This window comes from Guyparkeria halopsychrophila, assembly GCF_044582135.1.
GTDB lineage: Bacteria > Pseudomonadota > Gammaproteobacteria > Halothiobacillales > Halothiobacillaceae > Guyparkeria.
In genome coordinates this window covers 1-105,948 of record NZ_JBDODP010000006.1, presented here as the reverse complement: position 1 = coordinate 105,948, position 105,948 = coordinate 1, and the positions used below count along the sequence as shown (strand labels likewise).

Annotated in this window: 95 protein-coding genes, 1 tRNA gene and 1 pseudogene; 72 read left to right on the top strand and 25 right to left on the bottom strand. The window is 65.9% G+C overall.

All coding sequences use genetic code 11. The features are described 5' to 3' along the window. Nucleotides 1-39: 39 nt before the first annotated feature. Both rho and trxA read right to left on the bottom strand, forming a co-directional pair. On the bottom strand, nt 40-1,299 hold the full coding sequence (gene rho / locus ABGV18_RS04325; protein ID WP_396584966.1) for a transcription termination factor Rho: 1,260 nt from the start codon (nt 1,297-1,299) through the stop codon (nt 40-42). A 321-nt stretch (nt 1,300-1,620) separates the two neighbouring features. Next, a complete protein-coding gene (trxA, locus tag ABGV18_RS04320; protein WP_396584965.1) occupies nt 1,621-1,947 on the bottom strand; it encodes a thioredoxin TrxA in 327 nt (108 codons plus the stop codon). A 182-nt stretch (nt 1,948-2,129) separates the two neighbouring features. Between trxA and ABGV18_RS04315 the strand changes: the two genes are divergently transcribed. Then, the gene (locus ABGV18_RS04315; protein ID WP_396584964.1) at nt 2,130-3,095 is read left to right on the top strand and encodes a LysR substrate-binding domain-containing protein; all 966 of its coding nucleotides are present in this window, start codon (nt 2,130-2,132) and stop codon (nt 3,093-3,095) included. On the opposite strand, the gene ABGV18_RS04310 is transcribed toward ABGV18_RS04315, so the two are convergent. Next, nucleotides 3,082-3,324, bottom strand: a complete 243-nt coding sequence (locus ABGV18_RS04310) for a cold shock domain-containing protein (RefSeq protein WP_396584968.1) — start codon at nt 3,322-3,324, stop codon at nt 3,082-3,084. The two genes, ABGV18_RS04315 and ABGV18_RS04310, sit on opposite strands and share 14 nt — an antisense overlap. A gap of 384 nt (nt 3,325-3,708) precedes the next feature. On the opposite strand from ABGV18_RS04310, the gene speE reads away from it, so the two are divergent. The 17 genes and pseudogenes from speE (at nt 3,709) to glmU (ending at nt 19,550) form a co-directional block, all read left to right on the top strand. Next, a complete protein-coding gene (speE, locus tag ABGV18_RS04305) occupies nt 3,709-4,560 on the top strand; it encodes a polyamine aminopropyltransferase (RefSeq protein ID WP_396584963.1) in 852 nt (283 codons plus the stop codon). 117 nt (nt 4,561-4,677) lie between these two features. Continuing rightward, nucleotides 4,678-6,163 (top strand): annotated as a pseudogene (locus ABGV18_RS04300) (tRNA sulfurtransferase). Nucleotides 6,164-6,274: 111 nt separating this feature from the next. Further along, nucleotides 6,275-8,155 carry a tRNA uridine-5-carboxymethylaminomethyl(34) synthesis enzyme MnmG gene (mnmG, locus tag ABGV18_RS04295; protein WP_396580785.1) on the top strand — a complete coding sequence of 627 codons (1,881 nt, stop codon included), beginning with the start codon at nt 6,275-6,277 and terminating at the stop codon, nt 8,153-8,155. Nucleotides 8,156-8,159: 4 nt separating this feature from the next. Next, complete coding sequence (gene rsmG / locus ABGV18_RS04290) at nt 8,160-8,825, top strand: 16S rRNA (guanine(527)-N(7))-methyltransferase RsmG (RefSeq protein WP_396584962.1); 666 nt, start codon at nt 8,160-8,162, stop codon at nt 8,823-8,825. Beyond that, nucleotides 8,822-9,649 (top strand): ParA family protein, encoded by an 828-nt coding sequence (locus tag ABGV18_RS04285; RefSeq protein ID WP_396580787.1) that lies wholly within the window; start codon nt 8,822-8,824, stop codon nt 9,647-9,649. The genes rsmG and ABGV18_RS04285 overlap by 4 nt, the downstream gene beginning before the upstream one ends. Before the next feature lie 27 nt (nt 9,650-9,676). Next, nucleotides 9,677-10,558 carry a ParB/RepB/Spo0J family partition protein gene (locus ABGV18_RS04280; RefSeq protein WP_396584961.1) on the top strand — a complete coding sequence of 294 codons (882 nt, stop codon included), beginning with the start codon at nt 9,677-9,679 and terminating at the stop codon, nt 10,556-10,558. Between the two features lie 171 nt (nt 10,559-10,729). Beyond that, complete coding sequence (locus tag ABGV18_RS04275; RefSeq protein ID WP_396584960.1) at nt 10,730-11,029, top strand: AtpZ/AtpI family protein; 300 nt, start codon at nt 10,730-10,732, stop codon at nt 11,027-11,029. 5 nt (nt 11,030-11,034) lie between these two features. Continuing rightward, nucleotides 11,035-11,433, top strand: coding sequence for an ATP synthase subunit I (locus tag ABGV18_RS04270; RefSeq protein ID WP_396584959.1), 399 nt, complete (start codon nt 11,035-11,037; stop codon nt 11,431-11,433). Nucleotides 11,434-11,458: 25 nt separating this feature from the next. Further along, complete coding sequence (atpB, locus tag ABGV18_RS04265; protein WP_396584958.1) at nt 11,459-12,277, top strand: F0F1 ATP synthase subunit A; 819 nt, start codon at nt 11,459-11,461, stop codon at nt 12,275-12,277. 53 nt (nt 12,278-12,330) lie between these two features. Beyond that, nucleotides 12,331-12,618 carry a F0F1 ATP synthase subunit C gene (gene atpE, locus ABGV18_RS04260; protein WP_125198247.1) on the top strand — a complete coding sequence of 96 codons (288 nt, stop codon included), beginning with the start codon at nt 12,331-12,333 and terminating at the stop codon, nt 12,616-12,618. Between the two features lie 98 nt (nt 12,619-12,716). Next, nucleotides 12,717-13,187 (top strand): F0F1 ATP synthase subunit B, encoded by a 471-nt coding sequence (locus ABGV18_RS04255; protein ID WP_396584957.1) that lies wholly within the window; start codon nt 12,717-12,719, stop codon nt 13,185-13,187. Nucleotides 13,188-13,203: 16 nt separating this feature from the next. Next, nucleotides 13,204-13,740 (top strand): F0F1 ATP synthase subunit delta, encoded by a 537-nt coding sequence (locus tag ABGV18_RS04250; protein WP_396584956.1) that lies wholly within the window; start codon nt 13,204-13,206, stop codon nt 13,738-13,740. Nucleotides 13,741-13,751: 11 nt separating this feature from the next. Beyond that, entirely contained in the window at nt 13,752-15,290 is a 1,539-nt protein-coding gene (gene atpA, locus ABGV18_RS04245; protein ID WP_396584955.1) for a F0F1 ATP synthase subunit alpha, read from the top strand. 15 nt (nt 15,291-15,305) lie between these two features. Further along, a complete protein-coding gene (gene atpG, locus ABGV18_RS04240) occupies nt 15,306-16,166 on the top strand; it encodes a F0F1 ATP synthase subunit gamma (RefSeq protein WP_396580795.1) in 861 nt (286 codons plus the stop codon). A gap of 42 nt (nt 16,167-16,208) precedes the next feature. Next, a complete protein-coding gene (gene atpD, locus ABGV18_RS04235) occupies nt 16,209-17,597 on the top strand; it encodes a F0F1 ATP synthase subunit beta (protein WP_396584954.1) in 1,389 nt (462 codons plus the stop codon). 18 nt (nt 17,598-17,615) lie between these two features. Continuing rightward, a complete protein-coding gene (atpC, locus tag ABGV18_RS04230) occupies nt 17,616-18,059 on the top strand; it encodes an ATP synthase F1 subunit epsilon (RefSeq protein ID WP_396584953.1) in 444 nt (147 codons plus the stop codon). Between the two features lie 105 nt (nt 18,060-18,164). Further along, nucleotides 18,165-19,550: a bifunctional UDP-N-acetylglucosamine diphosphorylase/glucosamine-1-phosphate N-acetyltransferase GlmU gene (gene glmU, locus ABGV18_RS04225; RefSeq protein ID WP_396584952.1), complete on the top strand. Its 1,386-nt coding sequence runs from the start codon at nt 18,165-18,167 to the stop codon at nt 19,548-19,550. A 21-nt stretch (nt 19,551-19,571) separates the two neighbouring features. Here glmU and hemW read toward each other — a convergent pair whose 3' ends face one another. Continuing rightward, a complete protein-coding gene (hemW, locus tag ABGV18_RS04220) occupies nt 19,572-20,741 on the bottom strand; it encodes a radical SAM family heme chaperone HemW (RefSeq protein WP_396584951.1) in 1,170 nt (389 codons plus the stop codon). Between the two features lie 7 nt (nt 20,742-20,748). After that, the gene (gene rdgB, locus ABGV18_RS04215) at nt 20,749-21,381 is read right to left on the bottom strand and encodes an RdgB/HAM1 family non-canonical purine NTP pyrophosphatase (protein ID WP_396584950.1); all 633 of its coding nucleotides are present in this window, start codon (nt 21,379-21,381) and stop codon (nt 20,749-20,751) included. 167 nt (nt 21,382-21,548) lie between these two features. Here rdgB and ykgO point away from each other — a divergent pair, with 167 nt between their 5' ends. The 4 genes from ykgO (at nt 21,549) to tal (ending at nt 24,394) form a co-directional block, all read left to right on the top strand. Beyond that, the gene (gene ykgO / locus ABGV18_RS04210) at nt 21,549-21,674 is read left to right on the top strand and encodes a type B 50S ribosomal protein L36 (RefSeq protein ID WP_058574874.1); all 126 of its coding nucleotides are present in this window, start codon (nt 21,549-21,551) and stop codon (nt 21,672-21,674) included. A 167-nt stretch (nt 21,675-21,841) separates the two neighbouring features. Beyond that, nucleotides 21,842-22,069 carry an alpha-crystallin domain-containing protein gene (locus tag ABGV18_RS04205; RefSeq protein ID WP_396580801.1) on the top strand — a complete coding sequence of 76 codons (228 nt, stop codon included), beginning with the start codon at nt 21,842-21,844 and terminating at the stop codon, nt 22,067-22,069. 215 nt (nt 22,070-22,284) lie between these two features. Beyond that, nucleotides 22,285-23,190, top strand: a complete 906-nt coding sequence (locus ABGV18_RS04200; protein ID WP_396584949.1) for a DnaJ C-terminal domain-containing protein — start codon at nt 22,285-22,287, stop codon at nt 23,188-23,190. 106 nt (nt 23,191-23,296) lie between these two features. Further along, complete coding sequence (gene tal, locus ABGV18_RS04195) at nt 23,297-24,394, top strand: transaldolase (protein WP_396584948.1); 1,098 nt, start codon at nt 23,297-23,299, stop codon at nt 24,392-24,394. Between the two features lie 28 nt (nt 24,395-24,422). Here tal and ABGV18_RS04190 read toward each other — a convergent pair whose 3' ends face one another. Beyond that, nucleotides 24,423-25,055 (bottom strand): redoxin domain-containing protein, encoded by a 633-nt coding sequence (locus ABGV18_RS04190; protein ID WP_396584947.1) that lies wholly within the window; start codon nt 25,053-25,055, stop codon nt 24,423-24,425. A gap of 161 nt (nt 25,056-25,216) precedes the next feature. Here ABGV18_RS04190 and coaBC point away from each other — a divergent pair, with 161 nt between their 5' ends. From coaBC to argB, 3 genes are all read left to right on the top strand, one after another. Next, a complete protein-coding gene (gene coaBC / locus ABGV18_RS04185; protein ID WP_396584946.1) occupies nt 25,217-26,431 on the top strand; it encodes a bifunctional phosphopantothenoylcysteine decarboxylase/phosphopantothenate--cysteine ligase CoaBC in 1,215 nt (404 codons plus the stop codon). A gap of 4 nt (nt 26,432-26,435) precedes the next feature. Continuing rightward, nucleotides 26,436-26,891: a dUTP diphosphatase gene (gene dut / locus ABGV18_RS04180; RefSeq protein ID WP_396584945.1), complete on the top strand. Its 456-nt coding sequence runs from the start codon at nt 26,436-26,438 to the stop codon at nt 26,889-26,891. Between the two features lie 307 nt (nt 26,892-27,198). Next, a complete protein-coding gene (argB, locus tag ABGV18_RS04175) occupies nt 27,199-28,086 on the top strand; it encodes an acetylglutamate kinase (RefSeq protein WP_396584944.1) in 888 nt (295 codons plus the stop codon). Nucleotides 28,087-28,125: 39 nt separating this feature from the next. Here the strand turns inward: argB and ABGV18_RS04170 are convergent, their stop codons facing one another. The 5 genes from ABGV18_RS04170 to ABGV18_RS04150 all read right to left on the bottom strand — a co-directional run bounded on the left by ABGV18_RS04170 (nt 28,126) and on the right by ABGV18_RS04150 (nt 32,002). Next, the gene (locus tag ABGV18_RS04170; protein WP_396584943.1) at nt 28,126-28,707 is read right to left on the bottom strand and encodes a DUF4124 domain-containing protein; all 582 of its coding nucleotides are present in this window, start codon (nt 28,705-28,707) and stop codon (nt 28,126-28,128) included. A 200-nt stretch (nt 28,708-28,907) separates the two neighbouring features. Continuing rightward, on the bottom strand, nt 28,908-30,158 hold the full coding sequence (locus ABGV18_RS04165; protein WP_396584942.1) for an MFS transporter: 1,251 nt from the start codon (nt 30,156-30,158) through the stop codon (nt 28,908-28,910). A 123-nt stretch (nt 30,159-30,281) separates the two neighbouring features. Next, the gene (locus tag ABGV18_RS04160) at nt 30,282-30,764 is read right to left on the bottom strand and encodes a rhodanese-like domain-containing protein (protein WP_396580810.1); all 483 of its coding nucleotides are present in this window, start codon (nt 30,762-30,764) and stop codon (nt 30,282-30,284) included. 11 nt (nt 30,765-30,775) lie between these two features. After that, nucleotides 30,776-31,228 carry a hypothetical protein gene (locus ABGV18_RS04155; protein ID WP_396580811.1) on the bottom strand — a complete coding sequence of 151 codons (453 nt, stop codon included), beginning with the start codon at nt 31,226-31,228 and terminating at the stop codon, nt 30,776-30,778. A gap of 48 nt (nt 31,229-31,276) precedes the next feature. Continuing rightward, a complete protein-coding gene (locus tag ABGV18_RS04150; RefSeq protein ID WP_396584941.1) occupies nt 31,277-32,002 on the bottom strand; it encodes an MBL fold metallo-hydrolase in 726 nt (241 codons plus the stop codon). Nucleotides 32,003-32,419: 417 nt separating this feature from the next. Here ABGV18_RS04150 and ABGV18_RS04145 point away from each other — a divergent pair, with 417 nt between their 5' ends. The 13 genes from ABGV18_RS04145 (at nt 32,420) to ABGV18_RS04085 (ending at nt 46,544) form a co-directional block, all read left to right on the top strand. After that, a complete protein-coding gene (locus ABGV18_RS04145; protein WP_396584940.1) occupies nt 32,420-33,541 on the top strand; it encodes a YeeE/YedE family protein in 1,122 nt (373 codons plus the stop codon). A 21-nt stretch (nt 33,542-33,562) separates the two neighbouring features. Continuing rightward, nucleotides 33,563-34,264, top strand: coding sequence for a metalloregulator ArsR/SmtB family transcription factor (locus ABGV18_RS04140; protein ID WP_396584939.1), 702 nt, complete (start codon nt 33,563-33,565; stop codon nt 34,262-34,264). Then, nucleotides 34,261-35,223, top strand: coding sequence for an AAA family ATPase (locus ABGV18_RS04135; RefSeq protein ID WP_396584938.1), 963 nt, complete (start codon nt 34,261-34,263; stop codon nt 35,221-35,223). The genes ABGV18_RS04140 and ABGV18_RS04135 overlap by 4 nt, the downstream gene beginning before the upstream one ends. Further along, entirely contained in the window at nt 35,220-36,260 is a 1,041-nt protein-coding gene (locus ABGV18_RS04130) for a DUF58 domain-containing protein (protein WP_396584937.1), read from the top strand. The genes ABGV18_RS04135 and ABGV18_RS04130 overlap by 4 nt, the downstream gene beginning before the upstream one ends. Next, nucleotides 36,257-36,775: a hypothetical protein gene (locus ABGV18_RS04125; RefSeq protein WP_396584936.1), complete on the top strand. Its 519-nt coding sequence runs from the start codon at nt 36,257-36,259 to the stop codon at nt 36,773-36,775. Before ABGV18_RS04130 ends, ABGV18_RS04125 begins: the two co-directional genes overlap by 4 nt. Continuing rightward, nucleotides 36,772-37,728 carry a VWA domain-containing protein gene (locus ABGV18_RS04120; protein ID WP_396584935.1) on the top strand — a complete coding sequence of 319 codons (957 nt, stop codon included), beginning with the start codon at nt 36,772-36,774 and terminating at the stop codon, nt 37,726-37,728. Before ABGV18_RS04125 ends, ABGV18_RS04120 begins: the two co-directional genes overlap by 4 nt. A 7-nt stretch (nt 37,729-37,735) precedes the next feature. Next, the gene (locus tag ABGV18_RS04115) at nt 37,736-39,574 is read left to right on the top strand and encodes a tetratricopeptide repeat protein (protein ID WP_396584934.1); all 1,839 of its coding nucleotides are present in this window, start codon (nt 37,736-37,738) and stop codon (nt 39,572-39,574) included. Continuing rightward, nucleotides 39,571-40,956 (top strand): hypothetical protein, encoded by a 1,386-nt coding sequence (locus tag ABGV18_RS04110; protein ID WP_396584933.1) that lies wholly within the window; start codon nt 39,571-39,573, stop codon nt 40,954-40,956. Before ABGV18_RS04115 ends, ABGV18_RS04110 begins: the two co-directional genes overlap by 4 nt. Before the next feature lie 89 nt (nt 40,957-41,045). After that, nucleotides 41,046-42,023, top strand: a complete 978-nt coding sequence (locus ABGV18_RS04105; protein ID WP_396584967.1) for a polyprenyl synthetase family protein — start codon at nt 41,046-41,048, stop codon at nt 42,021-42,023. A 22-nt stretch (nt 42,024-42,045) separates the two neighbouring features. Then, nucleotides 42,046-42,122 (top strand) — tRNA-Pro (locus ABGV18_RS04100). A gap of 480 nt (nt 42,123-42,602) precedes the next feature. Next, nucleotides 42,603-44,546 (top strand): ribosomal protection-like ABC-F family protein, encoded by a 1,944-nt coding sequence (gene abc-f, locus ABGV18_RS04095; protein ID WP_396584932.1) that lies wholly within the window; start codon nt 42,603-42,605, stop codon nt 44,544-44,546. Nucleotides 44,547-44,674: 128 nt separating this feature from the next. After that, nucleotides 44,675-45,481, top strand: a complete 807-nt coding sequence (locus tag ABGV18_RS04090) for a protein phosphatase 2C domain-containing protein (RefSeq protein WP_396584931.1) — start codon at nt 44,675-44,677, stop codon at nt 45,479-45,481. 31 nt (nt 45,482-45,512) lie between these two features. Beyond that, nucleotides 45,513-46,544 carry a LysM peptidoglycan-binding domain-containing protein gene (locus ABGV18_RS04085; protein ID WP_396584930.1) on the top strand — a complete coding sequence of 344 codons (1,032 nt, stop codon included), beginning with the start codon at nt 45,513-45,515 and terminating at the stop codon, nt 46,542-46,544. Nucleotides 46,545-46,559: 15 nt separating this feature from the next. Here ABGV18_RS04085 and ABGV18_RS04080 read toward each other — a convergent pair whose 3' ends face one another. Further along, a complete protein-coding gene (locus ABGV18_RS04080; protein WP_396584929.1) occupies nt 46,560-48,245 on the bottom strand; it encodes a protein kinase domain-containing protein in 1,686 nt (561 codons plus the stop codon). A gap of 7 nt (nt 48,246-48,252) precedes the next feature. Then, nucleotides 48,253-48,792: an FHA domain-containing protein gene (locus ABGV18_RS04075; RefSeq protein ID WP_396584928.1), complete on the bottom strand. Its 540-nt coding sequence runs from the start codon at nt 48,790-48,792 to the stop codon at nt 48,253-48,255. Nucleotides 48,793-49,302: 510 nt separating this feature from the next. Here ABGV18_RS04075 and sixA point away from each other — a divergent pair. Continuing rightward, on the top strand, nt 49,303-49,809 hold the full coding sequence (gene sixA / locus ABGV18_RS04070; protein ID WP_396584927.1) for a phosphohistidine phosphatase SixA: 507 nt from the start codon (nt 49,303-49,305) through the stop codon (nt 49,807-49,809). A 65-nt stretch (nt 49,810-49,874) separates the two neighbouring features. Here sixA and ABGV18_RS04065 read toward each other — a convergent pair whose 3' ends face one another. The 4 genes from ABGV18_RS04065 to ppk1 form a co-directional block, all read right to left on the bottom strand. Beyond that, nucleotides 49,875-51,224 (bottom strand): sigma 54-interacting transcriptional regulator, encoded by a 1,350-nt coding sequence (locus ABGV18_RS04065; protein ID WP_396584926.1) that lies wholly within the window; start codon nt 51,222-51,224, stop codon nt 49,875-49,877. A 4-nt stretch (nt 51,225-51,228) separates the two neighbouring features. Beyond that, entirely contained in the window at nt 51,229-52,854 is a 1,626-nt protein-coding gene (locus ABGV18_RS04060; RefSeq protein WP_396584925.1) for an ATP-binding protein, read from the bottom strand. After that, entirely contained in the window at nt 52,851-53,114 is a 264-nt protein-coding gene (locus ABGV18_RS04055; RefSeq protein ID WP_396580837.1) for a PP0621 family protein, read from the bottom strand. Before ABGV18_RS04055 ends, ABGV18_RS04060 begins: the two co-directional genes overlap by 4 nt. Before the next feature lie 126 nt (nt 53,115-53,240). Next, nucleotides 53,241-55,316: a polyphosphate kinase 1 gene (gene ppk1, locus ABGV18_RS04050; RefSeq protein WP_396580838.1), complete on the bottom strand. Its 2,076-nt coding sequence runs from the start codon at nt 55,314-55,316 to the stop codon at nt 53,241-53,243. A 170-nt stretch (nt 55,317-55,486) separates the two neighbouring features. Between ppk1 and phoU the strand changes: the two genes are divergently transcribed. From phoU to ABGV18_RS04020, 6 genes are all read left to right on the top strand, one after another. Beyond that, nucleotides 55,487-56,209, top strand: a complete 723-nt coding sequence (gene phoU / locus ABGV18_RS04045) for a phosphate signaling complex protein PhoU (protein ID WP_396584924.1) — start codon at nt 55,487-55,489, stop codon at nt 56,207-56,209. A 229-nt stretch (nt 56,210-56,438) separates the two neighbouring features. Beyond that, nucleotides 56,439-57,422, top strand: a complete 984-nt coding sequence (locus tag ABGV18_RS04040) for an aldo/keto reductase (protein ID WP_396584923.1) — start codon at nt 56,439-56,441, stop codon at nt 57,420-57,422. Between the two features lie 258 nt (nt 57,423-57,680). Continuing rightward, nucleotides 57,681-58,676: an MBL fold metallo-hydrolase gene (locus ABGV18_RS04035; protein WP_396584922.1), complete on the top strand. Its 996-nt coding sequence runs from the start codon at nt 57,681-57,683 to the stop codon at nt 58,674-58,676. A gap of 208 nt (nt 58,677-58,884) precedes the next feature. Next, nucleotides 58,885-59,382, top strand: coding sequence for a hypothetical protein (locus ABGV18_RS04030; protein ID WP_396580842.1), 498 nt, complete (start codon nt 58,885-58,887; stop codon nt 59,380-59,382). 7 nt (nt 59,383-59,389) lie between these two features. Continuing rightward, complete coding sequence (locus ABGV18_RS04025; RefSeq protein WP_396580843.1) at nt 59,390-59,731, top strand: TraR/DksA family transcriptional regulator; 342 nt, start codon at nt 59,390-59,392, stop codon at nt 59,729-59,731. A 21-nt stretch (nt 59,732-59,752) separates the two neighbouring features. Beyond that, entirely contained in the window at nt 59,753-60,295 is a 543-nt protein-coding gene (locus ABGV18_RS04020; RefSeq protein WP_396580844.1) for a hypothetical protein, read from the top strand. 308 nt (nt 60,296-60,603) lie between these two features. Here the strand turns inward: ABGV18_RS04020 and uvrA are convergent, their stop codons facing one another. Further along, complete coding sequence (uvrA, locus tag ABGV18_RS04015; RefSeq protein ID WP_396584921.1) at nt 60,604-63,441, bottom strand: excinuclease ABC subunit UvrA; 2,838 nt, start codon at nt 63,439-63,441, stop codon at nt 60,604-60,606. Between the two features lie 197 nt (nt 63,442-63,638). Here uvrA and ssb point away from each other — a divergent pair, with 197 nt between their 5' ends. Then, nucleotides 63,639-64,202 carry a single-stranded DNA-binding protein gene (gene ssb / locus ABGV18_RS04010; protein ID WP_396584920.1) on the top strand — a complete coding sequence of 188 codons (564 nt, stop codon included), beginning with the start codon at nt 63,639-63,641 and terminating at the stop codon, nt 64,200-64,202. Between the two features lie 196 nt (nt 64,203-64,398). After that, on the top strand, nt 64,399-65,742 hold the full coding sequence (locus ABGV18_RS04005; protein ID WP_396584919.1) for a diguanylate cyclase domain-containing protein: 1,344 nt from the start codon (nt 64,399-64,401) through the stop codon (nt 65,740-65,742). 268 nt (nt 65,743-66,010) lie between these two features. Here ABGV18_RS04005 and ABGV18_RS04000 read toward each other — a convergent pair whose 3' ends face one another. Continuing rightward, the gene (locus ABGV18_RS04000; protein ID WP_396584918.1) at nt 66,011-67,438 is read right to left on the bottom strand and encodes a rhodanese-like domain-containing protein; all 1,428 of its coding nucleotides are present in this window, start codon (nt 67,436-67,438) and stop codon (nt 66,011-66,013) included. Between the two features lie 318 nt (nt 67,439-67,756). On the opposite strand from ABGV18_RS04000, the gene doeB2 reads away from it, so the two are divergent. The 9 genes from doeB2 (at nt 67,757) to ABGV18_RS03955 (ending at nt 78,383) form a co-directional block, all read left to right on the top strand. After that, on the top strand, nt 67,757-68,926 hold the full coding sequence (doeB2, locus tag ABGV18_RS03995) for a N(2)-acetyl-L-2,4-diaminobutanoate deacetylase DoeB2 (protein ID WP_396584917.1): 1,170 nt from the start codon (nt 67,757-67,759) through the stop codon (nt 68,924-68,926). Between the two features lie 118 nt (nt 68,927-69,044). Continuing rightward, nucleotides 69,045-70,319, top strand: coding sequence for an aspartate aminotransferase family protein (locus tag ABGV18_RS03990; protein WP_396584916.1), 1,275 nt, complete (start codon nt 69,045-69,047; stop codon nt 70,317-70,319). 3 nt (nt 70,320-70,322) lie between these two features. Continuing rightward, complete coding sequence (gene doeA / locus ABGV18_RS03985) at nt 70,323-71,711, top strand: ectoine hydrolase (protein WP_396584915.1); 1,389 nt, start codon at nt 70,323-70,325, stop codon at nt 71,709-71,711. Beyond that, the gene (locus ABGV18_RS03980) at nt 71,708-73,084 is read left to right on the top strand and encodes an NAD-dependent succinate-semialdehyde dehydrogenase (protein ID WP_396584914.1); all 1,377 of its coding nucleotides are present in this window, start codon (nt 71,708-71,710) and stop codon (nt 73,082-73,084) included. The genes doeA and ABGV18_RS03980 overlap by 4 nt, the downstream gene beginning before the upstream one ends. Nucleotides 73,085-73,270: 186 nt before the next feature. Continuing rightward, complete coding sequence (locus ABGV18_RS03975) at nt 73,271-73,720, top strand: Sbal_3080 family lipoprotein (RefSeq protein ID WP_396584913.1); 450 nt, start codon at nt 73,271-73,273, stop codon at nt 73,718-73,720. A gap of 76 nt (nt 73,721-73,796) precedes the next feature. Beyond that, complete coding sequence (locus ABGV18_RS03970; protein ID WP_396584912.1) at nt 73,797-74,276, top strand: hypothetical protein; 480 nt, start codon at nt 73,797-73,799, stop codon at nt 74,274-74,276. A 441-nt stretch (nt 74,277-74,717) separates the two neighbouring features. Beyond that, the gene (locus ABGV18_RS03965; protein WP_396584911.1) at nt 74,718-75,020 is read left to right on the top strand and encodes a hypothetical protein; all 303 of its coding nucleotides are present in this window, start codon (nt 74,718-74,720) and stop codon (nt 75,018-75,020) included. 1,015 nt (nt 75,021-76,035) lie between these two features. Then, nucleotides 76,036-76,899 carry a diguanylate cyclase domain-containing protein gene (locus ABGV18_RS03960; RefSeq protein ID WP_396584910.1) on the top strand — a complete coding sequence of 288 codons (864 nt, stop codon included), beginning with the start codon at nt 76,036-76,038 and terminating at the stop codon, nt 76,897-76,899. A 194-nt stretch (nt 76,900-77,093) separates the two neighbouring features. Beyond that, the gene (locus ABGV18_RS03955) at nt 77,094-78,383 is read left to right on the top strand and encodes an MFS transporter (protein WP_396584909.1); all 1,290 of its coding nucleotides are present in this window, start codon (nt 77,094-77,096) and stop codon (nt 78,381-78,383) included. A gap of 361 nt (nt 78,384-78,744) precedes the next feature. On the opposite strand, the gene ABGV18_RS03950 is transcribed toward ABGV18_RS03955, so the two are convergent. Together ABGV18_RS03950 and recG are read right to left on the bottom strand one after the other, a co-directional pair. Beyond that, a complete protein-coding gene (locus ABGV18_RS03950; protein ID WP_396584908.1) occupies nt 78,745-80,802 on the bottom strand; it encodes a diguanylate cyclase in 2,058 nt (685 codons plus the stop codon). 265 nt (nt 80,803-81,067) lie between these two features. Beyond that, on the bottom strand, nt 81,068-83,209 hold the full coding sequence (recG, locus tag ABGV18_RS03945) for an ATP-dependent DNA helicase RecG (RefSeq protein WP_396584907.1): 2,142 nt from the start codon (nt 83,207-83,209) through the stop codon (nt 81,068-81,070). Between the two features lie 90 nt (nt 83,210-83,299). On the opposite strand from recG, the gene ABGV18_RS03940 reads away from it, so the two are divergent. The 3 genes from ABGV18_RS03940 (at nt 83,300) to ABGV18_RS03930 (ending at nt 86,085) form a co-directional block, all read left to right on the top strand. Next, nucleotides 83,300-84,574: a c-type cytochrome gene (locus tag ABGV18_RS03940; RefSeq protein WP_396584906.1), complete on the top strand. Its 1,275-nt coding sequence runs from the start codon at nt 83,300-83,302 to the stop codon at nt 84,572-84,574. A 121-nt stretch (nt 84,575-84,695) separates the two neighbouring features. Next, nucleotides 84,696-85,298 carry an ABC transporter ATP-binding protein gene (locus ABGV18_RS03935; protein ID WP_396584905.1) on the top strand — a complete coding sequence of 201 codons (603 nt, stop codon included), beginning with the start codon at nt 84,696-84,698 and terminating at the stop codon, nt 85,296-85,298. After that, nucleotides 85,285-86,085: an ABC transporter permease gene (locus ABGV18_RS03930; RefSeq protein ID WP_396584904.1), complete on the top strand. Its 801-nt coding sequence runs from the start codon at nt 85,285-85,287 to the stop codon at nt 86,083-86,085. The genes ABGV18_RS03935 and ABGV18_RS03930 overlap by 14 nt, the downstream gene beginning before the upstream one ends. 201 nt (nt 86,086-86,286) lie before the next feature. On the opposite strand, the gene ABGV18_RS03925 is transcribed toward ABGV18_RS03930, so the two are convergent. Both ABGV18_RS03925 and ABGV18_RS03920 read right to left on the bottom strand, forming a co-directional pair. Beyond that, nucleotides 86,287-86,625 carry a c-type cytochrome gene (locus tag ABGV18_RS03925; protein ID WP_396584903.1) on the bottom strand — a complete coding sequence of 113 codons (339 nt, stop codon included), beginning with the start codon at nt 86,623-86,625 and terminating at the stop codon, nt 86,287-86,289. A 236-nt stretch (nt 86,626-86,861) separates the two neighbouring features. Continuing rightward, nucleotides 86,862-87,530 carry an energy-coupling factor ABC transporter permease gene (locus ABGV18_RS03920; RefSeq protein WP_396584902.1) on the bottom strand — a complete coding sequence of 223 codons (669 nt, stop codon included), beginning with the start codon at nt 87,528-87,530 and terminating at the stop codon, nt 86,862-86,864. 148 nt (nt 87,531-87,678) lie between these two features. Between ABGV18_RS03920 and ABGV18_RS03915 the strand changes: the two genes are divergently transcribed. From ABGV18_RS03915 to ABGV18_RS03885, 7 genes are all read left to right on the top strand, one after another. Beyond that, the gene (locus tag ABGV18_RS03915; protein ID WP_396584901.1) at nt 87,679-88,095 is read left to right on the top strand and encodes a SirB2 family protein; all 417 of its coding nucleotides are present in this window, start codon (nt 87,679-87,681) and stop codon (nt 88,093-88,095) included. Next, on the top strand, nt 88,092-88,592 hold the full coding sequence (gene purE / locus ABGV18_RS03910; RefSeq protein WP_396584900.1) for a 5-(carboxyamino)imidazole ribonucleotide mutase: 501 nt from the start codon (nt 88,092-88,094) through the stop codon (nt 88,590-88,592). Before ABGV18_RS03915 ends, purE begins: the two co-directional genes overlap by 4 nt. 4 nt (nt 88,593-88,596) lie before the next feature. Next, nucleotides 88,597-89,817 carry a 5-(carboxyamino)imidazole ribonucleotide synthase gene (locus ABGV18_RS03905; RefSeq protein ID WP_396584899.1) on the top strand — a complete coding sequence of 407 codons (1,221 nt, stop codon included), beginning with the start codon at nt 88,597-88,599 and terminating at the stop codon, nt 89,815-89,817. Then, nucleotides 89,814-90,494, top strand: coding sequence for a DUF4124 domain-containing protein (locus ABGV18_RS03900; RefSeq protein WP_396584898.1), 681 nt, complete (start codon nt 89,814-89,816; stop codon nt 90,492-90,494). The genes ABGV18_RS03905 and ABGV18_RS03900 overlap by 4 nt, the downstream gene beginning before the upstream one ends. Before the next feature lie 213 nt (nt 90,495-90,707). Next, nucleotides 90,708-91,820 (top strand): nitrogen regulation protein NR(II), encoded by a 1,113-nt coding sequence (gene glnL / locus ABGV18_RS03895; RefSeq protein ID WP_396584897.1) that lies wholly within the window; start codon nt 90,708-90,710, stop codon nt 91,818-91,820. Between the two features lie 8 nt (nt 91,821-91,828). Then, nucleotides 91,829-93,280, top strand: coding sequence for a nitrogen regulation protein NR(I) (gene ntrC, locus ABGV18_RS03890; protein ID WP_396584896.1), 1,452 nt, complete (start codon nt 91,829-91,831; stop codon nt 93,278-93,280). Nucleotides 93,281-93,544: 264 nt separating this feature from the next. Then, complete coding sequence (locus tag ABGV18_RS03885) at nt 93,545-94,288, top strand: AAA family ATPase (RefSeq protein ID WP_396584895.1); 744 nt, start codon at nt 93,545-93,547, stop codon at nt 94,286-94,288. Nucleotides 94,289-94,343: 55 nt separating this feature from the next. Here the strand turns inward: ABGV18_RS03885 and ABGV18_RS03880 are convergent, their stop codons facing one another. Further along, nucleotides 94,344-96,806 carry an FtsX-like permease family protein gene (locus ABGV18_RS03880; protein ID WP_396584894.1) on the bottom strand — a complete coding sequence of 821 codons (2,463 nt, stop codon included), beginning with the start codon at nt 96,804-96,806 and terminating at the stop codon, nt 94,344-94,346. Beyond that, nucleotides 96,803-97,546 (bottom strand): ATP-binding cassette domain-containing protein, encoded by a 744-nt coding sequence (locus tag ABGV18_RS03875; RefSeq protein ID WP_396584893.1) that lies wholly within the window; start codon nt 97,544-97,546, stop codon nt 96,803-96,805. The genes ABGV18_RS03880 and ABGV18_RS03875 overlap by 4 nt, the downstream gene beginning before the upstream one ends. Between ABGV18_RS03875 and ABGV18_RS03870 the strand changes: the two genes are divergently transcribed. The 6 genes from ABGV18_RS03870 to dcm all read left to right on the top strand — a co-directional run bounded on the left by ABGV18_RS03870 (nt 97,537) and on the right by dcm (nt 105,936). Further along, nucleotides 97,537-98,220, top strand: a complete 684-nt coding sequence (locus ABGV18_RS03870; protein WP_396584892.1) for an arylesterase — start codon at nt 97,537-97,539, stop codon at nt 98,218-98,220. The two genes, ABGV18_RS03875 and ABGV18_RS03870, sit on opposite strands and share 10 nt — an antisense overlap. Nucleotides 98,221-99,046: 826 nt before the next feature. After that, on the top strand, nt 99,047-100,633 hold the full coding sequence (gene murJ, locus ABGV18_RS03865; protein ID WP_396584891.1) for a murein biosynthesis integral membrane protein MurJ: 1,587 nt from the start codon (nt 99,047-99,049) through the stop codon (nt 100,631-100,633). Nucleotides 100,634-100,658: 25 nt separating this feature from the next. Then, the gene (gene ribF, locus ABGV18_RS03860; RefSeq protein WP_396584890.1) at nt 100,659-101,657 is read left to right on the top strand and encodes a bifunctional riboflavin kinase/FAD synthetase; all 999 of its coding nucleotides are present in this window, start codon (nt 100,659-100,661) and stop codon (nt 101,655-101,657) included. Further along, entirely contained in the window at nt 101,654-103,210 is a 1,557-nt protein-coding gene (gene rmuC, locus ABGV18_RS03855; RefSeq protein ID WP_396584889.1) for a DNA recombination protein RmuC, read from the top strand. Before ribF ends, rmuC begins: the two co-directional genes overlap by 4 nt. 550 nt (nt 103,211-103,760) lie before the next feature. Next, nucleotides 103,761-104,237 (top strand): DUF302 domain-containing protein, encoded by a 477-nt coding sequence (locus tag ABGV18_RS03850; RefSeq protein WP_396584888.1) that lies wholly within the window; start codon nt 103,761-103,763, stop codon nt 104,235-104,237. A 241-nt stretch (nt 104,238-104,478) separates the two neighbouring features. Next, a complete protein-coding gene (dcm, locus tag ABGV18_RS03845; RefSeq protein WP_396584887.1) occupies nt 104,479-105,936 on the top strand; it encodes a DNA (cytosine-5-)-methyltransferase in 1,458 nt (485 codons plus the stop codon). The last annotated feature ends 12 nt before the right edge of the window (nt 105,937-105,948 follow it).

Genomic DNA, 105,948 nt, shown 5'->3' with positions numbered 1-105,948 from the left:
CCGGCCGGGGTTTTTTTGTTTCAGCGAAGAACGCCTGCGTCAGCCGCGGCGCATCGAATCGTAGAACTCGTTGTTGGTCTTGGTCTGCTGGAGCTTGTCGAGCAGGAATTCCACCGCCTCGAGTTCGCCCATCGGGTGGAGGAATTTCCTCAGGATCCACATCTTCTGCAGTTCCTCGGCATCCGTAAGCAGCTCCTCGCGACGGGTGCCGGAGCGGTTGATATTGATCGCCGGGTAGGTGCGCTTTTCCGCGATGCGCCGGTCGAGGTGGAGCTCCATGTTGCCGGTGCCCTTGAATTCCTCGTAGATCACCTCGTCCATCTTCGAGCCGGTGTCGACCAGCGCGGTCGCGAGGATGGTCAGGCTGCCGCCCTCCTCGACGTTGCGCGCGGCACCGAAGAAGCGCTTGGGGCGGTGCAAGGCGTTGGCATCCACACCACCGGTGAGCACCTTGCCCGAGGACGGCACCACGGTGTTGTAGGCGCGTGCCAGGCGGGTGATCGAATCGAGCAGGATCACCACGTCGCGCTTGTGCTCGACCAGGCGCTTGGCCTTCTCGATCACCATCTCGGCGACCTGCACGTGGCGCGGGGCCGGCTCGTCGAAGGTCGAGGCGACTACCTCGCCGCGCACGGTGCGCTGCATCTCGGTCACTTCCTCGGGCCGCTCGTCGATCAGCAGCACAATCAGATCGCACTCGGGATGGTTGTGAGCAATGCTCTGCGCGATGTTTTGCAGCAGCATCGTCTTGCCGGCCTTCGGGGGCGCGACGATCAGGCCGCGCTGGCCCTTGCCGATCGGCGAGACGATGTCGATGATCCGCGCGGTCAGGTCCTCGGTCGAGCCGTTGCCGCGCTCCATCCGCATGCGTTGCTCGGCGTGCAGCGGCGTGAGATCCCCGAACAGGATCTTGCTCTTGGAGGCCTCGGGCTTCTCGAAGTTGATCTTCTCGATCTTCAAGAGCGCGAAGTAGCGCTCGTTGTCCTTGGGCGGGCGGATCGAGCCGCTAATGGAGTCGCCGGTCTGCAGGTTGAAGCGGCGTATCTGCGAGGGCGAGACGTAGATGTCGGCCGGCCCGGCGAGATAGGAGCCGTCGGAGCTTCGCAGAAAGCCAAAGCCGTCCGAGAGGATTTCCAGCACGCCGTCACCGTGGATCGACTCACCGGTTTTCGCGTGGGCCTTGAGCAGGGCGAAGATGAGCTCCTGCTTGCGGGTCCGGGCGATGTTTTCCAGCCCCATCGACTGGGCCAGATCCATGAGTTCCGGAACGGGCTTGCTCTTGAGTTCGGTTAGATTCATTCGGGAGGATTCGTCGTGGGGACCGCGGCGGGCCACAGATGGAAAATCAACGGGATGTCGAAAGGAGAAATCAAATGCTGAGATCGGTAGGCCACCGAGGTGTGGCCGGACGACAGAAGGGATGTGTCGTCTCAGGGAGTCGCTGAACGCATCCGAGTGACTTGCAGCCGTTGGGTCGTTAAGACCTCAGGGCGGGCAGAGCGGGACGGATGGAGTGCAGCAGTCCCTTGATTGGCGGGGATTCTGGCACAGAACCGACCAGTTGCCAAACAGGGCGGCCCCGCTCGGCGCAGATTGGGTCGGTTCCCGTGTCCCCGGTGGTTACAGGGCCGAGTCGATGAAGTCGGTCAGCTGCGACTTGGATACCGCACCCACCTTGGTGCCCTCGACCTTGCCGCCCTTGAACAGCATCAGGGTCGGAATGCCGCGGATGCCATTTTGGCGCGGGGTTTCCGGGTTCTCGTCGATGTTCACCTTGGCGATCTTGAGCTTGCCGGCATAGTCCTCGGCAACCTCGTCGAGAATCGGCGAGATCATCTTGCAGGGTCCGCACCATTCGGCCCAGAAGTCGACCAGCACGGGCGTGTCGCTGTTGATGACCTGGGCTTCGAAATCCGCGTCGGATACGTAGACGATGTTGTCGCTCACGGCATGACTCCTAAATATCAGTGACTGTTAATGCCTGTCGGGCAATTGTTCATCCCTTGACGCCGCTTTTCAAGCGACTGCGCCTTGCGGTGCTATTCTGCCGCTCGGCAGCTCGCTCGGGCGTGCCGAACATACGGAGTATGGCCCGACCTTCCCGACGACGCAAAAGGAACCCTCCTTCCATGGCCTCTTTGACCGAGCTCCGCTACGTGGTCGCCGTCGCGCGCGAGCGGCATTTCGGCCGTGCCGCGGCGCGCTGTTTCGTCAGCCAGCCCACCCTGAGCGTCGGGGTCAAGCGGCTGGAATCCTCGCTCGAGGTGCAGATATTCGAACGCGCCAGTCGCTCCGAGGTGCAGGTCACCGCCGAGGGCCGCGCGATCATCGAGCAGGCCGAGCGGGTGCTTGCCGAGGTGGAGCGCCTCGAAGATCTGGCCCACACCCGCCGTGATCCGCTCGCCGCTCCCTTGCGCGTGGGACTGATCCACACGGTCGGTCCCTACCTCCTGCCCCGCCTGATCGGCCGGTTGCATCAACTGGCCCCGAGGATGGCGATCGAGATCACCGAGGGGTTGACCGCCGACCTGGCCGAACAGCTCGAGCGCGGCGAAGTGGATGTAGTGGTGTTGTCCCTGCCGTTCGAGGTGCCGGGCGTGGTGGTCGAGCCCGTCTACCGGGAGCCGTTCACCGTGGCGGTGCCGGTCGGTCATCCCCTGGCCGGGCAAGAGGCGATCGAGCCCGACCAACTGGCCGAGCACGATTTGCTGCTGCTCGGCCAGGGGCACTGCTTTCGGGACCAGGTACTGGGCGTCTGCCCGCGCTGCAACGACGGCCGGGCGTTCGGCCGATTGCAGCGCACACTGGAAGGCGGCTCACTGGAAACGATGCGCATGATGGTCGCCAGTGGCGCGGGCATCACCGTGCTGCCCTGCGCCTCGACCTGGGCGCAGGACGAGGGCACGCAGGCGTTGGTGCGCTACCTGCCGTTTGCCAGTGATACGCCCACCCGGGACATTGCGCTGGCCAGCCGCCGGCGTTTTTCGCGGCCGCAGGCCGTGGAGGTGTTGGCGCAGTCGATTCGCGAGACCCTGCCGGCCTGTTGTGAGCCGCTGGGCGGCCAGGTCGATGGCGATGCGGTCAGTCGAGAATGACGACCTCTTCGGCCTGCGGGCCCTTGCGGCCCTGACCGATCTGGTATTCGACCTTTTGGCCTTCGTCGAGGCGCGACGCGCCGCCATCGTTGATGGCGCGGAAGTGGACGAACAGGTCTTCGCCGTTGTCGCGGATGATGAAGCCAAAGCCCTTGTCGATGTTGAACCACTTGACCTTGCCGGCCTCGCGGACCGGTTCGTGCTCAACCGCGACTTCCTTGGGGCGCAGGCTGGATGTGGCGGAACGCGGGGCGAGCCACCCGGCCAGCAGGGAGATGATCAGTATGACGGCCGCCGAGACGAGAAACTGCAGCAGCCGCTGGTCGATGTAGTCGTAGATCTGGCCGATGGCCAATGCGCCGATGAAGGCGAGTCCGAGGGTGACGATAAAGGCGGTAAGTCGAGAGTCCTGCCAGGTTTTCATGGGTGGGATAGGTTCCGTGTTGATTGTGTGTCGTTATTCGAGAGGACGGCCCACCGTGAAACCGTTCCGGCGGGATATAGGCCGGATGTCATCAATCACGCGGGGGCTCGCGGCTGGTATTCTGTCACATTTGCCTCATGCCTGAGGCCCCGAATCGGGTCGGGGCGAGGCGAATCACGGGAGGGGGTCATGTCCGGCAAGCCGTATCAGTGGGTCGACGAGACGGTCGAGGAGATGGGGGCGCGCTTCGGTATTCGCGCCACGGAAAAACTGCTCGACGAGCAGACGCCCTACCAGCACCTCGAGGTCTGGCGCACCCAACATTGGGGTAATTTGATGCGGCTCGACGGGGTCATGATGCTCTCGTCGCTGGAGAACTTCGTCTACCACGAGATGATGTCGCACCCGGCGCTGCAGACCCATGCGGCCCCGCGCCACGTCGTGATCATCGGGGGCGGTGACTGCGGCACGCTGACCGAGGTGCTCAAGCACCGCGAAGTCGAGTCGGTGGTGCAGATCGATATCGACGAGGCAGTCACCCGGGCCGCCGAGCGCTTCTTCCCGGAGCTGACCGCCCACAACGACGACCCGCGCGTGGACCTGCGCTTCGAGGATGGCGTGGCCTGGATGCGTAACGCGCCGACCGCGAGCGTCGACGTGATCATCGTCGATTCGACCGATCCCATCGGTCCGGGCACCGGCCTGTTTGGCCCGGATTTCCTGGCCGACTGCCACCGCGTGTTGCGCGACGACGGCATCATGGTCGGGCAGAGCGAATCACCGTTCTATCACATGCCGTTGATGATCGATTACCACCGCGCGATGCGGGATGCCGGCTTCGCCGAGCGTCGCTCGCTACTGTTCCCGCAGCCGGTCTATCCGGGGGGCTCGATCACCGGCACCCTGGCACGCAAGACCGGCTCGCTCGACGAGATTCGCCCGCTGGCTGCTGATGTCGCCACCCGCTTTTACCGCAGCGAGTTGCACCGCGGTCTGTTGGCCATCCCGCCCTTCATGCAGGAGGCGCTCGGCGACGTCTGATCGCCCCGCCTGATCGGCCCGGGCACTTCGCTCGCCTTGCCCCGTCCACAGGCTGTGCCCCTCGCGCAAGCGGGGCGCGGCCATTGGCTCCATTCGCTCCGAGACCCTGACCTGTTTATGACCGAAACCGACTGGCCTGAATTGATCATCGTCCGGCCCGCCCCGGAAATGCAGTTGAAGTCGGGGCCGACGCGCCGCCGCTTTCGCAACATCCTAGATGAACAACCTGCGCGTGGCCCTCGACGGCGTGCCGCACGAGCTTCGCGTCGACCAGGGGCGGCTGTTGCTGCGCACCCGCGAGATCGAGGTGGCCGCCGAACGACTTGAGCGCGTCTTCGGCGTGGCCTCCTACTCGCCGGTCGAGGCGGTGGTCGAGCCGACCGTGGCGGCGCTGGTCGAGGCGGCGCGAACGCGCTTTGCCGAGATCGTGCGCGGACGGACCTACGCGGTGCGCTGCAAGCGCCATGGCGGCGCGCACCTGTCGACCCGTGAGGTCGAACGCCAGGTGGGCGCGGCACTCAACCCGTTCGGCACGGTCAATCTCGATCGGCCCGAGGTGCGGGTCGAGATCGATCTGGTCGAGGCGGGCGCCTGGGTCTTCACCCGGCGCCAACCCGGGCCGGGCGGGGTGCCGCTGGGGGTGCAGGACCGCGCGGTGACGCTGATGTCCGGCGGCTTCGACTCGGCGGTGGCCGCCTGGTACACCATGCGCCGCGGCGTGGGCAACGACTACGTCTTCTGCAACCTCGGTGGGGCGATCCACGAGAACATGGTGGCGCGCCTCACCCACCGGCTGGCCGGCGACTGGGCCATCGGCGACCGCCCGCGGCTGTTCGTGGTCGATTTCCTGCCGGTGGTCGCCGACATGCGTGAGCGGTTGCCGGGCGAGGTGTGGCAGGTGGTCCTCAAGCGGTTGATGTATCGCGCCGGCGAAGCCATCGCCCACCGCATCGGCGCCCAGGCGCTGGTCACCGGCGAGGCGCTTTCGCAGGTCTCCTCGCAGACCCTGTCAAACCTCAACAGCATCGATTCGGCCAGTGGGCTGCCCGTGCTGCGACCGCTGATCGGCTTCGACAAGAGCGAGATCATGACGCTCGCCCGCCGGATCGGCACCTACCAACTCTCGGAGGGCGTGCCCGAATTCTGCGCCCTGTCGAACAGCAAGCCGCTGGTGGCCAGTCGGCGCGGGCGCATCGAGCGCGAGGAGGCACAGCTCGACAAGACGCTGCTCGAGCAGGCGGAGGCCGAGGCGCGCGAGATTGATCTCGCCGCGTTGACGGTGGAGGATCTGACTGAACCCGATATCCTCGCCGATGTCATCCCGGCCGATGCACAGATCATCGACTGCCAGCCGCCACGGCGTTTTCGTGACTGGCACCTGCCCGGCGCGGTCAATTACCCGCCGGACGAGCTCGCGCGGCGCTTCGAGTCACTGCCGCGGGATCGCCCCTACCTGCTTTACTGCCTGCGCGGGGCGAACGCGCCGCTGCTTGCCGAGCGGATGCAGCGCGCCGGCTTCGATGCCCGCGCGTTTCGTGGTGGCGTGAGTCGCCTGCGCCGGGCCTTCGAGCGCGGTGATCCGGAGGTGGTCGGCGCGGCGTGATGGCGGGGATAACTGCTGGATTTGACAGCGGTTTCCGTTATACTGCCGCGCCCTCGCCGTACCCCATTTCGTGCCGGGGGTGATTAGCCGTGTTGGCGGCAGGAGGTTTCCATGCGTTATCCAGATCGATTCCCGGTGATTGTCATCGGCGGCGGCCATGCCGGCACCGAGGCGGCGCTGGCGTCCGCGCGCATGGGCGTGGAAACCTTGCTTGTCACCCACAACGTCGAGACGCTCGGCCAGATGAGCTGCAATCCCGCCATCGGCGGGATCGGCAAGGGCCACCTGGTCAAGGAAATCGACGCGTTGGGCGGGGCGATGGCGCACGCCGCCGATCTCGGCGGCATCCAGTTCCGCACCCTTAACGCCCGCAAGGGGCCGGCCGTTCGGGCCACCCGTGCCCAGGCCGACCGCGTGCGTTACAAGGCCGCCGTCCGGTACATGCTGGAAAACCAGCCGCACCTGACTATCTTCCAGCAGGCCGTCGACGACCTGATCCTCGATGGCGATCGCGTCACGGGCGTGCGCACCGCCGGCGGCATCGAATTCTTGGGCGAGTCGGTGGTTCTGACCGCGGGTACGTTTCTCGCCGGGCAGATCCACGTCGGGTTGGAGCGTTCCGAAGGCGGTCGTGCCGGCGACCCGCCGGCGAAGAAGCTGGCCGACACCCTGCGCTCGCTCGACCTGGGAGTGGCGCGACTGAAGACCGGCACGCCGCCGCGCCTCGATGGCCGCAGCCTCGATTTCAGCCAGATGCAGGCCCAGCCGGGCGACACGCCCACGCCGGTGTTCTCCTTCATGGGCTCGCCGGAGGAGCACCCGCGCCAGGTCGACTGCTTCATCACGCACACCAACGAGCGCACCCACGAGATCATTCGCGGTGGACTCGATCGCTCGCCGATGTTTACCGGCGAGATCGAGGGCATCGGCCCGCGCTATTGCCCGTCGATCGAGGACAAGATCCACCGCTTCGCCGACAAGAATTCGCACCAGATCTTCGTCGAGCCCGAGGGGTTGGACACGCACGAGGTCTATCCCAACGGCATCTCCACCAGCCTGCCCTTCGATGTGCAGCTGGAACTGGTGCGTTCGATACGCGGCTTCGAGAACGCGCACATCACGCGCCCGGGCTACGCGATCGAGTACGACTTCTTCGATCCGCGCGGCCTCAAGCCCACGCTCGAGACCCGGGCAATCGACGGCCTGTTCTTTGCCGGGCAGATCAACGGCACCACCGGCTACGAGGAGGCCGCCGCGCAGGGGCTGATGGCCGGGGCCAACGCCGCGGCGCGCGTGCTCGATCGTGATCCGCTCACCTTGCGCCGTGACCAGGCCTATCTCGGCGTACTGGTCGACGATCTCACCACGCAGGGCACGCTCGAGCCCTACCGCATGTTCACCAGCCGGGCGGAATACCGCCTGATGCTGCGCGAGGACAATGCCGACCAACGGCTGACCGCGATTGGTCGTGAGCTGGGCCTAGTCGACGAGCGCCGCTGGCGGGCCTTCAACGAGAAGCTGGAGGCGATCGAGGTCGAGCGCGCCCGGCTGGGTGATATCTGGGTCCACCCGGGGCACCCGGCCGCGGACAAGCTCGAGGGGTCGATCTCGCGCAACGTCACCGCGCTCGACCTGCTGCGCCGACCCGAGCTCGATTACTCTGCCATCGCCGCGGTCGACGAACTGGCGCCTGCCTCCATGCCCGCCCCGGCGGTGATCGAGCAACTCGAGATCGAGGCCAAGTACGCCGGCTACATCGACCGGCAACGCGACGAGGTCGCCCGCTCGGTCAAGCAGGAGCAGGAGGCGATCCCCGCCGAGCTCGACTACGCCGAGATCCCGGGGTTGTCCAACGAGGTGCGCGACAAGCTTAGCCAGCAGCGTCCGGCCACGGTTGGCCAGGCCGCGCGCATCCCGGGCGTGACCCCGGCGGCGGTGTCCCTGCTGCTGGTGCACCTCAAGCGCCGCGGCCAGCTGGCCCGCTCGGCCTGATCGCATGCCCGCGGCGCTATCCGACGAGCAACGCCACCGGCTCGAGCACCAGTTGTTCGATGGCGTGCATCGGCTCGGGCTCTCGCTTGAGCCGGACGTGGGGCGGCGCCTGATCGATTATCTCGAGCTGCTCGCCCGCTGGAACCGCGCCTACAACCTCACCGCGGTGCGCGATCCCGAGTCGATGGTCATGCGCCACCTGCTCGATTCCCTGGCGGTGCTCCCCCACCTGCCGGCCTGTCCGCGGCTGCTCGACATTGGCAGTGGTCCGGGCATACCGGGTATGATCTTGGCGGTTTGTCGCCCCGACAGTGAGGTCACCTTGGTCGACTCGAATCTCAAGATGACGCGTTTCGCCATGGCCGCCCAGCGCGAGCTGGGGCTGGGCAACGTCACCGTGCGACGCGAACGCGTCGAGCACCTCGATCCGGCCGATCGGTTTGATTGCGTGATCTCGCGGGCGTTTTCCGCACTGGCCGATTTCGTTCGGCTCGGCGCCCCGCTGCTCGCGGATGGCGGGCGCCTGTATGCCATGAAGGGTCGGCTCGATCCGCAGGAGCTCGACGCCCTGCCGGATGGGTTTGTCGTCACCGCCAGGCACGCACTGGATATTCCCGACCTCGATGCCGAACGCCACCTGTTGGTCGTCGAACGGGCGGGTGCTGCATGAGCTGGGTGCTGGCGATTACCAACCAGAAGGGCGGCGTTGGCAAGACCACCACGGCGGTCAACCTGGCCGCGGCCCTGCAGGCATTTGGTCGGCGCGTGCTGCTGGTCGACATGGACCCGCAGGGCAACGCCACCGTCAGCTCCGGCTACGACAAGCGCTCGATCGAGCGTCACGTCGGCCAAGTGTTGCTCGAGGAAATCGGCGTGGCCGAGGCGATACTGCCGACCGACCCGGGCGGCTTCGACCTGCTGCCCGCGACCATCGACCTGGCCGGCACCGAGTTCCAGCTGGTCACGCGCATCGGTCGCGAAACCAAGTTGCGCCAGGCGCTTGCGCCGCTGGTCGACGACTACGACTTCATCCTGATCGACTGCCCGCCGGCCTTGAACACCCTCACCATCAACAGCCTGGCCGCGGCCGACGATGTGCTGATCCCCGTGCAGTGCGAATACTTCGCCCTCGAAGGACTCTCCGCCCTGCTGGATACGATCGAGCAGGTGCGGGTCGCGCTGAACCCGGATCTCGGCATCGCCGGGGTGCTGCGCACACTGTATGATGCGCGCAACCGCCTCGCCCAGGACGTGAGCGCGCAGTTGCGCCAGCACTTCGGCGACCGTGTCTTCGATGCGCTGGTGCCGCGCAACGTGCGCCTGGCCGAGGCGCCCAGCCACGGGTTGCCGGCCATGTTCTACGACAAGAACTCCAGTGGCGCCGAGGCGCATGCCGACGTGGCCCGCGAACTGGTCAAGCGGGCTCGCAAGCGCGGCAAGCTCTCCAAGCCGGCCGCCCTGCGGCAAGGGGTTCCCGGCCGGGAACGTGGCTGACGAACCGGGACACAGAGGCGTATTTGCATGAGCACGAAACGCAAGGGATTGGGGCGCGGTCTGGATGCCCTGCTGGGCACCGCGGAGCGTCCCGCCGAACAGGCCGGCGCGCAGCTGCGTGATCTGGCGGTCGATCTCATCCGTCCCAACCCGTTCCAGCCGCGCACCCGTTTCGACGAGGCCGCCCTGACCGAGCTGGCCGACTCCATTCGCGCCCAGGGCGTGATCCAGCCGGTGGTGGTGCGCCGCCGTTCCGGCGAATACGAACTGATCGCCGGCGAACGCCGCTGGCGCGCCGCGCAGCAGGCCGGCCTCGATCATATCCCGGCCGTCGTTCGCGAGATCGACGACAACCAGGCGGCCGCCATGGCGCTGATCGAGAATCTCCAGCGCGAGGATCTCGACGCCATCGAGCAGGCGCAGGCGATGCAGCGGCTGGTCAAGGAATTCGAACTTACCCACCAGCAGGTCGCCGACGTGCTCGGGGTCTCGCGCCCGGCGGTCAGCAATGCCCTGCGGTTGCTTGAGCTGGCCGCCCCGGTGCAGAAGTTGTTGCGCGAGCGCAAGATCGAGGCTGGCCATGCGCGCAGCCTGGCCGTCCTGCCGAAAAAGGAACAGGCCGGCATTGCCGAGAAGGTGGTCTCGCGCACGCTGACCGTGCGGCAGGTCGAGTCGATGGTCGGCCGCTACCTCAAATCCACCGACCCAGTCTCCGAGAATGGTGATGATCCGGATACCCGCGCCCTCGAGCGACGGCTGGGCGAGGCGCTCGGCACGGCCGTGACCATTCAGGCCAATCGCCGCGGCAAAGGGCGGGTGGTGGTCGGCTTTGACAGCCTCGATCAGCTCGACGGCCTGATCGAGCGCCTGGTCGGGCGCGCTGGTGTCGGACGCCCCGAGGTGGATTGAGGTGGTGCTGTTTTGAGCGGGCGTACTCGCTCAAACGCGGGCATCTCTCCTCCATGTGCAGACAGCCGATGGGCCGAAATTGATCGACTGTCAGGTTCCTTAGCCGGCCATGGCATCATTGCTTGTCGTTCGATGAGCGAGTCGCTACACTGATCGCCAATTTTTGGGCCCATGAACACCATGAACGATCCCGACAAGACGCCCACCGACACCGACCAGAAGGGTCAGGGCGGCTACTGGAGTTCGCGCTTCAAGGGCCTGCTTCAGGTGGGTGCGGGGAACATGTTCGCCTCCAGCATCATTGCCGGGCTTTTTCTCGGGTTTTTGCTGGATAGCTGGCTGGAGACGGCGCCGATCTTCATGCTGATCCTCGGCGCCCTGGGGTTTGTCGCCGGCATGCGCAATGCGAAGAAGACATTGCTGGCCACCGGGCGTGACGAATCCGACAAAAAGGACTCGCAGCGCCCGTGAGTCGCATGGCCGAAGCGATCACCCGCCGCGGTCGGCGCGTGGTGACGATCCAGTTGATCGTCCTGGCGCTGGCTGCAGGCTTGGCCCTGCTGCACTCGCCGCACGCGGCGGTGTCGGCTGCGGGTGGGGTGGCAGTAGCGATGCTGCTGGCCTGGATGCTCCGCCGATCCATGGCGCGGGCCACCGAGCTGGCGGTGGAGTCACCGCAGCAAAGTATGAACACGATGTATCTCGGGGCCGCGGTGCGGTTTGTCGCGCTGCTTGCCCTGATGGCGGTCGGACTCGGGCTGCTGAAGCTGGACGCGCGATTCATGGTCGGGGCCTTCGTGGTCGCCATGATCGCCGGCGTCCTGGCGGCCCGCGGTCAGGACTCTGGACGTCCGACCGGCCAGACAACAGATTGATTTCAAGCTTGAGGAGTTAGCGATAGTGGCTACGGAGAATGCGGGCGGTAGCCCGGTTGAATATATCCAGCATCACCTGACCAACCTCTCAGTTGGCGAGGGCTTCTGGACGCTGAACATCGACACGATTTTCTTCAGCGTCCTGCTGGGTGCGCTGATCGTGTTCGTGGCCATGCGCATCGGCCGAGGCCTGCGTGCGGAAACGCCCAACGGCCTGCAGAATGCCGCCGAAGGCATCCTGGAGTTCGTCGACGAGCAGATCCGGGATTCCTTCGGCAGTCGGGCGCCCAAGATCATCGCCCCGCTGGCGCTGACCATCCTGCTGTGGGTCTGGCTCATGAACTTCATGGACCTGATCCCCGTCGACCTGCTGCCGGCGATCGCCTCCGGCCTGGGTGTGGAATACCTTAAGGTGGTTCCCACCACCGACCTGAACACCACGCTCGCTATGGCGCTGTTCGTGTTCGCCCTGACCATCTACTACAGCATCAAGGTCAAGGGCCTGGGCGGGTACATCAAGATGTTCCTGTTCCATCCCTTCGGCAAGTTCCTGATCCCGATCAACATCGTGATGACCACGATCGACGAGCTTGCCAAGCCGATCAGTCTCGCGCTGCGTCTGTTCGGCAACATGTTTGCCGGTGAGCTGGTCTTCCTGCTGATCGCCCTGTTGACGCTGGGCGCGAGCATCAGCGCCAGCCTGCTCATCTGGTTCCCGCTGCAGGTCGTGCTGGACATGGCGTGGATCGCCTTCCACATCCTGGTTATCACGCTGCAGGCGTTCATCTTTATGGTGCTCACGATTGTCTACATCGGTATGGCGCATACCTTGGATGACCACTGAGCCCGACCCGAGTTTCCTTTGACCCTTTGTTTTTCTGATTAGGAGAAAAAGCTATGACCCCCGATATGCTCGCTACCATCTATGCCTACACCGCAGTTGGCGTTGGTGTGATCCTCGCTGCCGCCGGCCTCGGCTCGGCCATCGGCTGGGGCCTGATCTGTTCCAAGACCCTCGAGGGCATCGCGCGGCAGCCGGAAATGCGTCCGCAACTGATGACCAACATGTTCATCTTCGCCGGTCTGATGGAATCCTTTCCGTTCATCATCCTTGCGTTCGCGATGTGGTTCCTGTTCGCCAACCCGTTCGTTGGTGCCCTGACCGCCGCGATTGGCGCCCTTTAAATCGCGTCCTTCGTGACATCGATTTGGCATGCGCGGCGGTTCGATCCGCCGCGTCATGCTGACCGGAAACCCAATCCGTATTTACGCGAGGGGATATTGTGAGTATTTCGATCACACTGCTTGCTCAGCTGATCGCCTTCGTGCTGATGGTCTGGCTGGTCAACAAATATCTGTGGGCGCCGCTTTCTGCCCTGATGGAAGCACGCCGCAAGAAGATTGCTGACGGCCTGTCCGCTTCCGAGCGTGGCAAGCACGAGCTGAAACTGGCCCAGGAGCGCTCGACCGAGCTGCTGCGCGAGGCCAAGGACAAGGCGAACGACATCATCGCTCAGGCGAATTCTCGTTCGAACCAGATCCTGGAAGAGGCGCGTAACAACGCCAAGACCGAGGCCGAGCGCGTCGTTGCGCAGGCTAATGCCGAGATCGACCGCGAGGTCAATCGCGCCAAGGAAGAGCTCCGTACCCAGGTGGCCGACGTGGCCGCCACGGGTGCCGAGCGCATCCTCAAGCGCGAGGTGACGGACAAGGACCACGCATCCGCGATCTCAGATCTGATCGCTCGGATCTAACGAAAGCGGAGGCCCTATGTCTGAGAACACCACAGTCGCGATCTCGTACGCGAAGGCAGTGCAAGACCTGAGCGCGGATGCCGCGCAGGCCAAGCACTGGTCCGAGACCCTTGCCGGACTGGCCGCCGTGGCCCAGAACCCCGACATGGTCGCGTTTCTGGGCGACGACTCGCGCAGCCGTGACGCCCGGGTCGCCGGGTTCGTCAAGGTGGTCGAGGACGCCGTCGACAAGCAGGCGCTCAATCTCGTGCGTCTGCTGGGCGAGAACGACCGTCTCGACATCCTCCCGGAGGTCGCCGCGGAGTTCGAAAAGCTGCGTGCCGAAGCGGAGCGTCGGATCGTTGCGTCCGTTGTCTCGGCCAAGCCCCTGACCGACGAGCAGTCGAACCAAATCAAAACAGCGCTCGGCAAGCGACTCGATCGCACCGTGGAGCTCGAAACAACCGTCGACGAAGACCTCATCGGTGGCGCGGTTATCCGTGCCGGTGACCTTCTGATCGACGGATCGATGCGCGGAGAGCTCGAGCATCTTGCCGTACAAATGAGTCGCTAAGGAGATCTTCCATGATCAACCCGTCTGAAATCAGCAGTCTGATTAAAGAGCGCATCGAAAATTTCGATGCCGGCGCGGAAGCGCAAAACGTCGGCACCATCGTCTCGGTGGGCGACGGCATCCTGAAAATCCACGGCCTCAACGACGTGATGTTGGGCGAAATGATCGAGTTGCCGGGCGGCACCTTCGGTGTGGCCATGAACCTCGAGCGCGATTCGGTTGGCGCCGTGGTGCTGGGCAGCTACGAGCACTTAAGCGAAGGTGACCAGGTCAAGTGCACCCAGCGCATCCTGGAAGTGCCGATCGGTAAGGAACTGCTCGGCCGTGTCGTCAACACCCTCGGTGAGCCGATCGACGGTCGTGGTGAGATCAACGCCGAGTCCACCGCCCCGATCGAAAAGATCGCCCCGGGCGTCATCGAGCGCCAGAGCGTCGACGAGCCGATCCTGACCGGGATCAAGGCCATCGATTCAATGGTGCCGATCGGTCGAGGCCAGCGAGAGCTGATCATCGGCGACCGCCAGACCGGCAAGACCGCCGTGGCGATCGACACGATCATCAACCAGAAGGGCAAGGGCGTCTACTGCGTCTACGTCGCGATGGGCCAGAAGGCCTCCACCGTGTCCAACGTGGTGCGTGAGCTGGAAAAGCACGGTGCGATGGAATACACCATCATCGTCTCCGCCACTGCCGCCGACCCGGCCGCCATGCAGTACCTGGCCGCCTACGCCGGCTGCACCATGGGTGAGTACTTCCGCGACCGCGGCATGGACTCCCTGATCGTGTTTGACGACCTGACCAAGCAGGCCTGGGCCTACCGTCAGATCTCCCTGCTGTTGCGTCGTCCGCCGGGCCGCGAAGCCTACCCGGGTGACATCTTCTACCTGCATTCGCGTCTCCTCGAGCGGGCCTCACGCGTCAACGTGGACTATGTCGAGAAGTTCACCAACGGTGAAGTGAAGGGCAAGACCGGTTCATTGACCGCATTGCCGATCATCGAGACCCAGGGCGGCGACGTCTCGGCGTTCGTTCCGACCAACGTGATCTCGATCACCGATGGTCAGATCTTCCTCGAGACCGACCTGTTCAACGCGGGCATCCGCCCGGCGATCAACCCGGGCATCTCGGTGTCTCGTGTTGGTGGTTCGGCGCAGACCAAGGCGGTCAAGAAGCTTGCCGGCGGCATCCGGACCGACCTGGCCCAGTACCGTGAGCTGGCGGCGTTCTCGCAGTTCGCTTCCGATCTGGACGAGGCGACCCGCAAGCAGCTCGAGCGCGGCAAGCGCGTCACCGAGCTGATGAAGCAGCCGCAGTACAAGCCGCTGTCGGTCACCGAGATGGCGCTGTCGCTGACCGCCGCCAACGAAGGTTTCCTCGACGATGTGCCGGTGGAGAAGGTCAACGACTTCGAGGCGGCATTGCACGCCTACGCGGCGGATAACGCGGCGGAATTGGAGGCGAAGATCGGTAACGAAGGCAACTTCAACGACGAGATCGCCGCCGAGCTCAAGAAGGTGATCGAGGACTTCAAGTCCAAAGGCGTCTATTAAACCGGGAGCGAAATCATGGCCGTAGGCAAAGAGATTCGCACCAAGATCAAGAGCGTTCAGAACACGCGCAAGATCACCAAGGCGATGGAAATGGTGGCCGCATCCAAGATGCGGCGCGCCCAGGAAGCGATGGATGCGACCCGTCCCTACGCCGAGAAGTTTCTCGAGGTAGTCGGGCACATCACCAACGCGCATCCTGAATACCGCCATCCCCTGATGGTCGAACGCGAGGTCAAGCGCGTTCTGATGATCGTGGTGACAACGGATCGCGGCCTGTGCGGCGGGCTGAACGTCAACCTGCTGAAACGCACCGGCGAAAAGATCCGTGAATACGAGAAGAATGGTGTCGACGTCGACGTCATCCCGGTCGGTAGCAAGGGTCGGGCCTTCTTCAAGCGGTACGGGGGCAACATCCTGACCTCCGTGACCGGTCTGGGGGACAAGCCTGGTTACGCCACTATGCGCACGGCGATTAACTCCGCCTTGGTCGCGTACGAGAACGGTGACGTCGACCGGATCGAGTTGGCACATAACGAGTTCGTCAACTCGATGTCGCAGAATCCGGTGGTCGAACAGATCGCGCCGCTGAAGTACCAGGAGGACGAAAACCTCAAGCATCACTGGGATTACATCTACGAGCCCGACTCGGAGACGGTCCTGGATGCGGTACTCAAGCGCTATATCGCCGGACTGGTCGTGGCGGCCGTCATCGAGAATGTCGCCAGCGAGATGGCAGCGCGTCGAATCGCGATGAAGAACGCCTCTGACAACGCCGGTGACATGATCACTGACCTCAAGAGGCAGTACAACAAGGCGCGGCAGGCGGCGATCACTCAGGAAATCTCCGAGATCGTATCTGGCGCCGCCGCCGTATGACGACGGCAGCCACCCATTTTTCGAATTGAAAGAGGAACACACATGAGTTCTGGAAAAATTGTCGAGATCATCGGGGCGGTGATCGACGTCGAGTTTCCTCAAGACCAGATCCCGGCCGTCTACGATGCGATCCGCGTCGACGACACCGGCCTGATCGTCGAGGTACAACAGCAGATCGGTGACGGTGTCGTGCGCGGCATCGGCATGGGCACCTCCGATGGCCTCAAGCGCGGCATGACCGTGACCAGCACCGGCAAGCCGATTTCGGTACCGGTCGGCAAGGGTACCCTGGGCCGCATCATGGACGTCCTGGGCGAGCCGATCGACGAGGCCGGCCCGGTCGAGAGCGACGAAAAGTGGTCCATCCATCGCAAGGCGCCGGCCTTCGACGAGCAGGCCTCGGGCACCGAGCTGCTGGAGACGGGCGTGAAGATCATCGACCTGCTCTGCCCGTTCGCCAAGGGCGGCAAGGTCGGCCTGTTCGGCGGCGCCGGCGTGGGCAAGACCGTCAACATGATGGAACTGATCCGCAACATCGCCATCGAGCACAGCGGTTACTCGGTCTTTGCCGGCGTGGGCGAGCGTACCCGTGAAGGGAACGACTTCTACCACGAGATGAAGGACTCCAACGTCCTCGACAAGGTCGCTCTGGTCTACGGCCAGATGAACGAGCCGCCGGGCAACCGTCTGCGCGTGGCGCTGACCGGCCTGACCATGGCCGAGTTCTTCCGTGACGAGGGCCGTGACGTCCTGATGTTCATCGACAACATCTACCGTTATACCCTGGCGGGCACCGAGGTTTCCGCACTGCTGGGCCGCATGCCGGCCGCGGTGGGCTACCAGCCGACACTGGCCGAGGAAATGGGTGTGCTCCAGGAGCGCATCACCTCGACCAAGACGGGCTCGATCACCTCCGTCCAGGCCGTTTACGTGCCGGCGGACGACCTGACCGACCCGGCGCCGGCGACCACCTTCGCCCACCTCGACGCGACCGTCGTACTGGCACGTGACATCGCCGCCATGGGTATCTACCCGGCGATCGACCCGCTGGACTCCACCAGTCGTCAGCTCGACCCGCAGGTCGTCGGCGAGGAGCACTACAACACGGCCCGCGCGGTGCAGAACACGCTGCAGCGTTACAAGGAGCTCAAGGACATCATCGCCATTCTGGGGATGGACGAGCTCTCTGACGACGACAAGGCAGTCGTATCGCGGGCTCGTAAGGTCCAGCGGTACATGTCGCAGCCGTTCTTTGTCGCCGAAGTCTTCACGGGTGCCCCGGGCCGCTACGTGCCGCTCAAGGAAACCATCCGCGCATTCAAGGGCATCGTGGCCGGCGAATACGACCACCTGCCGGAGCAGGCGTTCTACATGGTTGGCTCGATCGACGAAGCCGTCGAGAAGGCCAACAAGATGGCTGAGAAGGCCTGATAACCGAGGAGGTCGACAATGGCTATGACTACTCGAGTCGACATCGTCAGCATGGAAAAGCCGATCTTCACCGGGAAGGCGACCTTCGTCACCGTCCCGACCGAAGCCGGCGAGATGGGCGTAACCGCCCGCCACACGCAGACGTTGTCGGTGCTGCGTCCGGGCGAAGTCCGGGTGCACCAAGAGGACGGTTCGGTCGTGCGCTATTTCGTCGGTTTCGGGGTGGTCGAAGTCCAGCCCCACGTGGTCAGCATCATTGCTGACTGGGCGCTGACGGAAGAAGATGCCAAGAATCTGGATCCGAACGAACTCGAGGCCCGCATGGGCGAGCGAGAGGAGTACGTCTCCGAATACGAGCAGCGTGGGCAGCTCGATTTCACCTCGGCCGAGATGATCATGGTCGAGGCGGAAGAGCGCCTCAAGTGGATCAAGTCCATGCGTGCCCAGAAGGGCCGTCACTGAGCGGTATCCGCGAATGGATGATAGAAAAGGGGCCTTCGGGCTCCTTTCTTGTTTGTGGCCGGCGTGACTGGCGTCGGTCGGGAGAGAGACGTTGAGGACAAGACAATGAACAGGCAGTCACGTTCCGAGCTCCACGTCGTGGTGCTCGCAGCCGGAAAGGGGACGCGTATGCGCTCGAGCCGCCCCAAGGTGCTGCATGAGATTGCGGGGCGCTCGATGCTCGCCCATTGCCTGGACACGGCCGCCGATCTCGACCCGGCCACGATCCACGTCGTGATCGGCCACCAGGGCGAAGCCGTGCGTGCATCACAGGCCCGCCGCAACGTAGATTGGGTCTGGCAACACGAACAGAACGGCACCGGCCATGCGGTCCAGCTCGGGATCGAGGGTCTGCGGGCGCAGCCGGACGACCGGGTACTGGTGCTGTACGCCGACGTGCCGCTACTCGGCGCCGACCTGCTGGGGCGTCTGACCGGGTCGAGCGCGGTCGTCTCCCTGCTGACCGTGCATATGGACGACCCGACCGGCTACGGCCGGATCCTCCGCGATGGCACCGGACGGGTGCTGCGCATCGTCGAGCAGAAGGATGCCAGCGAGGCGGAACGACAGGTCCGTGAGGTCAATACCGGCATCCTGATGGCTCGCTACGCGGACCTGGTGGCATGGCTCGATCGGCTCGAATCCGGCAACGCGCAGGGCGAACTCTATCTGACCGACATCATCGAGATGGCGGCGGCCGAGGACAAGGCCGTCGAGGCGGTCATTGCCGGGGACGTCTGGGCGGTCACGGGGGTCAACGATCGACTGGCGCTGTCCCAACTGGAACGCGTTTACCAGCAGCGCCAGGCCGAGGCGCTGGCGTTGGCCGGAACGACACTGGCCGACCCGACGCGTGTCGACATCCGCGGGTCACTCGACTGTGGTCAGGATGTCTCGATCGACGTCGGTTGCGTGTTCGAGGGCAGCGTGCGCCTCGGCGACAACGTTTACATCGGTCCCCATTGTGTCCTGCGAGATTGCGAGATCGGTCCCGGTTCGACGGTGGAGGCCTTCAGCCACATCGACGGCGTGGTGACGGCCGGCGACAACGCGATCGGACCCTACGCGCGCTTGCGTCCGGGTGCGGCGCTTGATTCGGCTGCGCGGGTGGGAAACTTCGTCGAGATCAAGGCGGCACGTCTGGGTGAGCGCTCCAAGGTCAACCACCTCTCCTACGTGGGCGACACCCGTGTCGGTGATGACTGCAACCTCGGCGCCGGCACCATCACCTGCAACTACGACGGCGCCAACAAGCACCACACCGAGATCGGTGACCGGGTGTTCGTCGGCTCGGCGTGCCAGCTGGTCGCGCCGGTTCGCGTGGGCAGCGATGCCACCATCGGCGCCGGTTCGACGATTACCCGCGATGTGGGAGAAGGGCAGCTGGCTGTGGCGCGTGCCCGCCAGTCCGCGATCGACGGCTGGCAGCGACCGCGCAAGAAGAACGACTGACGACGCCGTTGCCGCCGATGTTCACTGGTCGGGCAGGAAGCGTCCCAGCACGTCGTTGAGAAACCGCAGGCCGAGATCGGTCGGCCTGATCGTCTGGATGTCCCAGTCGATCAGGCCGTCTTCTTCCAGGCCGCGCAGCGTCTTGGAGACCACCGCGATGGGCATGCCCGTGCGCTCCTGGAACAGGCTCACCGGGAAACCCTCGGTCAGCCGCAGGGCATTGAGCATGAACTCGAACGGGATCTCCTGGCGCGTGATGTCGTGGGCGTCGATGTTGGCCGGCTGGCCCGCGAGCTCGAGGTAGCGATTGGGGTGAGGGCTGCGCAGGCGTCTCTCGATGCGGTTTTCCGCCGGGATCGTCAGCTTACCGTGCGCCCCCGCCCCGATGCCGAGGTAATCGCCGAATTGCCAGTAGTTGAGGTTGTGCTGGCAGTGGTGATCCGGGCGGGCGAAGGCGGAGATCTCGTAGTGTCCGTAACCGGCATCGAGCAGGCGTTGGGCACCCGCCTCGCCGATCCGGTCGAGGGTCGCCTCGGGTGGCAGCGCCGGTGGGCTGAACGCGAAGGCCGTGTTGGGTTCGATGGTCAGCTGGTACCAGGATAGATGCGGCGGTTCGAGCGATATCGCGGTGTCGATATCCGCCAGACCGTCCGCTTCCGTCTGCCCGGGCAAGCCGTGCATCAGGTCGATATTGAAGCTGTCGAGACCGGCGTCGTGCGCCGCCTCGATGGTGCGCCAGGCGGCGCGTCGATCATGAATCCGGCCGAGCCGTTCCAGCGAACGGTCATTGAAGCTCTGCACGCCGATCGAGACCCGGTTAAAGCCGATGGCGCGATACTCGGCCAGCCGAGAGGCCATGTCGGTGCCCGGATTGACCTCCAGCGTCACCTCGCGGGTAAAGCGCAGGTCCAGCAAGGCCCGCAGGCCGGACATCAGCCGGTCGAGCGCCTCCGGGGAGAACAGGCTGGGCGTGCCGCCGCCGAGGAAGATCGTTTCGATCGGCCGTCCCCAGATCAGGGGCAACTCGGGCTCGAGGTCGCGCAGCAGCGCGTCGATGTACTCGTCCTCGGGCAGGTCGCGACCCTTGAGCCCGTGCGAGTTGAAGTCGCAGTAGGGGCATTTCTCCACGCACCACGGCAGGTGGACGTAGAGCGAGAGCGGCGGGTTGTCGGTGAACTGCAGGAGGCTCATGAGCGGCTCACGCGGGGTCGATGTCGAGAGCGGCCAGCTGCTCGATCAGTTGCTTCAAGGCGCGTGCCCGATGACTGACCCGGTGTTTCTCGTCCGGGTCCATCTCGCCGACGCTCAGGCCGTGTGCCGGCGAAAGGAATAGCGGGTCGTAACCGAAGCCGCGCTCGCCGCGCGGGGTATCGAGCACCTCGCCCTCCCAGGTGCCTTCCACGACGATCGGGTCGGCATCCTCGGCAGTGCGCACGAACGCCAGGGCGCAGACAAAGCGCGCACTGCGCGGGGAATCCGGACGCTTGGCCAGTTCATTGGCCAGCTTGTCGTTGTTCTCGGCATCGTTCGCCTCCTCGCCGGCAAAGCGTGAGGAGAAGATGCCCGGCCGGCCCTCGAGGGCATCGACGACCAGCCCCGAATCGTCCCCGATCGCGGGGTGCCCGGTGAGCGCGGCGGTGTGTCGCGCCTTGATCAGCGCGTTGCCGCAAAAGCTGTCGGCGTCCTCGACCGGTGACGACACCTCCCAACAGCGTTGCGAGACGAAGCGCAGCCGGTCCAGGGTCGGGTGGCTGTCCGCCAGGACCCGGCGCATTTCCTCGAACTCGGCCATCTTGCCGTCGTTGTTGGTGGCGATCACGATGTCTGTCATTCAGGCGTCCCGGTTGTGTTGCGTAGCCTGCGAGGATACCTGCAAGCGAGTGGTCCTGCAGGGTCGTTACGAGGGCCCTGGCGAACGGGGGTTTGCCATCACGCCCCGAATCCGATATATTGCCGCGCTTCGTGTGGAACCGAGCGGATTAGCGAAAAGGGGCGTCCATGAAAATTCTGTCTTCTCTCAAGTCAGCCAAGAAGCGACACAAGGACTGCCAGGTCGTTCGTCGTCGCGGCAAAGTTTACGTGATCAACAAGACCAACCCGCGCTTCAAGGCCCGTCAGCGCTAAGTCGCCTGCCGGATTGATGCGTGACACAAGGCCCCGCCTCGGCGGGGCCTTGTCGTGTCCGGGTCTTGAAAATGCCCGCGCTCGACCTACATCAAGGGAAGGCCAGACCCGCAATCACCAGACCCGCAGTTACCCGTGGGGTATGCTGGAGCAGTCGCCATCGCGAGATGATTTTGCTGCCCGAGCCGGGCCTCGCCGAGAGGCGCGACCAGGGCACGCTGGAAATCGCCGACTGGACGTCGGCAGTCGAGATCAAGGGCGAGCGCAGATCGGAACGGAAGAAGTCGCCGGATGGCTACGCGCGGATCGAACGCCACCACGGGCGCTATCGGCGCTTTATCTGCCGGCTGGATGCCGGGGGCCTCAACGGGGACATCAAGACGAGCTCACCGTGACTATCCTTGGGGCGGGAACCTCGAAGCCACGCTGCATCGAGGTGAGCTGATCCACCCGGCCGTCGGCCGCGGAGGCCCGTGAAAAGTCCGGCGGCCCCGGGCTTTTCATCATTGGGCCTTTCATCCTTCCCGGCGTGCCGAAAGCCTGCCCGATGGGCGGGTTTTCGAGACGCCGGTTACCCGGCACACAGAACACCACTCGGAGGAGTGCAGGCGTGAAATATCACGACTACTACGCAACCCTGGGCGTGGCCCGCAACGCCTCGCAGGACGAGATCAAGCGCGCCTACCGCAAGCTGGCACAGAAGCACCACCCGGATCGCAACAAGGGCGAGGGTGCCGAGGACAAGTTCAAGGAGATCAACGAGGCCTACGATGTGCTCGGCGACGCCCAGAAGCGCGCTCGCTACGATGCGCTGGGTTCGGGCTATCACCATGGCGACGAGTTCGGTGCCGGGCCCGGTGGCCCAGGTGGCCCAGGTGGCTTTGGCGGGGACGACTTCGCGGCCGGCGGCTTTTCGGATTTCTTCTCGCAGTTCTTCGGCGGCGGCTATGGTGGCCCCGGTGGCCCCGGTGGCCCCGGTGGCCAGGGCCGGAGCGTGCGCGGCCAGGATGTCGAGGCCGAGGCACCGGTGCCGCTGTCGCTGCTGGTCACCGGCGGCTCGCACACCATCCGGGTCTCGGATGGGCGGGGCGGCGCACGCTCGCTCAAGGTCAACGTCCCGGCCGGCTCGACGCCGGGACGTCGCATCCGACTTTCCGGTCAGGGCCAGTCAAGCCCGATGGGCGGGCCGTCGGGGGATCTGTACCTGGTGCTGACCCTGCGCGAGGAGGATGGCTACCAGGTCGAGGGCAACAACATCTTCCAGGAGCTGCCGATCACGCCCTGGGAGGCGGCCCTGGGTGCCAAGGTGCCGGTCACCCTGCCCGACGGCAAGCGCATCAACATGAGCGTGCCCGCCGGGTCGCAATCCGGGCGCAAGCTGCGCATCCCCAAGCGTGGCTTCGCCGCTGGCGACCTGCTGCTGGTCCTGATGATCCACACCCCGCCGGCCAAGACCGACGAGGCGCGCGAGTTCTACGAGGAAATGCGCACCTCGATGCCCTTCGACCCCCGATAACACCACTTGGACCACGCGGACGGTGCATGAGCGTCTAAGCTCCGGGTAGAGGTGCCACCGCGGTGCCTCGTCCTTGTCACGCGCAAGCAACCGGGAGGAGTCACCGATGACCGCGCACGCCTTGAGCCAACTCCACGAATCGCAGGGCCAGAGTCTCTGGCTGGACAACCTCTCCCGCGGCCTGTTGACGGACGAGGGCCTGCCGCGGCTGATCCGCGAGTACGGCATCCGCGGAGTGACCTCCAACCCCTCGATCTTCAAGAAGGCGATCGTCGGCAGTGATCTCTACAGCGAGGACATTGCCGCGGGCAAGCGCCAGTACCACGATGTCGAGGAGGTCTACGAGCACCTGGTCGTCACCGACATCCAGCGCGCCTGCGATCTGCTGCGACCGGTCTGGGACCAGTCGCACGGCGAGGACGGCTGGGTGTCCTGGGAGGAATCGCCCGGGATCGCCCATGACGCCGATGCCTCGGTGCGTGCCGCCCATCGCCTGCGCGAACTGGTCGACCGCCCCAATGTGCTGATCAAGGTGCCCGGTACGGTCGAGGGCATCGAGGCGTTCGAGCGGCTGATCGGCCAGGGCGTGAGCGTCAACGTCACCCTGCTGTTCTCGCTCGACCAGGTGCGGCGGGTGTTCGCCGCCTATCGGCGTGGTCTGGATCATCTGGAAGCCAACGGCGACGAGACCGCCGAGGTGCGCGCGGTCGCCAGCCTGTTCATGAGCCGGGTGGACACGCTGGTCGACCAGCAGCTCGATGCCATCGGCGGGGAGCGCGCCGAGGCCCTCAAGGGCCGCGCGGCCCTAGCGTTGGCGGGCATGGCCTACGAGCATTTCCGCGAGGTGTTCGAGAACGAGGCGTTCGAACGCCTCGAGCAGGAGGGCGCCTGGCCGCAGTACCTGCTCTGGGCGAGCACCGGCACCAAGAACCCGGCCTACTCGGACCTGCTGTACGTCGAGAACCTGATCGCCCCGCGCACGATCAACACGCTGCCGGATGCGACACTCGAGGCCTTTGCCGACCACGGCAGGATTGCCTCGAGGTTAAAGCCGCGCCTCGACGAGGACCGCGAGGTGTGGGCCGAGCTGGTCGAGGTGGGCATCGACATGGACGGCGCGGTGCGTGACCAGTTGCTCGACGAGGGGCTGGAGCAGTTCCAGGCCGCCTTCGACGATCTGCTCGCCGCCATCGACCAGGCCTGAGGTACCCCGCAGCACCTCGCGGGGTCAGTCAATCGGCGGCGCGGTTCATCCACCACATCCGCAGGCGCACGCCCCAGGGGCTGGTCAGGCCGGTGGTGGAATGGGCCACCCGGCCGGTCTGGTCGAAGAACAGGAAGGTGGGCGTGACGTTCACGCCCAGACTGGCGGCGATCTGCCCGTCGGGATCGTTGACCACCGCCAGCTTCTCCAGATCGTTTTCCCGCATGTGGGCGCGCACCGTGTCCGCATCGCCCGACTGCATGGCCACGGTAATCACGCGATGGTCGTCGACCAGGTCGACCAGCCAGGGCATCTCCAGGTCGCAGTAACCGCACCAGGTGGCCCAGAACACCACCACCGTGGGCTCGTCCGCCGGCCCGCCGATGGTCAGCGCCCGGCCGTCGAGATCTTCCACCGCCATGCCGGGGATCTCGCCCTCCGGCAGGTCCGGTCCCATCCAGGCCTGTACCGCCAGCAACGCCGCGACAAACACCAGGCCCTCGAGGGTCCAGCGCGCCCAGCGCGGCAGGCGGCGCTTGGGTTTTGGCGGCGGCGTGTCGCCGGGGCCGTTGCCTGATTTGTTGCCCGGATTATTTTCCGGATTGTTGCCCGGGGTATTGCCCGGGGTATTGCCCGGGGTGTTGCTTGAGTCGTCTGGCATGTGTCTGTCTCAACGGTGTGCGGTGAAGGGTGGCTGGCAGCGTACCGCCTCGCCGTCATTGGCCACTCGTCATGCTGGCGACGCCGCGCCTTGGTCGCGAACGATTCGCCAGCCGCGAGCGACATCGGATTCGTGCCGGCCTTCCCTGATAAACTGCGCCCATGAACGCCCCATTATCCAACCAGCGCATTATCGTCGGCGTGTCCGGCGGCATCGCGGCCTACAAGGCCGTGGTGCTGGTGCGCCGCTTGATCGAGGCCGGCTGCGAGGTGCGCGTGGTAATGACCGAGGCGGCGACCCGCTTCGTCGCGCCGCTCTCCTTCCAGGCGGTCAGCGGTCATCCGGTGCGCACCACCCTGCTGGATGCCGAGGCCGAATCGGGCATGGATCATATCGCGTTGGCCCGCTGGGCCGATGCCGTGGTGGTCGCCCCGGCGAGCGCGAACCTGATGGCCCGGCTGGCAAACGGGTTCGCCGACGATCTGCTGACGACCCTTTGTCTCGCCACCAGCGCACCGGTTCACCTGGCACCGGCCATGAACCGGCAGATGTGGGCCCACCCGGCGACCCGGGCCAATCGTGACCGGCTGGTCGAGCATGGCGTGACCCTGCTGGGACCCGCGGCGGGCGCGCAGGCCTGCGGTGAGACCGGCGAAGGGCGCATGCTCGAGCCGGAGGTGATAGTTGAGGCCATCGTCGAGGCACTGGCCGATGCCCTTGTGGCCAACGCCCGGCCGGATCTGGCCGGGCGGCACGTCGTGGTCACGGCGGGCGGTACCCGCGAGCCCATCGACCCGGTGCGCTTCATTGCCAACCGTTCCTCCGGTCGCATGGGGTTCGCGCTGGCCGCCGAGGCGGCCCGTCGGGGCGCGGCCGTGACGCTGATCGCCGGTCCCTCGGCCCTGCCCACACCGGCGGGCGTGGAGCGGATCGACGTGGAAACCGCGGCCGAGATGCAGGCGGCGGTCGAGTCGATCGGCGCGATGGATATCTTCGTCGGTGCCGCGGCCGTGGCCGACTACCGCGTGGCGGCACCCGCGGACCACAAGCTCAAGAAAAGCGGCGAGACCCTGAGCCTGGAGCTGGTGCCCAACCCGGACATCATTCGCGGTGTCGCGGAACGCGCCGAGCGGCCGTTCGTCATCGGGTTCGCCGCCGAGACGGACCATGTGCGCGAGTACGCGGCGGCCAAGCGCGTGGCCAAGGGCATGGACCTGATCTGTGCCAACGAGGTCGGTGCCGGCAAGGGCTTCGATCGGCCCGACAACACCCTGCTGCTCCTGTGGGAGGGCGGCGAGCGCGCACTGGCGCAGGCGGACAAGCACCATCTCGCCGGCGACATATTCGACACCTATCACCAGATCAAACAGGATTGAGACGATGCATCGCGTTGAGGTCAAATGGCTCGACCCCCGCCTGGGCAACGAGATTCCGCGCCCGGATTACGCCACCGATGGCTCGGCGGGCCTCGACCTGCGCGCCTGCCTGGACGAGCCGCTGACACTCAAGCCCGGCCAGACCGAACTGGTGCCCACCGGCATGGCGATTCACCTGGATGACCCCGAGCTCGCGGCGATGATCCTGCCGCGCTCGGGGCTGGGCCACAAGCACGGCATCGTGCTGGGCAACCTGGTGGGGCTGATCGATTCCGACTACCAGGGCCAATTGTTCGTCTCGATGTGGAATCGCGGCAACAGCGCGTTCACCGTCGATGTCGGCGAGCGCATCGCCCAGCTGGTGGTCGTGCCGGTGGTCCAAGTCGCCTTCGAGGCCGTCGACGAGTTCAGCGAGAGCGAGCGCGGCACCGGCGGCTTCGGCCACACCGGTCGTGGCTGAGGAGCCTGTGCACGGGGACCGATACCGCTCTGGCCCTCGGAGTCTCTCGTCCTCAGAGTGTGCTCTCTCGTGGGGGGGGTGGTCGCTTCACGAAAACAAGTTGCAATATGCCGACGGGCGACTCGCAGGGCCCCTGAAAGGCGCGGCCTGAGCCGGGCACCTGCGGCGTTACCGTTCTTGGAAAGGGAATTACCCTTCCGCGGCGAACGGATGCCTTGCATCTGCCCGGCTCAAGTCGCGCAGAGCGGCATTGGTACCCGCGCATAGGTTCCCAAAGATCCAACTTTCAACTTCAGGAATTTAACCAATGCCCCGATTCGACCCCGCCCTGACCGCCGACGTGCTGATGGAGGCGCTGCCCTACATCCAGCGCCTGTTCGACAAGACCGTGGTGATCAAGTTTGGCGGCAACGCCATGGTCGACGAGGAGCTCAAGGACGCCTTCGCCCGCAATATCGTGCTGCTCAAGCAGGTGGGCGTGAACCCGGTGATCATCCACGGCGGTGGCCCGCAGATCAACGAGGTGCTGAAGAAACTCGGCAAGCAGGGCGAGTTCATCGAAGGCATGCGGGTGACCGACCGCGAGACCATGGACGTGGTGCAGATGGTGCTCGGCGGGCTGGTCAACAAGGACATCGTCGCCCTGATCAACCGCCACGGTGGCCGGGCCGTGGGCCTGACCGGGCGGGATGCCGGTCTGGTCCGCGCGCGCAAGCTCAAGGTCACTCGCAAGAACCCCGAGTTCGCCGAGCCGGAGATCATCGACCTGGGCCACGTCGGCGAGGTGGCCTCCATCGACGCGGGCATCCTGCGCACCCTGGATGCCTCGGACATCATCCCCGTGATTGCGCCGATCGGCGTGGGCGAGGACGGCGAGGCCTACAACATCAACGCCGACGTGGTGGCCAGCAAGATCGCCCAGGTGCTGGAGGCGGAAAAGCTGCTGTTGCTGACCAATATCGCCGGGGTGCTGGATACCGAAGGCAAGCTCCTGACCGGTCTGACCGCGGGCGATGTCGAGGCACTGATCGAGGACGGCACCATCTACGGCGGCATGTTGCCCAAGATCAATTTCGCGCTTGATGCCGTGCGCGGCGGGGTCAAGACGGTGCAGATCATCGACGGGCGGGTGCCCCACGCGGTGCTGCTGGAGCTGCTCACCGATCAGGGGGTCGGCACCCTGATTCGCGGTTGAGCCGGTTCGCGAGATGCCATCGAACCGTGCAGAGGCTTCCTAGTCGTCGGACTGGAGCGTGCGCAGACGTTCGAGGTCGGCCTCGAACTCCTTGGCCACCGCCGTCCGCTCGGCGCGCATCTCGATCACGGCCTGTTTCATCTGTTCCAGGTCTCGCACGTAGGCCGGGTCGTCGTGCCCGGCGTCGATGTTTGCCTGCATTCGCTCGATCGAGCCTTCCATTTGTGCAATGCGGGCGTCCAGCCGGTCGAGTCGCTGGTCTCGCGTTTGCTGCAGATCCGCCTCGTCGCTGTAGAGCGATAGTAGGATGCGATCCTGCTGGGCCTGGGCCTGGGCCTCGCGTGCCGCCTGCTCGGCGGCCCGCTTCTTGGCCGCCTCGCGCGCCTTTTCCTCGGCCGTCTTGCGTGGCGTGATCTCGCGGATGACCTCCCCGGTACGCGGATCGATCACCTGATAGCCTCGTTCGGCGGCGCCGGAAGGCAGGGTGTCGCTCCACTGCAGATTGCCGTCGTTGTTGATCCAGCGATAGGTGACGCCAGCGCCTTGAGCCGCCTGCAACGCAAGGCTGAGCAGCACGGTGAGCGCAAGGCCGACCAGAATGGCGCGATGGCGGACCGGCATGGTGATCTCCTTGTGTCCAAGATGGCCACGACCTGCCTGGTCGTGGGGTCAAATAGTGACAGTGCGCCCGCCCCGTGGGGGCGCTCCTTTAGGGATTGGGCGCTCGCTTGCCCATTGGTGCAAGCACGATGCCAATTGACCTGGCCCGTAGACCTGAACCGCTGACCTGGCCCGCGCGACCCGGACGTCAGTGGTCCTGGTCAGTGGTCCTGGCCTCGAGGCGCGAGACTCAAGGCCACCCACAGCCCGGAGAGGGCCATTGCCACGCCCACGAACCAGAAGCCTGCCTCGATGCCACCGGTCCACGTGGCCACCAGTCCCAGTGCCACGGCACCGACGGCATAGCCGAAGTCGCGCCAGAAGCGATAGACGCCCAGGATACCGGCACGCTCGACCGGTTCGCAGTGATCCGCCACCGCCGCGCCCAGGGTGGGATAGAGCATCGCCATGCCCACCCCGGTGACGGCCAGCGCCAGTCCCCAGGCCCAGGCCGAGTGGGTCAGCACGATGGCGATGACCCCCGCTCCGCAGAGCCACATGCCCCAGGTGATCAGGCCCCGCCGGCCCAGTCGGTCCGACGCCGGCCCGGTGATCAACTGGCCGGCCCCCCAGACCACGCCGTAGATGCCCACCAGGAATCCCGTCGTCACCAGGTCGGCGCCACGGGTGACCAGCAGGATGGGCACGAACAGCCAGATGATGGTGTCGGTGAACTTCTCGACCAGACCGGCCTGGTTGATCGCCAGCAGGCTGCGATTGCCCCAGGTGGCATGCAGGAAAAAGCCCAGCCCGGAGCGGAGCGCCGGGGCCTTGCCGTTGCCCCGAGTCTGCTGCTGGGCCTTCTGCTGGGCGTGCGCCCAGGGCAGCGTGTCGCGGGCCATCCAGATCGCCAGGGCCAGCGCCAGGATGATCACGGCCAGCCCGAACCAGAACAGGCCCGCTCTGGCCCCGAGTTGCTCGGCGGCAATCGCGGCGAGGTAGCCGGCCACCGCCACGCCGCCGTAGCCGGCGAACTCGTTGGCGCCGTTGACCAGTCCGCGCTGGTGGGCGTGGGTGAGATCGAGCTTGCTGTTGAGCGCCATCGACCAGGCCAAGCCCTGATTGATGCCCAGGAAGACCGTGGCCAGCAGCACCCAGCCCCAGGAATCGGCGATCAGCAGCAAAAACGGCACCGGGATAGCGAACAGCCAGCCGGCCACCAGCACGCGCTTGCGCCCGTAGCGATCGGAAAAGCGCCCGGCCAGCAGGTTGAGCGTGGCCTTGATCACGCCGAAGATCACCACGAAGCTCGCCAGGGTGGCAAACGCCCCCGCCGCCAGACCGAAGTCCGATTCCGAGAGTGCCGGCAGCACGGTGCGGGTCATCCCGACCAGGGCGCCGACGAAGAACACCTGCAGCAAAAACTGGGTGAACTGGCCGCGGTTGGCGGCAATGCTGTGAGTGATATCCATGGGTTCCCTCTTGTCCCTCTTGGTTTCGTATCTGGGGTTTACACGTCTTGCCGGATGCGGTCCGGCCGAACGGGCCGAATCGGGCAAGACGCCCCGCGCCACGACGGGGCGCGGTGGGACGAGTTACTCGGCCGCTTCGTCGGCCGCCTCCTGGGCCAATGCCTGGGCCCGGGCGTTGGCCTCGAAGCCGCCGGCCTTTTGGAAGCCGGTAAAGCCGCCCTGGAGGATGCGCACGTTGTTCATCCCCGCCAGGCGCAGCATCAGGCCGGCCTGCGCCGACAGCGTGCCGGTGTTGCAGTAGACCAGCACCTGCTCGTCGGTCGGCAGCTCGTCGCGGCGCTCGAGGATCTGCCGCCACTCGATGTTGATCGCGCCGGGGATGTGGTCCTGGGCGTACTGATCGGCATCGCGGGTATCGACGATGGTGATGTTTTCCCAGTGGTCCGCCGGGATCTGCTCCGGGCGGATGGTCGCGCCGTGGTATTCCTGGAACATCACGTAGCCCTCCATGGCGTCGATCAGCTCCTCGCTCTCCGCGATCGCCGGGACGGCGGTGAAGGCCAGCGCCACGATCGGCGCGGCAAACAGGGTCTTGAGATTCGTCATGTGTGGGCTCCTCATTTGCCACCGGTCTTGATGATCGACTGCAGGTCGGTGAATTCCTTGTTGACCTTCTCGTTGCCGATCAGGCCGACGGACTCGTGTTTCGGCACGCCGTCCATCTCCAGCGTGTCGGCCACCATCTGGTAACTGGACATGCCGTTGAAGTCGGCGCCGTCGGCGGCGATCAGCTGGTCGCCGTAGTAGACGGCGGGCGCCGGCAGGTCCTCGACCATGCTGGCGGACAGGATCTGGATGGGTACCTGGTAGGTATTGGCCACCTGCACGGCGACCTGCAGGTTGTTGTTGCAGCGGGTGCCCGGCGGTTCCTTGCCGATGAAGGTCAGCACCGGCTGGTCGTTGGGGCCGGTCGCGCCGGGCACGATGTCTTCGGCGGCGACGGGGCCGCTGGCCATCAGGGCCAGGCTGCCGGCGATCAGGCCGCTCCTGAACATGCGAGTGATATCCATGTGATTCCTCCTCTGGGGTTTGGCTCTTGTGGCCTTTTGAATCCGGGATCAGGTCCCGGTGTTGAAGGCGTAGAACGCCTTGATCTCTTCTACTGGTGGCAGCTCGATCGAGGCGATGCTGTCGATGAACCGTGAGCGATCGCGCATCAGCCCGTCGTTGTGGCGCTTCTCGAAGCCCAGCGTGGACGTTGGCTTGCCGCTGATGCCACCGCCGCAGACGCTGCCGGCCTGCGCACCGGCGAGGATCTCGATGTGATCCGGCAGGGAGAGGATCGGGCCGTACAGCGAGTCATAGAGCTTTGCCGCCATCTCGCGTTCCCGCCCGTGTAGATCGGGGCGGCCGACGCCACCGGGGAACAGGGTGTGGCCGGTGATCAGGAACCACGGCTCGTCGGTGCGCGAATGATCAGTCACCAGCAGGCAGATGCTGTCGTCGGTGTGTCCCGGCGTGTGCAGCACCTGGGCGCTCACGTTGCCCAGTTCCAGGTGCTCGCCGTGCGCCACGCCGCGGAACGGGTGCTTCACCGGCGCGGATTCATGCAGCATGTATTCCGCGCCGGTGCGCGTGGCCAGTTCCGAGCCGCCCGTCTTGTGATCCGCATGGACGTGGGTGTCGACCACGAAGCAGATGTCCACGCCCTTTTCCTCGGCCATTTCGACAAAGGTATCGACATCGTCGAGATGCACATCGACGGCCATGGCCCGGCCCTTGCCGGTGCAGCCGAACAGATAGGCGAGTGAGCTGAATTCGCAGGGATGCTGGATCAGGAACATATGGGTTGTCCTCCACGGTGTGTACGGAAAACATTCAATTACTCAATTGAATAAATGTCAAGCGCGATGATTCATCTGCGTTTCGCGGGCGCAATGCCTGCCCTATGCCGTTCCTGATCCGGGTGGACTGGCGACATGAGGCGATCTGGCGGGACTTGACATTAAGTTCAATTGACTGATTGAATGTCGCCGCGAGTGCGTGCCTTTCTGGTCAAGGAGCGACGATTAATCTCTTGAGCCGTCATGGCGCAGCAGTGGCATTCGAGGGGTCATGCGGCCCTCCTCGGCCCACGGGTAGATCGCGAGATCCAGCGCGGGCTCAGGGAAGAACGAAGAAAAGGAGCAAGGCGGCCTGCGTGGCCGCCCATCGAGGGGATGACCCTCTCGAATCGTCAACGGTCAATGAGGGTGTGGGTGATGGATCCGGAAATTTCCCAGTATTTGCTTTATGTCCTGGTGCTGTCGGTGGTGTTCGGCGCCGCGGCCCAGTTTTCGCGCTTCTGCCTGCTTGGCGGCATGAGTTCCTACATGTCCTCGCGCGATGGCGGGCGCATGGCGGTCTACCTGGGGGCCATCGGGGTGGCGATCGTTGCGACCACGCTGGTGCAGTGGATTGCCGGGCTGGATCTCGATCAGACCCGTCCGCCTTACCGATCGCCGGACTTCGCCTGGGGGCGTTACCTGATCGGCGGCTTCATGTTCGGTGTGGGCATGGTGCTCGCCCGCGGCTGTCCCGTCCGTAGCCTGGTCAAGACGTCGCAGGGGAACGTCCAGGCATTGGTCGCGATCGTGGTGATGGCGATTGCCGCGTACGCGATGACTCGGACCAGCCTCTTCCAGACCGCGTTCCTCCCCTGGGTCGGTGGGCTGAGTGTCGACCTGACCGCCTTCGGCATCCCACACCAGGACCTGGCCGCCCTCGTCGGCGGCGGAACGCTGGTGTACCTGCTGGTAGCGGCACTGCTGGCCGCTGCGCTCCTGTTTGTCAGCTGGCGCTGGCTGCCGCTGCGCGGCAACGGTCTGGCATGGCTTGCCATCCTGTTGATGGGTGCCGTGGTTGGCGCGGCTTTCTGGGTGACCGGCGGGGCCCCGGGCCAGGCCGCCGACATGGCGTCGATGATGCAGAACAGTCCCCAGGAAGGGCTGGGCACCCAGTCGTTCACCTTCAGTGCGCCACTAGGCGATGTGGTGTACTTCCTCCAGAATATGACCAGCCCGTCTACCATCACCTTTGGTGTCGTGGCGGTCGCGGGCGTCTTCCTGGGCAGTCTCGTTAGTGCGCTGGCACGCCGGGACGTGCGGTTCAGCATTCCGATGAGCGTGCGCGAATGGTTGCGCACGATCGTGGGCGCCACGCTGGTTGGCGTGGGCAGCGTGTTGGCGATGGGCTGCACCGTCGGGCATGGCCTGACCGGCTTTTCCACCCTCGCGCTCGGTTCGATACTGTCGCTGGCGGCCATCATGCTGGGTGCATGGGTCATGCTGCGCATCGACCGCCGTTCCTCCAATAATGCCGCCTCGGCCGGTTGTTCGGGCTGAGCGGCAAGGAAGATATGACTTGTGACTAGCCACGGATTCAAACAGGACCTCAACGACCAGTTCGCCCGCCTGGGTAAGGTGCTCTCGAACGGGCGCCGGCTGGAGCTGCTCGAACACCTGGCCCAGGGGGAACGTTCGGTCGATGGCCTGGCGCGGGTTTCCGGCCTGTCGGTCGCAAACACCTCGCAGCACCTGCAGCGCATGCAGCAGGCCGGACTGGTCGCGGCGCGCCGTGAAGGCAAGCAGGTGATCTATTCCATCGCCGCGGATGACGTGGTCGAGTTGCTGGACGTGTTCCGCCGGGTAGGTGAGCGTCATCTGGCCGAGGTGCGCCAGATGGTCGATGCCCACCTGCACCAGAAGGACGCGCTCGAGCCGGTATCGGCCGAGGAATTGGTGGAGCGCTGCCGCAAGGGACTGGTCACGCTGATCGACGTGCGTCCCGAGGAGGAGTACGAGGCGGGCCACATCCCCGGCGCGATGAACGTCACGCTCGAGGATCTCGAGCGGCGCATGGCCGAGCTCGATCCCGAGCGCGAGGTGATCGCCTATTGCCGCGGCCCCTACTGTACCTTCTCCTTCGAGGCGGTCGCGCGCCTGCGCGAGGCGGGGTTCCGCACCCGCCGGCTCGAATCGGGGTTTCCCGAGTGGAAGCTCGCGGGCCTGCCGATCAGTATTGATGACACCGAAACCGAACCGCAGACAAGCCGAGTCGAGCCATGAGCGAACAGATGCCCATCCAGGATCTCCGCGCCCACCTGGGCCACTACATCGTCGGGCAGACCGAACTGGTCGACCGCCTGCTGATCGGCCTGCTCACCGGCGGCCATTTGCTGGTTGAAGGCCTGCCGGGCCTGGCCAAGACCACCGCGATCAAGGCGCTGGCCGAGGGCGTGCACGCCAACTTCAAGCGCATCCAGTTCACCCCCGACCTGCTCCCTGCGGACCTGCTCGGCAACGAGATCTATCACCCCGAGACCCGTGAGTTCACCTTCGAGCCGGGCCCACTGTTCAACGAAATCGTGCTGGCCGACGAGATCAACCGCGCCCCGGCCAAGGTCCAGTCGGCGCTGCTCGAGGCGATGGCCGAGCGCCAGGTCACGGTCGCCGGCCACAGCCGTGACCTGCCCGAGCTGTTCCTGGTCATGGCCACGCAGAACCCGCTGGAGCAGTCGGGCACCTACCCGCTGCCCGAGGCGCAGATGGATCGCTTCATGCTGCACGTCTCGCTCGACTACCCCGAGCGCGAGGACGAGTACGACATCCTCAAGCGCACCCTCGAGGGCACGCTGGGCACCAATCCGGTGGGCGAGGCGAAGAACATCACCGTCGACCAGGTGCTCGCCGCGCGCGAGTCGGTACGCCAGGTGCGTTGCGACGAGGCTTTGCAACGCTGGGTGGTCGACGTGGTCGCCGGCACGCGTCGGGTCGGCGAACTCGACCCCGACCTGGCCGACCAGGTGCTGGTCGGCGCCTCGCCGCGTGGCGCGCTCGCCTGGGTGCAGGCCGCCCGGGCAGCCGCCTACCTGGAGGGGCGTGACTACATCGTCCCCGACGACCTGATCAAGCTCGCGGCCGATGCCCTGCGTCACCGCATCATCCTCGGCCCGCGCGCCATGGTCAGCGGCCTGACCCGCGACGCGGTCATCGACCGCCTGCTCGAGCTGATCCCGGCGCCGTGACCCCCACCGTGACTCAGGGCCTGATCGGCCGGGCGACGGCGGCCCTGCGGGGCATGGTCGGCCGTGGGCAGGCACGAGATGACGTGTCCCGCCAGCGTGCCGGCGTCGCACCGTCGGCCGAAGAGATCGCCATCGCCTGGGCGGGTGGCGAGCGCCTGCCCGCCCTGGTGCAGGAAAGCTCCCCCACGGCCACCCGCCTGTCCGGCGACCAGCTCGCCCGCCGCCTGGGCGAGGGGCTCGATTTCGAGCAACTGCGCGCCTACCAGCCGGGTGAGCCCGCCGCGCGCATCGACTGGCGCATCTCGGCGCGGGCCAACGAGCCGGTGGTGCGCGTGCACCGCGAGCCGGCCCAGCGCCAAGCCCACCTGGTGGTCGACTGTGGTGCCGCGATGCGCTTTGGTACCCGTCGGCGGCTCAAGCTCACTCAGGCCCTGCTCGCCGCCCACGCCTTCGCCGCCGGTGCGCTGCGGCAGAACCTGGCCGTCGAGATCCACGGCATCGGCGAGCAGCTTTGTCCCGGGCATCATGCCGCCGGGCCGGTGACCGGCCAGGGGGCGATCCTGCACCGCCTGGCGGAACTGGCTGAGGCGGCCGGCGAGACCGGCGAGGAGGCCCAACCGGTCGACTGGTCGGGTCTGCGCCAACGTCTGTTGCAGCGCTTGCCCGCCGGCTCGGTGGTCATGGTGTTCTCCGATTGCCTCTCGGATACCGGCCCCGGCCGGGTCATCGACTGGGCGCCGCTGGCCGCCGCCCATCACCTGATCTTCGTCTCTGTGGCCGACCGGGTCGAGCTGGAAATGCCCGACCTGGGACTGGTCGCGTTCGAGGCGGGCAACCGGGCGCGCTGGCTGGATACCGGCAATCGCCGCTGGCGAGAGCAATTTGCCAGCCGGCAGCACGAGCGCCTGGAGGCCTGGAGACAGTCGGCCGAGGCCCTGGGCGCGGCCTTCCTGGCGTTGCCCGCCGAGGCCGAGCCGGCCGAGTGGCTTGCCGAGGCCCCGGTGGCCTTGGCGCGCGCCGCGGGGTCGGCGGCATGAGTGAAGGCTACCGCGACTGGAATCACCCCGACGGCGGCCTGCCGGAGCAGGCGCCCGAGGGGCTGGTCGATATCTACACCGCGCCCTGGCTGGTGCAACGTGCCGGTGACGCAGCGGCGCCTGCCGACGAGGGCTCACTGGCGTGGCTGGCGGTTGTGGCCATCGCGCTGCTGTTGCTGGCCGGCTGGTGGCTCTGGCGCCACCGGGGTGATCTGCGTTTGTGGTTGGCCCTGTGGCGGCTGGAGCGCCAATCGGCGCGCGTCGTCGATCCGGCCGGAGAGCGCGCGCTGCAGGACGAGGTGATCCGGGCGATTGGCCGCTGGCAGCACGGCGGCCCGGCCCCATGGCGCGCGCGACTGGCCGAGCCGTGGTCCGCCTGGGTGCGTGAGATCGATCACGCCCGCTTCGGCCGGCAGCCGGGTTATCCGGGGCAAGCCCACGATGCCTGGCGGACGGCGGTCGTCGAACGACTGCGCGCGATGCGCCGCGCGGTCTGGCGGAGGCAGACGGCATGATCGGCTTCGATTCGCCCTGGGTCTTGTTGCTGCTGGCCGGCCTGCCGCTGGTCTACCCGGCCTGGGCGCGTCGGGTGCGGGATCGCGCGCCTTCGCGGCTGCTGCGTCACCCGGCGCTGGGTCGTGATTCGGTCGAGGGCGCCCCCCGGGGTGGGCAGCGCTGGCTGCTGGCCCTGCTTCTCCTCGCGGTGACCAGCCTGATCATCGCGCTGGCCCGCCCGGTCTGGGTAGGCGAGTCGGTAGAGGTTGATGAACCGGCCCGCTCGATCGTGCTGCTGGTGGATGCCAGCCCCAGCATGTCGACGCGCGATTTTCGCGATGCCGACGATCAGCCGGTCTCGCGCATGGCGGTGATGCGCGAGGCATTGGACGAATTCATCACCGCGCACCCGCGCGACCGATTTTCCCTGCTGGTGGTCACCGATTCGGCTGGCACACTGGTGCCCGAGACTGGCGATCACGGCGCGCTGCGTTTCTGGATCGAGCAACTCGAACCGGGTTTGGACGGCAGTGCGACCGCGCTGGGCGATGGTCTGGCGGTGGCGATGGAATCGATTGCCGAGCGCCGCGAGCGTGGCGAGGCCCCACCGCAACTGCTGGTCTGGACCGACGGGGTCAACACCGGCGGGGAGATGACCCCGGCCGAGGCGCTCACCCTGGCGCGGGCGGAGAGCATCGAGCTGTTCACCATCAATCTTGCCCCCGGCGATGCCGGCCCCGCCGGCGGTGAGCCGACCTTGGAGGACCTAGCGCGATTGTCCGGCGGCGAGGCCATCGCCGCTGGCGACCGCGAGGCGTTGTTGTCGGTCACCGAAGTGATCGAGCGGCACCGACCGAAGGCGGATGCCCAGGACATTCGCCGCGAGCGTCATTCCCTGCTGGCCTGGTTCCTGGTGCTGGGGCTTGCCGGGCTGCTTGTCGCCCAGTCCCTGAAAGTCCGACTGACGGCCTGAGGTGCGAATGGACGACCCCCTCCATAGCCTGATCGACCTCTGGGACCTGCTCCTCGGTGCCGAGACCTGGCCCGTGTTGGCCCGGCCGGAGGCGCTATGGTTGCTTGTCTTGCCGCTCGCGCTTGCCTTGTGGCGTCGACAGCGACGCGCGCGACTGGACGCCTACGCTGACCCGGAACTGCATGACTGGGCATTTGCCGGCACGTCCATCAGCGGGCATCGGCATCGCTGGGCCGGCTTGGTTGCCCGTCTGTTATGGGTGCTGTTCTGGCTGTTTGCCGTCCTGGCGCTGGCCGACCCGCGCGTGGCGCAGGATCGCGAATCGCAGGAGGAGGTCCGGGCCCCGTTGCTGTTCGTGGTCGATGGCACCGCCGCGATGACCGGCCGGGATGTCGACCCCAACCGCATCGACCGGGCAGTGATGCTGATCGAGTTGCTGGCCGAGTCGCAGTCGGGGCGGCCCATGGGCCTGTTGCGCTCGGTGGACACCGCCGGGGTGATGCTGCCGCCGGGACCGGATGCCAACCTGCTTGAGTTTTACGCCGGACACCTGCCCGGTCTGATGGGGGATCGTCTGGTCGCCCGCCCGGATCAGGCCTTTTCCCTGGCCGCCGAGATGCGGGCGCTGGAAGGCGGGGCGGTGATCTGGCTGACCTCGGCCGATGGCCGCCAATTCGCCGGAGAAGCGGGCAGCCGTGTCCTGGCGGCCGCCGAGCGGCTCGCCGAGCGGGATATTCCGATCTTCGCGGTGAGCATGGCGCGCGAGCGCACGCCGTTGTTCAAGGGGGGGCAGCCGCGTCGCAATGACGACAACGAGGTGATCGTCTCCGAACCGGCTTTCGAGCGCGTCGCCGAATTGGCCGAGCTTGCCGGCGGCGAGGCGCGGCGGACCGGGGTGTTGCAAGACGACGTCGCCTTCCTGCGCGAGCGTATTGACGCCCTGCCCGCACCTGCCCGCTCGACCGAGACCACCGAGGGCTCCCGCTCGCTGGCCGTGCTGGCCCTGTGGGTGGCGATGGTCGCGCTGATCATCCACCTAGTGCTCGAGTGGGGCGCGACAACCGGGCAGGGGCGCGGCTGGCGGTTCGGTCTGGTGGTGCTGTTCGCCGTGGTCACCCCGGTGGTGTTTACGGTCGCGGGGGCATCACCGCTGGTCGACGAGTCGGAGCAGAAAGCGCATCTCGAGCAGGCCTGGCAGGCCTTCGAGGCCGGCGAGTTCGCCCGGGCGCAGAGCGCGTTCGATCGCGTGGCGGGATTCAACGCCCGTTTGGGCAGCGGGCTGGCGGCATTTCGTCGCGCCGATTACCCGCACGCGGTCGAACGCCTGCAGGCGGCGTCCTGGTTGGCCGAAACCGATCAGCAGCGGCTTCTGGCGCTGTTCAATCTGGGCAACGCCCTGACGCTCGCCCGTCGTTATGGCGGCGCGGTGGATGCCTTCGAGGCCGCGCTGACGATCGATCCGGAACACGACGATGCCCGTAGCAACCGGGACCTGGTCGAGGCGTTGCGCGGCGGGGCGCAGGAGGAATCCCTCGAGCCGACGCCGGAATTCCAGGGTTACGAATCGACCCTGCGCCGCGAGCTCGCCGAGGACGACGGGGCGGAAATGGCCGAGGCAATGCTGGAAGCCGAAGGCAGTGGCCAGGGCGGGGCAGTGGCCGATCAGGCACCCGGTGACGGCGAGGCGTTTGCACTCGACGAGGGGTTGCTTGGCGGCGCGCGCAAGAAGCTCGAGCGCATCGAGGATCGTCCCGTCCCGCCGATCGACGGCCTGCTCCGCCAGCAGCCCTACAAGTCGGTGGTTCGTCAGGGCCTGACCGGCGACGAGACGGAGGCAGGGCAATGAGCGTCACGCGAGTCGCACGCCGATGCTCGGCACCGTTGCTGGTGGTCTTGCTCGCCCTGGGTGGGTCGCTGCCGGCCATCGCGGATATCCCGCTACCCGATCGCGATCGAGAGGAGAGCGGCTTTGCCGAACGGGTCGAGTTGGGGCCGATCGATCCGCTGCCGGCTGTTTCGGAGCGGCTCAGCCAGGACGGTGCCGGGCGCCCGCCGCGCGGGGTGATCGTCGAGACCGAGGTGGCCGCGATCGATCCGGTGCAGCGCCAGACCTTCCTGGTCACGCAAACGATTCTCGACCCCTCACGACAATTGCGCGGCGTGGAGGTGCACCGCCCGGAGGGTCAGGGCATCGACACCCAGGTGCTGGGAGCGACGCAGGACACCGTCGAGATCGACGGGCGTCGCGTGGTGCGGCGGACCTATCGCTGGGCCGTGCAGGCGTTGCGCGGCGGCGGGGTGACGCTCGAGTTCCAGCGCATCGATTTCGACGTGGTCGGTCGCGCGCAGAGCCAATTTGCCTGGGTACCGGTCGCGCGGCGGCTGGCGGTCGAGCCGCTGCCCGCCCATCTGCCCGAATACCTGCCGGTCACCCCGGACCTGGCACTACGGGATATGCAGAGCGGTGAACTGGTCGCGGGTGAGCCGGGCGAGTGGCGTTTCCTGGTGGTCGGCGAGGGGCTATCGGAGAAGGCGCTCGAGCAACTGTTGCAAGCGCAGCTGATCGCCCCGGTGGGCCTGCGCATCGACGAGCCGTCGATTCGACATGCCCCGGACCAGGCGCGGGCGGAGGCGATGGGGCCATTGGTCGATGCCTGGGAGGTGCGATTCTCACTTCTGCCGGCGGTCACGGGCGGGAGTGATGGCACCCGCGAAGCTCGCCTGCCCGCGCTCAAGCTGCCTTACATCGACCCGACGGCCGCCAAGCCGGGATGGGCGATCGATTACGCCCGCAGTGAGGCGCAACCGGTCCGTTGGCAGGCCGAACCGGCCGAGCGGCGGCTTGCCGCCATCCGTGCTGCCTTGCCCTGGCTGCTCGCCGGTCTGGTCGGCCTCCTGCTGCTGGCCTGGCTCGCTCGAGCGGGGTGGCATTGGTGGCGTGTCCGTCGCGACTGGCGTCGTGCCCAGCAGGCATTGCGGTCGGCCGCGGATCCGCAGGCCTTGCGTGAGCGGTTGAATCGCGTGCTCATCGCCTTGCCGCAGCCGATGGTAAGCCCGGTGCGCTCGGCGTTGCTGGCGTGCGGGGCGCCGGCGGACTGGCTGGAGGCGCGTTCGACCCTTGAGCGCCTGTGCTTTGCCGGCGACGAGGCCGACGAGGCCTACGAGGAGGCATTCCGGGCATCGCGCGAGACCTTGGCCCGGTCGCTTCCCCCTGGGTGGTTCCGCTAGGGCACCTAGTCGCCTACCAGGCCTTGGTGTAAGGTTGGCGGCGGCCCGCCGGGCATCCCCCTATCGAGCGAACGAGCGAGACGATGAGCATGCAGTTGAACGAGATCCGCGCATTGATGGCCGATGATATGCGGGCCGTCGACCGCGTGATCATGCATCGGCTCGGCTCGGATGTCGCCCTGATCAACCAGCTGGGCAGCTACATCGTCCATTCCGGCGGCAAGCGCTTCCGACCGTTGCTGCACATGCTCGCCAGTCGGTCGCTGCGCGGCGAGGGGGCGGAACTGCCGGGGTCGGCGCAGATGGCCGCCGTGGTGGAGTTTATTCACACCGCGACCCTGCTGCACGACGACGTGGTCGACGAATCCACCCTGCGCCGTGGCCACGATACCGCCAATGCGCGGTTCGGCAACGCCGCCTCGGTGCTCACCGGGGATTTCCTCTACTCGCGCGCCTTCCAGATGATGGTCGAGGTCGAGCGACCGCGCGTGATGAGTATCCTTGCCGACGCCACCAACCGCATCGCGGAGGGCGAGGTGATGCAGCTGATGAACATCGGCGACGCGACGGTCTCCGAGGCGCTCTATATGGACGTGATTGGGCGCAAGACGGCCACCCTGTTCGAGGCCGCCTGTCGTCTCGCCGCCGTGCTCGATGATCGCGACGAGGCCACCGAGCGCGCGCTGGGCGACTATGGCTATCGACTGGGCGTGGCCTTCCAGCTGATCGACGATGTGCTCGACTATCGCGGCGACGAGGCGCAGACCGGCAAACACGTCGGTGACGATCTCGCCGAGGGCAAGCCGACCCTGCCCCTGATCATCGCCATGGCGCGGGCGGATGCGGCCAGTGCCGAGCTGGTGCGCGAGGCGATCGAGTCGCAGTCGGCCGACCGGATCGACGAGGTGCTCGAAGTAGTTGAACGGACCGACGCACTCTCGTATACTTCGGCGCTCGCTGAACGTGAGGCCGATGCGGCCAAGCAGGCACTGGGGGTTCTGCCCGACAGTGTCCATTCCCGAGCGATGGCCGCCCTGGCGGACATCAGCGTTCAGCGTGACCACTGACGCCGAGGCGTCGACGGTTTTACGGAGTGTAGCTCAGCTTGGTAGAGCACTACGTTCGGGACGTAGGGGTCGTAGGTTCGAATCCTGCCACTCCGACCAAATTCCCCGGCCGGGACCTCGTTTACGGGGTCCCGGCCTTTTTGGTTTTGGGGTTCTATTTGTTCCCTGGGGCTCAGGGTGGCTGGAGTCGGGCGGCGGGAGTTGGTTCGCCCGCCTGTTGGCGCGGGGTTGTTCTTCCCTGCCCTGCCGAAGGGCGGGCGAGCGTCTTTTCTTGCTTGCCCAAGCCAAGTTATGGCTGCGGAGGCGAAAAGAAGGGCACCCTGCGCCTTGGCCCTTCGGGCCCGGGTGTCTCGATGCCGAGACCCCCGGCCTCGCAAGCGTCCGGTGGCTGATCGGGGCCGGTTCGACGTCCTTGTCGCTCCGCCCCGGCCACCGGACGCTCGCGAGGTAAGGCACAAGGGAACCTGCCCTCCGTTGCAATGCCGGGGCGCTTGAAGGGTTTCAGTCTCTCGGCGCCCCTTGCCACGCTCATTTGCGGCGCCGCCAACCTTTACGGCGTCGATTCCGATTGGAGACCACATGATCCAGTTGAAGTCCGTCTCCCTTCGTCGCGGCACGCAGTTGCTGCTCGAGGATGCCGATCTCACCTTGCTACCGGGCCAGCGCCTGGGCCTGGTGGGCAAGAACGGCACCGGCAAGTCCAGCTTGCTGGCGATGTTCGAGGGCGAGATCGCGCCGGATGCGGGTGATATCGAATGGGCCGGTGGTCAGCGCATGGCGACGGTGGAGCAGGAAACCCCGGCGCTGGATGCCTCGGCGGTCGATTACGTCCTCGATGGCGACCGTGACTACGCGCGCCTGAATGCCGCCCTGCTGGAGGCCGAGGCCGAGAACGACGGCATGCGGATGGCGGAGATCTACCCCGAGTTTGAGACGATCGGCGGATTCAGTGCGCGGGCGCGGGCGGCACGTCTGCTCGACGGCCTGGGTTTTGCCCCCGCGTCGATCGACAACCCGGTCTCGAGCTTCTCGGGTGGCTGGCGCATGCGGTTGAACCTGGCGCGGGCGCTGATCGCGCCCTCCGACATCCTGTTGCTCGACGAGCCGACCAACCACCTCGACCTCGACGCGGTGTTCTGGCTGGCCGATTGGCTGGTGAGCTACCCGGGCACGCTGATCGTGGTCTCGCACGATCGCGATTTTCTCGACCACGTCTGCACCCATATCGCCCACATCGAGAACCAGTCGCTCAATCTCTACACCGGTCATTACAGCTCCTTCGAGGAGATGCGTGCCGAGCGGCTGATGCAGAACCAGGCCCTGGCGGCGAAAATGGCCAAGGAACGCGAGCGCCTGCAGGGCTTCATCGACCGGTTCCGTGCCCAGGCCACCAAGGCGCGTGCCGCGCAGAGCCGGGTCAAGGCCCTCGAGCGCCTGCCGGTGATTGCCGCGAGCCACGCCGACCGCGACGATTTTTCCTTCTACTTTCCTAGCCCGAAGCGCGCCCCGGACCCGATGGTTACCCTCGAGGGCGTCTCGATCGGTTACGACGGCACGCCACTGATCGAGGACGTCTCGCTGCAGATCCGGGCCGGTGATCGCATCGGCGTGCTCGGCGCCAACGGTGCGGGCAAGACCACCCTGATCCGCGTTATTGCCGACGGCGGCGAGACCTGGCTGTCGGGTGATCGCTTCGTCGCCCCGGGCGTGCAGGTGGGCTACTACACCCAGCACCAGCTCGATCAGCTCGACCCGCGCGACACGCCGCTGATCGCCCTCGAGCGGGTGGCCGGCAAGACGGCCTCCACCCAGAAGCTGCGCGACTTCCTCGGCCGTTTCGGTTTCGTCGGCGATCGCATCTTCGAGCCGATCGAACCGTTTTCCGGCGGCGAGAAGGCCCGCCTGGCGCTGGCGCTGCTGGTCTGGAAGGCACCCAACCTGCTGATCCTTGACGAGCCGACCAACCACCTGGATCTCGCCATGCGCGAGGCATTGGCCGAGGCGTTGCAGACCTTCGAGGGGGCGATCCTGGTGGTCTCGCACGACAAGAGCCTGATCGAGCTGGTCTGCGACCGCTTCTGGTGGGTGCGTGGCGGCGCCGCGCTGCCGTTCGACGGCGACCTGGACGACTACCGCGAGGCGGTCACCGAGCGCCGACGTGCCCACAATCGCGAGCAGGCGGCCGACAAGCCCGGCCAGAAGGCTGCCCAGAAATCCGACAAGAAAGCCGGCAAGAAGGCCCCGGCCGCGCCGGCCAACGCGTCCTCCGATTGGGGCAAGCCGCGCGACAAGGCGTCCCGTGCCCAGGCCAAGGAGCGGCAAAAGCGCCTTGATCGCCTCGAGGCAGAGGTCCAGCGTCTGGGTGAGCAGTTGGCCGAGATCGACACCGCCTTGGCCGACCCGGCCTTGTACGAGGGGCAGCGCGAGGATGGGGTCGTGCGTCTGCAGGGCGAGCGTGGCGAGATCGGCGTCCGGCTCGAGGCGGCCGAAACCGCGTGGCTCGAGGCCCAGGAAGACGGCTGAATCGGGTAGCCGGCAGGGCTATACTGCCCGACGATGAATTGAGACGATCTCGATCGTGACCGGCGGCGGGATGCCGAGTGGGCCACGGATTGGGCAACGGAGCAGGCGAACCAGGAGCGCTCGCAGACATGGACAGGGACGGTGAGTTCGACATTCGCGAGGCCCCGGGCATGGCCTGTGGGCGCGCCCGGGGTGGCCGCCCCTCGCAGCAGGACGACCTGATTTGCCTGGACGACGCCCGCGAGTCGACCTCGCTGATGGTGCTGGCCGACGGCATGGGCGGTGACGGCGCCGGCGAGCTCGCCTCGGGCGGGGTGATCCACGCCGCCCGGGAATTGTGGGATGAGCGGGCCTGGCGCGAGCAGCCCGGCGCCCTGTTCCTGGAAACCCTCTGCCAGGCCGCGCACACGGAGATCCGTCGGCGCAACGCCTGGGTGGCGGCCGAACCGCATTCCACCATCGTCGCGCTGCTGCTGCGTGACGGGCAGGCCTACTGGGCCCACGTCGGCGACAGTCGGCTCTACCATTTCCGCGGCCGGCGCTGCCTGAGCGTCACCCGCGACCATAGCCTGGCCCGCCTCAAGCTCGATCGCGGCGAGATCCGCGAGGCCGACCTGGCCCGTGACCCCGACCAGCACGTGCTGCTGCGGGGCCTGGGCGGCAGCGAGCCGCCCGAGGTCGAGCATGGCTACGCCGTCCTGCGGCCCGGGGATGGCTTCGCGCTGTGCAGTGACGGCATCTGGGAGAGCCTGAGTCGCTCGGAACTCGCCGGCCTGCTGCGCGAGCCCGACCTGTTTGCCGCCCTGCACGGCGGCCTTGCCCTCGGGGCCGAGCGCGGCGGCGAGTCGGGCGACAATCTCGGGCTGATCCTCGCTCGCTCACAGCGGCCCACGTCCTGGTTGGGTCGGCTGGCAGAACGCCTGTCGATTACCTGAACCCATTTCCTCGAATCACGGCAGCCGATCCATGATGACTTTCGGTAGACGCTCGCGCACCTCGGCTCGCATCTGGCAAGTCGCAACCCTGCTTCTGACCGCGGTGGTCCTGTCTGGTTGCGCCCAGTTGGGTGAGCTCGATGCGCGCCTCCAGGGCCAGGCCGACGCTGAGGGCGAGAAGGCCGGAGCCGATCCGGTGAACGAAGCGGATGTGGCCCCACCCGCCGACCGGCGCTCATTGGACGGCATCCTCGATGGGCTGCAGCGAGGGGGGTTCGCGCGCGGTCGCCGCGATCTCGCCCGTTACCTGGAACGGCATCCCGACGACATGGTGGCCCGGGCGGTGATGCGCCAGCTGACCGCCAACCCCGAGGAGGTGCTCGGCCGGCAGTCGCACGAGTACGTGGTGCGTCCCGGCGATTCCTTCAGCGCCCTGGCCTCCCGCCATCTGGGCGATGCCGGGCTGTTCCTGATCCTCGCCCGCTACAACGACTCGGAGAACCCGTCCGACCTGCGCGTCGGGGAGACCTTGCGCCTGCCCGGAGAGCCGAGATCGAACGATGCCGAGCCGAAAGACACGGCGAAGGACGGGCAGCCGGCGCGCCGGCAGGTCGACCGGGCGCCGATTCCTTCGTGGCAGACGGCAGCGGCACTGGCCTTGCCGGATGCGCCGTTGCCGTCGTACCGGCCCAAGACCAGCGGGGGCGACGAGTCGCGTAATGAAGCGTCCGCCCCGAAGGCGGCGCCCAGCCGAGCCGGGCGGTTGCAGAGCGAGGCCATGACATTGCTGGACGATGATCGGCCCGAGGCGGCCCTGGAACGTTTCGAGGCCGCTCTGGCCGAGGACGAGGGCATCGAGCCCGCGGCCAGCCGGGCGCCGGCGTTACGCGAACGGCTGGTGGGTGAATATCACCAGCGGGCGATCCTGCGCTATCGCAATCAGGAGCTCGACGAGGCGATTGCCCTGTGGGATCGCGTGCTGGCGATCGATCCGAGTTTCGAGCCCGCCCGCAGCTACCGGGCGCGTGCCCGCGAACTGCAGCGTCGCGTCGACGCGCTCTGACGCGTCACCGTTGATCTATCGCGTCGGCCCTTCCGGTGGGTCGACCGGTTCGATCACGCGCGTCGGCTCGCTGTCGGTCGGTTGGCTCGGCCGGACGGCCGGCGGGCTGGCCTCACGCCCGGAGAGCGATTCGCTCATTAGGTTGAAGGCCGTGAACAGGCGGCCGAACTCGTCACGACGCACCAGCCGGATGCGGTGGCCGGTCTCGCCCCGCGCGATGCGCATCAATGCATCGCGCAGCACGTCGAGCGGGGCGAGCAGGCGGCGGAACAGCCACCAGGCCGCGCTCAGTACCACCACGAGCGTCGCCAGCAGCGCGGTGAGCATCGCCATCAACGTGGTCCGGTTTGCCGCGGCCAACGGTTCGCTCTCGACCCCGAGGCGCAGGGTGCCGATCGGGTGCGACTGGTAGCGGATGGGCACGTCGAACAGCAGCAGGGGTTCGTTCGTGTCCGTCTCGGGCAGCGCGCCGTGATGGCTGACGATGCCGTCGTCGAGGTCACGTCGTTGGGTTTCGGGCAGGACCGACAGTGCCGTGCCTATTTCCTCGTCGCGGGCGCTGGCGATCACCTGGCGTTCGCGGTTGGCGACGGCCAGATAGCGGATCTGGTCATTGCGGCGCATGTCCTTGACCAGGGCCCGCACGGCGACCTCGTCGTTGAGCAGCAGGTCCTCGGCGGTTTCATGCGCGATGGTGCGACCCAGCGACGCGCCGAAATCCAGGGCCAGGCCGGTGAGTGCCTGGTCCTGCTTGACGTAGACCGAGGCCAGCCCGGTCAGCAGGGTGACGGTGAGGATCGTCCCCAGGATCGCGGCCCAGCGCACCCGCATCGGCAGGATGCGCATGGCGATCGGATCCGCCCGCAGCCGTTCGAGCTCCCGTCGCGCGTGGCGCAGGTCGTCGATCACCTCGTGGCCGTGCTGGTAGCGTTGGTCGGGATCGGATTGCAGCAGGCTGCGGGTGATCTCCAGCAGCACCTGGGGCGTGGCCGGGTCGTGCGGGACCAGTGGTGGCTGAGGGGTGTCGTGACGCTCGGCCATCAGCCGGTCGATCGCCGACTCGCGCCATGGCTTCTCCCCGGTCAAAAGCCAGAACAGCATCACGCCCAGCGAGAACAGGTCGCTGCGGCCGTCGGTCGCTGCGCCGCGCAACTGTTCCGGTGCCATGTAGGCGGGGGTGCCGGCAACGGTGCCGTCGTGCACCTCTTCGCTGTCGGCGACCCGCGCCACGCCGAAGTCGTTGACCTTGGCGTGGGTCCAACCCTCGACCAGGATGATGTTTTCCGGCTTGATGTCGTGATGGACGACGCCGTGCCGGTGGGCGAAGTCGAGTGCCGCGGCGATCTGGCCGACCAGGTCCATGATCACGGCGACCGACGGAAAGCCCTCGCGGGTGACCCGCTCGGCGAGTGTGTCGCCACGCAGGCGCTCCATCGCGATATAGGGCCGTCCGTCGGCCTCGCCGACGTCATAGATGGTGACGATGTTGGGGTGCGTCAGGGTGCCGGCCGCGCGTGCCTCGGTGAGAAAGCGGCGCCGGTAGGCGGCGTCGCGGGCCACCTCGTCGCGCAGGCACTTGATCGCCAGGTGGCGATTGATGCTGGGGTCGAAGCCGGCATAGATGATCGACATCGCCCCCTCGCCGAGGACGCCCTCGATGCGATAGCGGCCGATGGTCGTCGGCGTCTCGGGGGCCGTCACGGCCGGCTCAGTTCCAGATCAGGGTGAAGGCCAGCGCCATGGCCGCGAGCAGCAGCGCGCCCACCAGCCAGTGGCGCGGCCCCACACGTCCCTCGCCGGCCTCGCGGGTGAGAAAGACGAATTCCGCCTGCCCCAGACGGACGCGGTCGCCATGCTTGAGCGTCGCCTCGTGGACGCGCTTGTCGTTCACGAAGGTGCCGTTGGTCGACAGCATGTTCATGATCACGTGCTGGCCCTGCTGATTGAGGATCCAGGCGTGCGAGGATGAGACGCTGGGTTCGTCGAGGACGATATTGTTGTCCTGGCGCCGGCCAATGGTCTGTCGGCCCGCCCGCAGGGTGAACCGTCGGCCCTCGATGCCACTGCTCGTGCCCTCGAGGATCGGCTCGGCGACCGAGGCGCGCTCGTTGCCCTGCGGCTCGGCGGCCTCGGCCTGTCGCCGCATTTCGTCGGCTTGAAAGAGCATCGTGCCTTGCGGTCCGGCCGAGCGATGCGGACGGTTAGTGGCGTTGTCGGGGTGGGCATCCTGCGAATCACGGCCTTCCATGTCGTCTCCTCGCGATGTGACGGTGGTTAGGGAAGGTTGGCTCGAATCCGATACCGCTTCGCGTGCTCAAGGCGCGCGAAGCGGTCCCGGCGAGTGGCGTTGCGTCGTCTTGATCACGAACGACTCGCCGGGCCAGAGCGGCATCGCATTCGTGCAACCCTTCCCGAGATCGACATCATAGCCCAGGGCGCCGTCGTTACCAGATGCGCTCGGCCTGTGAACCAACCGAGCACGTCGTGGTCCATCTTCCTCATCGGGAAGGCCTGCGCGAATGCGATGCCGCCCTGCGCGCCTCGCGACGCCGCAGATATCCGGCTCAAGGCGCGCCCTTCGAGGCCAGAGTGGCAATGCATTCGTGCAAAGCTTTTCCTGGTCACATTGTCACAATCCGGTAGCTTGGTGGGTTCAGGATGCCGCCTGAACCTAGGGAACCCCTACGTGAATCGGCTGGGGCGATTCACGTAGGGGTTCCCGACGAGCCACGCCGCTTCACGGCCCGCGAGACCCATCATGGACCTGTTGATCATCCGACACGCCGCCGCGCAGGACCGCGAGGACTTTGCCCGCGAGGGACGGCCCGACACCGAGCGTCCCCTGACCAAGCGGGGCATCGAGCGCATGCAGATGGCGGCTCGCGGCCTGACCACCATGGCGTTGCCCATTGAGCGACTGGTGACCAGTCCGTCGGCGCGCGCCGTGCAGACGGCCGAAATCGTCGCGCCCGGTATCGAGCAGCGCCGGGTCGAGCAGGAGGGGGTGTTCGCCCCCGACGCCCCCATCGGTGCGGCGGTGGAATGGCTGCGCAAACAGCCCCGTGTCGATGGCATGGCCGTGGTCGGGCACGAACCGGGCCTCGGGCAGTTGGCCGAGTGCCTGCTCGGCGGGCGTCCGTCCGGCAACATGCCCATGAAAAAGGGCGGCATGATCCTGATCCGCTTCGATAACGCCGTCGGCTACGGTAATGGCAAGCTCGTCTGGTCGCTGCCGCCGGCCGTGTTGCGGGCATTGGCGGATTGAACCCGGCAATCCGATGTATGCGATGAGAGGTCAGAAGGTGATCCTGATCTGATCCCTGTCGTCTTTTATTCGACGCCCCACTTCTGTAACCGGTAGCGCAACTGGCGAAGGGTCATGCCCAGTCGACGGGCGGCCTCGCTGCGATTCCAGCGGGTCTGCTGCAGGGCAGTCAGCACGTCGTGCTGCTCGTCGGTCTCCGGGATGAAGCCGGGGCCGGCGCCCAGTGCCGAGCCGGGTTCCTCCTCGCCGGTCATCATCGGGTGCGGTGCGACGGCCTGGTCGGTGATCCGCTCGCCATCGGTCAGGGCCATGGCGCGTTCCAGCAGGTTCTCCAGTTCGCGGACGTTGCCCGGGAAGGGCTGAGTGGCCAGGGTCTGCAGCACGGCGGGATCGATGCTGGGCACCGGTCGATGGTCGCGTGCGGCCAGCCGGGCGACGATCGCCGAGGCGAGCGCGGGCAGGTCGTCGAGGCGTTCGCGCAGCGGCGGCACGCGCAGGCCGATCACGTTCAGACGGAAGAACAGGTCCTGACGGAACCGGCCGTCGGTGACTGCCTGGTTGAGGTCCTGGTGCGAGGCCGAGACGATCCGCACGTCCACCGGCACCTCCTCGGTGGCGCCCACCGGGCGCACGCGGCGTTCCTGTAGCACCCGCAGCAGGCTGACCTGCAGGGGCAGCGGCAACTCGGCGATCTCGTCGAGAAACAGCGTGCCGCCCTCGGCGGCCCGGAACAGGCCCGGCTTGTCGCGGATCGCGCCGGTGAACGAGCCCTTGTGGTGGCCGAACAGCTCGGATTCGATCAGCTCGCCGGGGATCGCCCCGCAGTTGACCGGCACGAACGGTCCGCCCGCGCGGCTGTTGTGGGCGTGGATTTCGCGGGCGACCAATTCCTTGCCGGTGCCGGACTCGCCCTGGATGAAGATGGGCGCCTGCGAGCGCGCCAGGCGGCCGATCATCTCGCGCAACTGGCGCATGGCGCGCGACTGGCCGATCAGGGGCGAGTCGCTGGCATCCGTCTCGGCGGGGGCGTTTGCCATCGGTCGGCTGGGTTGCAGGTTGCGTGCATCGCGCAGTAGGCGTCGCAGGGTGTCCTGCTCGATCGGCTTGTTGATGAAGTCGAAGGCGCCCGCCTTCAGTGCCCGCACGGCGGCCTCCACCTGGCCGTGCGCGGTGATCACCGCCACCGGCAGATCGGGGCGCTGGGCGCGGATCTCGTCGACCAGGTCCAGGCCGTTGCCGTCGGGCAGGCGCATGTCGGCGAGACACAGGTCGATCTCCTCGCCGTGACGGTCGAGCTGCTCGCGGGCCTCGGCCAGGTCGGCGGCCTCGAGTGTGGGCACGCCTTCGCGTTTCATGAACAGGGCGACCAGCGTGCGGATATCCGGCTCGTCGTCCACGATCAGGCAGTACGCCATCTTTTCATTCCCTTGCTTGTGTCGTTGCCGGCGCGGCCGTCCCATCCGCCATGGGCAGGCACAGCCGGAAGCAGTTGCCCGCTTCGTCGGTGACGGTGGGCTCGACCAGCATCAGTTCACCGCGGTTGGCCAACGCCAGTTCGCGAGAGACGAACAGGCCCAGGCCGGTTCCCTGTGAATGCGTGGTGTAGAACGGCTCGAACAGGGCATCGCGCTCGGATGCCGGGATGCGCGGGCCGTTGTCGCAAAGCTGGAGCTGCCAGCGTTGCCCGGCCGCCGCGGTTACCCGCAGCCGGATCGCCAGGTGCCCATCCGCGGGGCGTCCATGGCGTTCGGCATTGTCACAGAGATTGTCCATCACCTGCCAGAGGTGGGTGGTGTCGACCCGGGCCGGAGCCTGCTCCACATCGGCATCCAGTCGGATCGTGAACGTTTCGCCGGCGGCCTGCCAGGCCTCGCGGCGCCGGTCGGCAAATCGCGCCAGCCAATCGACCAGGTCCACCTTCTGGGCATGCACCGCGGGGGCGCGGGCCGCGCCGAGCACGTCCTCGACCAGTCGATTGATGCGGTCGCTGTGGCGCGTGATGATCTCGGTCAGTTGCTCGCGTTCTTCGGGGGTGTCGGATTCCGGTAGCAGCTCGGCGGCCTGGCGGATCGAGGAGAGCGGGTTGCGCACCTCGTGGGCGATCGAGGCGATCAGTCGGCCCAGCGCGGCGAGCTTGTCGCGCCGCACCCGCTCGTCCTCGGCCGACAGGTCCAGCAGCACGATCAGGGCGCGTGGACCCAGCGCGGTCTCGATGCGGTGGAACTGCGCGCGCAGGCGGCGCGGCTGATCGAAGTCGCGTTGCTGGTCGGCATGGCCCGCGTACCAGGCCCGTAGCGCGTCGCACATGCCGGGGTGCAGGTCAGGAAGGCGGTGATCGTCCGTTTCGGTGATCGCTTGGTCCTCGCCGAGCATCTGGCGGGCCGCGGCGTTGATGTATTCGATCCGGCCATCGGGCTCGGAGACGATGATGCCGTTGTCGGTCTGCTCGATGACCCGCAAGGCCAGTTCGGAAAGGTAGCGCACCTCGCGCTCGCGGGCGTGGCTCTGGTGTTCCCAGATGGCCGCGCGCCGCTCGAAGGCGATTACCAGCACGGTGATCAGCAACAGGGCGGCGCCGAGAAAGCCGGAGTTGGCCAGGTGATTGGCGTCGGTCTGCGTCCACGAGGCGTAGATCGCCTCGCCCAGCACCAGCAGCACACCGATCGCGGCATAGCCGATCGCCACCCGTCCGCCATGCAATACCGCCCCGATGCCGATGGCGATCACCAGCGCCAGCGCGATCGGCCCTTCCGGCCCGCCCGAGGCGTGGGCGATCAGCATCAGGCAGGCGAGGTCGCCCGCGGTGTGCAGGTGCGCCTGCGGGCGGAACGGCAGGATGCGCAGTTCCAGCAGCCATTCGAAGGCCATGGCCAGGAACAGGTAGGTCCAGGCGGTGAGCATGAACAGCGAGGCATCGGCCTGGCCGAAGACCGCCGGGCCGCGATCGGTCAGCGCCGCGGCGGTCAGGGCGAGGGCCAGCAGCAGGCGGTAGGCGTTGGCGAGGCGCAGCCCGCGCCAGTTCTCCGTGCCGGCCGGTTGGATCATTCCTGCTCCCGGTGCCGTTCGTCGGCCGAGGCCTGGGCCCAAGCGTCGGCGTGTTCCCAGCTGCAGAAATCCTGCCCGTCGCGGCGCACCGCCTTGTCCTCGGGCACGAACACCCCGCACTGGGCGCAGCGCACGGATTCCAGCGATCGGGTCTGGGGCGAGTCGTCCTGTTGTTCCGCGCGCAGACGATTGGCCTGGCGGATGGCGAAGAACAGCCCGATGACGAGGGCGATGATGAGCCAGAACAGCAGCTTGAGCATGGGCGGACGGTTACCGTGATCGGGATGACGACGGCCGACAGTATCGCATGCCAATCGGCCGTCCAGCGGGCGTAAGGGGTGAGCGGTCGGCTGGCGCATGCTCAGCCGTCAGCCACATCGGCTCGCTCAGGCCTTACCCAGGTCGGTGATCAGCGATTGCTGGGCATTGAACGGTTTCTCGCCCTTGGCCGGGGTGATGCGGCGGTACTCGCCCGTCGCGGTGAGTTCCCAGGCCCCGGTGTTGTCGGCCAGATAGCGGTCGAACGCCTCGTCGATCACCCGGGCGCGGATGTCCGGTGTGTCGACCGGGAAGGCGGTCTCCACCCGGGCGAAGAAGTTGCGCGGCATCCAGTCGGCACTCGAGAGGAACAGTTCCTCCTCGCCGTCGTTTTGGAAATAGAACACGCGCGGGTGTTCCAGGAACCGCCCCATTACCGAGCGGACATGGATGTTCTCGGAGACGCCTGGGATGCCCGGCTTCAGGCAGCAGACCCCGCGGACCACCAGCTCGATGGTCACCCCGGCCTGCGAGGCCTCGTAGAGCGCCTCGATCACGCGTTTCTCGATCAGGGCGTTCATCTTGGCGCGGATGCGTGCCGGCCGGCCATTGCGGGCATGTGCCGTTTCGCGTCGAATGCGCTCGAGCATGCCGTCGTGCAGGGTGAACGGCGACTGCAGCAGGCGCTTGAGGCGGATGCCGCGGCCCAGGCCGGTCAGCTGCATGAACAGCTTGTTGACGTCCTCGCCGACGAAGCGGTCGTCGGTCATCAGGCCGAAGTCGGTGTAAAGCCGCGCGGTGCCGGGGTGGTAGTTGCCGGTGCCCAGGTGGACGAATCGCTTGAGGCGATTGCCGTCGCGGCGGACCACCAGCGCCATCTTGGCGTGGGTCTTGTAGCCGACGATGCCGTAGGCGACGTAGGCGCCGGCCTTCTGCAGCCTCGTCGTGATGTTGATGTTCGCTTCCTCGTCGAAGCGTGCCCGCAGCTCGACCACCGCGGTGACCTCCTTGCCGGCGCGCGCGGCCGCCTCGAGGGCGTCGACGATCGCGGAGTCCTTGCCGGTGCGATACAGCGTCATCTTGATCGCCACCACCCGCGGGTCGGTGGCCGCCTGGCGAATGAATTCCACCACCGGCATGAATGACTGATACGGGTGGTGCAGCAGCACGCTGCCCTGCTGTTCGATGGTCTCGAAGATATTGCGATCCGGATCGAAATCCGCCTCCAGGCGCGGCGTGAACGGCGGGTCCTTGAGCTCGGGGCGGTCGATCAGGTTGGGCAGGGCCATCAATCGGTGCAGGTTGACCGGGCCGTGGACCTGGAACACCTGGCGGTCGTCGAGGGCGAAGCGCTCGCAGAGAAAATCGATCATGTCCGCCGGGCAGTTGTCGGCCACCTCGAGTCGCAGGGCATCGCCGTAGTTTCGCTCGAACAGGCCGCCCTGCAAGGTCTGCAGCAGATCGTCATCGTCGTCGACGTCCACCGAGAGATCGCTGTTGCGCGTCACGCGGAACTGGTAGCAGCCGGTGACGGTCATCCCGGGGAACAGTTCATGAACATGGGCGTGGATGATCGAACTGAGGAAGACGAAGGCGGCCGGCCCCTCGGCGGCTTCCTCGGCCATCTGGATGATGCGCGGCAGGGCGCGCGGCGCCTGCACGATCGCCAGCCACGCCTCGCGACCGAAGTCATCGTTGCCCTCCAGCGAGACGATGAAGTTGAGCGACTTGTTGAGAATCCGTGGGAAGGGATGCGACGGATCGAGTCCCAGCGGGGTCAGCAGCGGCAGCAACTCGCGGCGGAAGTATTGCTTGACCCACAGCGCCTGCGCCTCGGTCCAGTGGGTGCGGCGCAGGAAATGGATGTTCTCCTTGGCCAGCGCCGGGATGACCTCTCGGTTGAGCGTCTCGTACTGGTCGTGGACCAGGGCATGCGCCTGTTCCAGCACCAGGTCCAGCTGGGTCTGCGGGGAAAGCCCGGCGTCGTCCTGCCGGCTGATGCCGGCGCGAATCTGCTGGGTAAGCGTGCCGACGCGGACCTCGAAGAATTCGTCGAGGTTGGCGGAGGAAATGCAGAGGAACTTGAGCCGTTCGAGCAGCGGGACGTTGCGGTCCTGTGCCATCTCGAGCACGCGGCGGTTGAAACCGAGCAGGCTCAGTTCGCGATTGATGAACGGCAGGGGGAGCTCGTCGGTGTTTGTCATTATTTCGCAACGTAAAGTCGGTTAGAGTACGCGTATTTGGGCGGCCAACCCCGCATGCTGCGGGTCGTCCAGTCTGCCCGACAGGCATGACAGGCTCGTTAAGCCACCATGCCACGAGTAAACCCTAGCAACCGGGTCGAGACAAGCCGCCTTAAGGAGATATTGAGTAAATGAGCGACAAAGATACGCCCAACCTGACGCCGCACACCCTGACCCGTTATGACGACGATCTCGGGGCGCTGCGCTCGCTGTTGATGAACATGGGCGGGGTGGCCGAACAGCATTTCGATGATGCGCTCGCCTACCTGCTCGACGGCGACGCCGAGCGTGGCCGTGTGGCGATGGAGCAGGACTACGAGGTCGACCGCCTCGAGACCTCCATCGACGAGTTGGCGATCCACATCATCGCCCGCTATGCGCCTACCGCCAGCGATCTGCGCGCGATCATGGCGATCGTCAAGGCGATCACCGATCTCGAGCGCATCGGCGACAAGTCGGAGAAGCTCGCGCGCATTGCCGAGGAAGTCGGGCCGACGCTGCAGCAGACGGCGTTCTCCACCCACTTTCGCGTGATGGGGCGGATCGTCAAGGGCATGCTCCACGATGCGCTCGACGCCTTCGTCCGCCAGGACTGCGTGGCCGCCGAGGAAATCATTCGCCGCGACACGCACGTCAACCACGAGTACAACGCCGTCCACGAGGTGCTGCTCGAGTACATGTCGAACAATCCGCAGAACAGCGATCTCAGCCTGCGGATGCTCTACTGCATGCGCGCCATCGAGCGGATCGGTGACCACTGCGCCAACATGGCCGAGTACGTCATCTTCCAGCAGCGTGGCGTGGGGGTCTGCCGTCAGGGTCGGGGCGACGACAAGGAACGCACCCAGATCTGATCGCCTCGCCCAATGGACGGGCGAGCGTGATTCCCAGTCAACGGGCCGGCGCTATGCCGGCCCGTTTTGGTTTCCACCTGCGACCTGACCCATTTCAGGACGAGCGCTTGTTGTTCTTGCCTCGTGGGTGTTCGGCACCATGCTAGCCTCGGGGCAAATCGTTTACCTGCCCGCCCGCAACATCGGCGGGCGCTAGCAGCCATCGGATCGAAAGGAAACTCGGGCTCTCATGTCGAACAAGCGAATCAATCTGCCCACGCCACGCATTGGCCTCGGGCTGGCGGCCCTGGGGCGACCCGGCTACATCAACCTGGGCCACGGCGAGGACATGCCCGACGGGCGCGATGTCGAGGCGATGCGCGGGCACTGTCACGCCATGCTCGATGCTGCCTGGCAGCGCGGGGTTCGCTATGTCGATGCCGCCCGTTCCTACGGCCGGGCCGAGGCATTTCTTGGCGACTGGCTCGCCGAGCGGGCGGAAGAGCAGCGACCCACGGTGGGTTCGAAGTGGGGCTATACCTATACCGCCGGCTGGCAGGTGACTGCCTCCGTCCACGAGGTCAAGGAGCACAGCCGCGAGGTGCTCGACCGCCAGTGGGACGAGACCCTCGACGCGCTCGGCTTTCCGCCCGCGCTCTACCAGATCCACTCGGCCACCCTCGACTCCGGTGTGCTGGAGAACGTGTCGGTGCTCGAACGTTTGGGCGAACTGCGCGACCAGGGCGTGTCCATCGGCCTGACCGCCAGCGGCCCGGCGCAGGCAGAGACCCTGGCCCGGGCAATGGAGATCGAGATCGACGGCCGCTCGCTGTTCGATGCCGTGCAGGCGACCGCCAACCTGCTCGAACCGTCGGTGTTGGACCAGCTCGAGCGGGCCTCCCAGGCCGGCATGGTCGTGATCATCAAGGAGGCGGTCGCCAACGGTCGTTTGACCGCGCGCAACGACCGGCCTGAGGACGCGGGCGCGATGGAGGCGCTGGATGCCGTGGCTGGGCGACACGGGGTTGGCCGTGACGCAATCGCGATTGGCTGGCTGCTGGACCATCCTTTCGTCGACATGGTGCTCTCCGGCGCCGGCAACGAGGCACAGCTGGCATCCAACCTCCAGGCGCTGGATGTCACCCTCGCGCCGGCGGACCGGGAGGCGCTGGCCGCACTCGCCGAGCCTCCCGAGTCGTACTGGAAGACGCGTGGTGGACTAAACTGGAACTAGACCGGAAAGGTCTCATCAAGGGCACACGCCTCGTTTGTGTGGCCAATATCCTGCGCGATCTTCGTGCGAATTCATGAAAACCCCAGGTCGAGCCAATCAACGGGCTGATTGAATGCTGGTTGGCGCATGTTGTTTCGAATCAAAAAACCGCAATGGGCCGCGGGGTTGTTTTCTTGCGTGAACGGCGAGATGGTTAGTTGGCTAATAGATAAACCCAAAATGCTTTTGGGTATTGCCCAAGGCAAGGAGTGGAACCGTATGTTGACCGAATGGATGAGAGATACGCGCAACCTGGCCGGTAGCGCGCTGCTGGCGATGGCGACCACCGGGCTGATCGCCGGCCCGGCGATGGCCGAAGACGACAATCCGCCCGACAAGGCGCCGGATTCGATGCTCTACGACATGCCGCAAAAGGTCGCCGATGACGTCTGGTCGGCCATCGGCGCGACCCAGCCCTATACCTACGAGAACTCGCTGCACAACAACAACCTCTCGTTCGTGATCGGCGAGGACGCGGTGCTGGTGATGAATGCCGGCGCCTCGTACCAGCTGGCCGAGGCCCTGCACGAGGAAATCAAGAAGCGCACCGACGTGCCGGTCAAGTACGTGGTCAACGAGAACGGCCAGCTGCATTCGTCGCTGGCCACCGGTTACTGGATCGATCAGGGGGCGGAAGTGATCGCCCACGTCGATGCGGCCGAGTATTACGACGGTCACGCCGCGGCTTACGTCGCCCAGCTCAAGGACATCGCGAAGGAAAAGGCCGAGGGCACCGAGTACGTGGCGGTCAGCCGTACCTTCGAGGACCGCATCGAGCTCGATCTGGGCGGTCTGACGGCCGAGGTCATCTACTTCGGCGAGGCGCATTCCCCGGGTGACGTCTCGGTGGTCATCCCCGAGCGTGACGTCGTGATCGCCGGCGACATGGCCTTCAATATCCGCATGCTGCCGATCTTCGAGTACACCGACACGGCCGCCTGGCTGGAGACCTGGCCGAAGTTCGCCGAGGTGGCCGAGGGCAAGACGATCATCCCGGGCCACGGCACGCCGACCGACCTGGAAACGGTCGAGCACTACACCAAGGACTACCTGGTGTTCCTGCGCACCGAGATCGGCAAGATCATTGATGAGGGCGGCAGCCTGCAGGATGCCTACGAGCTCGACCAGAGCCAGTTCTCGCACTGGCACACCTTCGATGAGCTCGCTGGCCAGAATGCCGGGCGTGTCTTCCAGAAGATGGAATTCGAGTTCTGATCGGCTGACCGATCTGCTCGACTGACGAGCCGTCCCGGGGACAACCCGCGGGCGGTTTTTTTGTGTCCCCTGTCGGTGCTGTCCGAGTCGGATCGTGCGGCCCTCTCCCGACAGACTCGCACCGACGGAAAATCAAGTGCTTGCATTGCCGCCCCGATCGGCTTTACTGGTTGGACGTCTCGCCATCGTGCACAAGGAGGAAATGGCCATGCGCCGATTGATGCTGGGCCTGATGTTCTGCCTGCTGCCGGGGTTCGCGCTGTCTGCCGACGTGCCTCGGCCCGATGATGCCCATGCCCTGCAAGGCATCGAGGAAGGCCGCATCCTGTGGGACGTCACGGCATCCGACCCGGATGCGCTGCTCGCGCGACTGGGTGTGATCGAGCAGACCTATCGGGATCTTGAACGCCAGGGCGTGACACCACGCATGGTGTTTGGCTTTCGTGGTGGGTCGGTCCGACTACTGACCCGCGATGCCCCCGACCGGGACATGGAGCACGCCCAGACGATCCTGCAGATCCATGCACGGCTGGCCGAATTGCACGCCCTGGCGGGTGTCGATCGCATGGAGGTCTGTTCGATTGCCAGCCGGCGCGCCGGCATCACTCAGGCCGATCTGGTCGAGCCACTCGTCGAGGTGGGCAATACCTTCGTCACCGCAGCGGCCTACGCGCAGCGCGGCTACGCCAAGATCAAGATCGATTGACAGCCCCATGGACGAAGCTCAGCGCCACGCGCTTCACGAACAGTTGCTCGAAAGACGTGAGGCGTTGCGACAACTGCTGATCGGCAGCGCCGAATCCACCGAGCGGGTGGAAATCGACAACTCATGCCAGAGTCAGTTGTCGCGCGTGGAGGCGCAGCAAGGCCGGGAGATGGCCAGGGCCACCCGCGCCCGCTGGGAGAACGAACTGACCCGCATCGAGGGTGCGTTGCGGCGGATGGAAAATGGCGAATACGGCTACTGCTTCGTCTGCGAGGAACCTATCCCGTTCCGCCGACTCCAAAACGATCCGAGCGTGACACGCTGTGTGGAATGCGCCGAAAGCGAATAAGAACCAACTAGGAGAGCACCAATGACTCACATGAAAACCCTGTTGGCTGGCGTTATCGCCGTGACACTGTCCCAGCCCGCGCTGGCAAAGGATGCGCCGGAAGGCCTGTATTCCATGAATGCCCTGATCGGGGCGAATGTTTTTCTGGCCACCGATCGTAACCGCGAGGTGGGCGAGGTTGAGGATGTCTTGGTGGCCGAGAACATGAAGGTCCATGGTCTGGTGGTCGAACTGGATGACGATCTAGACGGCATGGGCGACAACAACTATCGCTTCGTCGAGGTCGAGCAGTTCTCGGTGGCAACCCGCTCCGGCGATCAGCTGGACCGCGTCTCCTACGCGGTGTTCCTCAACGATGACCTCGACCAGGTGCGCAACTACCCGCAGGTCGACAACGACTGGTGGGCCGAGACCAAGGGGGCCGCCGCCAACATCTGGTCGAACACCAAGGCCGGGGCGTCCAGTGCCTGGCAGGCCACCAAGGACACCACCTCCAACGTCATCGACAAGACCAAGGAAAAGACCCGAGACGTCCTCGAGAGCCTGCAGCGCACGCTCGAGTAACCTGGGGCTCCCAGAGGGGGGCGAGCCCGGCTCGCGAAGGCCGCGTCATCGGCGCTCCCCTTCCATTACCCGTATCGGCCAAGAAGCCCGATCGCAGGACACGCGCCTGCGGTCGGGTTTTGCTTGTGAGGCAATCTCCCACTCCGCCCGGGTTAGACGGGTAGGAGCGGCTTTAGCCGCGAAAGCCGATGGAGCCGCTTCGAGTCGGCATGGGCGGGCGGTTCGCGCCTGAAGGCGTTCCCACGCTTCCGTCCGAGCTTACCGCGCATTGTCGGGCTGGAGCCCGACTCACCGGGTATCGCCGTCGATTACCCTGATGCCTTCGCGCCCGAAAGCATCCGCTTGAGGTAATACCCGGTGTACGAGCCCTCCACCTCGGCCACCTGCTCGGGCGTGCCCGAGGCGATGATCCGCCCGCCGCCGGAACCGCCCTCGGGGCCCAGGTCGACGATCCAGTCGGCCGTCTTGATCACGTCGAGGTTGTGCTCGATCACGATCACGGTGTTGCCGTGATCGCGCAGGCGGTAAAGCACCTTGAGCAGTTGCGCGACGTCCTCGAAATGCAGGCCGGTGGTCGGCTCGTCGAGGATGTAGAGCGTGTGGCCGGTATCGCGCTTGGCCAGTTCGCGCGAGAGCTTGACCCGCTGGGCCTCGCCGCCGGAGAGCGTGGTGGCGTTCTGTCCCAGCTTCACGTAACCCAGGCCGACGTCCATCAGGGTGGTCAGCTTGCGGTTCAGGCTGGGCACCGCCTCGAAGAACTCGGCGGCCTCCTCGATGGTCATCTCCAGCACGTCGGTGATGGTCTTGCCCTTGTAGTGGATGTCGAGCGTCTCGCGGTTGTAGCGTGACCCGCCGCAGACATCACAGGGCACGTACACGTCCGGCAGGAAGTGCATCTCGACCTTGATCACCCCGTCGCCCTGGCAGGCCTCGCAGCGCCCGCCCTTGACGTTGAAGGAGAAGCGCCCCGGCGTGTAGCCGCGGGAGCGGGCCTCCTGCGTGCCGGCGAACAGCTCGCGGATGGTGGTGAACAGCCCGGTGTAGGTCGCCGGGTTCGAGCGCGGCGTGCGCCCGATCGGCGACTGGTCGATGTCGATCACCTTGTCGAGCTGGTCGAGCCCGTGGATGTTCTTGTACGGCGCGGCCGTGGCGCTGGCTCGGTTGAGCTGGTGGGCACTGATCTTGAACAGGGTGTCGTTGATCAGCGTCGACTTGCCCGAGCCGGACACGCCGGTGATGCAGGTGAACAGTCCCAACGGGATGTGCAGTGGGTCGCCCTGCAGGTTGTGCCCGGTCGCCCCCTCGAGTGTCAGCATCTTCTCGGCATCGGCGCGATTGCGCTCGGGCACCTCGATGCCTCGCTTGCCGGCCAGGTACTGCCCGGTGAGCGAGTCCTTGTTGGCCTCGATCTGCTGGGGCGTGCCCTGGGCGACTACCTGGCCGCCGTGGGCCCCGGCGCCGGGGCCGATGTCGAGGACGAAGTCCGCCGCACGGATGGCATCCTCATCGTGCTCGACCACGATCACCGTGTTGCCCAGGTCCCGCAGGTGGGTGAGCGTGCCCAGCAGGCGGTCATTGTCGCGCTGGTGCAGGCCGATCGACGGCTCGTCGAGGATGTAGGACACGCCCACCAGCCCCGAGCCGATCTGGCTCGCCAGCCGGATGCGCTGCGCCTCGCCGCCGGAGAGCGTCTCGGCGCTGCGGTCCAGCGACAGGTAGTTCAGGCCGACGTCATTGAGAAACTTCAGCCGCGAGCGGATCTCGCGCACGATCGGCGTGGCGATCTCGCCGCGGGCGCCTTCCAGTTCCATCTCGGCGAAGAACGCCGCCGAGTGGCCGATCGACCAGCGGGTGATCGTCGGCAGGTTGTGGCTCTCGATGAAAACGTGCCGCGCGGCGCGGTTCAGGCGGGTGCCGTGACAGCTTGGGCAGGCCTGTTCGGAGATGTAGCGCGCCAGCTCCTCGCGCACCGCCTGCGATTCGGTCTCGCGGTAGCGGCGCGACATGTTGGGCAGCACGCCCTCCCAGGGATGCGTGCGCTCCTTCGCCCGACCGCGTGGGCCAAGGTAGGTAAACGCGATCTTCTCCTTGCCCGAGCCGTGCAGGATCATGTCGCGCTGCTCGTCGGTCAGTTCCTCCCACGGCGTTTCCAGGTCGAAGTCGTAGTGCCGCGCCAGCGAGGAGAGCAGCGCGTGGTAGTAGGCGTTGCGCCGGTCCCAGCCGCGCACCGCGCCGGCGGCCAGCGACAGCTCGGGGTTGATGATCACCTTCTGCGGATCGAAGAACTGCTTTACGCCCAGCCCGTCGCAGCTCGGGCAGGCGCCGACCGGGTTGTTGAAGGAGAACAGTCGCGGTTCGAGCTCGCCCAGCGAGTAGCCGCACTTGGGGCAGGCATGCTTCGAGGAAAAGACATGCTCCTCGTCGGAATCCATCGAGACGACCATCGCCTGGCCGTCGGCTAGCCGCAGCGCGGTCTCGAACGACTCCGCCAGCCGCAGCTGCAGGTCGTCGCGCACCTTGAAGCGGTCGACCACCACCTCGATGTTGTTCTTGGTCTTGGGATCGAGGGTCGGGATTTCGTCGATCTCGTAGACGGTGCCGTTGATCCGCACCCGCAAAAAGCCCTGCGCCTGCCATTCCTGGAACAGCTTGTGGTGCTCGCCCTTGCGGTTCTCGATCACCGGCGCGAGCAGCAGCCACTTCGAGCCCTCGGGCAGGTCCATCACGTGGTCGACCATCTGCGAGACCGTCTGCGCGGTTAGGTCGATGTCGTGTTCCGGGCAGCGCGGCAGGCCGGCGCGGGCGTACAGCAGGCGCAGGTAGTCGTAGATCTCGGTAACCGTGCCCACCGTCGAGCGCGGATTGTGCGAGGTGGTCTTCTGCTCGATCGAAATCGCCGGCGACAGCCCCTCGATGGTGTCGACGTCCGGCTTGTCCATCATCGACAGGAACTGGCGCGCGTAGGCCGACAGCGACTCGACGTAACGCCGCTGTCCCTCGGCGAAGATCGTGTCGAAGGCCAGTGACGACTTGCCCGAGCCCGACAGCCCGGTAAAGACGATCAGCTTCTCGCGCGGCAGGTCGACATCGATGTTCTTGAGATTGTGCGTGCGTGCGCCGCGGATGCGGATAAACGGATCGGCCATATTGCGCTTGTCGCTCGTGTTGAATGGACGTCGCGGCAGGGGCGGAGAGCGATGCTCACCACCATGCGCGGAACCGAGTAGTGTAGCTGAATGCAAGACGATCTCGTTGCCGAGATATGAATGCTTTATAGTGACGGTTTGCGCTCGCAAGGGCCGGTGACGCCACCGGTCGGCAGGAACCACAAGGAGTTTTAACTATGGCTAGCCGCGGTGTGAACAAGGCAATCATCATCGGCAACCTCGGGGTCGACCCGGACGTGCGTTACCTGCCGTCCGGCGGCCAGGTCACCAACATCCGCGTGGCCACCTCCGAGCAATGGCGCGACAAGACCACCGGCGAGAACCGCGAGAACACCGAGTGGCACCGCATCGTCTTCTTCGGCAAGCTCGCCGAGATCGCCGGCGAGTACCTGAAGAAGGGCAGCCAGGTCTACATCGAAGGCCGCCTGCAGACCCGCAAGTGGCAGGGCCAGGACGGCCAGGACCGCTACACCACCGAGATTGTCGCCAACGAGATGCAGATGCTCGGCGGCCGTCCGGGTGCCGGTGGCGGCCAGGGCGGCGGTTACGGCGGTGGCCAGGCCAGCCAAGGGGGCCAGGGTGGCCAGGGTGGTTACGGCGGTGGCGCCGCAGCGGGTGCCGGTGCGGGCTACGGCGGCGGCCAGTCCGACTACGGCGCACCGCCCCCGCCGCCGTCCCAGGACCAGCGCCCGGCCAAGTCAATCGACGACGGTTTCGGCGAGGACGACATCCCGTTCTAGATGACACCTGAAGTCTAAGCTTTGCCTGACGATGACGTCAGACAAACCCCGTCTTCGGTCGGGGTTTGTTGTTTCTGGTTTCTGTGGGCGCCATTCGAAGAGGGTCAGCAGCCAACGTGAGAACGAGTCGGTCAGAATCGGGTGTATCCCCTGCTCTTTCTTGCTCTTGTTGGAAGCCAAGGAAATACAGATACAAATGCGATTATCCGATTTCATTCGAGCGCAAATAGAGCCGATTCTTGAGAATTGGCAAGCGTTTGCCAAAACGATTTTTCATGCCGGGCACATGGACGCGGCCGGGCTGCGCGACCATGCCAGGGAAATGCTTCTGGTGATTGCCGACGATCTCGATTCACAACAGAGTGCGGCCGAACAGGCCGCCAAATCGAAAGGTCGTGGGCCGAAGGATGGGGGGGAGTCCTGGGCGGAAGTGCACGGTGGCGATCGACAGGCCAGCGGCTTTAGCGTCATGGAGACCATTTCCGAGTTCCGGGCCCTGCGGGCGAGCGTGGTGTCACTTTGGACTGACGCTCACCCCACGGTCACCGGACAGCAGCTTGACGAGCTTACCCGGTTCCATGAGGCCATCGACCAGGCCGTCGCCGAATCGCTTGAGCAGTATGCGACGGTAAAAGAGATGGAAACCCGGCTGTTTGGCGCCATTCTGGTGGCATCCCCGGATCCGATCTACGTGCTGGATCTCAAGGGCCGAGTTATCTATGCAAATCAGGCCACGGCGGATCTTTTCGGTCTGAAGCCCGAGGCGATCATCGGCAGGTCCAACTTTGACCTCGGCTTTTCATTCGCTTTGGACTTTCAGCGCAACCAGGAAAGGGTAATTGCTTCCCAGTCCACGTACCGCGGCAAGTTCGTGCACCGATTTGCTTCTGGCCAGGGTGAACGGTTCGAGTACCTGCTTGCGCCCGTGCTTGACGAGCATCAAGACACCGAAGCCACGGTCTGCATTATTCAGGATGTCACCGAGCGGGCGCTTGCCGAAGAAAGAATATGGCACAGCGCCCACCATGACGCCCTGACCGGGCTGCCGAATCGACGTCTGTTTCTGGATCGTCTGGAGCAGGAGGTCAAACACACAAACCGCACCGGCTTGCCTCTTGCCCTGCTTTTCATGGACCTGGATGACTTCAAGGAAGTCAACGATTCGCTCGGTCATGAAGCGGGGGACAGTGTGTTGTGTGACGTGGCGGAGCGCCTTGCTGACTGTGTGCGGGAGGACGATACGGTTGCCCGTCAGGGCGGCGATGAGTTTACCGTGGTTCTTGCCGCCGCCAATCGGCGCGAGGACGTCGAGCAGGTGGCCCAGGCGATTATTGATGCCCTCGCGCAGCCATTCCAGACCGCACTACAGCCTGTTCAGATTTCCGTCAGCATCGGGGTCGCGTTCTACCCCCAGGACGCCCCCACTCCCCTCGCTCTGTTGGAAGCCGCTGATCGCGCCATGTACAAAGCCAAAGAGTCCGGTTCAAACCGGATGTGCTTTCACGGCCCATCCGCTGAAACGGCCGGGCAGCCCTCCTGACGGGACGGGGCCGAAAACGCGGCCGTTCTGGGGAGCGTGATCAGTCGTAAGCCTTGGTATGGAGCAAGGTGTCGCACGGTCGCGACCGATGCCCGACACCGTTCCGTCGATCGCCACGCTCTAGAACCGCCCGTCAACAGGCGCACGTCGTGCTTCTCCACACGCACCTTCGTTTGCCTGACCTGTAAAAACAAAAAGCCCCGCCAAATTCGGGTTGGCGGGGCTTTCAAGATGATGCCACTGTGAATACACAGGGTGCGCTATAAGGTCAGTCCTTGGCGACCACCGGCAGGCCGGCCTCTTCCCAGGCGTTCATGCCGCCCATCAGGTTGGCGACGTTGGTGTAGCCGGCGCGCATCAGCAGGCTGGCGGCGACGGTCGAGCGCATGCCCGAGCCGCAGACCAGCGTGATCGGATCGTCCTTGCCCACCCCGTCGATACCGCCGCGCACGTCGTGGGCGGTCTGGTGGCGGGCGCCGAGCGCGTGGCCCTCGTCCCACTCGCTGGCCTCGCGGGTGTCCCACAGGGCGCGGCGGTCGTGGTCGAGGTCATTCTTGGCGGTCTCGGCATCGACCAGCGGGGTGTTCTCGAAGGCCTCGCCGGCCTTGAGCCAGGCATCGAAGCCGCCGTCGAGAAAGCCGACCACCTTGTCCTGGCCGACGCGCACCAGCGCGCGGATCGCATCGCTGATCAGCTCGTCGTCGCCCTCGTGGTCGACCAGGATCAGCGGCTGGTCCGGCGGGGCGACCCAGCCGGCCCAGGGGCTGAGATTGTCGCCGTACTCGATGCCCAGCGAGCCCTTGATGTGCGCGGCGTTGAAGGCCAGCCGGTCGCGGATATCGATCACCACCGCACCCTCGGCCATGCGGGCCTTGAGGTCGTCGATGTCGAACACCTCGATCTCCTCGGCCAGCAGATCGACCATGCCCTGCACCGGCTTGGGGCCCTCGGAGTTGGTGACCTTGTTGCGCGGGTAGAAGTCCGGCGCCGGCGGCAGGTTGCCGAGCAGCGTGTCGATGAACTCGTCTTCCGTGAGCGACGGGTCGAGCAGCGGGTTGGCGGCGCGCTCGTAGCCCAGCGTCGAGATCGTTCGCCCGGACATGCCGGCGCCACAGGCCGAGCCTGCGCCGTGCCCCGGGCGGATCTCCAGCCCGTCGGGCAGGCCCTTCAATTTCTCGCGCACGCTGTGGAACGCCTGCTTGGCCAGCCCGCGGGTGGCCTCCTCGCCCAGCAGGTCGGGGCGGCCGAGGCTGCCGACGAACAGGAAATCTCCGGTCAGGGCGACGGCCGGGACGTCCGGCGAGCGGGCGCCGTCAAAGACCAGGAACGAGATGTGCTCCGGGGTGTGGCCCGGCGTGTGCAGCGCTTCGATGCGGACGTTGCCCATCTGCACCGAATCGCCTTCCTGCATCGGCAGGTGGTCGAAGCCCACCTCGAAGACCTCGTTGTCGTCGTAGGCCGACAGGTGCAGCTTCGCGCCGGTCACCTCGGCCAGCTCGCGTGCGCCGGAGACGTAATCCGCGTGGATGTGGGTGTCCATGACATGGCGGATGACGTAACCCTCTTCCTCGGCGAAATCGAGGTAGAAGTCGATGTCCCGGCGCGGGTCGATGATCGCCAGTTCATTGCTCTGCTGACAACCAACGGCATAGCTCATTTGTGACAGGCCGGTTTCTTCGAACGCTTCGAACAGCATGGGTGCTCCCCAGGGAATGAATGTGGCAGTGAATAAGCGTGGCTTGGGAATCTATCAGATAAACTGTTGACTGATGTTCGGACCTTGGGATGGGTGACGAGTTTCTCAACCCCCTGCTCGCCGTTTTTCGTCAATCGGATGAGCCTGGCTGGACGTTTACCTGGCAGGCGTGGCGCCGGCGCGACAGTGGGGTGAATGGGTTGTTGCGCACGGGCCAAGACCTGTGCTTAGCTCGAAGCTACCGCTGGTGGATGCGCCCCGTTATCCGCCTGAAACCACTCGCGCCCGGCTCGTGCCGGGCACCGACAGGAGGCCCTGGTGCCCTCGATCTGGACCGACATCGCCACCCAGGCCACCGCCTTTCGTCGCCGCCTGCACCAGGCCCCGGAACTGACCTGGCAGGAGCACGCCACCGCCGGGACGATCCGCACGGAGCTCGATCATCTGGGCATCCCCTGGCGAGCCTGTGCCGGCACCGGCACGGTCGGCCGGATCGCCCCTGAGGCGCGCGGCCGGCACATCGCCCTGCGCGCCGACATCGACGCCCTGCCGATTGACGAGATCAGCGGCAAGGATTGGTCGTCCGGCATGCCGGGCATCATGCACGCCTGCGGCCATGACGGGCACACCGCCACCCTGCTGGCGGTCGCCCGATGGCTCAAGACCTGCGAGGACCACTTGCCCGGCCCGGTCACCTTGCTGTTCCAGCCGGCCGAGGAAGGGGGGCACGGCGCGCGCGAGATGATCCGTGACGGCGCGCTCGAGGGCGTCGACTGGGTATTCGGCTGGCACAACTGGCCGGCGATTCCCTTCGGCCAGGCCGTCTGCCCGGACGGGCCGGTGATGGGTGCGAACGGCACCTTCGAGATCCGGCTGACCGGCAGCGGCGGTCACGCCAGCCAGCCCGAGGCCTGCCGCGACCCGCTGCTCGCCGGCTCCGCGTTGGTCCAATCCATCCAGCAGATCGTCTCGCGTCGGCTGGCGCCGCAGACCGCCGCGGTGGTCAGCGTGACCACCTTCGAGGCCGGCGGAGCGATCACCGCCATCCCCGACACCGCCCGCCTGGCCGGTTCCGTGCGCGTCGAGCGCACCGACCAGCGCGATGCGGTGGCCCAGCACCTCGACCAGATCGCCCGCGACACCGCCGCGGCCTATGGGGTCGAGGCGCGCTTTACCTTCACGCCCCGCTACCACGCCACCGTCAACCACCCCGAGGCCGCCGCGCACTATCGTGGTGCACTGGCCCGTGTGCTGGGCACCGATTGGCGCGATGCCTCGCTGCCGGTGCCGATCATGGCGTCCGAGGATTTCAGCTACTACCTTCGGGAGGTTCCCGGCGCCTTCGCTTTGATCGGCGCCGATGACGGCGAGGGCCATCACTGGCCTTGCCACAGCCCGCGATACGACTTCAACGACCGGTTGATCGACCCGGTGGGCCGGATCTTCTCCGACCTGGTCGGGCTGTCGATCGAGTCGAGCGCGGGCTGAACGCGAATGGGCAGGCCTCTTGCAAGGCCTTGACCATGAGACAGGCCGAGGAACAACCCGGCACTCCCGCCGCGATGCGGCGGACCGAAACCACCCGAAATAAGGGGAGAAAGCGCCAATGCACATGCAGGTGTTCGAGCAGTGGGAATCCGAGATTCGCGCGTACTGCCGCGCTGCGCCGACCGTGTTTCATTCGGCCAGCAACGCGCGACAGACCGACGAACAGGGGCGGAGCTACATCGATTTCTATGCGGGCGCCGGGGTGCTCAATTTCGGGCACAACGACCCGAAAATGAAGGACGCGCTGATCGACTACATCCAGAACGATGGCGTCGCCCACAGCCTCGACATGTACACCACGGCCAAGCGGGCCTTTATCACCAAGTTTGTCGAGACGGTCTTGAAACCGCGCGACATGGACTATCGGCTGCAGTTCGTCGGCCCGACCGGCACCAACGCCGTCGAGGCGGCATTGAAGCTGGCCCGTCGCGTTACCGGCCGGCAACAGGTGGTCTCCTTCCACCATGCCTTCCACGGCATGACGCTGGGCGCGCTGGCCGCGACCTCCAATGCTCATTTCCGCAACGCCGCCGGCGTGCCGCTGGACAACGTCGTCCACCAGGCCTTCGGCTGCGAGACCCAGTGCCCCAACTGCACGCTGGGCTGCGGCATGCCCTCGCTCGAGCGCCTGCGAGACATCTATGCCGACCCGTCGACCGGCTATGCCCCGCCGGCGGCGTTCCTGGTGGAAACCGTTCAGGCCGAGGGCGGCGTGCGTGTCGCCTCCGAAGAATGGCTCAAGGGCATCCAGGACCTGGCACGCGAGACGGGTGCGCTGTTTATTGTCGACGATATCCAGATGGGTTCCGGGCGCACCGGCTCGTACTTCAGCTTCGACGAGATGGACCTCGACCCGGACATCATCACCCTGGCCAAGGGCCTCGGCGGCTTCGGCACGCCGATCGCGATGAACCTCAACAAGCCCGAGCACGACAAGCACTGGCTGCCGGGCGAGCACACCGGCACCTTCCGCGGTCAGGACCTGTCGTTCATCGCCGGCACCGTCGCGCTGGGCTACTTCGACGACCCGAAATTCATGCAGGAGACCCGCCGCAAGGGCGAGGTGATCAGAAAGCGCCTGGAGAAGATCGCAGACAAGTACCCGCGCTTCGCCGTGCGTGGCCGCGGCATGATGCAGGCGCTGGATTTCATCGACGGCGATCTCGCCAAGCGGGTGGCGCGCGAATGCTTCGATCGCGGCTTGCTGGCGGCGGTCTGCGGCTCGAAGGGGCAGGTGATCAAGTTGATCCCGCCGCTGACCATTCCCGATGACGACCTCGAGGAAGGGCTGAATCTCTTCGAACAGGCCGTCGACGCCCAGGTAGAGGGCTGACCCATGCGCCAACGCGACGACATGACCTTCCCGATGAAAGAGTACGAGCGCCGACTCGGCGAACTGCGCACGCGCATGGCCGAACGGTTGCTCGACGCGGTGATCATCACCGACCCCGAGAACCTGATGTACCTCACCGACTACCAGACGACGGGGTACTCGTTCTTCCAGGCGCTGGTGGTACCGCTCGACGACAAACCGTTCATGATCACGCGGACGATGGAGGAATCCAACGTCCACGCGCGCACCTGGGTCGAGATCACCCGGCCCTACCCGGATACCGGTGACGCCATCCAGATGCTGGTCTCCTCGTTGAAGGAGTTCGGCCTGGCGAACAAGCACATCGGCTACGAGCGCAACAGCTACTTCTTCCCCGCCTACCAGCAGGACGCGCTGCACACCACGTTGACCGGCGCGCACCTGCTCGACTGCTTCGGCATCGTCGAGTGTGGCCGGCGCACCAAGTCGAAGCACGAGATCGACATCATGCGCCGGGCGGCCGTCGCCACCGAGGCCGGCATGAAGGCGGGGCTCGAGGCCTGCATGGCCGGGGTGACCGAGAACGAGATCGGCGCCGAGGTCTGCGCGGCGATGTTCCGTGCCGGCGGCGAGCCGCCCGCCGTGCTGCCCTACGTCACCTCCGGGCCGCGCACCATGATCGGCCACGCCACCTGGGAAGGACGCGTGGTCAAGCCCGGCGAGCACGTCTTCCTGGAAGTGGCCGGCTGCTATCGCCGCTACCACACCGCCATGATGCGCACCGCCGTGCTGGGCGAGCCCACCGATTTGATGTGGAAGGCCCAGGAGCGCATGAAAGAGGCCCTCGAACGGGTCAAGGCCCTGATCCGCCCGGGCGTGACCGTCTCGGATGCCGACAACCTGGTCCGCTCGATCATGACCGTCGACGATGCCCACGGGAAGCTGATCACCCGCTCGGGTTATTCCATCGGTATCGCCTTCCCGCCCAGCTGGGACGAGGGCTACATCCTCAGCCTGATGCAAGGCGACAAGACCGTGCTGCGCGAGGGCATGACCTTCCACATCATCCCCTGGGCCTGGGGCGTGGACGGTGACAAGACCTGCGGCATCTCCGACACCATCTACATCACCAAGGACGGCTGCGAGTCCTTCTTCACGCTCGAGCAGGATTTCACCGTCAAGCGCGAGGAGGCCAAGCGCGAGATCCAGGAAGAGCAGCCGATGATCGAACAGCTCGCCGTCGCCCACGCCAAGGACGAGAAGAAGTCCAAGGCCAAGCCCCACGGCAAGCCGGACCACAAGAAACCTGAGAAGAAGGTCCAGAAGAAATCCGAGACCAAGGCCCAGAAGAAAACGGACAAGAAGGTCCAGAAGAAATCCCAGAAGAAACCCAAGGAGTCGCGCGCCTCATGAGCCAGACCGTCATCAACCCGACCACGGGTAAGACACTGCACGAATTCCCGGTGATGGACCCGGCCCAGCGCGACGCCGTGCTCGAGCGCAGCGAGGTGGCCTACCGCGACTGGCGCAAGACCAGCTTCGCCGAGCGCGCCGCCCTGCTGCGCCGGGTGGCCGAGGTGATGCGCGAGGATCGCGAGCGCCTGGCCCTCTTGATGACCGACGAGATGGGCAAGCCCATCCGCGAGGCGCGTGGCGAGGTCGACAAGGCCGCCTGGTGCGCCGAGCACTACGCCGACCACGCGCAAGAGTACCTCGCCAGCGAGATGCTCGGCTCGGATGCCACGGTCAGCTACGTGCAGTACCTGCCGATCGGCACGGTGCTGGGCATCCTGCCGTGGAACGCGCCGTTCTGGCTCGCCTTTCGCTTCGCCGCCCCGGCGCTGATGGCCGGCAACACCTGCGTGATGAAGCACGACGCCCACGTGCCGGCCTGCGCGGCGGGCATCATGGAGTCCTTCGAGAAGGCCGGCGTCCCGCAGGGCGTGTTTCAGAACCTGCCGCTGAAGACCGAGGACATCCAGGGCGCGATCGAGACCGAGTGCGTCCGCGCCATCTCCTTCACCGGCTCCGATCGCGCCGGCGCGATCGTCGCGGCCACCGCCGCCCGGCAGATCAAGCCCGCCGTGCTGGAACTGGGCGGTTCGGACCCGGTGATCGTGCTGGCGGACGCCGATCTGGAGGCCGCCGCCGACACGGTGGTGCTCTCGCGGATCATCAACGCCGGGCAGTCCTGCATCGCCGCCAAGCGCATCATCGTCGAGGAGTCCATCTACGAGCACTTCCTCGACATGATGAAGACTCGTCTGGAAAAGCTGACGATGGGCGACCCGCGCGAGGAGTCCACCGATCTCGGTCCAATCGCCCGCGACGACCTGCGCGAGGGGCTGCATCGGCAGGTGCAGGCGAGTATCGAGGCTGGCGCGCGCTGCCTGGTGGGTGGCGAGATGCCCGAGGGTGAGGGCTTTTTCTACCCGGTCACCCTGCTCGCCGACGTCGACGATTCCATGGTCGCCTTCTGCGAGGAGACCTTCGGTCCGATCGCCGTCGCCATGTCCGCTCGCGACGTCGATCACGCCCTCGAGCTCGCCAACAGCACCCAGTACGGACTGGGTGCGGCCGTCTGGACCGGCGACACGGCGAAGGCCATCAACATGGCCCGCGATATCGAGACCGGCCAGGTCGCCATCAACGGCATCGTCAAGACCGACCCGCGCCTGCCCAGCGGCGGCGTCAAGCGTTCCGGTTACGGCCGCGAACTTGGGCCGCATGGCATCAAGATGTTCGTGAATGCGCAGCAGGTGTGGGTGGGGCCGAAGGTCGGCTAGCGGTAAGTCGACAGCGGCAAGCTCGAAGAGAGAGGCCAGCGTGCCGAGCGGGATGATCCCGCCGGGCGCTGGCCTTTTGTTTGTGTGCTCGATCAAGCCGGGTGGGTATGACGCCGCGTAAACATGCGACCATGCGAATCAAGGGTGCAATGCCCAGCAGGGACTAACCACTGACAAGGAGATGTCATGTCACCGCAAGCGAAACTCATTGCCGGCCTCGGCCTGTTGCTCGGGCTGAGCGGCTGCTCCATTACCCAGACCGTCGAGCCGGTCGCCGACAACGACATCGAGCGTATCTGCGTCGAACACAATCCCGATGTCCTGATGGACGGCTTCGAGCCGGCCGTCTGCGAATTGATCGAGGAACAGGGCCTGTATACCGAGGTGTACCAGGGCGAGCGACCGGTCAGCTGTTCCCACTACCTCGAATACACCGCCAACTGGCGCTGGGACATGGCGATGTACCTGTCCTATGCCGATCTCAAGGTGTTTGATCAGGATGGGCTTGAGGGGCGTGCGACCTACGATGCGCGGAATGGGGGTGGGCGGATGGACAAGTTTGGGACGACTCGTAGCAAGATCGAGCCGTTGATTGATGAGTTGTTTGGTGGTGCAGACGTCGGGCGGCAGGAATGAGGTGTAACGGAATTTTGGGGCTTTTCCAGATTTCCAATTGACAAGGCCTATTTCCGTTTTCGGCATGGGGGAAACGATGAACATCTACCAGTTCTTGCGCATCGTGCCACTGACCGAAGGCATGAGGTTGCGGCTCACCCGATACTTTATGGACCGCGAGCTTGATCGAAAGCGGCGACGTGTCGTCGCTAATGGTGGAAATTTCTCAGATATATGGGAAGACGGTAGTTGGCAGTTCGATTACCAATTGCTCGAAGAGGACGAGGCCAGTTTCCATTCCCGGCGGCTCCTGAAGCGTGCTGGTGAACTTCGAATTCCATCTCCTTCGGTGTTCGTGGGTGATGCTTTGTCTGCTGATTACCAGCGTAGCGGGTTGGATGGCCACCGCTACTATTTGTCACTCGCCGGGGAGCAAAAAGTGCGCTCGGCGATCCGGGAGGAGGAGAAATATCGAGCGGAGCGTTGGGCAAGACGTATTCCCTATATCACTGCGCTTAGTGGCTTGGTTGGTACTGTTACCGGTCTTGTGGCGCTTCTAGCCAAGTGGGGGCCTTAGTCGCTTTATAAAGGGTTCTGACTCCTTTTTGAGTTTTTAAAGTTTTTGAATCGGCGTAGGGTATTCGCCACACGGAATTTGAGGTGATGTTGTGAAAGGTAAACTAACGTTGTCGGCTGTGGCTTTTCTGACGGGCGCGATGCTTGTTTCAAGTGGTTGCACTATAAACAAGAAGAAATACACGTCAGGATTGGTGGGCTGTCCGGAGAGCAAAATAGAAGTAGTAGAGGCTTCCGGGGGGGTCATGGCCAACACTTGGACTGCCGAATGTAACGGGAAGACATTTTATTGCACATACCGCGGTGCAGGTCGTGTGAATTGCTCCGAGTCAATAGTAGAGTGATCTTCTCAACCTCGTGAGCTGCGCCAACAAAAATTCCGCCCTCATAAGTCCAAATCAATTGGCTTGATCCGAGAGGTGGGCCGTGTGGGGAGGGTGTGATGAAAAGTTTTTCAGGTGTTCTGATTGGTTTTGCGCTGTTCGGCTGGCTTGCGATTTGGGGGTGGGTTGGTTATGAGTTGATATTTGGAGAGGTTTATTATTTGGTCTTGGGGTCGGATTCTGATCAGATTCCAGAGTACCTTCGAGTCGCTGATTCTGGTGATTTTAATAGCTGCGTGAATGATGCGGCTTTCTTTCGAGAGATAGGCGTCGAGACAGTGCGTTGCGAGGAGGTTCCTTTATATCGTCATTGTTGGAATGTCGCCCTCAATTTTGGTTATCAGGCGACTTTGTGGTTTTAAGAAAAGGGGTCAAAATCTTTTTTAAGGAATTGCGGTTTCGCGCGCCTGACCTGCTGGGCTACTTGATTGAGCCCGGCTGCCAAGCGCGCGAGGTACTTTCTCTTGCTTGCCCAAGAGAAAGTGCCCAAAGAGAAGGGCACCCCTCGCCTTGGCCCTGCGGGCTTCCCTCCCGTCCGGGGTGCCGCGGACGGGTCGGTTCGACGCGACGTCGTGTCGCGGCGAACCTCGGCGCCACGTCCATGTGGCGCCGACCCTGCGGCACCCCGGCCGCTCGGCAAGGGCGAAGGGGAATTGGCCGGCTGATGATTCGGTGCTCCTGATGGAGATTCGCGCCTAAAGGCGCTCCTACGGGGTGTGCATTGTGTAGGAGCGCCTTTAGGCGCGATGGATTGGCGAGGGATTGCTGGCGGGGACACGCGCCGTTGGCGCGTTTCGCGAGCGGGGGCTCGCTCTCACGGGGGATCTGTGGGAGCGGCCCTTGGCCGCTAAAGCCGCGGTGCGGCTGTCCTGCTTTCGGTTTGCCAGCAAGGGTGGTGATCGAAGAAGGGGCTTTACGGCTGGCGCGCACGGGGCCCCTGCGCCTTGCCTCGTCTCCGCCGGGTTGCAGGGTCGGAGCGACAGGGGTGAATCCGGACCGGCGTGCCAGTGGCACGCCGCATGCCCGATGAACGCGGAGCGATAGCGGAGCAGGACGGTCGCTCCGAGGTTCTGCGCGACACGACGTCGCGTCGAATCGACCCGTCCGCTACCCGGCGGTGACGAGGGAAGCCCGAAGGGCCAAGGCGCCGGGGTGTCTTTGTCTTTGGGTACTTTCTATTGGACAAGCAATAGAAAGTCCTTCGGGCGTTGGCAGCGCGATGCGATCGAAACCGCCAGGCGCGACAAACGCCCGAAACCGTACCACCTCCACGACAAGGCGCCCCGCGCTCACACCAACAGCCAAACGACACGGGGCAAAGGGCTCTGCCCCCTTGGGGCTACACTGGCGACATATGAACCAGCCGAAGCCCGAAACATGCCAGTGGATATAGAAGCGCTTTACCCGAAGCTGATCCACCTGATGCTGGACGCGGTCTTCGTGGTCGACCGGGACAACCAGATCGTCTTTGTGAGTGATGCCTGTGAAGCGCTGCTCGGGTACCGCGCCGACGAACTGACAGGCACGCCGATCACCGACTACATGCATCCTGACGATCTGGAGGCCACTCGAGACTCGATTGGCCGGGTCATGAGCGGTCAGTCGCACAATGATTTCCACAACCGGTATATCCGCAAGGATGGCTCGATCGTGGACATCCTGTGGTCGGCCCGCTGGTCCGAGGAGGAGGGTGTGCGCATCGGGGTGGCGCGGGACGTGACGGCACTCAGGCTGGCGGAGGAAAAGTTGCGTTTCCTCGCGCATCACGATCCGCTGACAGGTCTGACCAACCGATTGCTGTTCAATGATCGACTGGACTCGGCCCTGCGTGCGGCCCATCGCCGCCAGAGCCAGCTGGCCTTGCTGTTTCTCGACGTCAATCACTTCAAATCCATTAACGACACCCATGGGCATGCCGTGGGTGATCGCATGCTTTGTGCGATCGCCCGACGGCTGGAAAGCTGCGTACGGGAGACGGACACGGTAGCCCGGATGGGGGGTGATGAATTCATTGTGCTGCTGACGGACATCCAGTCGTCGGATGGCGTTTCAATGAAGGTGGAGGAGATCGTCGCGGTCTTGGCCGAGCCGTTGGGCGCTGAATTCGGCGGGATAAAAACAGCGTCCTGCAGTATCGGCGTCGCCTGTTATCCGGCGGACGGAGAGGATGCCGATACCCTGCTGAGCCATGCGGATGACGACATGTACCGGCTGAAAGGGCGACGTTCGGAAAAGGGCTGAGGGGCCTGCATGCCACCAGCAGCGTCTAGTGCCGCGATTGCAGGCCGTATCGGTCCGCGGGGAAAGGGGGCTCGTCAGCCGGACGCCTGCTTGAACCTGGGCAGGGGGCATCCTAGGCTTTGAAGGTCCGGTTTCCGGCGTGCGACAGGCTCGCCGAGGGCCACAATTCTCGATGCGAGTCTGGCGGGGGCGGTATGCAATTCCCTTCGAGCATGAAGTTTGCGCTGTTCGGTGCCGGGCTGATCGCGATCACCTACGGGCTGGCGCGCTTCGCCTTTGGCCTGTTCGTGCCCCCGATTCGCGCCGAGCTGGGGCTGACGGCGGAAGCGATCGGCATTATCGGTGCGCTGCCGTTGATCAGTTTCGTGCTGGCCTCAGTGGTGGCCCCGATTCTCGCCGCCCGGATGGGGGCCCGCTACACGGCGATGCTGTCCGGGACTCTCGGTGCCAGTGGGCTGGTGGTGATCAGCCAGGCCCCGGACGGGCTATCGCTCGGCATCGGGGTGTTCGCTTGCGGCATCGCCACCGGCCTGATGATGCCGGCGCTCACGTCTGCCATGCAGGTGCTGGTCGATCGCTCGTTGCACGGACGCGTGAGCTCGGTCATGAATGCGGGTACCAGCATTGGCGTGGTCGTTGCCGTTCCGGCGGTGCTGTTCCTGGCCGACGCCTGGCGTTTGGCGTACGGCACCTTTGCCATCCTGGCGGGCATTGCGGTGGTTGCCACGTGGTTCTTGATCCCCTCGGTGTCGCGGGCCACGCCGTCGAACGCCGCGCCGCCGCCTCGGGTCAGTTCCTTGCAACGTTGGCGTCTGTTCAGGCTTTCGCTGTTCGCCTTCGTGATGGGCTTCGTCTCTGCCGCGTACTGGATCTTCGCGCCTGATCTGGCGGTCACCCTGGGCGGCCTGCCGCCCGGCGCCACCGGTTGGTTGTGGCTGGCGGTTGGCATCGCCGGCCTCGGCGGGGCGATGGTGGCCGACCTGGCCGATCGCAACAATCCGGCCATCACCCAGGCACTGATGTTGATGATGCTGGCCTCGAGCCTGGCATTGCTCGCCGCCAGCCCCGGCAACCTGTTTCTGGCAGTCTTTTCTGCGCTGGTCTTCGGCCTGGCCTACATGAGCCTGACAGGGCTCTACCTGATGACCGGCATCCGCCTGTTGCCGGGCCGCCTGTCGATGGGTCCGGTCCTGCCGTTCGTGGCGGTCTCGCTGGGGCAGGCGACCGGCTCGCCCGTTGTCGGCAAGCTGGTGAACGCATTCGGCTACGCCGATGCCTTTGCCATGTTCGCCGCGCTCGGCATCCTGGTGGCAATCTTGTCGCCCCTGTACCCGAGCTCCCTTGGCACCGAGCCCGAGGAAGAGGCCGAGGGCGAGGGCGAGGGCGAGGGCGAATTCGGTCTCCAGGCGGCCTACGATTATCAGCTCCTGGACGCGGATGGCGAGCCAATAGAGTCCGTCACGGCAGGGGCCAAAACCCCTTGACGCGTAGATGGCCAGGTTGAACCGACCAGTTGAATCTGCAGTCCTCTGCTTTGCGGCCTGGTCGGCAGGCCAAGCGTCAGCGGTTGGATTTCTGTTGGCGGGCGGCGGCGAGCAACTCGTCCATTGACCGCCCCTGCACCCCTTTCGAGGCCTTCGGTGACCCGTGTCTGCGTAGGGGCGATTCTCAGTGCTCGTTCCTGCTTCTGTCGCCTGGCATTGCGGTCGCGGCCGGATCGAGTGTGTTGCTCGACCTAGGTCTTCACTCCATCGGGAAGCGACACGTTCATGGTCGCCATGGCGGGGAATCTTGCGGGAAGTGGAAGAACCGGTTGATGCCCGCTCTCGTTCTCAACCGTGGCTCCTAACCAAAGGCGACGATATTGCGCCCCTGCTTGGCCTCGTAGAGGGCGTCGTCGGCGCGTTTTATCAGGGTGTCGGGGTTGTCGTTTGATTGGTAAATGCTCGCGCCGATGCTGGTGGTGACCCGCTCGACCTCGCGGAAGGTCGTTGCCTCGATGGCGGCGCGCAGATTTTCGGCCAGGGCGAGAAGGTTTTCTTTGTCGGCATGCGGGGCGATGATGAGGAATTCCTCGCCACCCCAGCGGCCGAGGATGTCGCTTTTGCGGCAGTTGTGGCGCAGTACGTCGACGAATGCGCGCAGCACGAGGTCGCCGGTGCGGTGACCATATTGGTCGTTGATCGGCTTGAAGTGGTCGATGTCGAGGATGAGGACGCCGAAGTGGTCGCCGTAGCGTTCGGCCTTGCGGGTTTCTTCCTCGAGGGCCTGGTCGAGCCGGTGGCGATTGTAGATGCCCGTGAGCTTGTCGGTGACCGCCAGACGCTCGGCCTGTCGATACGCCGCTTCCAGCTGTTTCTTCAGGCCAGCTTGCCTGAGATGGAAGAACAGGCCGGCCAGCAGCACCAAGACGAAGAAGGCAACCACCTGCCAGAGCAGGGTGTAGTCGACCCGGTCTTCGTAGCGGATGGATATCCACTTGTTGTGGATGGCCCGACGCTGCTCCGTGGTGACGCTGGCGACGGCCTTCTGCATGATGCCGTGCAGCATCGGTCGGTCCTTTCGCACCGCCACGCCCATGTCCCACGATTTGCCGGTACCTCCGCTGATGCGCAATTCGCCGGCGTATTGCGTCTGGAGCTTGTAACCGATGGTGGCCAGCGTGCCGATATAGCCGAAGACCTCGCCGTTACGCACCATCTCCAGCCCGGTGTCGATGTCCGTGACCTCGATCAGATCGAGTTCGGGATAGTCGTCCTTGAGCAGTTCGGCGAACGCATAGAGCGCCGGGATGGCGATTGTCCTTCCACGCAGGTCCTCGAGCCCGGTAACAAAGGCGACATTGGCCTTGGTGGCGATCACCAGCGGGGTCTGGATGTAGCTTTCGGTGAAGTCGAGGTATTCCTCCCGCTCCGGGGTGCGCATGGCGAGGCTGAACAGGTCGCACTTGCCCGCTTTCAGATGGGCGACCGACTCGGACCAGGAGTCGGCGGGCACGGGGATGAAATCGGTCGAGAGGGTGTTCTCGAACAGGGCGAAATAGTCGGCGCTGATGCCGGCATGCTCTCCGTTTTCGTCGAAGCGTTCGAAGGGCATCCAGTTCGGGTCGATGCAGATGTCGACGGGGCCTTCCCGTTGCAGGTAGGCGCGTTCCTCGTCGGTCAGGCGGGCATTTGGGGTGTCGCCATTCTCGCGGACGTCCAGCCATCTGCCCATCAGGGTTTCCCACTCGCCCGGCGTGATGTCGTCCAGCCCTTTCTGCACCATCGAGCGCAGTTCGGGCTTGTCGGGGCTGATGCCGAAACGAAAGTCTTCCTCGGCCAGGCCGGGCATGCGGAGCTCGCCGGCGATCCGGATGTTGGTGTAGGCGCGTCGCTTGACGATTTGATTGATGTTGGAGAGGTTCTGCATCAGGGCGTCGATCTCGCCCAGCACCAGCGCCCGGGTCATGTCCTGGTAGGTGTCGAACTGGACCAGGTTGATGTTATCGGCATCGCGCAGGTCCGCTTCGTAGAAGATGCCCCGAATGACGCCGACCTTTCGGCCGGAGAGATCCTCGATCCCGGCGTACTCGCCGAAGTCGTCGCGAACGAAGACGAAGACGGGGATGCTGTAGTACGGCTCGGTATAGAGCGTGAACGCGGTGCGTTCCTCCCGGTAGGAGATGCTGGAGATCATGTCGACCTGCCCCCGACGGAATCGTTGCAGGGAGTCACTCCAGACGCCGAATTCCTTCTCGAATTCGAGCCCGGTCTTCTCGGCGACCAATTGCAGCAGATCGTGTTCGAACCCGGCCCCCTCGCCGCCCTCGATGACGGTGAACGGCGGGTGTTCGACCATCATGGCGATGGTCACGGTGGGGTGTTCTTCGAGGAATGCCTGTTCGTCGGCGCTGAGGGTCACGGCCGATGCGCCCTGCGCAATCACAGGGGCGATCAGCAGGAACCAGGTCCCGAGTAAAGAAGGGCAGAGTCGCTTCATTGCCGGCGCTTGGTTCCGTCAGTGCCTGGGGCGGGGTGGCGTTCCGACCGTCGCGGTCGGGTGGCGTGGTGTCCTTGCGCTCCGACCGGGGTGGCCGGTCGGTATCGCTCGGTGTCGCTCGGATCGGAGTATGAGGAAAACTGTATGTCAGCGGCCGGATGCGAGCAAGGGTTGGGTCGGGGCGGCGCTACACCTGCCCGTACTGCCCCGCCGCCCCGACCCATCGGGCGATCAGCGGATTGACTGATTCCGGGAATCGCTCTAGCAGTTCGTCCGCCAGTTGCCCGGCTTGTTCGAGCTTGCCCTGGTCTTCCAGCAGGTTGGCGATCTTGAGCTTGGCGATGCCGGCCTGGCGGGTGCCGAGCACCTCACCGGGGCCGCGCTGTTCCAGATCGGCCTCGGCCAGGCGAAAGCCGTCCTCGGTCTCGCGCATCAGGGTCAGCCGCGCCCGGGCGCGGTCGGAGAGCGGTTCCTCGAACAGCAGCACGCAGTGGGAGGCGGTCGCGCCCCGGCCGACGCGGCCGCGCAGCTGGTGCAACTGGGCCAGGCCCATGCGCTCGGCGTTCTCGATGATCATCAACGAGGCGTTGGGCACGTCGACGCCTACCTCGATCACGGTGGTCGCCACCAGCAGGTGATAGTCACCCGCCTTGAAGCGGGCCATCGCGCGCTGCTTTTCGGCGGCGCTCATCCGCCCGTGCACCATGCCGATGTTCAAATGCGGCAACTCCTCGGCCAGCATGCTGAAGGTGGACTCGGCCGCCTGTGCCTCGATCTGGCCTTCCTCGATCAGCGGGCAGACCCAGTAGGCCTGTCGCCCCTCGGCGCAGACGCGGGCGATGCGCTCGATCACCTCGCCGCGGCGGTCGGCGCGCACCACCACGGTGGTCACCGGCGTGCGGCCCGGCGGCAGCTCGTCGATGACCGAGACGTCGAGGTCGGCGAACTGCGTCATGGCCAGTGTGCGCGGGATGGGGGTGGCGGTCATGATCAGCTGATGCGGCCGGCGTGCGCCGCCTGAACCCATTGAGTCAGGCGGGCTGGCGCCCTTGTCGGTCAGCGCCAGGCGCTGGTGTACACCGAAGCGATGCTGCTCGTCGACGATCACCAGTCCCAGTTGATGGAAGGCGACCGACTCCTGGAACAGCGCGTGGGTGCCGATCACGATCTGGGCGCGCCCGTCGGCCAGCTGCGCCAGCCCCTCGCGACGCTGGGCGGCCGACTGCTGGCCGCTCAGCAGCAGCACCGACAGCCCCAGCGGCTCGAACCATTGCGCGAAGTTGCGCGCGTGCTGCTCGGCGAGCAGCGCGGTGGGCGCCATCAGCGCGACCTGATAGCCGGCGTCGATCACATCGAGTGCGGCGGCCGCGGCGACCAGGGTCTTGCCCGAGCCGACGTCGCCCTGCACCAGCCGCAGCATCGGCAGGCGCTGGGCCAGATCCGTCTTGATCTCGCCGATCACCCGCGTCTGTGCGCCGGTGGGCGAAAAGCCCAGATGCCCGAGCAGTTGGTCAAACAGGTGTTCCTGCGGCGGGATGGCCGGTGCGGCGACCTGGCGGGTGATCGCGCGGCGCTGGCGCAGGGCGAGGATGTGGGTGGCCAGTTCCTCGGTGATCAGGCGCTGCAGTGCCGGCTCGCTGCGGTCCGGCACGCCGTCGTTGCGCTTGGGCAGGTGGATGCGCTGCAGGGCGCGCATCAGCGGCGGCCAGTCGCGCGCCTCGCGAATCGTGACGGGCAGCGGGTCGCGCAGCTCGCGCACGGCCACTTCCAGTGCGGCCTCGACCAGTTGGCGCAGCTTGGGCTGGGCGACGCCCTCGGTGGCGGGGTAGACCGGGCGAATCTGGCCGATCTGGGTGGGCGTGACCAGTTCGGGCTGGGCCATCTCCAGGCCGTGCGGCCCGTGCTGCAACTCGCCGAACAGCAGGTAGGTCCGGCCGGCCTGGGGCGTGGGGCCGAAGCGGCCGAAAAACCAGACGGTCAGGGGCGTCGGGCCGGACGGGCCTTCCCCCACGGCCTGGCAAACCAGGCGGGCCTTGCCGCGAAACAGCGGGCGCACCTCGGTGATGCGCACCTCGAACAGCGCCGCCTCATGGATGTGTTCCGGCGAGAGCGATTGCTTGGTGCCGCGGTCCTCGTAGCGCAATGGCTGGTGCCAGAGCAGGTCTTCGACCGTCTCGATTTGCAGGCGGGCGAGCTTTTCGGCGACCTTGGGGCCGACGCCGGGCAGTTCTCCCACGGGAGACGACAGTCCCGGAGACGCCTTTCTGCCGCGCCCCGAGCTGGAGACCCTGCCGGATGTGTGGTTTTTTTTGGATGCGGGGGAAGACATGCGCGCGCCGGTTCTGTCAAACGAGGATTTTTGCCGATATACTACGCGCCGTTGCGCATGCTAAAACGATAAAGATTCTGGAGGATTCTCGTGGCTCAACATACCCCCAAGGTCGATCCGATGTCGAAGCTGGTTGGCTTCGTCTCGGCGCTGGTCCTGCTGGTTGCCGTGTTCTATCTCGTGAACGCGCTCTTCAACACCGCTGACGAGAACGCACTCGAAGGGCAGGTAGTCGAGACGCCGGAAACCAAGCAAGAGGAAACCAAGACTGCCTCGGCCGACGTCAAGTCGGGCTCCGATGACGAGTCGGATGCGGGCGGCGACGAGACGTCCTCTGATGGTTCCGGTGGTTATATCGCCGCCGGCAAGGAGAAGTACGCTTCCTGTGCCGCCTGTCATGGCACCGACGGCAAGGGTCAGGGCGGCGCCTTCCCGGTGCTGACCGGCATCCCGGCTGACGAGGCCGAGAAGAAGCTGGCCGCTTACCGCGACGGCGATCAGGACTACCTGAAGTCGGTCGGCCTGGGTGACCGCTACGGCACCATGGCGCCGAACGCCGCCAACCTCTCCGACGAGGACATTGCTGACTTGGCCGCCTATATCGGCGACGAGTTCGGCGGTGGTGTCGGTGGCGCCTCCGACGGTGGCGACAGCGATGCCGCTAGCGATAGCGCTGACGGCAATGGCAATGGCGGCGGTGCCGTCGACGGCGATGTGGCAGCCGGCAAGGGCGCCTATGCCTCCTGCGCGGCCTGCCACGGTGCGGATGGCAACGGCCAGGGCGGCGCCTTCCCGGTGCTGACCGGAATGGATGCCTCCGCCATCCAGAAGAAACTGACCGCCTATCGTGAAGGCGATCAGGACTACCTGAAGTCGGTCGGCCTGGGTGGTCGTTACGGCACCATGGCGCCGAACGCATCCAGCCTCTCCGACGAGCAGATCGCCAACCTGTCGGTCTACATCGCCGACGAGTTCGGTGGCACCAATGGCGGTGGCGGCGACGCCGGCGCCAGCGAGGGTGGTGACGAGGCCAAGTCCGAGGGTGGCGAGGTCCAGAAGGCAGAGAAGCCGGCAGAGCCGCGCATCGTCAGCGAGTCGCTGATCAACCGCGGTCGCGCACTGTATTCCTCCTGCGCCATCTGCCACGGCGCCGAAGGCGACGGTGGCGAGCTGTTCAACGCGCCCAAGCTGGCTGGCACAGGCATGGATCAGACCATCTCCCTGCTGAAGATCTATCGCAAGGGTCAGGAGATGGGTCCGAACTCCTACGCGATGATCCCGCAGGCTACGAGCCTGACCGATGATGACATCGAGGCGCTGGGTGCCTACATCGCGGTCATGGGCGAGGAGCCGGCGGGCTCCTAAGGGGCCCGGATAACCGGCAAGCCGGACCGCGCGCCAGCGGTTCAGAGCAACGCAAGTGGAACGCCGGCCCTCGGGCCGGCGTTTTGTTTGTGGGGCGTGTTTTTTCGACAGTGGGGGCTGCATGTTGTTCGAGGTGAAGGATCTGTGCGGGCCGAACGTGCCGCCGGTTTCGTTCGCGCTGGCCGCCGGCGAGGTGCTGCCGGTGCGGGGCGAATCGGGCGTGGGCAAGAGCCAGATGCTGCGCGCGCTGGCCGATCTGTCTCCGCACGAGGGCGAGATCAAGCTGGAAGGTGTCGAGCAGCAATCCATGCCGGCGACCGACTGGCGCCGCCAGGTGGCGCTCGTGCCGGCGGAGTCCGGCTGGTGGGCTGACACGGTGGCCGAGCACTTCCCGTCCCGTCCGTCCGAGGCCTGGTGGGAGCGCCTGCGACTGCGGGCGGCATTGTGGGAGTCGCCCGTCGAGCGCCTGTCCTCTGGTGAGCGTCAGCGGCTGGCGGTATTGCGCGCGCTGGCGCTCGAGCCGCGCGTGCTGTTGCTCGACGAGCCGACCGCCAATCTTGATCGCGACAACGCCGAGGCGATGGCAGGCCTGCTGCTCGACTATCTGCGAGATCGGTCCGCGGCCGCCGTGTGGATCAGTCACGATCCGCGCGAGATTGCCGTCCACGACGATCGCTGGCTGGAAATGACCGCCGAAGGAGGGGTGCTGCATGGATCTGTATAGCCTGACGCCGGTTGACCTGATCGTGGCCTCCGGGCTGGTGCTGGCCCTCGGGGTGGTGCAGATACTGCTGGGCTTGGGTCTGTTTCGCACGCTGGCCCTGAACAGCGTGCGCATGGTGCTGCAGCTGTTGCTGGTGGGCGTGATCCTCGAGGCGGTATTCGACGCGGCGACCCTGCCGTGGATCGTGCTGATCGCGATGGTGATGATGGGGCTGGCGGGTTACGAAGTGGTCGCGCGGCAGAAGCGGGCCATCCGTGGCTGGCACGGTTACGGTATCGGCCTGGCGGCGATGAGCGTGACCGCGCTGATCGTCACGGTGCTGGCCCTGACCCTGATGATCGAGACCGACCCCTGGTACGAGCCCCAGTACGCCATCCCGCTGCTGGGGATGATCCTGGGCAACACCATGACGGGCATCGGGCTGGCGCTGAACAACCTGACGCAGACGGCGTGGCAGAGTCGCGCCGAGATCGAGGCGCGGCTGGTGCTGGGCCACTCGGTGCGCGAGGCCACCGCCGAGCTGCGGTCGGATTCGATGCGCGCCGGCCTGATCCCGACGCTCAACATGCTGGCCGCGGCCGGGGTGATCAGCCTGCCGGGGATGATGACCGGGCAGATACTCGCCGGCTCGGCGCCGATCGAGGCGGTCAAGTACCAGATCCTGATCATGTTCCTGATCACCGCGGCGACGGGCTTTGGCTCGCTGATAGCGGTGCAGCTGGGCGCGCGGCGCCTGTTCGATGCGCGCGACCGCCTGCGACTCGACCGGCTACGCAGCGGGCGCTGAAAACGCGCAACCGTCCCGTGCCGTGAAGGTATTGGGGGAGCGGGCCCCGCCCGCGAATCGCGCCCGCAGGCGCGAGACTCGGTTTGATGCGGGAGTAGGCGGCGAGTCGATTCGAGCAAGGTCCATGTGACTTGCCATCAGCCACAAAAAAACCCGGACCACTGGTCCGGGTTTGTCGTTTGCGGGACCGTGCTCGGACGCTTAGAGCGTCTCGATGTAGGCGCCCAGGTTTTCCATGTCGTCGTCGGACAGGCCGGCAGCGTTCGGCGCCATGATGGCGAAGTTCGAGCCGCCCAGGTCGCCCATTTCCTTGAGCGCGTCCTGGTTGCCGTTCTTGTAGTGGCCCAGCGCGGTGACGAGGTGGTCCGCGCTCTTGCCGGTCAGTGCCGGGAACATGCCCTGGCCCTGGGCTTGCTGGCCGTGGCAGGAGGCGCAGCTCTGCTCGAACAGTTTCTTGCCGGCCTTGATGTCGGCGGCCATGGCCTGCCCGGAGGCGACGGCCAGACCGGAGGCGAATGCGATCGCGGTCAGTTTCTTCATGAGGAACTCCTGATATCTCGTGTCACTTAATTATCCGAGCTCACTCCTGCTCGGCTAGGGTTTGATAAAGCAGGTTCCATGCCACCCTCGCGCGGCTCGGCGTCCTTCCATAAACAAACGTTTACCCGAGCCCAGTTGGACTGATGGCGGTGGTGCGAGTTGCATCTTGCAAATGGACGACGTCAGGACGCAATCCGCCAGCGTGTCAGCTGGGCGCGCGCCCGAGCGATCTCGGCTCACCGGCCGTCGATGTAATGGTGGTCGTCGAAGGAGATCACCAGTTGCGGGCTGACCAGTGCCAGGGCCGTCATGAGCATGCCGTTGATGACCCCTTCGGGGAAGGCGAGCAGCGGCAGGATGCGCAGGTAGTTGTTCCAGATGATGTCCGTGTCATACAGCCCCAGCGCCATCACCAGCAACGCGGTGCCGCCACCGTGGACCAGCACGCCGAGCACGGCGGAGAGGAACACGCCGATGAATAGGTAGATAAAGAAATTCGGCGGCAGGAAGTGCTGCGAGGCGCGCGTGATGCCGTAGGTGATCGCCGCGGGCAGGGCGGCACTCAGCACGAACGTCCAGCCGGCGATGGCCAGCCCATGGCCGAACAGCAATGCGGAGAGAACGGCGGCGATCAGGCCGGCAATTAGGGTCAGCTCCAGCCCGATGACCAGTGTGACTGTGGCCGCGCCGAGAAAGTGCAGGGTCAGCCCCGGCATCAGCGTGGCCGAGAGCGTCCACATGCCGGTCAGGAAGACGACGGCCAGGAGGACCAGGTGAATGCGCGAGGGATCGGCACGCAGGGCCGGCCAGGGCGCGGTGCGCACCGCCCAGGCGAGGCTGCCGAGGGCCAGCAGCCAGCCGATCGCGCCAATCGGCAGGGAGACCAGGTGGTTGGGTAGCTGCATGGCATCACCTCATGTCGCGGGTACCCGGCGGAGCCCTCAGTGTAGCGACCTTGGGGGGTGGGCGCCGATGATTTATGCTTTGGCCCTTTCCGCATCTGGGGAAATTTCCCCCGCGGTCACACGGACACATCAATCGGGAAGATACCCCATGGCTAACGCCTCACTCTGGATCCAACTGCATGCCCTGGCGGCCGTGCTCTCGCTCATCGGTTTTGTCGTGCGCGGCATCTGGATGCTCGCCGGCTCGCCGATGTTGAGCAAAAAATGGGTGAAGATCACCCCGCACGTGGTCGACACCGTGCTGCTGGTCAGCGCCCTGGTCGCCGCCTGGCTGCTGTTCTGGGGCAACGGTATTCATCCCGACTTCCTCACCGTCAAGATCGTCGGCCTGATCGTCTACATCGGCCTGGGCCTGGTCGCGATGCGCTTTGGCAAGACCCGTGGCCTGCGCGCCAGTGCCTGGGTGCTGGCCATCCTGGTGTTCCTGTACGTGGCCGCCGTGGGCGTGGCGAACACGCACCCGCAACTGCAGGACGTCCTGCCGGCCCTGGTGACCGGCGTATGAGTGCCCCCCAACCGCTGGTCGGAGTGATCATGGGCTCGCAGTCCGACTGGGAAACCATGGGTCATGCCTGCGAGACGCTCGAGGCGCTGGGCATTCCCTTCGAGAAGGCGGTGGTCTCGGCGCACCGCACCCCCGACAAGCTGTTCGACTACGCCGATGCGGCCGTTGGTCGGGGCCTGAAGGTGATCATCGCCGGGGCCGGCGGCGCGGCGCACCTGCCGGGCATGGTCGCGGCCAAGACCCGGTTGCCGGTGTTCGGCGTGCCGGTGCAGTCCAAGGCCCTCTCGGGGATGGACTCGCTGCTCTCGATCGTGCAGATGCCGGCCGGCGTGCCGGTGGGCACGCTCGCGATCGGTCGCTCCGGCGCGATCAATGCCGCGCTGCTGGCCGCGGCGACGCTCGCGACCCACGACGAGGCGCTGGCCGAGCGGCTGGATGACTGGCGCGAGCGCCAGACGCAGGCGGTGCTCGACAAGCCCGAGCCGGGCGAGGACTGAGCCGATGGGCGGCGTTCAGGATCAGTGCGAGGTGCCACGCGTCGAGGGGCGCACCGGCGAGCCGGCCGGGCTGCACATCGGCGTGATCGGCGGTGGCCAGCTCGGCCAGATGCTGGGCCTTGCCGGAGTGGCGATGGGGCACCGCTTTACCTTCCTCGACCCGGCCATGGAGCCGCCGGCCGCCTCGGTCGGGCGCCACCTGCGCGCCGAGTTCGACGATGCCGAGGCACTCGAGCGCCTGGCCGTCGAGTGTGACCTGGTCACGCTCGAGTTCGAGAACGTGCCACTGGCCTCCGCCGAGTTGGTCGCGGCACGCAATTGCCTGATGCCCAATCCGCAGGCGCTGGCCGTGGCGCAGGATCGGGTCGAGGAAAAGCAGTTCTTCGAGGGGTTGGGGCTATCGGTCGCGCCGTGGGTGCAGGTCGACTCGGTCCGTGACATCGTCCAGGGCGTTGCTCACTTGGGCGCCCCGGCGATCCTCAAGACGCGTCGCTTCGGTTATGACGGCAAGGGCCAGGTGCGATTGGCCGATCCCGCCCATGCCGCCCACGAGGGCGGGCCGGGCAACCCCGGCGAGGCGGCGTCTGCCTGGGAGGCACTGGCCGGCGCCCCGGCGGTGCTGGAGAAGATGCTCGCATTCGAGCGCGAGGTGTCCATCGTCGCCGTGCGCGGTCGCGACGGCGAGGCGCGGGTCTACCCGTTGGTGACCAACGAGCATCGCCACGGCATCCTCTGGCAGACCACGGCGCACAGCGGCGACCCGTTGCAGGCCGATGCCGAGCGCGCCGCCCGGCTGGTGATGGACAAGCTCGATTACGTCGGCGTGCTGGCGATCGAGTTCTTCGTCGTCGACGGGCGGCTGGTGATCAACGAGATGGCCCCGCGCGTGCACAACAGCGGTCACTGGAGCCTCGGCGGGGCGCGCACCTCGCAGTTCGAGAACCACATCCGCGCCGTGATCGGCTGGCCGCTGGGCGAGACCGACCCGCTGGGCGAAGTAGCGATGCTCAACCTGGTCGGCACCTTGCCCGACCCGGCGGCGGTGCTGGCGGTGCCGGGTACCCATTGGCACGACTACGGCAAGACCCCACGCCCGGGGCGCAAGCTCGGCCATGTCACGGTCACCGCGCCCGATCGCGCGGCGCTCGAGTCCCGGCTCGATCAGCTACGGGCCGTGATCCGGCCGCCCGAGACATCCATGGCACCCGGGACATCCGGGGCATGACCCGCCGCCAACGCATCGAGGGCACATCCATGCGAGTCGTCAACGGAAGGTCGTCGCGTTGGGTCCACCTGCTCTGGCCACTGCTGCTGGCGCTGGCCCAGCCGTCGGCGGCCGCGAAGATCTACCAGTACACCAACGACGCCGGCGAGACGGTGTTCACCGACGAGCCGGTCGAGGGCGCGACCGTCCACGAGGTCGAGGATGCCCCGGTCATTCCCATGACGCCGGTCAAGGTGCCCGAACCAGCCCCTGTGGAAGGGGCGAGGTCGGGGGCTGCCGATCCCCGCTCTGCCGGTGAGGGTGACGCTGACGCGGGCACGTCTGTCGGCAATGACGATGCCGCACCACCATCGTCCGGTCAGGAGACTCGGACAGACACGCAGGAACCCGCCTATCGCCATCTGGCCATCGTCGAGCCGGCCGATGGCGAGGTAGCCAGTCGCCTGCAGGGCAGCATCACGGTCGGGTTGGTGATGCAGCCCAATCTCCAGGGTGGCGACCGGGTGCGCATTCTCGTCGATGGTGAGCCGCGCGTGCGGGATTCCTCCGGGCGTCGTCACCTGATCAACGGCCTCGCGCCCGGCGAGCACGTGCTCGTGGCGCAGATCCACCGCAACGGCGAGGTGGTCAAGGAGAGTGCGCCGGTGCGCTTTCAATTGATGACGCCCTCCCAATAACGGTGCGATCGTCTATTCTCATGCACTGATCGGGTGCAATTGGTTCCTTGTCGAACTCTCTGGCCCGGGCTGTCGCTTGGGGCCAGCCCCGCCACCATGCGATCCGTCAGGGTCGATGCCGTGGCTCTCGGCCGGGCACGCTAATTGCACCAAAATCGTCAGTCGCCCGGCAGGCCTGGCCTGTCGGCCGTTTCGCGCCCGGTGGAGCAGTGCATGAACCCGAGATCCGAGCCCCGGCTTGCCGACACCCTCAACACCGCAATCGTGGTGCTCGATGAGCGCAATCGGCCGATTTATCTCAACTCGGCGGCCGAGCAGTTCCTGGGCACCAGCTACGGCGCCGCGCTCAAGTCGGGCTTTGAGACGGTTTTCGCCGCCAACCCCCTGCTGGCCGAGACAATCAGCGAGGCGCTGACCACCCAGCAGGTCGTGACCCTGCGCGAGATCGAGTTGGTCCTGGCCCACGAGTCGACTCGCGTGGCCGACTGCGCGATCACCCCGCGACCGGACTATCCCCGGGCCCGGGTGATGCTGGAACTCAACGACATCGAGCGCCACCTGCGCATCTCCCGCGACGCCCGGATCAACTCGCTGCAGATGACCACCCGGCAGATGATGCGCGGGCTGGCCCATGAGCTGAAGAATCCGCTCGGCGGCCTGCGCGGCGCCGCGCAGCTGCTGGAGCGCGAGCTCCCCGACGAGCACCTCACCGAGTACACCCGCATCATCCTGCAGGAGACCGATCGCCTGCGCGGATTGATCGACCGCATGCTCGGGCCGAACGACCGACCGGACTGCCACTGGGTGAATGTCCACGAGCCCCTGGAGCAGGTTCGCCAGCTGCTCCGAATCGAGGCGGGCGACAAGCCGCTCGACTGGCGGCTGGATTTCGACCCGTCGATTCCCGATGTCTGGGCCGATCGCGACCAACTGGTGCAGGTGCTGCTCAATCTCGCCCGCAATGCCGTCCAGGCCATGCGTGAGGGCAACACCCCCGAGCCACGGTTGACCTTCCGCACCCGCGTGCTGCGCCAGTTCACCATCCACGGCAAGCGCCATCGACTGGCCGTGCGCATCGACGTCGAGGACAACGGCCCCGGTGTGCCCGAGGACCTGGTCGAGACCCTGTTCCTGCCGATGGTCAGCGGCCGGGCCGGTGGTAGTGGGCTAGGGCTGTCGCTGGCGCAGACCATTGCCGAGCGCCACCAGGGCATGATCGAGTTCGTGCCCAAGCGCGGCGTCACCCGGTTTTCCCTGATCCTGCCCATCCACCCCGACGGCGACCACGCCCCGGGGCGGAAGGCGTCCTATCTACCGAACGAGTGAGCCCGACCATGCAAGCCGCCGACAAGCCGAACAACGGACATCCCATCCCCCGCCTGTGGGTGATCGATGACGATCAGGCCATCCGCTGGGTCCTCGAGCGGGCGCTGGCCACCACCGACTTCGCCGTGGAGTCCTTCGACGAGGTGGCGAGTGCGCAGGCCCGGCTCGATCGCGGCGACCTGCCCGACGTGATCTTCTCGGACATCCGCATGCCCGGCGAGGACGGTCTGAGTTTTCTCACCCGACTGGCGGCCGCACACCCGGCGATCCCGGTGGTGATCATGACCGCGCATTCGGACCTGGAGAGCGCGGTGGGCGCCTTCGAGAAGGGCGCCTTCGACTATCTGGCCAAGCCGTTCGACATCGACGAGGCGGTGCGACTCGCCGAGCGCGCCTATGATGCCTCGCGGGAACGCGCGCAGCATGCCGAGCCGGGGGAGGCCGGATCGGGCTCGGAGTTGATCGGCAATGCCCCGGCGATGCAGGAGATCTTCCGCGCCATCGGCCGGCTGGCGCGCTCGTCGGTGACCGTGCTGATCAACGGCGAATCCGGTACCGGCAAGGAACTGGTCGCCCGCGCCCTGCACCGGCACAGCCAGCGTCGCGAGGGGCCGTTCGTCGCGCTCAATACCGCGGCGATCCCCAAGGATCTGCTGGAATCCGAGCTGTTCGGCCACGAAAAGGGCGCGTTCACCGGTGCGGCGGCCCAGCGGCGTGGGCGGTTCGAGCAGGCCCAGGGCGGTACGCTGTTCCTCGATGAAATCGGCGACATGCCGCTGGAATTGCAGACCCGCCTGTTGCGGGTGCTCTCCGACGGGCACTTCTACCGCGTCGGTGGCACCTCACTGATCCAGAGCGACGTGCGCGTGATCGCCGCGACCCACCAGCGCCTCGAGGAACTGGTCAAGGAGGGGCGCTTCCGTGAGGATCTCTACCATCGCCTGAACGTCATCCGCCTCAAGCTGCCGTCGCTGCGCGAACGGGTCGAGGACGTCCCGCAACTGATGCGCTTTTTCCTCGCCCGTGCCGCCGAGGAACTGGGCGTGCCGGTCAAGACCCTGACCCGGTCCGCCGAGGCCCGCCTGTGCGATTACCCCTGGCCGGGCAACGTTCGTGAGCTGGAGAACATCGCCCGCTGGCTGACCGTGATGGCGCCGGGCAACGAAATCAGCATCGACGACCTGCCCGACACCATCATCGAGGGGTTGAGCGGCGAACACGCCGTGGATGGCGACGACCAACTGCTCTCGCGCTGGACCAGCGACCTGTCACGCTGGGCCGAGGCCCGGCTCAAGGCCGGCGATCAGGACCTGTTGGCCACGGCGGGGCCGGCCTTCGAGCGCACCCTGCTGCAGGCCGCGCTGGCCTTCACCGGCGGGCACAAGCAGAAGGCCGCCGCGCTGATCGGCTGGGGACGCAATACGGTCACGCGCAAGCTCAAGGAGCTGGGCGAGCACTGAGGCGCGCTGGCGCCCCGTGGGAGCGGGCCTTGCCCGCGAAGGCCGCAGTAGCGGCCGTCCTGCTCGCAGTCGACCCACCCGTTGGCTCGTTCTGACCACAAATCGGCACTCGCGCCTATCGGTGCGGCTCGGGGGAGGTGGCCCGCTTGCGCCGACTATGGTGCGGCGTGCCCTGGTCGGTCCTGGCCGACTGTCACAAGATCCGACCCTGCCCGATGCTATGCTCCTAAGCAGGTTTTAATCAGTCGGAAACGGGGAATCGGCATGGCCCAGACGGTGGCGCTGTATTCGGTCAAGGGCGGGGTGGGCAAGACCGCCGCGGCGGTCAACCTGGCGGCGTTGTCGGCGGCGGCCGGTCGGCGCGTGCTGGTCTGGGATCTCGATCCCCAGAGCGCCGCGTCGTGGTACCTGCAATCGGAGGCGGGCGCGGAGCGGTCGGTCAAGAAGCTCCTCAAGCCCAAGGGGCTGGCCGCCTCGGTGCGCCCCACCATTCACAACCATCTCTGGGTGCTGCCGGCCCTGCCCGGTCAGCAGGCGATCGAGCATCATCTCGCCGACAAGAAGGACGCCGGCTACCGGCTGGCCAAGCTGATCGACCCGCTGGCCGAGCAGTTCGAGGAGATATGGATCGACGCGCCGCCGGGGCTGTCGCTGCTGGCGGACAACGTGCTGCGCGCGGCCGACATGGTGTTGGTGCCGATGGTGCCCACGCACCTGTCCGAACGCACCTGGTTCCAATTGAAGCGCCACCTCGACGAGCGCCATATCCACCCCGAACGGCTGCGCGCCTTCCTCTCCCTGGTCGATCGCCGCCGGCGCATGCACCGCGAGTTTGCCGAGCGCCATCGCCACGACATCCCCGAGTTGCTCTCGAGCGAGATCCCCTACGCCTCGATCGTCGAACAGATGGGCGAGGATCAACAGCCGAGCGTCTATCGCGAGCCGCGCCACCCGGCCAACCAGGCCTACCGCGCCCTCTGGGACGAGATCGACGGCCTCTTCGCCTGACCCGAGCCGGTCTTTTCCCGGCCCGCTCCCACCGGTTGCCTCCGCACGCCAGGTTTCAGCCGCGCAAGGCTCGCGCCGGCGCCACCCGCGTCATGCGCCGCCCCAGCAACGGGGTGATCAGCCCGGCGAGCAGCAGGCCAGCGCCGATGCCCCAGGCCAGCAGCCAGGGGTTCAGGCGCCAGGGCAGGTCGAAGACCTGGGCGGAGAGCAGCGAGCCCACCCCCATTGCGGCAAACGCCGCGAGTATTCCCACCAGCAGGCCCAGTGCCAGAAACTCGATCCAGAGCGCCGAGAGCACCATGCGGCGACTGGCGCCCATCACGCGCAGCACCGCGGCGTCGTGAATCCGCTGGCGTTCGCTGGCACCGAAGGCGGCCAGCAGGACCACCAGCCCGGCCGCCAGCGTGAAGGCGAACACGTACTCGACCGCCTGGCTGGCGCGCGCGATCAGGGTGCGCACCTCGTCGAGAATGCGCGAGACGTCGAACAGCGTCACCGTGGGGAAGGCACGCAGCAGCTCGACCTGGCGGTCCTCGCTGCCCTCGGGTAGATAGAAGCTGGTGATGTACTGCGCGGCGACGTTTTCCATCAGCGCCGGGCTGGCGGTGACGAAGAAGTTGGGCCGCATCGAGTCCCAGTCGACCGAGCGGATCGAGGTGATCTCGCCCGAGATCGCCCGGCCATCGACGCGGAACGTCAGCCGATCACCCAGTGACCAGCCCAACGTCTCGGCGATGCCCTCCTCAACCGAGAAACCCTCGGCCGGGAATGAGCCGGCCAGCACCTGATTGTCCGCGGCCAGGTCCTCGGCCGTCGACAGGTTGAACTCGCGCGTCGCCAACCGATGGGCGCGCCCCTCGTAGTTGCCGGGATTCATCTCGTTGCCGTTGCGCGCCTCCAGGCGCCCGCGAATCATCGGGTAGAAGCCGGCACCCTCGATGCCTTGCCGGTCCAGGAACGCGCGCATCTCGTCCACCTCGTCGGGCTGGATATTGATGGCGAACACATTGGGTGCGTCTGTCGGGATCTGTCCCTCCCACGCATCGATCAGATCGGCGCGGACCACCGAGAGCAGCAGCACCGCGGTGACCCCCAGTGCCAGCGCGGCGATCTGCGTGGCCGACACCCAGCGCGCCCGTGCCATGCGCGCCAGCCCGAATCGGGCCACGCCGCGCGCCGGCCAGCGGCGCAGGGCACTGACGAGCAGCCAGGCGACCACCAGGAAGGTGCCCAGGCTCGCCGCCAGTCCGCCGAGCACGTACAGGGCCAGCGCGGCATCGCGCGCCTGGAACCAGACCAGCAGCGCGATCGCGGCCACGCCGGCGCCGAACAGCAGGCTCGCCGCCGGGCTGGGGGCGGTTGCCCGCTGGTTGAGCACCCGCAGCGGTGGGGTGTGCTTGAGTTGAATCAGGCTCGGCAGGGCGAAGCCGAACAGGGCGATCAGTGCGACGGCCAGCCCCAGCACTACCGGCACCAGGCTGGGTGGCGGCAGGTCCACCTCAAGTACGGCGGTCATCAGGTCGGCCAGCAGCAGCTGGGTCACGGCACCGATCGCGATGCCGGGAATGGCGGCGGCGAGCGCCAGCATCAGCAGGCGCCAGCGGTAGATCGCCCCGATCTGTCGTGACGAGGCCCCCAGGGCACGCATCAGCGCCGCGGTGTCCTGCTGGATGCGGTTGTAGTGCCGCGCGGCGATCACCAGCGCCGCCCCGGCGAGCAGCACGGCGACCACCGAGGCCAGTCCGAGAAAGCGCGCCGCGCGGTCGAAGGCGGTCTCGAAGGCCGGCTGGCTGTTCTCGGGGCGTTCGAGTTCGTACTCGGCAGGCAATTGCTCGGCCAGTCGATCCAGTCGGGTGGAGCGGTCATCGGCATCGCTGGCCAGGAGCAGCACATGCTCGACCCGGCTGGTGTCGGTGACCAGCTGGGTGGCGGCGAGATCGTCGCGGTGGATCATCAGGCGCGGGGCGGCCTGCGAGAAGACATTGCCCACGTCGGGCTCGCGCTCGAGAATCGCGGTCACCGGCAACTCGCTCTGGCCGACCTGGAGGGTGTCGCCCAGTTCCAGCCCTAAGGACAGGCGTGCCCGCGGCGCGACCCAGGCCTCGCCCGGTGGCGGGCCGTGCGTGACGGTGCGCGGGGCGCCGTCCTCCCGGATCCGCAACTCGCCGCGCAGCGGGTAGGCGTCGTCGACGGCCTTCACACCTACTAGTAGCGTCTGCTCGCCGGCGAGCACCACGGTGGGGAAGATGACCTGTTGGCTGGTGGTGAGATCGAGCTCCTGCGCCGTTTCCAGGGCGGCCTCCAGCGGATCAGGGGCCTCCACGCGCGCATCGGCGGCGAGAAACTGCGCGGCCTGTGCCCGCATCGCCCCGTCGACGCGATCGACGAAAAAGCCCACCGCGGTCACCGCCGAGACGGCCACCAGCAATGCGAGCAGCATCGGGGTCAGCAGCCCGTTCTGTACCTCGCGCACCAGCCCCTGCCAGGCCAGGCGTCGCGTGTGGGGGGCTTGGCTCATGCCCGGCCTCCGGGATGTGCCTGCAGGGCCTCGGGGTCTGGCGTCCAGTCACTGACGCGCCCGGCCTGCACCTGGAAACCCCGGTCACAGCGGGCCGCCAGTGCCGGGTCGTGGGTGACCAGTACCAGCGTGGTTTGGTGACGCTCGCGCAGTCGGAAGAGCAGATCGATGATGTGCTCGCCGGTGGCGGTGTCCAGCGAGCCGGTCGGCTCGTCGGCGAACAGCACCGCCGGCTCGCCGACAAAGGCGCGGGCCAGTGCCACGCGCTGTTGCTCGCCGCCCGAGAGCTGCCTGGGCATGTGGCGTAGCCGCTCGCCGAGACCCACTTCGTCCAGCGCCTCCCGCGCCCGGCGCTCGGCATCGCGCGCGCCGGTCAGTTCCAGGGGCAGGGCGACGTTCTCGAGTGCATTGAGTCCGTCGATCAGCTGGAAGGACTGGAACACGAAGCCGACCCGGCCCGAGCGCACCGCGGCCCGGCCATCCTCGTCGAGTTGCGAAAGCGCGTGGCCGTCGAGCACGACTTCGCCTTGGCTGGGCGAGTCGAGGCCGGCCATCAGGGCCAGCAGGGTGGACTTCCCCGCCCCCGACGGCCCGACCAGCGCGACCGCCTCGCCGGGGAAGATTTGCAGGGTGGCCTCATGCACAATGGTCAGCGGTTCGGGCGTACGTACGGTCTGCGTGACGCCCTCGACGGACAGAATCGGTTGGGCGTCGTTACGGGGAGCATCGGATGAGGTCATGGGGAAAGCTCGGTATCGGCTGGCCGGCGCGTATCGCCGGTCTGTTGCTGCTGTGTTTCTGGTTCGGCGCGAGTATAGGTGACGACACCCCGGCTGCACCGACCCAGGTGCTGGTCTTCGGCGACTCGCTGGCTGCCGCCTACCAGTTGCCCACCGAGGCGGGTTGGGTGGCCGGTCTACGCGAGCGCCTAGCCGATCGCGCCCCCAACTGCTTCGAGGTGACCAATGCCTCGGTCAGCGGCGAGACCACCTCCGGTGGCCTCTCGCGTTTGCCCGAGGTGCTCGAGACCGGCGAATACGACTGGGTGCTGCTCGAGCTGGGGGCGAACGATGGCCTGCGTGGCCTGCCGTTGACGCGCATCGAGGCCAACCTGCAATCGCTGATCGACCGCATCGAGGAACATGGCGCCCAGGTCGTTCTGCTCGGCATCATGCTGCCAACCAACTACGGCCCCGCCTACACTGAGCCATTCGCCGGCATGTACGAGCGGCTGGCCGAAACCAACGATCTGTCCGTGTTGCCCTTCCTGCTCGACGGCGTGGCGAGCGAGGGCGAGCTGATGATGGACGACGGCATCCACCCGAATGCCGACGGGCAGGACCGGGTGTTGGAGAATGTCTGGGAGGTGGTGGCGCCGTTGTGGGAATTGGATGAGCCGAGTGAGCAACCGTGAGTCGATCTGTTGGCTCAGGGTGCTCTGGCGCGGCCATGAATAAAACCATCAGGGGGTGGGGCGGTTCCCGTATGTTTCGCCGAGTATCGCAGTGGAAGCCGAATCAGTCCGAAGGATTGCGCGCAGGGACGCGCGCAACCGTGCCGTCGGGCAGGGATGCCCGTCGGTACGGCTCGGCTGGAGCGAGAAACGCAGGGAACCGCGCCACGCGCGGCGAAACATCCGGCGCGTTTCTTTTCGGCGGTTTTCTTTCGCGCGAGCAAAGAAAATCGCCCCGGTCGTCGGGTACGAGGGCAGAACGGAGCCGTATCGTCTTGACGACGACCGGAACCTCCCTCCTGATGCAAACCAAGATCTTCGATATCTTCCTGACGGCTCTCCAAAAACCAATCGTCTCGCCGATGCCCCGGGATGAAGTTCCGGCTGCGGTGCTACGTCGCTGTGCCCCGGAGGAGAGTTCGACCGGGACGGCCGCTGGGGCGGCCTTGGCGGGCGGGGCCCGCTCCCACGGGGCGGTCGGACAGGACCGAGGGTGGTCGAGCGGCTCCCCTGTGGGAGCTTGCCTTGCAAGCGAATCGCGCCGTTCGGCGCGAGCCCCCGCCTCGCCTGGTCGCCGAGTTTCGAAACCCATTGCTGTCGCCACGGCGGCCGAGGTCGGTCGTAGGAGCGGCTTTAGCCGCGAAGGGGTGCGGCGCGCGGGTCATCGTTCGGCTGGTTCGCGCCTGGATTTGGGCCTCAATTCACTTCTGCATTCGCGCCTGAAGGCGCTCCTACGGTTCGGTTCACACGCTGGGGTAGTTTGCTGCGCGAGCGAGGAGGCAGCCAGGTGAGCATCTGGAAGAGCAGCGCGGCCTTCGGCGGGATGACGATGATCTCGCGGGTGCTGGGGTTTGTCCGCGACATGCTGCTCGCGCGGGTGTTCGGCGCCAGCGCGTCGATGGACGCCTTCTTCGTCGTCTTCAAGATCCCGAATTTCCTGCGCCGCCTGTTCGCCGAGGGCGCCTTCCAACAGGCGTTCGTGCCGGTGCTGTCCGAGTACCGCGAGACCTCGACGCGCGAAGAGCTCAAGCGCTACGTCGATTACATGTTCGGCACGCTGGCGGCGGTTGTCGCGGTGGTCGTCGCCCTGGGACTGGCCGGGGCACCGCTGCTGGTCATGCTGTTCGCACCGGGCTTTACCGACGATCCGGCCCAGCTCGAGCTGGCCGAGACGATGCTGATGATCACCTTCCCGTACCTGCTGTTCATCTCGCTGACCGCCTTTGTTGCCAGCAGCCTGAACGCCTTCGGCCGGTTCGCCATGCCGGCGCTCGCCCCCATCTGGCTCAACCTGAGCCTGATCGCCGCGACACTGGTTGCCGCCCCTTTGTTCGACGAGCCGGTGATGGCGCTGGCCTGGGGCGTGTTCGTCGCCGGCATCCTGCAGCTGTTCTTCCTGCTGCCGTTTCTCGCCCGGCTGGGACTGCTGCCCCGACCGCGAATCGGTCGGCACCCCGGCGTGCGCAAGACCTTGCGACTGATGCTGCCGGCGATGTTCGGTGCCTCGGTGACGCAGATCAACCTGTTGATCGATACCATCCTGGCCTCCTTGCTGGTGGCCGGCTCGGTGAGCTGGCTGTACTACTCCGACCGGCTGGTGGAGCTGCCGCTGGGGGTGTTCGGGGTGGCGATAGGCACGGTGATCCTGCCCGCCCTGTCGCGCGCGTTCGCCCGGGGCAGCGACGAGGATTACAATCGCACCGTCAACGGCGCGCTGCGCCTGACCCTGCTGATCGGCGTGCCGGCGATGGCCGGCCTGATCGGGCTGTCGGTGCCGATCCTGGCCACGCTGTTCGAGTATGGCGCGTTCTCGCCCACCGATACCCAGATGGTGTCGATGGCGATGACCGCCTACGCGCTTGGCCTGCCGGCGTTCCTGCTGATCAAGATCTTCGCGCCGGGCTTCTTCGCCCGGCAGGACACGGTCACCCCGGTGCGCATTGCGGTGATCTCGGTGGGCGCCAACCTGGTCTTCAAGGCCCTGCTGGTGGTGCCGTGGATTTTCTGGCTGGGCGGCGATCTCGCCCACGTGGGACTCGCACTGACCACGGTGATGGCCGCCTGGGTCAACGCGCTGCTGCTGGGCTGGACCCTGCGTCGACGTGGTGTCTGGCGGATCGAGCCCGGTACGCGCCGTTTCATCGGCCACATCACGCTCGCCGCGTTGGCGATGGCGGGCTTGCTGCTCTGGCTGAGCCCGGCCGCCGAGGTCTGGACCGACTGGGCCTGGCTCGAACGGCTCGGGGCGGTGCTCGGCCTGATCATGTTGGGCGTGGCGGTATTCGTGGCTACTGCTGCGGCACTGGGGCAGACCCCGCGCCGCCTGGTATCGGTGGTCGCCTTCGATCGCCTGGTGCCTCGTGAGCGTCAATGACGGAACGCCAATGAAGGAAGCCCGAATGGATCTCATCCGCCTGTCTCACGGGACAACGCCACCTGACGCCGCCCCGGCCGGCGGTGCGGTTGTCACCATCGGCAATTTCGATGGCGTGCACCGTGGGCATCGCGCGGTCATTCGGCAGGCCGCCGAACGGGCTGACGCGTTGGACCTGCCGCTGACGGTAGTGATCTTCGAGCCGCTGCCGCGCGAGTTCTTCGCCGAGCGTCATGGCGTCACGCCGGTGGCTCGGCTCACGCGCCTGCGCGAACGCTTCCAGGCCTTCGAGGCTCTGGGCGTGGTCGACCGGTTGGTGCTGATGCCATTCAATGCGCGACTGGCGAGCATGTCGGCCGAGGTCTTCGTCGAGGAGCTGCTGCTCGATGCGCTGGGCGCGCGGCACGTGGTCATCGGTGACGATTTTCGTTTCGGTGCCAAACGCGCCGGTGATTTCGCCCTGCTGGAATCGATGGGTCCGCGTCTGGGTTTTGGCGTCGAGCGGGCCGTGACGGTCACACTCGATGGCGAGCGCGTCTCCTCGACGCGGGTGCGTGCGGCGCTCGAGGCCCGCGACGTGGCCGCCGCCGCGCGGCTGCTGGGCCACCCGTACTTTCTCTGCGGGCGGGTGATGCATGGCGACAAGCGCGGCCGCCAGCTGGGTTTCCCCACCGCGAACATCGCATTGCGACGCCGGCAGTCGCCGTTGCGTGGTGTCTTTCTGGTGCGGATGAGCGGCATCGACGGCGGGACACGCTACGGGGTGGCCAATATCGGCACCCGCCCGACCGTCGACGGTGGCGAAGCGCGCCTGGAGGTGTTCGTGCTCGACTTCGACGGCGATCTCTACGGGCAGTTGGCGACGGTGGAGTTCCTCGCCGATATCCGTGACGAACGGCGCTTCGAGTCGCTGGATGCCCTGGTCGAACAGATCGGGGCGGATGTGGCCGAGGCGCGCCAACTATTAGACACGCACCGCCGGGCGGGAACGCCCTGGCCGGTGGATGAAGGAGAGACATCGTGACGTCCATCGACGTGCTGATCGACAACCCGATTGCTTGGGGACTGGCAGTTTTTGCGCTGGTCATGCTGGTGGCGACCGCCTGGCTGGCGGCCCGCCTGCGTGCGGAAACCCGGGAGAGCGAGCGGCTGGCCGCCGAACACGAGCGTCTCGAGGCCCAGCTCGAGGACGAGGCCGTGGCCCTGAGCGCCGCCCGGGAGGAACTGGCGGAGGCGCGCACCATGGCGGCTCGCCATGAGGCCGAGCGCCAGCACCTGATCGAGATGCGTGATGCGCTCGAGACCCGGCGGCGCGAGACGCAGGTCGCGCTGGATGCCGAGCGGTCGACTACCAGCACGCTCAAGTCGGAGAAGGCCGAACTGACCGAGCGGCTGGAACGCGAGCGCGAGGCGGCCGACGAGAAGCTCAAGCTGCTCGACGAGGCGCGCGACAAGCTCTCCGATGCCTTCAAGGGGCTGTCGGCCGATGCCTTGTCGCATAACAACGAGTCGTTCCTCAAGCTTGCGCGCGAGAACCTGGAGCGCTTCCAGCACCAGGCCAAGGACGATCTCTCCGCGCGCCACAAGGCGATCGAGCAACTCACTGCCCCGATCCGCGAGCGCCTGGAGAAGTTCGACACCAAGCTCGACGGGCTCGAGCAGGCGCGCACCGGCGCCTATTCGGCGCTCAGCCAGCAGGTCAACGACCTGTTGCAGACCCACCTGCCGCGCCTGCACCGCGAGACCGCGGACCTGGTCAAGGCCTTGCGCCAGCCGCAGGCGCGCGGGCGCTGGGGGGAGCTGCAACTCAAGCGCGTGGTGGAAATGGCCGGGATGCTGGAGCACTGCGACTTCGAGGAGCAGGTCAGCCAATCCAGTGAGGACAGCCGCCTGCGCCCGGACATGATCGTCCATCTGCCGGGCGGGCGGCAGGTGGTCGTCGATGCCAAGGCGCCGGTAGATGCCTATCTGCAGGCCGTCGAGGCGCCGGACGAGGACGGGCGCAAGGCCGCGCTGGTCCGTCACGCCCGCCAGGTGCGCACCCACGTCGGCCAGCTGGCGAAAAAGAGCTACTTCGACCAGTTCGATCCCAGCCCGGAGTTCGTGGTGCTGTTCGTCCCCGGCGAGGCCTTCTTCTCCGCGGCGCTGGCCGAGGACCCGGGGCTGATCGAGTACGGCGCCGAGAACCGCGTCATCCCGGCCAGCCCGACCACGCTGATCGCCCTGCTCAAGGCCGTCTCCTACGGCTGGCGTCAGGAGGCCATGGCGCAGAATGCCGTCGAAGTCGCCGCGTTGGGCAAGGAGCTCTACGAGCGGATCGGCACGCTCGCCGACCACTGGACCAAGGTGGGCAAGAGCCTCAACCAGACGGTCAACGCCTACAACAGCTCAGTAGGCACGCTCGAATCGCGGGTGCTGCCCAGCGCACGTAAGTTCCGTGACCTCAAGACCGTCTCGGCCGACAAGGACATCGCTACGCTCGACCCGGTGACCCAGGAGTCGCGGCCGCTGTCCGCCGCCGAGCTGACCGATGCGTTGTCTGGTCCGTCGGACGAGGATGTGTCCAAGGACACATAGCCTGCCGATGGCGACAGCCGAGTCAGATGCCTCTTCTCGACGGGGTCACTGATGGCGATGGTTACCCGCGGCGGATGGCGGTCTCGAGGTGGGTGTCGACGATCTCGCGGCCGTGATTCTGCCCGTCGGGCATTCGCGCGTAGACGTGCAGGTCGAAAATGCCCGTCATCCGCAGGCGTGCCTGACGTGCCGGGGACGTCGCCGTCTGAATCGACCCGTCGCTCTATCCTTCCGTAAGCCCCTCGGCAAAACGCCCTTCCACGTGCCGAGGCGTACCTGTCGTTCTCCTATATCTTCCAGTCGAAGACCCGTCTCGATGCCGGCTACGAGCCATCCCAGATGCTCGACGTGCTGGTTGGCACCGCGCAGAAACCTTGAGCAATTACACCCATCACCTGGCCGACACCCCGGTGGACGAGCCGATGCAGGGCATTGCCTGGGCACTGCCCTCGACATGAACTAACCCTCGTCGGCGTGCACTAACAATGCGTGGATACCGCTGTCGGTGTGCACTAACACGGTAACCGAGACAAACAGACGGAGTGACGAGATGCACCTCAAGACGACCTTTTCAAAAATGCGAGCGGCATTGCTGGTGCTGCCGGCCTTCGCCCTGCCGGCCGCGGCCCTGGCCGGTAACGGCCTGACAATGCTGGAAAGCCAGTACAGCGTGGCCGAGACCGAGGAGCGTCTGGTCGAGGCGGTCGAGGGCAAGGGCCTGACGGTCATGGCCCAGGTCGATCACCAGGCCAACGCCAAGACGGTCGACATGGAAATGCCGGCGACGCGGCTGGTGATCTTCGGCAACCCGAAGCTCGGTACCCAGTTGATGAAGTGCGCCCCGACGGTGGCGATCGACCTGCCGATGAAGATGCTGATCTGGGAAGACGGGGAGACCGTCAAGGTGGCTTACAACACGGCCGAGTACCTCGTCGAGCGACACGAGATCGGTGATTGCGCCGCGCCGGTGCAGGAAAAGGTGCGTCAGGCGCTTGACGGGTTCGCCCGCATGGCGGCCGGCGACTGAACCGCAAGAGTGGGGTGGGAACACGCAAAAGGCCGGGAAATCTCCCGGCCTTTTGCGTTTTTTGACAGGAATGTTCTCTACCTTGGCAATCGCTCTTGTCCAGAGATCGGTTCAACACAGGACCTTGTGCCAGCCATGAGTAATGCTGTATGAATAAACAGTATTGCCTGTGATTTGTCGCCATTTTGGAATATCATAGTGGTACTTCGTCACTCGTTTGACCCAGAGGAAGGGTGTGCCCATGACTTATGCTCCCCCAAGCCATCCCGGGATTCTTCATCTTGTCCGTGATGCAGCCTTACGTGATCCCTATACCCATCTAGATGATTCGACGCTGCTCGAGCGGGTTTTGGAGATCTATGATCAACGTCAGGTCGCGGACCATCTGTCCCGAGCCGACCCTGGTAACTGGTGTCGGGAAACGATCAACCGCTGGGCCAAGGGCAAGGCCGTGCCCCGGGTGACTCACGCCGCGCATGAAGCTCTGGTGGCGATGCTTCCGTCACCTCCTGCTCACCATGGCGACCCTGACTTCACTTTTGTCGATCTCTTTGCCGGGATCGGAGGAATTCGTCGTGGGTTCGAGAGCGTTGGTGGCAAATGTCTCTTCACTTCCGAATGGGATTCGCACGCAGTTCGCACCTACAAGGCGAACCATTTCTGCGACCCGGAGGAGCACCGTTTCAACAAGGATATTCGGGACATCACTCTTAGCGAGAAACCGGAAATCGGCGAGGAGGCGGCCTATGCACACATCGATCGGGAGGTGCCTGATCACGATGTGCTTTTAGCCGGCTTCCCGTGCCAGCCGTTTTCTCTGGCAGGGGTATCAAAGAAAAACTCGCTGGGGCGGAAACACGGTTTCGAATGCGAGGCGCAGGGCACGCTTTTCTTTGATGTTGCTCGCATCATTGCCGCAAAACGCCCCGCAGCCTTTGTCCTGGAGAATGTGAAGAACTTGAAGAGTCATGATCGAGGTCGCACCTTCCGGGTGATCTGTGAAGCTCTGGACGAGCTCGGGTATGAGGTGGCGGATATCGACGCCCCGAAAGGGCGTGACCCCAAGATCATCGACGCGGCGAACTTTGTTCCCCAGCACCGTGAACGGATCGTGCTGGTGGGATTCCGGCGTGACCTTGAGGTGCATCATGGTTTCACGTTGCGCGACATGGAGAGATTCTATCCGGAGCATCGGTCAGCCTTCGCTGATCTGCTCGACGATGAATATGACGATAAGTACATATTGACCCCGAAGCTCTGGGAGTATCTGTATGGCTACGCTGCAAAGCACCGTGCCAAAGGCAATGGCTTTGGTTTCGGCCTCACTGGCCCCAACGATACTGCCAGAACGCTGTCGGCGCGTTACCACAAGGATGGATCGGAGATACTTGTCGATCGAGGCTTTGACGAAATCCTTGGCCTTCATCACGAGAAAAACATGCTTAACCGTCCGCGACGACTTACTCCCCATGAGTGCGCGCGCCTGATGGGGTTCGATCAAGCCGGGGAAAGCCGCTTCGTGATTCCGGTCTCCGATACCCAAGCCTACCGTCAGTTCGGCAACTCGGTGGTCGTGCCGGTGTTTGCAGCGGTGGCGGGTCTGATGAAGGACAGGGTCGTTGCGGCGCGAGAGAAGGTGGCTGCAGTCGAGGGGAACAAGGTAGAGGATCCACAGTTACAGATGCCGCTGGCACTTTGAAAAGTTTCGGGT

What these genes read in the sequence shown, in the direction of transcription:
- rho (WP_396584966.1), bottom strand. Translation starts at nt 1,299, where the DNA reads ATGAATCTAACCGAACTCAAGAGCAAGCCCGTTCCGGAACTCATGGAT.
- ABGV18_RS04315 (WP_396584964.1), top strand. Translation starts at nt 2,130, where the DNA reads ATGGCCTCTTTGACCGAGCTCCGCTACGTGGTCGCCGTCGCGCGCGAG.
- speE (WP_396584963.1), top strand. Translation starts at nt 3,709, where the DNA reads ATGTCCGGCAAGCCGTATCAGTGGGTCGACGAGACGGTCGAGGAGATG.
- mnmG (WP_396580785.1), top strand. Translation starts at nt 6,275, where the DNA reads ATGCGTTATCCAGATCGATTCCCGGTGATTGTCATCGGCGGCGGCCAT.
- rsmG (WP_396584962.1), top strand. Translation starts at nt 8,160, where the DNA reads ATGCCCGCGGCGCTATCCGACGAGCAACGCCACCGGCTCGAGCACCAG.
- ABGV18_RS04285 (WP_396580787.1), top strand. Translation starts at nt 8,822, where the DNA reads ATGAGCTGGGTGCTGGCGATTACCAACCAGAAGGGCGGCGTTGGCAAG.
- ABGV18_RS04280 (WP_396584961.1), top strand. Translation starts at nt 9,677, where the DNA reads ATGAGCACGAAACGCAAGGGATTGGGGCGCGGTCTGGATGCCCTGCTG.
- ABGV18_RS04275 (WP_396584960.1), top strand. Translation starts at nt 10,730, where the DNA reads ATGAACACCATGAACGATCCCGACAAGACGCCCACCGACACCGACCAG.
- ABGV18_RS04270 (WP_396584959.1), top strand. Translation starts at nt 11,035, where the DNA reads ATGGCCGAAGCGATCACCCGCCGCGGTCGGCGCGTGGTGACGATCCAG.
- atpE (WP_125198247.1), top strand. Translation starts at nt 12,331, where the DNA reads ATGACCCCCGATATGCTCGCTACCATCTATGCCTACACCGCAGTTGGC.
- ABGV18_RS04250 (WP_396584956.1), top strand. Translation starts at nt 13,204, where the DNA reads ATGTCTGAGAACACCACAGTCGCGATCTCGTACGCGAAGGCAGTGCAA.
- atpA (WP_396584955.1), top strand. Translation starts at nt 13,752, where the DNA reads ATGATCAACCCGTCTGAAATCAGCAGTCTGATTAAAGAGCGCATCGAA.
- atpG (WP_396580795.1), top strand. Translation starts at nt 15,306, where the DNA reads ATGGCCGTAGGCAAAGAGATTCGCACCAAGATCAAGAGCGTTCAGAAC.
- atpD (WP_396584954.1), top strand. Translation starts at nt 16,209, where the DNA reads ATGAGTTCTGGAAAAATTGTCGAGATCATCGGGGCGGTGATCGACGTC.
- atpC (WP_396584953.1), top strand. Translation starts at nt 17,616, where the DNA reads ATGGCTATGACTACTCGAGTCGACATCGTCAGCATGGAAAAGCCGATC.
- glmU (WP_396584952.1), top strand. Translation starts at nt 18,165, where the DNA reads ATGAACAGGCAGTCACGTTCCGAGCTCCACGTCGTGGTGCTCGCAGCC.
- hemW (WP_396584951.1), bottom strand. Translation starts at nt 20,741, where the DNA reads ATGAGCCTCCTGCAGTTCACCGACAACCCGCCGCTCTCGCTCTACGTC.
- rdgB (WP_396584950.1), bottom strand. Translation starts at nt 21,381, where the DNA reads ATGACAGACATCGTGATCGCCACCAACAACGACGGCAAGATGGCCGAG.
- ykgO (WP_058574874.1), top strand. Translation starts at nt 21,549, where the DNA reads ATGAAAATTCTGTCTTCTCTCAAGTCAGCCAAGAAGCGACACAAGGAC.
- ABGV18_RS04205 (WP_396580801.1), top strand. Translation starts at nt 21,842, where the DNA reads ATGATTTTGCTGCCCGAGCCGGGCCTCGCCGAGAGGCGCGACCAGGGC.
- tal (WP_396584948.1), top strand. Translation starts at nt 23,297, where the DNA reads ATGACCGCGCACGCCTTGAGCCAACTCCACGAATCGCAGGGCCAGAGT.
- ABGV18_RS04190 (WP_396584947.1), bottom strand. Translation starts at nt 25,055, where the DNA reads ATGCCAGACGACTCAAGCAACACCCCGGGCAATACCCCGGGCAATACC.
- coaBC (WP_396584946.1), top strand. Translation starts at nt 25,217, where the DNA reads ATGAACGCCCCATTATCCAACCAGCGCATTATCGTCGGCGTGTCCGGC.
- dut (WP_396584945.1), top strand. Translation starts at nt 26,436, where the DNA reads ATGCATCGCGTTGAGGTCAAATGGCTCGACCCCCGCCTGGGCAACGAG.
- argB (WP_396584944.1), top strand. Translation starts at nt 27,199, where the DNA reads ATGCCCCGATTCGACCCCGCCCTGACCGCCGACGTGCTGATGGAGGCG.
- ABGV18_RS04170 (WP_396584943.1), bottom strand. Translation starts at nt 28,707, where the DNA reads ATGCCGGTCCGCCATCGCGCCATTCTGGTCGGCCTTGCGCTCACCGTG.
- ABGV18_RS04165 (WP_396584942.1), bottom strand. Translation starts at nt 30,158, where the DNA reads ATGGATATCACTCACAGCATTGCCGCCAACCGCGGCCAGTTCACCCAG.
- ABGV18_RS04160 (WP_396580810.1), bottom strand. Translation starts at nt 30,764, where the DNA reads ATGACGAATCTCAAGACCCTGTTTGCCGCGCCGATCGTGGCGCTGGCC.
- ABGV18_RS04155 (WP_396580811.1), bottom strand. Translation starts at nt 31,228, where the DNA reads ATGGATATCACTCGCATGTTCAGGAGCGGCCTGATCGCCGGCAGCCTG.
- ABGV18_RS04150 (WP_396584941.1), bottom strand. Translation starts at nt 32,002, where the DNA reads ATGTTCCTGATCCAGCATCCCTGCGAATTCAGCTCACTCGCCTATCTG.
- ABGV18_RS04145 (WP_396584940.1), top strand. Translation starts at nt 32,420, where the DNA reads ATGGATCCGGAAATTTCCCAGTATTTGCTTTATGTCCTGGTGCTGTCG.
- ABGV18_RS04135 (WP_396584938.1), top strand. Translation starts at nt 34,261, where the DNA reads ATGAGCGAACAGATGCCCATCCAGGATCTCCGCGCCCACCTGGGCCAC.
- ABGV18_RS04125 (WP_396584936.1), top strand. Translation starts at nt 36,257, where the DNA reads ATGAGTGAAGGCTACCGCGACTGGAATCACCCCGACGGCGGCCTGCCG.
- ABGV18_RS04120 (WP_396584935.1), top strand. Translation starts at nt 36,772, where the DNA reads ATGATCGGCTTCGATTCGCCCTGGGTCTTGTTGCTGCTGGCCGGCCTG.
- ABGV18_RS04115 (WP_396584934.1), top strand. Translation starts at nt 37,736, where the DNA reads ATGGACGACCCCCTCCATAGCCTGATCGACCTCTGGGACCTGCTCCTC.
- ABGV18_RS04110 (WP_396584933.1), top strand. Translation starts at nt 39,571, where the DNA reads ATGAGCGTCACGCGAGTCGCACGCCGATGCTCGGCACCGTTGCTGGTG.
- ABGV18_RS04105 (WP_396584967.1), top strand. Translation starts at nt 41,046, where the DNA reads ATGCAGTTGAACGAGATCCGCGCATTGATGGCCGATGATATGCGGGCC.
- abc-f (WP_396584932.1), top strand. Translation starts at nt 42,603, where the DNA reads ATGATCCAGTTGAAGTCCGTCTCCCTTCGTCGCGGCACGCAGTTGCTG.
- ABGV18_RS04090 (WP_396584931.1), top strand. Translation starts at nt 44,675, where the DNA reads ATGGACAGGGACGGTGAGTTCGACATTCGCGAGGCCCCGGGCATGGCC.
- ABGV18_RS04085 (WP_396584930.1), top strand. Translation starts at nt 45,513, where the DNA reads ATGATGACTTTCGGTAGACGCTCGCGCACCTCGGCTCGCATCTGGCAA.
- ABGV18_RS04075 (WP_396584928.1), bottom strand. Translation starts at nt 48,792, where the DNA reads ATGGAAGGCCGTGATTCGCAGGATGCCCACCCCGACAACGCCACTAAC.
- sixA (WP_396584927.1), top strand. Translation starts at nt 49,303, where the DNA reads ATGGACCTGTTGATCATCCGACACGCCGCCGCGCAGGACCGCGAGGAC.
- ABGV18_RS04065 (WP_396584926.1), bottom strand. Translation starts at nt 51,224, where the DNA reads ATGGCGTACTGCCTGATCGTGGACGACGAGCCGGATATCCGCACGCTG.
- ABGV18_RS04060 (WP_396584925.1), bottom strand. Translation starts at nt 52,854, where the DNA reads ATGATCCAACCGGCCGGCACGGAGAACTGGCGCGGGCTGCGCCTCGCC.
- ABGV18_RS04055 (WP_396580837.1), bottom strand. Translation starts at nt 53,114, where the DNA reads ATGCTCAAGCTGCTGTTCTGGCTCATCATCGCCCTCGTCATCGGGCTG.
- ppk1 (WP_396580838.1), bottom strand. Translation starts at nt 55,316, where the DNA reads ATGACAAACACCGACGAGCTCCCCCTGCCGTTCATCAATCGCGAACTG.
- phoU (WP_396584924.1), top strand. Translation starts at nt 55,487, where the DNA reads ATGAGCGACAAAGATACGCCCAACCTGACGCCGCACACCCTGACCCGT.
- ABGV18_RS04040 (WP_396584923.1), top strand. Translation starts at nt 56,439, where the DNA reads ATGTCGAACAAGCGAATCAATCTGCCCACGCCACGCATTGGCCTCGGG.
- ABGV18_RS04035 (WP_396584922.1), top strand. Translation starts at nt 57,681, where the DNA reads ATGTTGACCGAATGGATGAGAGATACGCGCAACCTGGCCGGTAGCGCG.
- ABGV18_RS04030 (WP_396580842.1), top strand. Translation starts at nt 58,885, where the DNA reads ATGCGCCGATTGATGCTGGGCCTGATGTTCTGCCTGCTGCCGGGGTTC.
- ABGV18_RS04025 (WP_396580843.1), top strand. Translation starts at nt 59,390, where the DNA reads ATGGACGAAGCTCAGCGCCACGCGCTTCACGAACAGTTGCTCGAAAGA.
- ABGV18_RS04020 (WP_396580844.1), top strand. Translation starts at nt 59,753, where the DNA reads ATGACTCACATGAAAACCCTGTTGGCTGGCGTTATCGCCGTGACACTG.
- uvrA (WP_396584921.1), bottom strand. Translation starts at nt 63,441, where the DNA reads ATGGCCGATCCGTTTATCCGCATCCGCGGCGCACGCACGCACAATCTC.
- ssb (WP_396584920.1), top strand. Translation starts at nt 63,639, where the DNA reads ATGGCTAGCCGCGGTGTGAACAAGGCAATCATCATCGGCAACCTCGGG.
- ABGV18_RS04005 (WP_396584919.1), top strand. Translation starts at nt 64,399, where the DNA reads ATGCGATTATCCGATTTCATTCGAGCGCAAATAGAGCCGATTCTTGAG.
- ABGV18_RS04000 (WP_396584918.1), bottom strand. Translation starts at nt 67,438, where the DNA reads ATGCTGTTCGAAGCGTTCGAAGAAACCGGCCTGTCACAAATGAGCTAT.
- ABGV18_RS03990 (WP_396584916.1), top strand. Translation starts at nt 69,045, where the DNA reads ATGCACATGCAGGTGTTCGAGCAGTGGGAATCCGAGATTCGCGCGTAC.
- doeA (WP_396584915.1), top strand. Translation starts at nt 70,323, where the DNA reads ATGCGCCAACGCGACGACATGACCTTCCCGATGAAAGAGTACGAGCGC.
- ABGV18_RS03980 (WP_396584914.1), top strand. Translation starts at nt 71,708, where the DNA reads ATGAGCCAGACCGTCATCAACCCGACCACGGGTAAGACACTGCACGAA.
- ABGV18_RS03975 (WP_396584913.1), top strand. Translation starts at nt 73,271, where the DNA reads ATGTCACCGCAAGCGAAACTCATTGCCGGCCTCGGCCTGTTGCTCGGG.
- ABGV18_RS03970 (WP_396584912.1), top strand. Translation starts at nt 73,797, where the DNA reads ATGAACATCTACCAGTTCTTGCGCATCGTGCCACTGACCGAAGGCATG.
- ABGV18_RS03965 (WP_396584911.1), top strand. Translation starts at nt 74,718, where the DNA reads ATGAAAAGTTTTTCAGGTGTTCTGATTGGTTTTGCGCTGTTCGGCTGG.
- ABGV18_RS03960 (WP_396584910.1), top strand. Translation starts at nt 76,036, where the DNA reads ATGCCAGTGGATATAGAAGCGCTTTACCCGAAGCTGATCCACCTGATG.
- ABGV18_RS03955 (WP_396584909.1), top strand. Translation starts at nt 77,094, where the DNA reads ATGCAATTCCCTTCGAGCATGAAGTTTGCGCTGTTCGGTGCCGGGCTG.
- recG (WP_396584907.1), bottom strand. Translation starts at nt 83,209, where the DNA reads ATGTCTTCCCCCGCATCCAAAAAAAACCACACATCCGGCAGGGTCTCC.
- ABGV18_RS03935 (WP_396584905.1), top strand. Translation starts at nt 84,696, where the DNA reads ATGTTGTTCGAGGTGAAGGATCTGTGCGGGCCGAACGTGCCGCCGGTT.
- ABGV18_RS03930 (WP_396584904.1), top strand. Translation starts at nt 85,285, where the DNA reads ATGGATCTGTATAGCCTGACGCCGGTTGACCTGATCGTGGCCTCCGGG.
- ABGV18_RS03925 (WP_396584903.1), bottom strand. Translation starts at nt 86,625, where the DNA reads ATGAAGAAACTGACCGCGATCGCATTCGCCTCCGGTCTGGCCGTCGCC.
- ABGV18_RS03920 (WP_396584902.1), bottom strand. Translation starts at nt 87,530, where the DNA reads ATGCAGCTACCCAACCACCTGGTCTCCCTGCCGATTGGCGCGATCGGC.
- ABGV18_RS03915 (WP_396584901.1), top strand. Translation starts at nt 87,679, where the DNA reads ATGGCTAACGCCTCACTCTGGATCCAACTGCATGCCCTGGCGGCCGTG.
- purE (WP_396584900.1), top strand. Translation starts at nt 88,092, where the DNA reads ATGAGTGCCCCCCAACCGCTGGTCGGAGTGATCATGGGCTCGCAGTCC.
- ABGV18_RS03905 (WP_396584899.1), top strand. Translation starts at nt 88,597, where the DNA reads ATGGGCGGCGTTCAGGATCAGTGCGAGGTGCCACGCGTCGAGGGGCGC.
- ABGV18_RS03900 (WP_396584898.1), top strand. Translation starts at nt 89,814, where the DNA reads ATGACCCGCCGCCAACGCATCGAGGGCACATCCATGCGAGTCGTCAAC.
- glnL (WP_396584897.1), top strand. Translation starts at nt 90,708, where the DNA reads ATGAACCCGAGATCCGAGCCCCGGCTTGCCGACACCCTCAACACCGCA.
- ntrC (WP_396584896.1), top strand. Translation starts at nt 91,829, where the DNA reads ATGCAAGCCGCCGACAAGCCGAACAACGGACATCCCATCCCCCGCCTG.
- ABGV18_RS03885 (WP_396584895.1), top strand. Translation starts at nt 93,545, where the DNA reads ATGGCCCAGACGGTGGCGCTGTATTCGGTCAAGGGCGGGGTGGGCAAG.
- ABGV18_RS03880 (WP_396584894.1), bottom strand. Translation starts at nt 96,806, where the DNA reads ATGAGCCAAGCCCCCCACACGCGACGCCTGGCCTGGCAGGGGCTGGTG.
- ABGV18_RS03870 (WP_396584892.1), top strand. Translation starts at nt 97,537, where the DNA reads ATGAGGTCATGGGGAAAGCTCGGTATCGGCTGGCCGGCGCGTATCGCC.
- ABGV18_RS03875 (WP_396584893.1), bottom strand. Translation starts at nt 97,546, where the DNA reads ATGACCTCATCCGATGCTCCCCGTAACGACGCCCAACCGATTCTGTCC.
- ribF (WP_396584890.1), top strand. Translation starts at nt 100,659, where the DNA reads ATGGATCTCATCCGCCTGTCTCACGGGACAACGCCACCTGACGCCGCC.
- ABGV18_RS03850 (WP_396584888.1), top strand. Translation starts at nt 103,761, where the DNA reads ATGCACCTCAAGACGACCTTTTCAAAAATGCGAGCGGCATTGCTGGTG.
- dcm (WP_396584887.1), top strand. Translation starts at nt 104,479, where the DNA reads ATGACTTATGCTCCCCCAAGCCATCCCGGGATTCTTCATCTTGTCCGT.